Source organism: Nocardia sp. NPDC050793 (assembly GCF_040654065.1).
Taxonomy (GTDB): Bacteria; Actinomycetota; Actinomycetes; order Mycobacteriales; family Mycobacteriaceae; genus Nocardia.
In genome coordinates, this window is record NZ_JBFAHG010000011.1 from 118,977 (window position 1) to 227,394 (window position 108,418).

Here is a 108,418-nt window from a genome sequence, read left to right on the forward strand (position 1 = left end):
GGCGTGCGGCTGACCGCGATGAATCCGTAGTCCTCCAACAGCGAGCCGTTCTCGTCCGCGGTCACGTCGTAACTGATCGAACCGTAGGACGCCACGTGCTCGGGATATCTGATCTGGAACTTCGGAAAGCACCGCTTGAGCAGGTTCCCGGTCAACCTGTTGACGCTCGGGCCGCCGATGAGAATCGTCAGACCGTGGGTGTCCTGGTAGGCGTCCTGGGTGCTGATGCTGATCCGATTCCGTTTCCCCAGTCCGCGCCAGGCCAGCACGGCCTCGGCGATGGCGCCGCCCTCCGCCATCGGCATCACCCGGACATTCGGCGGCATCTCCGCCTTCTGATCGGTGCCGTAGATCGACAGCCAGCCGGCGTGGAAATCGGGGATCACTATCTGAATGTCCTGCCCCTCGGCCAGCACATTCAAGTGACCGAATTTACGCCGGACGCGCGTCGCGTCGTAGAACCGCGTCACCCCGAATGTGGTGGTCGCGACGATCAGTCCCGACACGATACTGAGTAGCCAGGTAACCATCGAGCGTCGAATCCTGTCTCCGAGAGATAGTCCAAGGCCGTCCGATCACTCTGCGAGCGGTACTCGTCACGGGCTCGGCAGCGAAGAGGGCCGCCATTCGGATAGTGCCAGTTCCGGCTTGCGGTGTCCCCGAATTCGCGGACTCGCGCCGAAGTCGTCCGCGCCGCAAACGAATCCACTATGGTGCGGCGGGCTCCGCCGGACCGCCTTGCGCGCCCCCGTCGCGCGGCCGCGACGGCAACTCGGTCAGCCACGCCTCGAGGAAGCACAGCGCCCACAGGATTCCGCTCTTGTCATCGAGCCCGCGTTCGTGCGAGTCGATCAGCGCCCGAACGTGTTTCGCCCCCAACAGGTCGGCGGCGACCGTGCCGTGCGATAGCGAGTCGTGCAGGTGGGCGCGCAGCGGACCGCGGAACCACTCGGCGAACGGGATCCAGAACTTGTGCTTCGGCCGCTTCAGAATGCGATCGGGCAGGTGCGCCGCGATACCCGCCCGCAGCATGGCCTTGCCGTCGAGGGCCCGATAGCGCTGGTCGGCGGGCATTCCCGCGACGAACGCCAGCACGCGCGGATCCGCGAACGGCAACACACTGGTCATCCCGGCTCCGCCGAACGTGTGATGATCTTTGCGATACACGCCCTCGGTCAACCAGGTCTTCCACTGGCCGAACAGCAACCGGTCCAGCGCGGTGTGCGCTCGATGCTCCTCGTACAGGTCGGCCAGGATGCCGACCGCGAGGTCTTCGCCGACGCCGAGCGCGTCGTACATCAGCGCGCGGTCGTCCGCGCTGCCCAGCCCGATCCGCCCCAGGTAGTACCGCGCCAAGTCCGCCGATGCCGCGGGGAGGTCGACGAGGTGGATGTCGTCGTTCGGCGACATCGGGAACCCCATCACTTCGTCGCCGCCTTCACCGGTGACGATGTGCGAGCACCCCAGCCGCGCGGCGCGCTCGGCGATCGCTTGCGTGGCGACGATCGCCTGGTCGGCGTTCGGACTGTCGAAGGCACGCACCATGTCCGGCAGACTCTCGACGATCTCGGGCCCGACCGGCACGACGACGTGGTCGAAACCGAACCGGTCCGCGACGAGCGCGGCGTATTCGGTCTCGTCGTATCCGGCCTCGCGGAACGACGCGGTGAAAGCCGCCGGTCCGCGGCCCAATCGGATGGCGAGGACGGTGGCGTTGGTGCTGGTGTCGATACCGCCGCTCAGCATCATGCCCACGCGCTCGGCGGGCGCGATGCGGCGGGCGAGCGCATCGGTGAGCAGGTCGAGCACCTCGGCCGCCAGTTCCTCGGGTGCGACCGCGTCACCCGCCGACGGGTCCACCGGTCGCGGGTACGAGGCGTGACGACGCACGTGGCAGCCGCTGCCCCGCCGCGTCACCACGGCCCCCGGGAGCAGTCGCCGCACCCCCTCGAAGATCGAATACGGCGCGGGGACATATTGATACGTCAGATACAGGGCGAGGCCCTCCCGCGACACCGCGCCCGTGCCGACGTCGTAGGGCCGAGACCCGAACGCGAACGACGAGCCGGAGTCGCGATAGCACGCGTGCCCGAATCCGCCGGGATCGCTGACCAGATGCGTCTGCCCGCGCGAACGATCGTGCACGACAGCGACGTAATGCCCTTCCTGCGCGGCTACGGCGGACATTCCCCGCTCGCGATAGAGCGCGAGCAGCTCCGCCGCACCGGCGCCGGAGCAGAGCCAACCGTCGAGAACGCATACCGCGTCGTCGGCCTCCTCGATGGTGTACTGCCCGCCGTCGGCCGAGAGCACGATGTCGTCCACCGCGCGTCGCCAGCCGCCGTAACCGCCGCCCTCGGCGCGCGGCCGGACCAGAATCCCCATGGCGACATCCCTTCTACTTCGTGTCGACGTCCTGTTCCGCCGCGCCCGCATTGCGGGCGCCGGCCGCCCGGCCAACCCCTCGGTAGCGCAGCCCCGCCGCCTCGACGTCGGACCGTGCGAGGGCGTTCTTGGCGTCCACGACAAGGCAATCCGGCCGCGCCAATTGCGCCAGTGCGATCCAGTCGAGGGTGAGAACCTCAGGGAATTCGGTCAGCACGAGGACGACGGAGGCGTCGAGCACGGCCTCCTTGAGGCCCGCCGTGCGCCGGACGCCGGGGAACAGGTCGGCGAAAACCTCCTGGCTCAGTACCGGATCCCAGACCCGGACGTCGGCGGCGAACGCCACGAGACCGGGCACCACCGTCCTGCTCGGCGCCGCCCGCATGTCGTCACTGCCCGGTTCGTAGAGCAAGCCGAGGACGGCGACCTCCGGCGGTGGCGCGCCCGCCGCCGTTTCGCGCGCGACGATCTCGATCGGGAATCGCAGCTGGCGGTCGTTCACCTCGGCCACCGATTCGAGCATCGTCATCGGCCGTCCGCGACGACGGGCGAACCGGGTCAACGCGGTGACGTCCTTGCCGAGACAAGAGTCGCCGTAGCCGATGCCGGGACGCCAGAATCCTTGCCCCATACGGGGATCCAGTGCCACACCGCCGAGCACGGCGTCCACGTCGATGCCGTGCTCGCCACAGAAGTTCGCGATCTCGTTCGCGAAGCTGATCTTGGTGGCCAGAAAAGCATTGCTGGCGTACTTCACCGCCTCGGCCTCGGTTGGGCCGACCACCAGCCGCGGCGCGGTCTTGTCGTGGTACAGCGCGCCGAGCAACGGCAGTAGCTCGTGGTTCCACAGCCCGAGCACGATGCGGTCCGGAGACTGCCAATCGGCGAGGGCGCGGCCCTGATTCAGGAATTCCGGATTGTGCGCGTAGACGGGCCGGAGCGCGGGGAACCGCGTCACCCATTGCTCGCTGGTCCCCGGCGGGATCGTGCTTTTCACCAGGACGAGATCCGGAAGCGATCCGGCCGACAGCAGCTCCGCGAGCACGGATTGCACATTGGCGAGGTCGACGACGCCGGTCGCGTCCAGCGGCGCGGATACCGCGATGATCACCGCGTCGACCGGAACGTCGAGCGTCCGCCGGAACGTCACCGTGGTGGTGAGCAACGCCTCCGCGACGTCCGGTTCGTGGAACGGGCAGCTCCGCTCGCGCAGCAGGGCGACGCGGCGCTCGTCGTGATCGATGCCGAGGACGTCGTGTCCCGACGCCGCTAGTCCGAGCGCCGCCGTCAGCCCGACGTACCCCATGCCGATCACTGCCACCTGCATCGATCATCTCCTCGCACGAGCGACGTTGTGCCGACACCACATTTCGAGCATCAGGGCTTTGAACGAGAAGGGCGAGCCTGCCCCGTCCGGGAAGTCGGCGACCGAAAGCCGCCGGGCGGCGAATTCGGTGAGAATGCCGCGGCGCACCAGCTCACCGCCGGGCAGCAGATCGCCGTAGGTCCGCAAGAAGGAGGCGTGCCACGCGCGCAGCGGCGGCGAGAAGCTCTGCTTGGGCCGGTCGGCGATCGGCGCGGGAAGCAACGCGTAGGCCGCCTCCCTGAGTCGCTGTTTCGGCGGGTCACGATGATCCGGCCGAACCTTGCGCGTACCGACGACTGCCTCGACCAGCCGGTGGTCGACGAACGGCGCACGCAATTCGACGGAGTTGGCCATGGCAAGCCGATCGCACTGGGCGATGCCGTTCTCGCGCAGATAGGTTCCGGTGATCAACCCGGTCAGATCGATATCCGGGCGAACGCCGAATGGCTCGAACCCGGTCCGCGCCGCGTCGCGCATCGCCTCGCCGAAGTAGTCCGGCCCGACCCGCTCGGCCTCACGAAAGTCCGGATCCAGCTTGTAGAACACCAGCTTCCCGCGCGCTTCGCTGAGCGCGACGGCCTGCCGCACCCACGGGTAGCCCCAGAAGAGCTCGTCGGCGCCCTGGCCTTGCAGCATCACCCGTACCCCCGCCTCGGCCGCCGCGCGCATGACCGCGTGATAGCAGACGCCGGCGAAGTCGGCGACCGGATCGTCCTGCGCCGCGACGACGGCGGGCAGATCCGCGGTGGCGCGCGCGGTATCGATCTCGATCTCGTGGAACGGCATGCCGAGCGAGGTCGCCAGCTGCCGCGCGTGGTGCCGTTCGTCGTTGGCGGGCCTGCCCGCGTAGCCCACCGAGAAGGCACGCACCGGTGCGGCGCAGAATTTGGCCGCGAGCGCGGCCACCACGCTCGAATCGAGGCCGCCGCTGAGCGAAATACCCAGCGGCTGATCGGTTCTGGTGACCAGCGGACCGAGTCCGGTGAGTATCTCGCCGACGAACTCGGCGCACGAACCGTCGATCGGCTCCGCGTCCACGAGGCGCCAGTAGGGTCGTGACCGTACCCGCCACGGCTGCACGTCCACGGTCACGACATGTCCGGCCGGCACTTTCCGCACGTCGCGCAGGATGCTGCGCGGCTCGGGCACGTATTCGAGGTGGAAGAAGTCGGCCACGCCGTCCGGATCGAGTTCGACGGGCACCCCGGCGGCCGTCAGCGCCTTCGCTTCGGAGGCGAACAGCAGCCCGTCCGGTCGTTCCGTGTAGTAGAGCGGTTTCTCGCCCATCCGGTCGCGCGCCAGCGTCAGCCGGCCCCCGCGCCGGTCCCACAGGGCGAACGCGAACATGCCGCGCAGGTGATCGACGGCGCGTTCGCCGTGTTCCTCGTACAGGTGCAGGATCACTTCGCAATCGCCGTCGGTGGCGAAGACGTGGCCGCGCCGCCGCAACCCCGCACGCAGTTCGGCGAAGTTGTAGATCTCGGCGTTCGCGATCAGGACCAGCTCGCCGTCGGCGCTGCGCAGCGGCTGCGCCGAGCCGGAGACGTCGATGATGGCCAACCGGGTGCACCCGAGGGCGAGCGCCGGATCCGCGAACACCGCCGCGGCGTCGGGCCCGCGATGGCGCAACGCTCCGGTCATCTGCTCAACGAGATCGACGCGCGGCGGAAAGCCCGATCTGGCGACGTGGCCACTGATTCCGCACACGGCCCGCTCCGTTCTTCCCACCCGCGGGTCTGTCGAATACTACCTGGCGGCAGGACACGGAACGGCCGGATCGCAAGGGCGAGTTCGGCTGTGAGACTGGGATTTTCGGCGCGAATTTCGGTAGCGGAACGGCTGCCGGATCAGCCGAGGACCACCAGGTAGCACAGGGCGAGGATGCCGAGGGAGACCAGGGCGGCCGACAGGGCCAGGATCTTGACGAGTCTGGCGTGCTGCATCTCGACGCGCAGCAGCAGCGCGTGCTGGAGGTAGCGGATGCGATCGTGTTCGGCGTCCGCGCGCCCGCGGAGGTCGGCGATGTCGGCGAGCAGGTCGCCGATCGCGCTGTCCAGATCCGCGGTGCGCCCGCCGTGCTCGGCCCGCAGGCGGCGTCCGGCGCGGACCAGGTCGCGCTGGGTGTCGCGCACCCGGGTGACGGCTTCCTCCACGGCGTCCATCCTGACCAGGGCGGCGCGCAGGTCGGCGAGCTCGCGTGTCCGGTCGCCCCGGTCGACGGTGTCCATGTCGCGAGCCAGCGCGTCCGATTCCTCCCGCGCGTGCCCGAGCACCGCCTCGGCGGCCTCGTTCAGCGAACGCAAGAGGGCGTAGAGCACACCGTGCGGCGAACCGGCGAGCGCGGGCCTTCGCCCCATCTCCGCGACGGCGCGATCGAACGGCGCGAACGGTTCCGCGGAGTACGCGGTGACCACGAAATCGCCGCCGAGGGCGAACACGGCCGTCTCGCGCCGCACGGCGTCGCCGCGCAGATAGGTCGCCGTGACCGGGAGGTAGACGAAATCGCCTGTCTCCCAGACGCTGTCGTGAGTGCGGGAGAAATCGATGCCGAGGCGTTCGCGCAACACCGCCGCGGTGTCTTCGTCGGACGCGGTCAACGGAATCCAATGCAGGCCGAGCACCTCGGTGTCGAAGCGGTCGGTGGGCGTGCTGAGCGCGCTGGTCATCTCGGACTCCGAATCGGCGTTCCGATGGTCGTATCCGGCATCCGCCGTTCACCCCGCTTCGCTCGTCAGGCTGTTGTGTGGCGCGATACGCGCCACCGTCCATTAGTAACCGGCGTCTCGGGCCGCGTCAATCGAGGAGAATGTGCGGTTCCCCACGCAGGTGTTCGCGTATTCGCCCGGGCCTCAGCGAGTTCCGCGCCGCCGTATCCTCGACACTATGGAATCCGAGACGCTCGACGCGGTCGACCTCGGGCTGCTGCACGCCCTGCAGGTCGACGGGCGAGCGCCATTCAGCAGGATCGCGCGGGTGCTGTCGGTCTCCGACCGCACCGTGGCGCGGCGGTTCGCGCGGCTGGCCGCGACGGGAGCGGTGCGGATCACCGGCGTGACCGACAGCGGACGCACCGGCGGCGCGGAATGGGTGGTGCGCCTCCGCATCCGGCCGCACCGGGCGGACGATCTGGCGCTGGCGCTGGCCGCCCGGCCGGACACCGCGTGGGTGACGGTGCTGTCCAGCGGGGCCGAGATCGTCTGCGTCTTCCGCACCGCGGCCGCCGAATCGGCGCCGCTGGCCGCGCTGGCCAGGCATTCCGACATCCTCGGCGTCGACGCGCAGCGACTGGTCCGCCATCTCACGCGCGGGCGGTGGCGGGGCCGCACCTCCGCGCTCGACGCCGACCAGGTGGCCGCGCTGCGGCCCGCGCAGCCGGTCCCGAGCGGTCCGGTCGTCCTCGGCGATCTGGATCGGCGCATGCTGCCCCGGTTGGCCGCCGACGGGCGCGTCGCCTATCCGAACCTGGCCGGTGCGCTCGGCTGGTCGGAGTCCGCGGTGCGCCGCAGGCTGGACGAGCTGCGACGGGCGCGCGTGCTCGGCTTCGACGTCGAGGTGGACGCCGCGCTGCTCGGTTACTCCTTCCAGTGCGTGCTGTGGCTGACGGTGGCGCCGCGGCATCTCGCCGCCGCCGGCGCGGCGCTGATCGAGGATCCCGAGATCGCGTTCGCCGGCGCGATCACCGGTCCGCACAACATCATCGCCGTTGCGGTCTGCCGCGACGCCGACGCGGTGTTCGACTACGTCGTGGACCGGGTGGGCGCGCTGCCCGGTGTGACGCGTCTCGACACGGCGGCGGTCACCAGGTACGCCAAACGCGCGGCGCCCGCGCTCACCCCGCGGTGAAGAACAGACCCGCTCCGTAGGCGTCGCGGCCGGAGACGAAGAATCCGCCCGGCGCGTCACGCGTGGGGATGCCACCGCGCTCGACCACCCCGCGCGCCTCGGCGACGTCGGCCACGCGGATCGTCATGGCGGCGAGATACGAAGGGGCCGGGGCGGGTTCACCGGGCAGCACCGCGGCGACATCGGCGGTGCGCAGCAGTTCCAGGCGCACGTCCTCGTGTTCGAGAACGGACAGCGGTCCGTCGGCCGCCCATTCGGCCCCGAGCAGCTCGGCGTATCGCCGCGCGATCTCGTCGTATTCGTCGTCGGCGGCCACGATCAGCACCGCGGCGATGCCGCGCGCACCGTTCGGATGGGCGAGATAGCGCGGCTGGTGCACGTATTCGCGCGTGAGGTGTTGCGCGAGACCGACGTAGCCCTCCGGCGTGGTGCGCGGATCCAGGTGCACGGCGCGCGCCCGGACCGTGCGCGGGCCGTCGGCGGTGTCGACATCGCGCTCGAGGTCGAGCATGCCGGAGGTCCGCATGCCCAGGGCCGCGAGCCGGTCGTGCGTGGCCGCCGCGTCGTCGGTGTCGAGGTTGAGAATGCGGAATCCCTCGTACCGATCGGCCATCGCCTTGGTGTGCCACGGGTCCGGTGCGGACTCGTCGACGATGCCGAGCAGTTCGATGTAGGACCCGCCGAAGAGGGCGCACAGATTCGCGGTGCAGCCCGGCTGCGGCGCCTCGCCCGGCAGCGCGCTCAGCAGGTGCCGCGAGCGCGGGCTCAGGGTGAAACCCATCGCGCGGTAGACGTTTTCGAGCCCGTCGAGATCGCGGGTGAGGATGCCGGTGTGGTGTACGGCGGTGATGTGGTTGGTCATGGCTTCAGCCTCCGGGTCGCTTCCGCCGAGCACCCGTCGGCGGCCGCCGCACGCCGGATTCCGGCACGGGCACGGCGGAGCCGGACGGATTCCGACGGGCCGGGATCGTCGGCGGGAGTCAGCGATCCGGATCGAGCGCCGCGCGCAGTTCCTCGGTGCGCGCGGCAGCGCCGTCCAGCAACTCCGCCTCGGTGATCTCCAGCCTGCCGGTGACCAGATCCAGCGCGAGGCGCAGCACCTCGCGCTCGGTCGGCGCGACCACCTGCGACTGCTCGAGCCGCGTCCCGCGTTCCACCCGGACCCGGCATCGCCAGCCCGCGCGGCCGGGGAACGGCGCGGGGCGGCCGATGAACACCGAGACACGGACGCCGTCCCGGTCGAATTCCTTCGTCACGAGTTCGTCCTCGCGCAACTCTCTCGCCCAATGCCCACTCGAGCCATCACAAGCAGGCAATGACTCAGCTACATGCCGGTTCTGCATTCCAACTCCTGGTAAAAGCTCATATCTCTGCAAGGATTCGCGCGAAAGACCGACTGAACATAACCGGCCGAATGGCCTACTGCAACTTTTTAGCAAACTTCATGAGGTGGCAGGTCGGGCGACCCGAGCACGACACCGGCCTAGGGTGGCCGAATGGACATCCCCGCGGATGCCGACTCCGTGTCCCTGCGCCTGGCCCGAACCTTTCTGAACCGACGCGTCGCACTGCGTTTCGATCGCCCGCTGGGCAGCAGGCATCCCCGATGCGGGTTCGTCTACGAGGTGAACTACGGCTACGTCCCCGGCACGCTCGCCCCGGACGGGGCGGAACTCGACGCCTACTACCTCGGCGCCGACGAACCGCTGGAGCACGCCGAGGGCCGCTGCGTCGCCATCGTCCACCGATTCGATGACGACGATGACAAACTCGTGGTCCTCGCCGACGGCGCCACACCGCCCGACGACGCCGCCATCCTCGCGGCGGTCGCCTTCCAGGAGACACCGGGCGCGCACACGATCATCCGCTCCTGAGCACTGGAAATCCCGACCCCGTCGAGCATTTCGGGTCGCTTGGGTGATGGCTGGGCCGACGGCCCGCGCGACGCGTCAGACGGCTCGTGACCGACGAACGCGGAGTTGCCGAGTACTGCGTCACCCGCTCGCAACGCTCTCGTGCAGCGGCAACGGCCACCGATCGATGTCGGAGCGCGGTGTGATCCCGTGCAGCGTGATCGCCTCAGCCCGATAATGATTCGCCGTCAGCGCGGCGGGAAACAGCGCCTGGGCCTCGGCCAGCCAGCCGGTCGCCTCCTCGACCGCGAGAGCGGGTGGGCGCGCCGGATCCGGCCCGAGCACCTCTTCGGCGCACGGTGGGTCGGCGATCACCGCCGCGGCGAGATGCTGAAGGCAACGGGCGATGCCGTGATCGTCGCGCAGCGCCCGGTAAGCGGTCAGCGACAGCCGCCAGCAGCGCAGCGCGCGGGTGCCCTCGCCGCGGGCCCACCAGACATGGCCGAGGATCTCGTGCATGTGGGCACGACCGTCCGGATCGCGTCCCTGCCTGGTCAGCGCCTCGGCCAATTCCAGTCGATCCTGTGCGTCGTCGAGCAGACCCTGACGCAACAGCACCACACCCAGGTTGACCAGGGCGCAGACCTCACCCGGGATGTCCTCGCGCGGCAGCGACCACCAGACCCGATCCAGCCGCCCGCGCGCCTGCTCCAGCTCGGCCGCGGTGCTCGCCGACGGGTCGGCCCCCAGCGTTTCGAGCGCCTTCGCGTGCTCGTGTCGCGCGGTCAGGTCGGCGTAGCGACCGCCGTCGCCGCCGCGGCGCGGCGGTTCGGCGTCCGGATCCGCGCGCAGCCGTACCTGCGCGGCATGCGCGCCGAGCGCGTCCAGCTCGGGCAGCAGGCACAGTTTTCGAGCCAGTTCGGCGTCGTGTCCGCCGGTGCGCGCGTGCCAGACATCCAAGGCGTCGGCTATCCGGATCAGGCCGGGTATCGCGGTCCTCGGCAGCTCGGCCCTCGAGGACGCGCACTCGATCACCAGTCGCCGCAGGAACGGTTCCTCGGCCTCGAACCAACCGCGCCCGGCAGCGGCGAAACGCGGAGTGCCGAGGCCGATCGCCCACCGTTCGGCACGGTCGGCGTGATGCCCTGCGAGCGTGGTGATCGCGGCGCTCCATCGCAGTCCGGCCCTGGCGTCGGCCGGGCTGGGCGTACCGGGCACCGCGACCACCCAGTACTGCTGCACTCCAGCCACCTGCACGAAGCTCTGCGATTCCAGCTCGGCGAGCAGCAGCGGCGCGGTCGTCCGCGGTGGCGAGCCGTCGGACGGGTCGCGCGCAGGCGCGTCCAGGATCGCCGTGAGCACCGCGAGCAACGCGGCCGCGCTGTATTCGCGCACCGGCAACTCACCGAGCACCGCCGCCTCCTCGTGGGTGGCGCCGAACAACGTCGTCAGCGGCGGCGCCGGTGCGCTCGGGTTGGCGCCGATCGGCGTCTGCGCGTCGTCGAAATCGCTGAGCAACTCCAGTTCCCGTGCGGTGTGCGGGCTTTCGCGAAGCCTGCGGCGTTCGGCGTGCTGCCAGCGGCCGACCAGGAAGACCACGGCGAGCAGCGCGACCACCAGCAGTCCCACCGACAGCGCCACGCCGACGCCGCGTTCGAGGAAGAGGCTGGACACGATATTGATGACCAGCCCGAGGAGCACGGCGCCCGCCAACGCGCCGCCGCCGAACCGAACACGCAGCAGCGCCGGTGGGGGCGCGGCGACCCCGGGCGACGGCGGCGGCGCGCGGTATTGGCCGCTCATGCCTTCGCCTCGCTGACGCTCGGCTCCGGCATGCGCGAAGCACGCTGGCACACGAATCGCTCACTGCGTTCGCTCATCGCAGCGCTCCCCCGGTCAGTCCCGGCACGAGGAACCGACGCCAGGTCGCCAGCAACAACAGGACGGGCACGATCGCGAAGACCAGTGATCCGGCGGCCAGCTGCGGCAGATTCTCCTCGTACTGGCGAGCCTCGCCCCACAGCAGCAGCGACCACGGGCTGACCCCGGCGCCGCTGATCATCAGGCTGACGAAGAAGTCGTTCCACACCAGGATGAACTCCAGCACTGCCGCCGTGACCACGGCGCGACCGGCGCCGTCCCACAGCCGTCGCGCCACCGCGCCGGGTCTGGCCAGCCCATGCAGCGCGGCCGAACTCGGATTCTCCTCGGCCGCCCGCATCGCGCCGCGCAGGATCAGCACGCTGACCGGCAGTCCCGCGGCTCCGTGCACCAGCATCAGCGGGTACTGGGTGCCGGACAGCCCGAAGGACTCGCTCACCGCGTCGATCGGGCCGAGATACATCTGGGCGGGCAGCACGGCGAGCACGACCAGGGCGGTGACGACGAGACGAACAGGCCACGTGTCCGACGGCGTCGCGGACAGCCACCGCGCGACCGGCAGCGCGGCCGACACCGCGAGCACGGTCGCGACCGTCGCCACCAGCGCGGTCAGCCCCAGCGTCGAGGGCAGCCCGGCCTGCCAGACGCGGCCGATCGCGGGCGGGCCCAGACCATCCGGCCGCCGCATCGAGACCCACGCCAGCATCAGTAGCGGCGCGACGGAGACGACGGCCATCAGCACCGCGAATCCGGTGGCGAGCCGCCCGGCCCGCCGCGCACCGTACGCTTCGTACGCGCTCGGGTGCGGCGGCAATCGCAGCTCGCGCGCGCCACCCGCCTGCCACAGCGCGTACGCGCAGACACCGACCAGGACGGCCAACGGCACCGAGTAGGTCCCCACTCTTTCGGGGCCCTCCGTGGTGAGCAACCGCCACCAGCGCACGGTCGCGCTGTCACTGTCGTACTGGTAGGCCGAAGGGATGCCGATGAGGATGACGTCGAACACCCTGGCCGCCGCGACCACCGCGGCGATACCGGCGATCAACACCACCGGCTGCACCAGTTGCCTTGTGCGCCAAGCCATGACCGCGAAGCGGAAGCGGCCGGTCGGCGTGTCGAGGTATCCCCAGCGCACCGGGTCCGTCTCGATCGCCCGCAGACCCGCCGAGAACATCCCGGTGAGGAACCCGAACCAGGTCCAGCAGTACGCGAGCACCGGCATCCACCGGTAACCGGACTGGAACGTCGCGACATCGCCCTCGGGCACCGCCGCCTCGAACATCACCCGGAACGCGAGGCCCGAGACGAAGGCGGCGACACCGAACGGCACGACCAGCGGCAGCCACAACCACCGCACGTCGCGACTCCACCACGCGGTGCACAGCGCCGCCGTCATGACCCCGAGGCCGGCCAGCACGAAGAGCAGCGTCCGGCGGTAGACGCCCAGCGTGTCCGCGTCCGCGTTCACGACGAACAACAGCGGCCCCGCCAGCAAGAGGCCGACGGCGGCTACTTCCGCGACGACCCGCGCCTTACCGTGCGCGAACACTCGCGCCGCGATCATCGTCGCTACACCGCCGACGAAGAGCAGCAACGGAAACCACACTGCCGTTCCCGCACTGAGCACCGTCCAACCCGAGGCGAGCAGCAAGAGCGCCGCGAGCGACCACGCGGGCGCCGCGCGGGCCCACTCCCATCCGCGCCACGGATGGCGACCACCGATCAGCGCACCGCGCATGCGCCGGGTGGCGAGCTCGAGATGCAAACCGTTGCTGGAGAATCCGGGCGGCGTCGTCATCGTCGCGCCCGCTGCCGCTCGAGGGCGTTGACGGCGTCGCCGACCGCGGCACCGACGCGGGAGGGATCGCCGTCGACGGCGATCAGGAACTCGGTGAGTATCCGCCACAACCCGTTTCGGCCGCCGAGCGGTCCGATCCGATCGGACAGATCGAACACCGTCTCGTGGTGCTGATCAAATGCCGCCGACTCGCGCAACCGCTGGGCCGACGGACGCAGGAACGGCGAATAGGCGGCGTCGGTGTGCGTGTTCGGCGCGAGGAAGCCGTGAAACCGATTGATCCACGGCAGCGGCGCCGAGGGAGCGGCGAGCGCGGCGAGCACTCGTCCCGCGCGGTCGTCCGCCGACCGGGTGAGCACGAGGACGTCGCCGCCGACGATGCGCGGGCGCGGCCTGCCTGGCCCGACACCGGGGAAGGTCGTCACGCCGACCACCTCGGCGGGATTTCGGCCGGACTCCGCGACAGCCTTGCGCACGACCGGTTCGGCGAAATCGGGCGCGACCACCATCACCGCCCGTTTCCGCTCGAAAACCTCCCGGACGGCGTCGGAGAACTGCAGGGTCAGCGAAGTGCCGACCCCGCCCGCGAACGCCTCGCTGTTCGCCGCCCACGATCCGAGCAGCACGAGGGCGGCACGCACCGCGTCCTTCTCCCACGTCACCGCCTCGCCGCGCTGGGCAAGCGCCGCATAGGTGTCCGGGTTCTGCGCGTAGAGCAGGTTCTCGAACAGATCGGTCAGCACCCACCCGTCCGCCGCGGCGAGCGCGAGCAATCGCTGATCCTTGCCCGCGAGGAACTCGATACGGTCGAGCCAGTGGTCCAGTGTCCACAGCGCCGGGGTGCCGACCTCGGATTCGGCCGCCGACTGACGGTCGAACCAGACCATCGACTTGTCGGACGCTTTGAACGGCACGCCGTACGGGCGTCCGTCGTAGTACAGCAGGTCCGCCCACACGTCCGAATAGCTGGGCGCCTCCGCCTCGTCGAGCCACAGCGACTCCGGGACGTCGCGTAGCACACCGACCTCGGCCAGGTCGCGAACCCAGCCCGCCTGCGGCAACATGACCAATTCCGGCGCCGACCGGCCGCCCGTCAACGCCGTCTCGATCTCGTCGCCGAGCGGGATCACGTCCACCGACTGCGACAACCGCAACGCGTCCAGCACCGTGCGGAACGCGACCAGCTCGGAACCGCTCCACGACACCGCAATTCGCACCGTGCCCGGGGTCCCGAGCACACCCGCACCGCAGCCCGCCAGCGGCGCGACCAACGCCATCTGCACCAGCGCCCTACGGGTCAGCATGTTCCCCCGGATGTCGGTTTGCACGCGAGCACTGCCGATTATCCGCCGGGCCGAGCGATTTCGGCCGAACACGGCGAAACACGCTGTGCCCCCGATTACTTGGGCATCTCGCGAGTCACGACACGCTACTAAAACCGCCCCGCCGCTCGGTGCTCGAGCGGCGGGGCGATGCGAAAGGCCTACTGCCGGTAGGTCTCCGGCGGCTGCCACGGACGACCGTGCGGGTCGTCCTGACGGTAGGCCGGAGCCTGCTCGGGAGCGGGGGCCGACTCGCTCGGCGGCATCACCTGCTGGTGCGGTGAGGGCTCGACAGAACGCTGTGGCGGGGTGGGCGTCAGGCCCTCGACGGGCTGACGTGCGGTGGCTTCCGCGGCCCGCACGGCGCGTTCGATGGTGGGATCCGACGCGGTGTCGAACCAGTCGGCGACGTCGGAATCGTCCTCCACCTTGACCTGTGCGGCGTCCTCGGCCGGTGGCTCGTAACGGAACACACCGTCTTCGCCCTGGGTACCGAAGCTCTTGGCGAAGCCCTCCAGCGCCTTGCCGAAATCGCTCGGCACCAGCCACACCTTGTTCGCGTCGCCGCGGGCGACCATCGGCAGCGTCTGCATGTACTGGTAGGCAAGCAGTTCCGGCGTCGGCTTGCCGGATTTGATTGCGGCGAAGACCTTTTCGATGGCCTTCGCCTGGCCCTGAGCTTGCAGGTAGGCGGCGGCGCGCTCACCCTGGGCGCGCAGGATGCGGCTCTGCCGTTCGCCTTCGGCGCTGAGGATGGCGGACTGTTTGGCGCCCTCGGCGGAGAGGATCTGCGCCTGCTTGGCGCCCTCGGCCGTCTTGATCTGCGACTCCCGGGTGCCTTCCGCGGTGAGGATCATGGCGCGCTTCTCGCGGTCGGCCTTCATCTGCTTTTCCATCGACTCCTGGATCGACGGCGGCGGATCGATGGCCTTGAGCTCCACCCGCGCCACGCGCAGGCCCCAACGGCCGGTCGCCTCGTCGAGCACACCGCGCAGCTGGTTGTTGATCTGGTCGCGGGAGGTCAGCGTCTCCTCCAGCGTCATGCCGCCGACCACGTTGCGCAGCGTGGTGACGGTGAGCTGCTCGACCGCGGCGATGTAGTTGCTGATCTCGTAGACCGCAGACTGCGGGCTGGTGACCTGGAAATACACCACCGAATCGATCTGCAACGTCAGGTTGTCCTGGGTGATGACCGGCTGCGGCGGGAAGGACACCACCCGCTCGCGCAGATCCACCTTGGCGCGGATCCGGTCGGCGAACGGCACCAGGAAGGTCAGCTGACCGGACACCGTCCGCGAGTACCGGCCGAGCCGTTCGATGACCGCCGCCTCGGCCTGCGGCACCAGGGCGATGGATTTGAACACCACCACCACGACCAGCAGGACGAGCACGGCGGCGACGATCAATACAGCCATTACGGCCCCTTCCAGACGACGGCCGTCGCGCCGTCGATCTTCATGACGTACACGGTCACGCCCGGTTCGTACACCTCGTCCGGGTCCATCGGCCGCGCGGTCCACACTTCGCCGCCCAGTTTCACCCGGCCCGAATGGGCGGCCACTTCCTCCAACACCAGGGCCGATTTCCCCGGCAGCGCATCGACATTCGTGGGAATCGGCGGCGGCGTGCCGAACCGGCGGCGCAGCACCGGCCGCACCCCGAGCAGCAGCACCGCGGTGATCACCGCGAAGACCACCGCATCGACCACCAGCGTGGTGTCCGCCGCGGCGCTCACCCCGGCCGTGCCCAGGGCCGCGACACCGATCATCAGCAGCGTGAGGTCCCCGGTGAGCATCTCTGCCGCCGCGAGCAGAATGCCCGCGACCAGCCAAGCTATTGCGGCCACGCACCCACTCTAACGGCGCTCTCGGCGGATGTCCGTCGAAAAACCCAGCCCAGCGCGGCGCGCGGCCCATACCGCGGCCCGCCGCCGACGGAACACACGGCGTCGCGCCCGCGAAATCCGCGCGCCACCGGGTAGTTTCGGGCGGGTGGGTACGCGCGACAGGTACGGCGACATCTTCGCCGGACACGAAAGGTCCAAGAAAAAGCCGACGCCGCGGGTGACCGCGGAACGCGACCTGGTGGTGGAGGACGCGGCCAGCGGATTCTGCGGCGCCGTGGTCGGATTCGACCGCAGCTACGACGGCGAGTTCGTGAAACTGGAGGACGCGCGCGGTGCGGTGCGGCTGTTCGCGATGCGGGAAGCCGCGTTCTTGATCGACGGACGACCGGTCACCCTGGTGCGCCCCACGGCGGCCGCGCCGAAGCAGCCGACCAGGTCAGCGTCCGGTTCCACCCGCGTCGACGGCCTGCGCGCCCGGGTCGCCAAGGCGAGCAGGATCTGGGTGGAGGGCGTGCACGACGCCGCGCTGGTCGAGCGGGTGTGGGGCCACGACCTGCGGGTCGAGGGCGTGGTGGTGGAGCACCTGGAGGGTCTGGACAATCTGGCCGAACGGCTGACCGAGTTCGAGCCAGGGCCCGGCCGCCGGGTCGGCGTGCTGGTCGACCACCTGGTCACCGGCTCCAAGGAAACCCACCTCACCACCGGCCTCGGCCCGCACGTGCTGGTGACCGGGCATCCTTATATCGATGTCTGGCAGGCCGTCCGGCCCGCCGCGCTGCGCATCGAGGCGTGGCCGCAGGTGCCGCGCGGCGAGGATTGGAAGACGGGCGTGTGCCGTCGCCTCGGCTGGGGGACCCCGCAGGACGGGTGGCGCCGGGTCTACGACGCCGTCGAATCCTTCCGCGATCTGGAGGCCCCGCTGATCGGCGCGGTCGAACGCCTGATCGACTTCGTCACCGAATCGGGGTAGCCGGGAGACGCGGCGGGCGCAGGGCGGACTCGACGCCGCCGCGGGCCGCCGGATTCGGGAGTGCGTGCAGCTCACGAGGGTTGGTACACCGATGCCCGCCGGTAGCCCGAAGCGTTTATGCTCGAAGATTATGTGCTCTCCTAGTGCCACGCTGACGGTCTGGGCCGGTTCCTGGCTGGCCGGATGCAGCGCGCCCGACGATGTCTTGGAGGCGCTGCACGCGTGGGCACCGCGGCACACCATCGCCGCGGGTGACCCGATGACCGGCGGCCGCACCGACCTGCCCTGGTCCTCTCGCAGCGCGCTGCCTGGGTCCGGTCTCATGGCGCTGCTCAAGGTGATTCGCGAGGCCATGGCCCAGCCGGGCGCGCAGCTGCGCCTGGTGCTTCCCGTCCCCGGCGACGTGCGCGGACTGCCGCCGGGCACGGTGTTCACCGCCGACGCGATGGAGGCCGAGGAGGGCCTGCTGGCCGGCGTGCCCGGCGCCGAGGGCACCGGGCTGATCCCGCAGTGGACAGACGACACCACCCTCCAGTGGACGCTCTACAGCACTCCCATCCCGCCCGCGCAAGGCCCCGACATGTCGCTCGGCGAGGCCGAATACGCCATGCGGGAAGCCGTCCGCGATGCCGCCGACGCACTGATGCAACTGCACACCACCGCGGTCGGTTCCGCCGAATCCGATCCGCGCGAACTCATCGAGGCCGAGCTAGCCGACTACGCAAGGCACGACTATCCGGACTCGATTCCGCTGCGCGCCAAGCGCATCCTCGACACCGCCGATCACGTCGCCGCGATTCTCACGGTGGCACAACGCGAACCGGCCTCCGCCCCCACCTCCGCCAGCGCCATCGGCGCGCAGGAGACGCTGCTGCGTCCGCTGTGGGACGCGATCCGCGCGGCCAGGCTCGTCGCGGTGCACGCCGCGGCGCGCGGCGCGCGCTAGACGGCCGCCGCGCGAATCAGTCACCCCGACAGCCACTTTCGGCGCCTGCGCGCCGCGCGAACAGGCGTTTCGGCGATCCCCGTGCCGACCGTCGAAAGTTTGTTAACGTATCGAAAGAAAGCTGCTCGCGTTACTGCTAACGTGGGCGAGTTGTCGAGTTCTGGACGCTTGGGTCGGGATGTGCTCGGATCGACGGCGATCGCAGGCCCGGATCGCCTGTCCGGCAAGGACTGTGCGGTGTACCTGGCGAACTACGGTGCAGCCCACCAGAGTTCCGGTCCTCGGCGCGGAGCTCATGTCCCTCGTCTGGAGTACCGTCTTTTGACCTCGTCACAGCCCGCGGTCACCGCGCCGCACCTCACCGCACCCGGAGTCTGCCCCGTCCAGCACGGATCCCCGATCGGCCCCGACGGCCCCAGAATTCCGCTGCACGGACCGGAGTTCGCCGCCGACCCGCACGGCGCCTATGACGACATGCGTCGCCAATACGGTTCGGTGATCCCCACCGAGCTGGCGCCGGGCGTGCCCGCGACGCTGATCGTCGGCTACAACACGGCGCTGCGCATCCTCAACGACCCCGACCACTTCCCCGCGGACCCGCGGAGCTGGCAGAAGGACATCCCGGCCGACTGCCCCGTCAAACCGATGATGGAGTGGTACCCGAACGCGCTGCGCAACGCCGGGGCGGTGCACGCGCGCTACCGGCAGGCCTACGTCGCCAGTATCGACGGAATCGACCTGCACGCGCTGCACGCGACCGTCGAGAAGATCGCCATCCCGCTGATCAACTCCTTCTGCGAGGCAGGCTCGGCCGATCTGGTCACCCAGTACGCCTTCCCGCTCGTCTTCGAGGTCCTCAACCAGATGGTCGGCTGCTCGGCCGAGCTCGGCCAGCGCGTAGCGACCGGCATGGCGATGCTCTTCGACACCGTCGAGGCCGCCCGCGGCATGGAGATGCTCAGCGCGGCGCTGCTGGAACTGATCGCGCTGCGGCGCGCCGAGCCGGGCGACGACGTCACCTCGCGGCTGGCGCACCACCCGGCGAAGCTGGACGACGAGGAAATGCTCTGCCAGCTGATCAGCTTCTACGGCGCGGGGATCGAACCGCAGCAGAACCTGATCACCAACACCCTGCTGCTGATGCTCACCGACGACCGGTTCGGCGGGCACGTCCTCGGCGGCAGCCTCTCGACCCGCGACGCGCTCGACGAGGTGCTGTTCAACGACCCGCCGATGGCGAACTTCTCCATCACCTACCCGCGCCAGCCGATCCTGATCGACAACACCTGGCTGCCCGCGCACCAGCCGGTCCTCATCAGCCTGGCCGCGTGCAACAACGACCCGGCCGTCCGCGGTGGCGACCGCACCGGCAACCGCTCGCATCTGGCGTGGGGCGCGGGCCCGCACGCCTGCCCGGCCCGCTCGGTCGCGTACCTGGTGGTGCAGGACGCGATCGATCAGCTGCTCGACGCACTGCCCGAGCTGGAGCTGGCGGTGCCCGCCGCCGAATTGTCCTGGCGGCCAGGGCCGTTCCACCGCGCCATGGCGGCGCTTCCGGTTGTCTTTCCCCCGTCCCCTCCGTTGCATCTCGGGTAAAGGAGCCCACCGATGGAGTATGAACCGATAGTCCTCGACCTGACCGGCGCCGACATCCAAGGCGAGTCCGCGCGGATTCGCGAGCGCGGACCCGCCGCGCTCGTGGAACTGCCGGGCGGCGTGCCCGCGTGGTCGGTGACCGACGCCGCCGTACTCAAGAGCCTGCTTGCCGATCCCCGGGTGTCCAAGGACGCGCGACAGCACTGGTCGGCGTTCATCAACGGTGAGATCACCGAGGCGTGGCCGCTGCACCCCTGGGTCGCCGTGGACAACATGTTCACCGCCTACGGCGCCGACCACCGCCGCCTGCGCAAGCTCGTCGCCCCCGCGTTCACCCATCGGCGCAGCGCGGCGCTGCGGCCCCGCATCGAGGAGATCACCACGCGGCTGCTCGACGCCCTCGCCGCCACGCCGCCGGGCGAAACCGCCGATCTGCGTGAGGGTTTCGCCTATCCGGTGCCGATCCAGGTCATCACCGAGCTACTGGGGGTGCCCGAGTTCCTCGGCCCAGGGCTGCGCAAGTGCGTGGACGGGTTCTTCGACACCTCGCTCGGCCCCGACGAAGGTGTGGCCAACTACCTGGAGATGTACGGCCTCGTCAGCCAGCTCGTCGCCCACCGCAGGGACAATCCCGGCGACGACGTCACCAGCGTACTGATCGCCACCCGCGACGAGGACGGCTCGCAGCTGAGCGAGAAGGAGCTCGTCGACACCCTGATGCTGGTGATCAACGCCGGGCACGAGACCACCGTCAACCTGCTCGACCAGGCCATCTTCGCGCTGCTCACGCACCCGGGCCAGCGCGCGGACGTGGTCGAGGGCCGGGTGCCGTGGTCGGACGTGGTCGAGGAGTCGCTGCGCCACGAGTCGCCCGTCGCGCACCTGCCGCTGCGCTACGCGGTGGAGGATCTCGAGATCGGCGACATCCGCATTCCGAAGGGCGAGGCGATCCTGGCGTCCTACGCCGCGGCGAGCCGCGACCCGAAGGTGCACGGGGAGACCACGAACGAGTTCGACGTGCTCCGCACCAACAAGGAGCACGTCGCCTTCGGCCACGGCGCCCACCACTGCCTCGGCGCTCCGCTCGCCCGGCTGGAAGCCGAGATCGCCCTGCCCGCGATCTTCCAGCGGTTCCCGGACATGCGGCTGGCCGTCGACCCGTCGGAGCTGCTGCCGGTGGGCAGTTTCGTCTCCAACGGGCATCGCACGCTGCCGGTGTATCTGGAAGCGGCGCAGTAGGTTTCGATCGCGCTCGGGTGGGCTTACGCCCCCCGAGCGCGGACTGGTGCACAATCGGAACCCGCGACCCGCGAATTCTATTGCCGGGCGGTCACATCGGACACCGCTCATCGCGGCGCCACCGCCAGGCGCTGACGCAGTTGCGCAGAGCCCGTGTCAGTAGCGCGGCTGGTACTGCGGCGGATACGGCTGCTGCTGGTACTGCGGCGGATAGGGCTGCTGCGGATACGGCGGCGGATATTGCGGCTGCTGCGGGTACGGCGCTTGCTGATACTGCTGCGCGTAGGGGGCGTGCCCGTAGGGCTGCTGGTGCCCGTAAGGCTGCTGCGGGTACTGCGGCAGCTGTTGTGGTGGCGGCGGGGTTTCGGAGCTCTTCTTGCTGAAGTAGCGGATCACCAGAACCAGCGCGATGATCACCACGATCGCGAGGACGATCCACATGACGTATTCGGAGACTTCGACATCGACGTCGCCGCTACTGCCTCCGCCCCCGCCGCGACGGGCCTCGAGGGAATCCGCCGCCGACATCCACACGGCGTGGTCCGCCATGAGATCGGCATTGGCGAGCAGATCGAGATACATCGAGTGGGCCTCCCCGGCTACGAGATACGGTCGACCCTCCTCCCGAAGGTCGGCCCCGATGCTACATCAGGGGCTGGGCCGCGCCGAAACCGGCGTAGCCCGAATCAGTTCCGCGCCGGCCGCCCGCCGCGAGCCGGTGCGCAGCACCCGACGGCGCACGGCTCCCCGTTGCGGGTGCAGCCGTAACCCGGCACCGTGCCGAGGCGCCGCGGTTCGACACCGCCGATGTGCTCGCCGATCAGTTCCACCACCAGTCGCGCGAATCGCGGATCGGTGCCGGGCGTGGCGGCACGGGCGAAGGCCATCCCGAGTTCGGCGGCCTTGTCCTTGGCTTCGTTGTCCAGATCCCAGATGACCTCGAGGTGGTCCGACACGAAACCGACGGGACAGACCACCACGGCGGGTACGCCCTTACTGGACAGATCCTCCAGGTGATCCACGATGTCGGGCTCCAGCCACGGTACCTGCGGCGGACCAGAGCGCGACTGCCAGACCAGGTCGTAGTCGCCGAATCCGGTTGCGGCCGCACACAACCGGGCCACCTCCGCGACCTGGCGACTGTAGAGCCCGCCGCCCTCGGCGGGCGGTCCCGCGGTGGCGTCGGCGGACACCGGGATGGAGTGGGCGGTGAACACCAGGCGGATCTCGTCGCGGCGCTCGGCCGGGATTTCGGCCACCGCGGCGCAAATCGAGTCGGTGAACGACTCGATCAGCAGCGGGTGGTCGAAGTACTGGCGCAGCTTCACCAGTTCCGGTGCGCCGTCGCCGAAAGCCGTTCGCGCCCTGACGATGTCCTCGTGGTATTGCAGGCAGCCGGAGTAGCCGCCCCACGCCGAGGTGGGAAACACCAGGGCGGTGCGGACACCGTCGGCAGCCATCCGCGCGACGGTGTCTTCCACCATGGGATGCCAGTTGCGGTTGCCGAAATACACCGGCAGTTCCATACCTGCGGCGGCGAATTCGCGCTCCACCGCCGCGATGATGTCGCGGTTGAGCGCGTTGATCGGGGATACCCCGCCGAAGTGCAGGTAGTGCTGCGCGACCTCTTCGAGGCGTTCGCGCGGCACCCCACGGCCCCGGGTGACGTTCTCCAGGAACGGCATCACGTCCTCGGGGCGCTCCGGGCCGCCGAAGGACAGCAGCAGCAGTGCGTCGACGGCCGGTGCCACGGCATCTCCTCCGTTACGAACTCAGTTGGCCGACCAGTTCTCCGGGAACCAGGTGTTGTGACTGGCCCCGCCGTCGACGTAGATGATCGAGCCCGTGGTGCCGGGCAGCCAATCCGAGAGCAGCGCGACGATCGACTTGGCGACCACGGTCGGGTCGTCGACGTCCCAGCCGATCGGCGAGGCGCCGTCCCAGTAGGTGTTGAGCTGGTTCAGCTTCGCGGCGTCGTCGGTGGCGGTGCCCGCGATGGCCTTGGCGGCCAGCGTCTTGATCGGGCCCGCGGCGATCAGGTTGGAACGGATCCGCTTGGCGACGCCGACCTCGCGGGCGACGTAGCGGTTGACCGACTCGAGCGCCGCCTTGGCCACGCCCATCCAGTTGTAGTACGGCATCGCGGTGCGCGGGTCGAAGTCCATGCCGACGATGGATCCGCCCTCGTTCATCACGGGCAGCACCGCGCGGGCCAGCGACGCGTAGCTCCACGCCGAGATCTCGAACGCCTTGGCGGCGTCGGGGCCGGGACCGTCCAGGAACGGGCGGGCCTCCGGGCCCATCAGCGTGCGCGGCGCGAAGGCGATCGAGTGCAGCACGCCGTCGACGCCCTCCGGCGCCAGCTCGCGCACCTTGTCGGCCAGCGCGGCCAGATCCTCTTCGTTGGTGACATCGAGCCCGATGGCGGGCGGGATCTCCTGGGGCAGCCGCTTGGCGATCCGGTCGATCAGCCGCAGCCGCTCCGGAATGCCGGTGATGACGACCTTCGCACCCTGCTCCTGCGCGACCGCGGCCGCGTGGAACGCGATCGACGCGTCGGTGATGATGCCGGTGACCAGGATGGTCTTGCCTTCGAGCAGTCCGCCCATGAGTTCTCGGTTCTCCTGAAGTTGAAAGTCGAGTTGTCGCCCGTCGCGCGCGGGACATCGTCCCGCCGCGCGACGCCGCGGTGTTCGGGGCAGCGTGCCCGGAACGAAAGTACTAGTGGCCCATGCCCATGCCGCCGTCGACGGGGATGACCGCGCCGTTGATGTAGGAGGCGTCGTCGGAAGCGAGGAAGCTGATCGCCGCCGCGACCTCTTCCGGCTGGCCCGCGCGCTGGGCCGGAACGCCGTACTTCAGGACGAGGTCGCGCATCTCCTCGCTGACTTCCTCACGGGTCATGTCGGTCTCGATGAAGCCGGGAGCGACGACATTCGCGGTGATGTTCCGCGAGCCGATCTCCATGGTGATCGACCGCGCCATGCCGACTAGGCCCGCCTTGGAGGCCGCGTAGTTGACCTGGCCCGGACCGCCCTTGAGGCCGACCACCGAGCCGAGGAAGATGATCCGGCCGAACTTGGCCCGCAGCATGGCGCGGTTGGCGCGCTTGGCGCAGCGCCACGCGCCGGTCAGGTTGGCGTCGATGACGCGGGTGAACTGGTCTTCGCTCATCCGCATCAGCAGGGTGTTGTCGACGATGCCCGCGTTGGCCACGAGCACCTCGACGGCACCCTGGTGGGCCTCCACCTCGGCGAACGCCGCGTCCACCGACTCGGCGTCGGTCACATCGCACTTCACGCCGAACAGTCCGTCCGGCGCCCCCGACCCGCGATGAGTGACCGCCACCTTGTGGCCGTCGGCTGCCAGACGCTGCGCGACCGCGAGTCCGATGCCGCGGTTACCACCGGTCACCAAGACCGACCGGGATGTGATGTTCGACATAAGCATCAACCTATCTGTTCGAGTTCGTGCGCCGAGCCCCGGGCACCGCACCCTGTGCGATGCCACAGCGAGCGCGGCGTTACGGCAGGCGTTGACGATAGAGCAAGCCGGTCACGATGCCCGCGGCGACGACCAGCATGCCGAGCAGCAGCCACGGCCTGCTCGCGTCGCCCCGCGTCGTCTCGTAACCGATCTGCTCTTCGAGCGTGTCGTAGACGGCGGTGAGTTCCTCCAGGCTGGAGGCGGTGTAGAACTCGCCGCCGGACAGCTGGGCGATCTCGCGCAACGAGTCGTTGTCGACGGGCACCTTGACCCGCTGCGCGCCCTGCCCGTCCTGATCCGGGATCTCCACCGAACCCCATTCGGTGCCGAAGGAGATCGTCGACACCGGAATGCCCTTGCTCTTGGCCAGGCGGGCGGCGGTGAAAGCGTGCCTCGGGTTGTCGACGTCCTTGTCGTCGGGCACGGTCTGCTTGCCGTCGGACATCAGCACGACGCGCGCGGGCGGCGGGGTCTCCGCTCCGCCGAGCACGGTGGCCAGGGTGTCGATGGACTGGAGCGCGGTCAGAATGCCTTCGCCGGTCGCGGTGCGCTCGGCGAGCTTGATGTTGTCGATGGCGGCCTTGACCGACTCCCGGTTCGTCGTCGGCGACACCATGACCGAGGCGGTGCCCGCGAAGGTGACGAAACCGAGGTTGATGCCCTGGGTCAGGCCGTCGACGAACGCCTTGCCCGCCTCCTGGGCGACCTGGAGCCTGGTCGGCGGCACGTCGGTGGCTTCCATGGACAGCGAAACGTCCATCACCAGAACGACTGTCGCGCGGTTGCGCGGCACCTTCTTGACCGCCGTCGGACCGGCGGCGGCGACGGTCAGGAACATCAGGCCGACCAGCATCAGCGCGATCGGCACGTGCCGCATCGGACTCGGCCGCGCGGGCGCGACCTTCTCCAGCAGCTCCATATTGGTGAAGCGCAGCATCTGGCGGTGCCTGCTGCGCTGCACCAGCACGTAGCCGAGCGCGATCAACACGACGATCGCCAGGAAGCCGAGCCAGATCAGTGCGGTGAAATGCGAAATACTCACTGGCGCGGCACCCGCCCGGTCGGGGCGCCGAAGCTGTGACGCCGGGTGGACACGAACCGGACCACGTCGGCGATCCAGTCCCGATCGGTTCGCAGGGTCAGCACGGGCGCGCCGCAGCTGCGCAGCGCCTGCTCGACCTGCTCGCGGTGCCGCTGGGCGGCGGCCGCGAAATCGTCACGGAGCGTGGGGGTCACGCTGAACTCGCGGGTGCGGCCGGTCTCCGGGTCGTGCAGCACGACATCGCCCACATCGGGCAGTTCCAGATCCCGGGGGTCGAGCACCTCGACCGCGAGCAGATCGTGACGCGCGGAGATGGCGCGCAGCGAACGCTGCCAATCGATCTCGCCGAGGAAGTCGCTGATGATCACCGCGAGACCGCGTTTGCGTTGCGGGCGGCGCAGCGACTCGATGGCGCCGCGCAGGTCGCCGCGCACGCCGTCGCGGGCGTGCGGGGTGGTGGCCACCCCGCGCAGCAGCGACTGGGCGTGAATTCGCCCGCTGCGCGCGGGAATTCGCGCCAGTTGCTCGCCGGTGGCGACCACCGCGCCGATCCGGTTGCCGCCGCCGCTGGTGAGGTGGGTGATCGCCGCGGCGGCCGCGATGGCCAGATCACGTTTCTGGCAGGCCGCCGTGCCGAAGTCGAGGCTGGCCGAGAGGTCGACGACCATCCAGGTCTCCAGCTCGCGATCGGCGATCATCTGCCGCACGTGCGGATGCGTGGTGCGTGCGGTGACCGACCAATCCATCTGGCGCACATCGTCACCCGGCTGATACATCCGGGATTCGCCGGGTTCGGAGCCGGGGCCGGGGATGAGGCCGAGGTGGTCGCCGTGCAGCACGCCGTCCAGGCGCCTGCGCACGGTGAGTTCCAGGGTTCTCAGCGCCGCCGAGAGCCGCGGGTCGGTCAGCTCTCCGGCCCGGAACGACGGCGGTGCGTGCGATGGCGTGGTCACTCGGGAACCCTCGGGCGCGGCCGACGCGGCCGTCACTTGGTCTGGTGGTTGCCGGCGGCCGGAGCCATCTGCGGCTGGCTCTGCTGCGGCGGCTGCGGGATCTGCTGCTGGTGCGGCGGCTGGGACGCACCCGGCGCGGGCGCGGCCTGGCCGCCGGAGTGCACCGCTTGCGGCGCGACCTGCGGCAGGCCGACGGTCTGCAGCACCCGCTTGATCACGTCCTCCGGGCTGATCTCGTCGGCCAGCGCGTCGTAGGACAGCACGAGGCGGTGGCGCAGCACGTCCGGGATCACCTCGACAACGTCCTGCGGCACCACGTAGTCGCGACCGCGGATCAGCGCGACGGCGCGGGCGGCGGCGATGATGCCGAGGCTGGCGCGCGGCGAGGCGCCGTAGGCGATCCAGTTCGCCACGTCGGCCATGCCGAAGTCGAGCGGCTTGCGGGTCGCCGCGATCACCCGGACCACGTAATCGACCAGCGCGTGGTGCACGAACGTGTTGGCCGCGACCTTCTGCAGCCGGATCAGGTCTTCCGGGCCGAGGATCTGCTTGGCCTCCGGCGGGGTGACGCCCATCCGGTAGATGATCTCGCGCTCCTCCTCCACCGAGGGATAGTCGACGACAACCTTGAAAAGGAAGCGGTCGCGCTGCGCCTCGGGCAGCGGGTAGACGCCCTCGCTCTCGATCGGGTTCTGGGTCGCCATGACGAGGAACGGATCCGGCATCGGGTAGGTCTTGCCGCCGATCGACACATGCCGCTCGGCCATCACCTCGAGCAGTGCGGACTGCACCTTGGCGGGCGCGCGGTTGATCTCGTCGGCGAGTACGAAATTGGCGACGACTGGGCCGAGTTCGGTGTCGAATTGCTCACGGCCCTGGCGGTAGATGCGGGTACCGATCAGGTCGGTCGGCACCAGGTCGGGGGTGAACTGGACGCGGGAGAACGAACCGCCGACCACCCTGGCGAAGGTCTCCACCGCGAGGGTCTTCGCGATACCCGGCACGCCCTCGAGCAGCACGTGGCCGCGCGCGAGGACACCGACGAGCAAGCGTTCGACGAGCCGATCCTGACCCACGATGACCCGCTTGACCTCGTAGATCGCCTTCTCCAAGATCTGGACGTCACGCTCCAGGGTGCCCGACGCGGGCTCCGGCGCCTCTTTCGCCAGATCTACCCCGCTCACACTGTCCGTCGAAGTCACCAACATCCCCGCTTTCGCCTTGGTCTTAGTGCGTGCTCGCCCCAACTATTCCAGGTATTCGCGCAGCATGCCGCAACCGGCTCCGGTATCAGGGGAATTCGTGCCGTATCGATAACGGTTTCTCAGGTCACGATGCGGACGGCGTAGGGCATGATGCCGCTCTCACGGACCGGGGACACCTTCACCACGTCGCCGGATTCCGGCGCCTCCACCATCTTTCCGTCGCCCAGGTACAGCGCCACGTGCTGGCTGCCGTTCTGGCCCCAGAACAGCATGTCGCCGCGGGCGCGCTCGTCCACAGGAACGCGGGTGCCCGCGTTGTACTGATAGCCGCTGTAGTGCGGCAGCGAGACGCCGATACCGGCGAAGGCGTAGATCATCAGGCCCGAGCAGTCGAAGCCGACCTTGTTGTAATCGCCGTGGCTGTCGGCGACGCCGCCGTCGCGAATGCCGAGCGTCGGGCCGTACTCGTCGCCGCCGCCCCAGGCGTACTGCACGCCGAGCTGCGAAAGCGCCCGGTCCACCACGATTTCCACCGCCTGCGAGCCGTGTACGGACGGTCCGCTCGGCCGTGGCGTGCTCTGCCGCGGGCCGGGCGTGTTCTCGAGCTGGGTGTGCGGGCGCCTGCCGTTGCCCGCCTGGGCGGCGCGGTCACGCGCGGCCTGGTCGGCGGCGGCGCGGGCGGCCGCGGCCGCCGCTGCGGCGCGGATCGCGGCCTCCTCGGCTCGGCGCCGTTCGTCCCAGGCCAGGAAGGCTTCGCGCTGGCTCTGCAGCCCGGCGACGTTGACGCGGGCGATGTCGAGCCTGCCCTGCGCGGCGTCGCGCTCGCGCAGCAGATCGTCGCGCCGCACGGTCTGCTGATCGAGTTCGGCCTTGGCCGCGGCGACCGCGTGCTCGGCGTCGATCTTTTTCTGCTCGGCCAGCGCGGCGGCCGCGTCGGCCTCCGATTTGGCTTGGCGCGCACTGGAGTTCCTGTTGCCCTCGTCGATCTGGGCGCGGCGCAATCCGTCCAGCACCTGCTGCTGGTTCTTCGTCACCAGGCCGAGCAGCTGCGACCGGTCGATCGCGCCGCCGGGGCTCGAAGCCGACAGATAGGTGACCATCGAGCCGCCCGCGGGCCTGGTGTAGGCCTGGGTGGCGAACTCGTCGAAATTCTGCCGCGCCCGCGCGACCTTGGTCCCGGCCTCGGAGAGGTCGGTCTGGGTCTGCACGACGACGGCCGCGGCCGCGTCGGCGGCATCGCGCGCGTTCTGCAGGTCGACCAGCGCCTTGTTGACTTCCTCGCGCTTGCGCGCGACCGCGTCGTCGAGTTCCTGCAGTTGCTGGTTCACCGTGCCGACCTGGTTGATCAGCGTGCCGACCTCGGTGACGCCCGTGTCGACGCGAGCGCCCGCGGCGGCGATCTCCCCGTCGCTCGGATTGGGCGGGGCGGGTGGCACGGCGGCGGTCGGCCCCGCGGTCATTGCCACGACGACGGCGACCAGCAACCCGAGAGCGACCGATAGTCGGCGACACCGACCGGTCGGACCTTTTTTGTGCATCGCACCTCCCAAGGACTCGAACGCGGCTTCGCCTCACGAGCCCCGACCGCACCATCCAGCTCAATGGTCGGCGGGCATCCCTCGACTACACAATTTTCCCATCAGTAACCACTTGAACCGTACGACACTTCTTTCACAAAAAGAACTCCAGCAACACCATCACACGCACGAAATTTGCGCATTGCGCGGAATTAGCCGAAGCGTCGATCGGAGCTTCGGAGGGAAACAGACCGGCCGTCAGGAAAAGTGGCGGAAGGGAAACCGTTTATCGAATGGGAGCGCCGAGCTCATCGCGCTCGGCGACCGGCACGGCCGCGGATTCGCTCGTCGCGCGCCGCGATTTCACCCAATAGAGTCCGGCGACGACGATCGCGGTGCCCGCCAGCAACACGCTGGTGATCGCGGTCCATGAGATGGCCTCAGGCTCCTCGAGGCGGCCGACGAAGACCCGCGCGGCCTCGACCGAGTTGCCCTGCTTGCCCTTGGCCGCGTCCTCGGCCCACTCCAGCTGCACGCGGCTGATGGAATCGCTGTAGGTGCCGACCCAGTCGTCGCTGAGCACCACAACGGTGCCATGCTGGACCTTGCCGATCTCGGTGGCCAGGTCCCGCAGATTGGAGTCGTGGCCTGGATTCCCGGGGATGACCACGATACTGAGCGGGATCCCATGCGATTGCGCCTCCACCACGATCACCTCGAGCCCCGCCTGATCCTTTCCCTTCGGCGTCGCCACGTGATTGTCGGCGACGTCGGCCTTGATGGTCCGCAACGCGCTGTCGTTGATGGTGGGCGGCAGTTCCGCGGCCATGGGGGAGAACACCGAGGTGTACGAGGGGGCCATCTTCCATCCGGTCTGTCGATCCGCGCCAGCGGGGGCTGCGACGGGCATCCAACACTGCAGGGTGAGCTACTACTACCCCGACTAGCTCGGAAGCACAGTACGCGACAAGATGTTCGGCCGCTGCCACCCGGCACACCGAACGGCCCCCGCGCATTTCACAGGACAAGCGTACTGTTAGAGTCGTGGCGCGAGGAACCGGCGCTACCCCAGGCGCAGGAGCCCCTCCAAAGACTCGAGTCGCCGGCACAGCCCCGCTGGCGGCCAACCCTCACAGACGAGTGGAGCTGACGTGACGACAAGTATCGATACTTTCGGCGCCAAGGGCACCCTCGAGGTCGGAAGCAACTCCTACGAGATCTTCCGTCTCTCGGCCGTGCCCGGCACCGAGAAACTCCCTTACGCACTGAAGGTCCTCGCGGAGAACCTCCTCCGCACCGAGGACGGCGCCAACATCACCGCCGACCACATTCGCGCGATCGCGAACTGGGATCCCTCGGCCCAGCCGAGCATCGAGATCCAGTTCACCCCGGCCCGCGTGATCATGCAGGACTTCACCGGCGTGCCCTGCGTCGTCGACCTCGCCACCATGCGTGAAGCGGTCGCCACCCTCGGCGGCGACCCGAACAAGGTCAACCCGCTCTCCCCCGCCGACATGGTCATCGACCACTCGGTCATCCTGGACGTCTTCGGCCGCGCCGACGCGCTGGAGCGCAACGTCGAGCTCGAGTACGAGCGCAACGGCGAGCGCTACCAGTTCCTGCGCTGGGGCCAGGGCGCGTTCGACGACTTCAAGGTCGTCCCCCCTGGTATGGGCATCGTGCACCAGGTCAACATCGAGTACCTGGCGCCCACCGTCATGGTCCGCAACGGCCAGGCCTACCCCGACACCTGTGTCGGCACCGACTCGCACACCACCATGGTCAACGGCCTCGGCGTGCTGGGCTGGGGCGTCGGCGGCATCGAGGCCGAGGCGGCCATGCTCGGCCAGCCGGTCTCCATGCTCATCCCGCGCGTCGTCGGCTTCAAGCTGACCGGTGAGATCCAGCCCGGCGTGACCGCCACCGACGTGGTGCTCACCGTCACCGACATGCTGCGCAAGCACGGCGTGGTCGGCAAGTTCGTCGAGTTCTACGGCGCCGGTGTCGCCGAGGTGCCGCTGGCCAACCGCGCCACCCTCGGCAACATGAGCCCCGAGTTCGGCTCGACCGCCGCGATCTTCCCGATCGACGCCGAGACCGTCAACTACCTGCGCCTGACCGGCCGCACCGACGAGCAGCTCGCGCTCGTCGAGGCGTACGCCAAGGAGCAGGGCATGTGGCACGACGCGGAGCGCGAGCCCGCCTACTCCGAGTACCTCGAGCTGGACCTGAGCACCGTGGTGCCGTCCATCGCGGGCCCGAAGCGCCCGCAGGACCGCATCCTGCTCAGCGAGTCGAAGATCGCCTTCCGCAAGGACATTCACAACTACGTCGAGGAGCAGCTGCCGGTCGCGCACACCAAGCTCGACGAGGCCGTCGAGGAGTCCTTCCCCGCCTCCGACGCCGCGGTGCTGTCCTTCGCCGACGACGGCGCGGTCAACGTGGAGTCCGCGGCCAACGGCGCCGAGGGCCGCCCGACCAAGCCGGTCCGCGTGGTGTCCGAGGAGCGTGGCGAGTTCGTCCTCGACCACGGCGCGGTCGTGGTCGCGGGCATCACCTCCTGCACCAACACCTCCAACCCGTCGGTCATGCTCGGCGCGGCGCTGCTGGCTCGCAACGCGGTCAACAAGGGCCTGTCCAGCAAGCCGTGGGTGAAGACCAATATGGCGCCGGGTTCGCAGGTCGTCTCCGACTACTACGAGAAGGCCGGCCTGTGGCCGTACCTGGAGAAGCTCGGCTTCTACCTGGGTGGCTTCGGCTGCACCACCTGCATCGGTAACACCGGTCCGCTGCCGGAGGAGATCTCCAAGGCGGTCAACGACAACGACCTGTCGGTCACCGCGGTGCTGTCCGGCAACCGCAACTTCGAGGGCCGTATCTCCCCCGACGTGAAGATGAACTACCTGGCCTCGCCGCCGCTGGTCATCGCCTACGCGCTCGCGGGCACCATGGACTTCGACTTCGAGACCGACTCGCTCGGCACCGACACCGAGGGCAACGAGGTCTACCTGCGCGACATCTGGCCCTCGCCGCAGGAGATCGACGACACCATCAAGTCGGCGATCAGCCAGGACATGTTCCGCAAGTCCTACGCCGACGTCTTCAAGGGCGACGAGCGCTGGCAGAACCTCTCCACCCCGGAGGGCGACACCTTCGCGTGGGACGAGAACTCGACCTACGTCCGCAAGGCGCCGTACTTCGACGGCATGGAGATGGAGCCGGCGCCGGTCGGCGACATCACGGGCGCCCGCGTCCTCGCGCTGCTCGGCGACTCGGTCACCACCGACCACATCAGCCCGGCCGGTCCGATCAAGCCCGGCACCCCGGCCGCGCAGTACCTGGACTCGCACGGCGTGGAGCGCAAGGACTACAACTCGCTCGGCTCGCGTCGCGGTAACCACGAGGTGATGATCCGCGGCACCTTCGCCAACATCCGGCTGCGCAACCAGCTCCTCGACGACGTCTCGGGCGGTTACACCCGCGACTTCACCCAGGAGGGCGGCCCGCAGGCCTTCATCTACGACGCCTCGCAGAACTACCAGGCCGCGGGCATTCCGCTGGTCGTGCTCGGCGGCAAGGAGTACGGCTCGGGTTCCTCGCGCGACTGGGCGGCCAAGGGCACCCGTCTGCTCGGCGTGAAGGCGGTCATCACCGAGTCGTTCGAGCGCATCCACCGCTCGAACCTGATCGGTATGGGCGTCATCCCGCTGCAGTTCCCGGCCGGTGAGAGCGCCAAGTCGCTGGGCCTGGACGGCACCGAGGTCTTCGACATCGAGGGCATCACCAAGCTGAACGAGGGTGTGACTCCGAAGACCTTGAAGGTGACCGCCACCAAGGAGAGCGGTGAGAAGATCACCTTCGACGCGGTGGTCCGGATCGACACCCCCGGTGAGGCCGACTACTACCGCAACGGCGGCATCCTGCAGTACGTGCTGCGGAACATGATCCGGGGCTGAGCCCGGTGCATGCGGGGACGATCCCATGATTCGCGGCTGAAACCGCGGGTTCCCCGCGCACACCGGCACGGTCTCCGTGCTTCATGTGACGGTCCGACCGTCGCCCTTGCGGAAGGTCCGCGCATCGCCACGGCGGTGCGCGGACCTCTCCGCATCCCGCAGCGCCCACCCTTCCGGAGGAGCCACGCACATGCCCAAGGTCAGCGATGACCACCTCGCCGCCCGGCGTAGCCAGATCCTCGACGGGGCGCGGCGCTGCTTTGCCGAATACGGTTACGACGGCGCCACCGTGCGCCGCCTCGAAGAGGCCATCGGGCTGTCCCGCGGCGCCATCTTCCACCACTTCCGCGACAAGGACGCGCTGTTCCTCGCGCTGGCGCAGGAGGACGCCGAGCGGATGGCCGACGTCGCGGCCAACCAGGGCATCGTGCAGGTGATGCGCGATATGCTCGCCCACCCCGAGCAATTCAATTGGCTCGGCACCCGTTTGGAGATCGCGCGGCGGCTGCGCACCGATCCGGAATTCCGCGCGGGCTGGACCCAGCGCTCGGCCGAACTGACCGCCGCCACCCTGGCGCGCTTGGAGCGCCGCAAGGCCGCGGGCGCGCTGCGCGACGACGTCCCCACCGACGTCCTGCTCGGCTATCTGGACTTGGTCCTGGACGGCCTCATCGCCCGGATCGCCTCCGGCCACACCAACGAGAACCTCTCCGCCGTCCTCGATCTCGTCGAAGCCTCGGTCCGCCGCAAGGACTGAGCGGTCAGCCGCAGCACGGCCCGAGCGAACCACCGGGAGCGAACGGCGGCGACGGCTCCTGCGCGGCCGTCTCGACCTCGCGCAGTATCCGCTCCCGGTCCGCGCCGGATAGGTAGCGCCCTCGGCTCACGACCGCGTGGATGCGGCGGGTGTTGCCGATGCCCGCGAGCGGATCGGCGTCCAGCACAACGAGATCGGCGAATTTCCCCGGTGCGACGGTACCGGACAGGTGTTCCAGTCCGGCGCAGCGGGCCGCGTCGCGGGTGGCGGCTTGCAGCGCCCGCATCGGCGTGAGGCCCGCGCGCACCAGCAGTTCCAGCTCCTCGTGCAGCGAATATCCGGGGAAGGCGTAAGGGTTCCCGGCGTCCGTGCCCGCGACGATGCCGGCACCCGCCGCCGCCATCGCGCCGAGCAACTCCAGCCGGACGCGAAAAGCGAACTCCCGCTCCGCGATCTGCTCCGGCGTGGACGGCCCCGTGCGGTAGCTCCACCAGAACTGCCGGATGCTCTCGGGCAGGTAGCGCCGCAGCATGTCCTCGGCGTCCGGATCCTCCGGCGGCGGATATCCCATACCGGTCACCACCCTGCGTTGCACGACGAGGGTCGGCGACTGCCAGCATCCGCGCCCGATCATCAGGTCGGACAGCGACGCGGCGCGCGCCGGGTCGTAGGTCTCGGCCGCCTCGCGCTCCAGCCGGGCGCGCTGCGCGACCCAGCCGTCGGGATGCCCCGGCTCCGCAGGCATGGCCTCGATTTCGGCTTGCAGCTCCACCGCCCTGGCGGACGCGGCCGTCAGCATGCCATACATGTGCTCGAGGGTGTACTGCCCCGCCTCGATCGCCTCGTGGACCGGAATGCGATAGGGCACGTGACCCGCGAACCGCAGGCCGACCCGGCGCGACTCGTCGGCGATGGCCGCGAATGTCTCCCGGCTCAGCTGGGAGTACACCTTGACGAAGTCCGCGCCGGAGCCGTGCGCCCTGCGGACCGCGGCGCGCGCCTCCGCATCGGTCGCGACGCCTTCCGAACCGGGCCAGAGGACGGGCGGGCCATCGATGATGCTGCTGGCCACCACCATCCGCGGCCCGATCAGCTCACCGCCCTCGATGCGCCGCCGCAGCGAGTGGGTCTCCGGGAAGCCCCACATCTCGCGAATGCCGGTGACGCCGTACGCGAGATACATCGGCGGAAAGGTGCGCTCCGCGGTGGCGACGTGGGTGTGTATGTCCCACAGACCTGGGATGACGAACTTGCCGTGCAGATCGACGGTCCGGGCGACCGGCATCGGCAAGTCGGGAAAACGCCCGACCGCGACGATCCGATCACCGGCCAGCACCACGGTGGTGTCCGGATGCGGCGGCCCGCCCGTCCCGTCGATCACCGTGGCGCGCGCCAGCACTGTCACCGGCGCATTCGGCTCGGCGCCCGCCATCGCAGCCGCGAGGGCGCCGCCGGTCATCGCGCCCACGGCGCTGCCTGCCAGCCAGGTCAGGAACTGCCCGCGGTTCATCTCGCTCACGTTCGCCTCCCGCTGGTGCGGTGCTCGGCACCGTCGAGCCCGATGTCCTTGTGCGGCAATGCCTTTTCGGGCTCACACCGATCCTGTCAGCGAGAGACTGTACGCCGCATGCGGCCATGGGACACGCCGGGCCGGGCGGCCACCGGTGTCAGTGGGTAGCGTTGAGGTAGTCGGCGGCGTGCGTGGTCCAGAGGACATTCGCGCCGGGCATGTTGTGGCCCGAGTAGAGGACGTGCTGACCGTCCGGCCACGGCGTGAGGTAGCCGATGACGCCGTGCATCGCCCTGGTGTAGCGGTCCAGGTTGGCCAGCGGGTTCTGCAACAGGAAGCGCAGCAGTTCGTCGAAGATCAGTGGGGCCACGTTCCCGAAGCGAGCGCCCTCGACGAACGAGAACGGGGAGATGCCCGCGTCGATCACCCGCAGCGGGGAGTCCGCGGGCGAGGACGTGATGATGTCACCGGGGTTGGCGTATTCCTTGACGTCGAGGCTGGGCCACGCGCCGCGCTGACCGTGCAGCCCGTAGGTGGACGGCGGGCACAGGTTGCCCACGGACTGACCCGCTTTGCGCAGCGGGTTGGCGATGTTGACCACGAACGCGATCTCCAGCGGCGAGCCGTCGAAGTTCTTGTACTTGCCCGACCGCACACCCTCCAGGATGCGGCTCGCGCAGATCCCGCCGAGCGAATAGCTCAGCAGCCCGCAGACATTCGGCGAATCCTGAATGGCCCGCACCCCGGCGGCGATCCCGAGCCGGACCGAGGTCTCCAGCGAGGGGCCCCACACCTCCGGCGCAGGCCCGACCGAGGCTGGCCAGTTCGGCTCGAACGCGGTGAATTTCTCCGGGTCGAGCAGTTTGGTGACGTCGCGCAGCATGCCCGCGGGCGCGCCGTCCGGGTTACGGGGCTCGCCGACGCCCCGGAGCGTGATGATGTCGATCATTGAAACTCCTTGCCCGCCTGGAATTCTGGAGCCAATGCCACACGGTAGCTGCACGTGACTCCTGGCACACGAGTAGCGAACTACTCGATTTCGCGTGACGCTTCCCACGACGCGCCCGGCCGAACGTCAGTCCGCGCCTTCGAGACTGGTGAGCAGACGCCGCGCGATGCGGTCCAGGTCCTTTCGCTCCTGCGCGGAAAGCGCCGAGAGGATGCGGGTCTCGTTGCGGGTGTGCGAGGTCACCGCGGTGTCGACCAGTTCCCTGCCCTCGTCGGTGAGCGCCACCCGAACGGCGCGCCGATCGGCCGCGTCGGCGATGCGGCGCACCAGGCCCGCCGATTCCAGCCGGTCCAGGCGGCCGGTCATGCCCGCGCGGGAGAGCATCAGCGTGTCGGCGAGCACCGACGGGTTCAGCTGGCACGGTTCGCCCGAACGGCGCAGGGCGGCAAGCACGTCGAACTCGCCGCGCTGCAGTCCGTGTGCGGTGAAGACCGCTTCGATCGCCTGCTGCGCCACGATCATGAGCCGCCCGAGCCGCCCCATGATCGCCATCGCCTCCAGGTCGAGATCGGGCCGCTCGCGCCGCCACTGCTCGGCGATGGCGTCCACCGCATCCGGTTTCACTTCGGTCATGGACAGGATTCTATTCGCCGGTATATAGTTCGGTAGCGAATTATCAACCACCGAATTACAGGAGTCGTCATGACCGCCGCCCTTCCCCACCGCGACGTCGCCGTCCGTCAGCCGCAGGATGCGGAGACCTTGCTGACCGACACCGTCCGGGTTCGCCTGCTGATCGACGCGAACGAGACCGGCGGGTCGGTCAGCAGCCTGGAGGTCACCCTGACCGAGGGCGCCGACGGGGCCGCACCGCACTACCACACCAGGTCCGACGAGCTGTTCTACGTGGCCGAAGGCGAACTCCAGGTGCTGGCGGGCGACAAGATCGTCACCGTCGGCGCGGGCGGCGCGCTCGTGGTTCCCAAGCTCATGCCGCACGCGTTCGGCGCGTCGCCGGACAGCTCCGCCCGGCTGCTGATCGCGCTCATGCCCGGCGTCGAACGTTTCGAGTACTTCCGCCTGCTCGACCGCCTCGGCAAGGGCGAGGCGACGCTCGCCGAGCTGGCCGCCGCGCAGGAGGAGTTCGACAACCACTTCGTGGACGCACCGCAGTGGTGGACCGAGCGGACCGCCAACCGGCGGTAATACGTTGGCGCACAGGACTGTGACGCAAACTTCGGCGCGACGGGAACATCCGCGCGCGGCGACGGGTTCGACCGGTTATGACCTTTTCCGTCCCCGTCGTCGTCCGCGGATACGAGCTCGATACCCAGGGCCACCTGAATCAGGCGGTATACCTGCAGTACGCCGAGCACGCCCGTTGGGAGCTGCTGCGCGCCGCCGGGGTCGCTCAGGAAAAGCTCATCGCCGCAGGCATCGGCCCGGTGGTTCTGGAGACCACCATCAAGTACTTCCGCGAACTGCGCGGCGGTGACGAGGTGACGATCAGCTGCGAATTCGAGTGGGCGGCGGGCAAGATCTTCCGCATACGCCAGCAGATCCGCAAGCTCGACGGCACCGTCTCGGCCGAATTCGCGGTGACCGGCGGTCTGCTCGACCTGTCCGAGCGCAAGCTGGTCGCCGAGCCGGGCGAGCGTTTCCGAGCTCTCGCCGAGCGACCGGATCTGCTCGGCCTGTAGCGCCGCGGCGCGGGCGGCATGGCCGCCAATCTTGGGCAATACTCGTCCGCTACCCCCGGATGAAATTAGCTGAAATGTTGCGGTGGGCCTATTTCGGGTCTGCCGAAAATCTTTCGGCGCTAGCGCCTTCCGTGTCCGGATCCGGTTTGCCAACGGCCGTGAAATCTTTCGATCCGGGCCGGGGCAGCCCCCTCCCGCGTTATGATTCGGTTCACGCTCGGGGGTCCTGGCAAATCGCGAGCAGATCGGAGAGCAGACCATGGCCGACGCAATCCACCGACCCGGTGCCACGTCGACGGAAGACCGCGTACCCGCGCTGCAGGGCCTTCTGGTGGCCGAGTCGGAACGCGAGATCACCGTCCGTGTCGCCGAGGGCACGTGGACCTTCCGCCGTGACGATGTGCTCCGCATGCTCGACAACGCCGCCGACGATCACGCGGGCGACGGCAGGCCGGTCCTGGTGGACATCCGCCCCGGCGCCACCGCCGACTTCACCCGCAGGCTGCGCATCGATCTCGTGGACCGGCCGATGACCATCGCCGCCCCGCCCTCGGAAGCGCTGGGCGACGAACTGCTGCAACAACTCACGGCCACCTGGGCCGATCGGTTGCGGCTGGTGGACTATCCCGCGGGCAGCGGTGCGACCTATACGTACTGCCAGACGAAATCGTTCGCGACGAGTGACGACGGCATCAACTGCGACAGTCTCGACTGAGCGGACCTGCCCATGGTGAGCCGTCTCCCAGGCTCGGTCCTGATCGTGTCCGAATCCGATGATCTGCACGCCACCGCGATGGCGGCGACATTGCGAGAACACCACGGGCTCAGTCCGATACACCTCGACCTGCGCGACTTCCCGCGCGAGTCAGGCAGTTTCCGGCTGGACCGGCTCGGCACCACCCGCTCGCTCTCGCACGTGATCGGGCTCGACACCGTCCGTTCGGTGTGGTGGCGGCGACCGCACCCGTGCCGGGTCCCCGGCGGCGTCCGCGCCTCCGACGACGCCTACCGCCAGGCCGAGTGCGACGGCTTCATCCAGGGCCTGCTGTGGTCGATCCCGGCGTTCTGGATCAACGATCCCGGCGCCGACCGCACCGCGGCCCGCAAGATCGTCCAGCTCGAGACGGCGCAGCGCGCCGGATTCGCGATACCGGAGACGCTGATCACCAACGATCCGGACGAGGCCCGCAGCTTCGCCGAATCACGGCCCGGCCCAGTGGTTTACAAGCGCACCGGCACGGGGCGCGCGGAATTCGCCGAGACCAGGATCATCACCGCGGCCGACTTCGGCAAGCTGGCAGGCATCCGGTCGGCGCCGACGACCTTCCAGGACTACATCCAGGCCGAGTGCGACCTGCGAGTGGTGTGGGTCGACGGCATCGCGTGGACGGTGCGCATCGATTCCCAGGCAGGCGTCGGCCGGGTCGATTCGCGGCTGGACACCTCCGTCGACTTCGCCCGCGGCCAGCTGCCCGCGTCGGTCAGCAAATCCCTGGCCACGCTCATGGGCGCGCTCGGCCTGAGCTTCGGCGTACTCGACCTGCGCCTCGGGCTGGACGGCGAGTACTACTTCCTCGAGGTCAACCCGCAGGGCCAGTTCGCCTACCTGGAGATCAAGACCGGCCTGCCGATCTTCCGCAGCCTGTCCAACCTGCTCGTGCACAGCGACGGCATGGTCCCCGGGTACTGAACGAGGCTGGTCGGCGGCGCAGGCTCACTCGCCGGAGCGGGTACGTCTCGCCGCGCACCGTCTCGGCATTCCGAACGGTGCGGGCATCACGAATCCCTCGCGGTGGCTGCGAAAGATGCTGCGCAGCCACCGATTTCGGACCGGCGCGGACGCTACTTGCCGACGCCCTTACGGCGATTCGCTCCACCGCGGCTGCGGAGCTGCACGTGCGACTCCACCAGCACGTTGTGGATGAAGCCGTAGGAGCGCCCTGTCGACCGCGCCAGCGAGCGGATGCTGGCACCCGCCTCGTATTGCTTCTTCAGCTGCGATTGCAGACGGTCACGCGATTTCCCCGTGACGCGTGTGCCCTTACCCAATACGGCCTTGCTTTGTGTGGCCCTGTCGCTCATGGCTTCCTCCGAGTCGCCGAGCAGCGCGTCTTTCCAGGCTAAGCACTGAGCAGTCCGTGATCAACGGGTTCGTGTGATGAAACTCACGCAAGCTGAATAAGTTCCAAATATTCCGCGGACCAGTGGTCTTCGGTGCCGTCGGGGAGGAGAATGACCCGCTCCGGGGACAGTGCCTCCGCCGCGCCCGGATCGTGGGTGACCAGCACGACGGCCCCGGCGTAGGTGCGCAGGGCATCGAGCACCTGCTCGCGAGACACCGGGTCCAGGTTGTTGGTCGGTTCGTCCAGCAGCAGCACATTGGCCGCCGAGGACACCAGCCCGGCCAGCGCCAGACGGGTTTTCTCACCACCGGACAGGGTGCCCGCGGGCTGGTCGAGCTGCGGACCGGTGAACATGAACGCGCCGAGCAGGCCGCGCAGGTCCTGCTCCCCCGCGTCCGGCGCCGCGTGCCGGATGTTCTCCCAGACCGTGGCGTCGTCGTCGAGGGTGTCGTGCTCCTGGGCGAAGTAGCCGATCTTCAGACCGTGCCCCGGCACCAGGCCGCCGGCGGTCGGCTGTTCCGCCCCGGCCAGCAGGCGCAGCAGCGTGGTCTTGCCCGCGCCGTTGAGGCCGAGCACCACGACCCGGCTGCCGCGGTCGATCGCCAGGTCGACACCGGTGAAGATCTCCAGCGAGCCGTACATCTTGGTCAGGTTCTCGGCCATCAGCGGCGTCTTGCCGCAGGCGGCGGGCTCGGGGAACTTGATCCTGGCCACCTTGTCGGCGACCCGCACGTCGTCCAGTTCGTTGAGCAGCCGCTCGGCGCGCTTGACCATGTTCTGCGCCGCAACGGCTTTCGTCGCCTTGGCGCCGAGCTTGGCGGCCTGCGCCTTGAGCGCGGAAGCCTTCTTCTCGGCGTTGGCGCGCTCGCGGCGGCGGCGCTGCTCGTCGGTGGCGCGGGCGTCGAGGTACTTCTTCCAGCCCATGTTGTAGACGTCGGCCTCGCCGCGCACGGCGTCGAGGAACCACACCTTGTTGACCACCGCGTCGAGCAGCTCGACGTCGTGGCTGATCACGATCAGGCCGCCGTCGTGGTTCTGCAGGAACCCGCGCAGCCAGGTGATCGAGTCGGCGTCGAGGTGGTTGGTCGGCTCGTCGAGCAGCAGGATGCGGTCCGAGCGCCCGCCGCTGCCGTCGGAGGCGGAGAACAGGATGCGCGCCAGCTCGATTCGGCGGCGCTGACCGCCGGAGAGGGTGCGCAGCGGCTGGCCGAGCACCCGGTCGGGCAGGCCGAGGCTGTGGCAGATGCGGGCGGCCTCGCTCTCGGCGACGTAGCCGCCCAGCGCCGAGAACTGCTCCTCGAGCCTGCCGTACTTGCGGACCGCCTTCTCGCGCTCCTTCTCGTCGGCCACCTCGGCCATCAGCGCCTGCTGCTTCTCCATGTCCCGGATCAGCGTGTCCAGACCGCGGGCCGAGAGCACCCGGTCGCGCGCGAGCACGTCCAGGTTGCCTTCCTTCGGATCCTGCGGCAGATAGCCGATCTCGCTGGAGCGCAGGATCTTCCCGGCGTACGGCTCGCCCTCGCCCGCCAGAATGCGCAGCGTGGTGGTCTTGCCCGCGCCGTTGCGCCCGACCAGTCCGATGCGGTCACCGGCCTGTACCCGCAGCGCGGGACCGGGCGCCGACAGCAGGGTGCGGACTCCGGCCCGGACCTCGAGGTCGGTCGCGGTGATCACAGATGGGCTCCTCACGGATGGCGGTGGGTGTGTCCTGGCGGGCCGAGCAGCCGCTGCTCGATTGTGCGCCCCCTCGAGGCACAAGAACCACCGATTTTACCTGTGCCCGCGCCGCGCCCCGCATCCGAGGAAGCCGGTGTGACCGCGATAACTGCCGTACGCCCGGCTTCGGTAGCGTGCGGTGCCATGAGTACCGATCTGTTGGGTAAGAGCGCGCTGGTCAGCGGGGCCAGCCGGGGCATCGGCAAGGCGGTGGCGGCCGAACTGCTCCGCCGCGGCGCGAACGTGGTGATCACCGCGCGGAAACCCGAACCGCTCGAGGAGGCCGCCGCCGAGCTGCGTGCGCTCGGCCACCAGGGCGAGGTCGTCGCGCTGGCGGGCAACTCCGGCGACGCGGACAGCCGCGCGGCCGCGGTCGAGCGCGCGGTCTCGGAGTTCGGTTCGCTCGACATCCTGGTCAACAACACCGGCATCAACCCGATCTACGGCGCGCTGATGGACGCCGACCTGGACGCTGTGCGCAAGATCTTCGACGTGAACGTGGTCGCCGCGCTCGGGTACATCCAGGAGGCGTACAAGGCGTGGATGGGCGAGCACGGCGGCGCGATCGTGAACGTCGCGAGCGTCGCGGGCATCCGGTCCAGCGGCGTGATCGCCGCCTACGGCGCCTCCAAGGCCGCCCTCATCCACCTCACCCACGAGCTGGCCTGGCAGCTGGGCCCGAAGATCCGAGTGAACGCGGTGGCCCCCGGCGTGGTCAAGACCAAGTTCGCCGACGCGCTCTATTCCGCCGACGAGGAGCGGGCGGCGGCGGTGTACCCGATGAAGCGGCTCGGTGTGCCCGAGGACGTCGCGCGGCTGATCGCGTTCCTGGTGTCGGACGAGGCCGCGTGGATCACCGGCGAGACCGTGCGGGTCGACGGCGGACTGCTCTCCACCGGCGGCATCTGATCGACGCTGGACCATCGCCGACCGCCACCGCGCGACGGCAGCCGACTGCCACCGAGCCACGCCAGCCGATCGGCACCAGGCCAGGGCACCCGACCGGCATCGTGCGACGGCGACGAGCCGGCACCGAGCGACAGGGACCGATCAGCACGGAGCGACAGGGACCGATGGATATCCGGCGACAGCGACCGACGGGCACCGAGCAACGGCGAGCGTCGTGACCGACATCGTCGTCTGCGGACTCGGACCGGCCGGACGCGCGCTCGCCCACCGCGCGCTGGCCCACGGCATGGCGGTGACCGCCGTCGATCCCGCGCCCTCGCGGCCGTGGACCGCGACCTACGCCGCCTGGGCCGATGAGCTGCCCGAGTGGCTCGATCCCGATGTCGTGGCCGCCAGGGTGTCGCGTCCGGTCGCGTGGGGCGCCCGGCGCCACGAACTCGACCGCGGCTACGTCGTGCTCGGCACCACCCGGTTGCGGAACGCGCTGGACCTGACGGGCGCGGACGTCGTCGCCGATCGCGCAGTGCGGCTCGAACGGCACGCCGTGACGCTGGCCTCGGGCCGGGTGCTGACCGCCGATCGGGTGATCGACGCGCGCGGGATCGCCCGCTCCCCCACCCGCGCCGAGCAGACCGCCTACGGCGTGATCGTCGACGCGAGCGCGGCCGCGGGGATCGAACCGCTGTTCATGGATTGGCGCGCCGACAACGGCGCGCACCCGGCCGCACCGCGCTCTTTCCTGTACGCGGTGCCGCTGGGCGGCGGCGCGATGCTGCTCGAGGAAACCTGCCTGGCCGGGCGGCCCGCGCTGGACACCGGCGAGCTACGCGCCAGGCTGCTGCACCGGTTGCGAGAGCGCGGTATCGCACTCGACGGCGACGAGCCCGTCGAGCGGGTGCGCTTCCCGGTGCAGGGCGGCCGACCGGGCCCGCGCTCGTTCGGCGCGGCGGGCGGATTCACTCATCCCGCAACGGGTTACAGCGTGGCGGCGGCGCTCGACGTGGCCGACACGGTCGCCGCGGGTCACAATGCGTGGCCGCCGTCGGCCCGCGTCGTGCGCGCCCTGCGCGCGGCCGGGCTGCGCGCACTGCTCGCGCTACCGCCCGCCGAGGTTCCCGGGTTCTTCGACGCCTTCTTCGCCCTGCCCGCGCCCCTGCAACGCGCCTATCTCTCGGGCCGCACCGACCTCGGCGGGACCGTCGCCGCCATGCGCGCGCTGTTCGCTGCGCTTCCGGCCCGATCACGAGTGCGAATCGCCGCCGCGACCTCGGGGATCCCGGTTCGCTCGCGCGGGCAGGGTGGTTCGGCCATCATGGAGTGATGGCACGAGCTATCTGGAAGGGCTCGATTGCATTCGGGCTGGTAAACGTCCCGGTCAAGGTGTACACCGCCACCGAGGACCACGACATCAAATTCCACCAGGTGCACGCCAAGGACGGCGGCCGGATCAAATACCAGCGCGTCTGCACCGTCGACGGCAAGCCGGTGGACTACGTCGACATCGCCAAGGCGTACGAGTCCCCGGACGGGGACACGGTGATCCTCTCCGACGAGGACTTCGCCCGCCTGCCCGCCGCCGAGAAGCACGAGATTCCGGTGTTGCAGTTCGTGCCGTCCGAGCAGATCGACCCGATCCTGTTCGACAAGAGCTACTACCTCGAGCCGGACTCCAATACGCCGAAGGCCTACGTGCTGCTGGCGACCACGCTGGAGCGCATCGACCGGACCGCGCTGGTCCACTTCACGCTGCGCCAGAAGACTCGCCTCGCCGCGCTGCGGGTGCGCGAGGGCATGCTGGTGCTCCAGACGCTGCTGTGGCCCGACGAGGTGCGCGCCGTCGAGTTCGAATCGCTGGAGGACGCGTCCGAACCGCGGCCGCAGGAGATCAAGATGGCCGAGACGCTCGTCGAGTCCATGTCCGACGATTTCGATCCGAGCCAGTTCACCGACGAGTACCAGGCCGAACTGCAGAAGATGCTCGACGAGGCGATCGCCAGCGGCAGCGAACGGGTGACCGCAAAACCCGAGCCGGTGCCCGCCGAGATGGACGCCGAGGTGGTCGATCTGGTCGCCGCGCTGCAGCGCAGCCTGGAGGCCAGCGGCAGGCGCGCGGCGGGTTCCGGCGGCGCGGCGAAGAAGACCGCGGAGAAGGCCACGCCCGCGAAGAAGACCGCGAAGGCGACCAAGACGACCAAGGCCACCACGAAGACCGCCGAGAAGCCTGCCAAGAAGGCCGCGAAGAAGACTCCGGCGCGCAAAGGCGCTTAGCGCGATGCGGATTCGCGGACTGGACGCCGACCGCGGCGTCGGTGATACAGTGCCCGTCGAGTTTCGACGGAGGGGACTCGACGTATCACCCACCGGGCCCGGCCCGGCGCTCGACGGGGGGAAGCATGAACCACCTCGGCAGAACGGTCATCGGTTTCGTCGCGGTGGCCGCGCTGCTGCTCTCCGTCGCCGGCTGCGGCGACGACGTCGAGAGCGCGCGCGATTTCATCGCCGCCAAGTATTCCCGGGCCACGTCGCTCGACCAGGTGAACGACGGTCGTGCCTACACCACCACATCGGCGCCCGCCGCGGTCGGCGGCGCCATCGTCGCCGCCGCGCAGCCGCTGGACAACCGCCGTGTCGGCGACCGCACGTATCTGCAGTACCGCAACGACATCATCACCGTCGCCCCGCACGGACCTGGCTCGATGATCCTCGTCGACCAGTACGCCAACGGGTACCGGCGCCATCACTCGACGGTGTCGAGTTTCGGCTGGCAGAGCCAGCCCCCGGGCAGCGAATACCGCGGCCAGAGCGGCAAATAGTGCGCGCGGGTACCGAAACCGCGCCGCTATCGCCGCTGCGGCGCCGCCCGGCCCGCATCGCGCTGCTCGTCACCGCGTTCGTGTGCGCGGCCTGCGGCCTGGTCTACGAACTGTCGCTGGTGACGCTGGGCAGCTACCTGCTCGGCGACACCGCGGCGCAGGCGTCGATCACGTTGAGCGTCATGGTCTTCGCCATGGGCTTGGGCGCGCTCGCCGCGAAGCCGCTGCGCGGGCACGCGGCGGCGGCGTTCGTGGCGGTGGAGCTGCTCCTCGCGCTGCTCGGCGGGCTGTCGGTACTGATGCTCTACGCGGCCTACGCCTGGCTGAACATCTACACCACGGCGCTCATCGCCATCGCGAGCATCCTCGGCGTCCTCGTCGGCGCCGAAATCCCGTTGCTGATGGAGCTTTTGCAGCGGATACGCAAGCAGGAGCCGGGCAGCGCGGTGGCCGACCTCTTCGCCGCGGACTACGTCGGCGCGCTGCTCGGCGGGCTGGCCTTCCCGTTCCTGCTGCTTCCGGTGTTCGGCCAGATCCGCGGCAGCCTGATCGTCGGCGTCGTGAACGCGGGGGCGGGACTGGCGTTGGTGTTTCTGTTGTTCCGCACCGAACTCCGGCCGCGGGCGCGCTGGGTGTTCGGGGCGCTGACCGCGTTCGTCGCGGCGACATTGCTCGGCAGCTATCTGTACGCCGACCGGTTCGAAGCGACCGCGCAGCAGGCGCTGTTCGCCCACCCGATCGTGCTGCACGAGCGGACGAAATACCAGAACATCGTGCTCACCGAATCGATCTCGCCGTTCGGCACGCCGGACACCCGGCTCTACCTCAACGGTGATCTGCAGTTCTCCTCGGTGGACGAATACCGGTATCACGAGGCGCTGGTGCATCCCGCACTCGCCGGTCCGCGCCGCACCGTGCTGGTGCTCGGCGGCGGCGACGGCCTCGCGCTGCGCGAGATCCTGCGCTACCCCGACGTGGAGACGATCACCCTGGTGGAGCTGGACCCGGAGGTGATCCGGCTGGCCCGCACGGACGATCGGCTGACCGCGTTGAACCACAACGCCTTCGACGATCCTCGGGTACACGTGGTGAACGAGGACGCCTTCTCCTGGCTGCGCGACGCCCCCGGCGCGTTCGACGCGGTGCTGATCGATCTTCCCGATCCCGACCAGACCTCGATCGCCAAGCTGTACTCGAAAGAGTTCTACGCGATGGCCGCCCACGTGCTCGCGCCCGGCGGCACACTGGCGGTACAGTCCGGTTCCCCGTTCTTCGCGCCGCGCTCGTATTGGTGCATCGCGAACACCGTCCGCGCCGCGGGCCTGCGGACGCTGCCCTACCACGTGGACGTACCCAGCTTCGGCGACTGGGGTTTCGTGCTGGCGAGCGGGGAAGCCGAACCGCGCCTGCGCCTCGACCCGCCCGCGCCGCTGCGCTCACTCGACGAGGCGTCGCTGGCTGCCGCCGCGGTGTTCGCACCCGACCGCCGTGACACCGGCGCCCCCGTCTCGACGCTCATGCATCCGGTCATCGTCGACCTGGAACTGCGGGAGTGGCGACGCTGAGACATCAGCGCCGGCCGCGGACATCAGCGCCAGGCGCGCTCGCGTCCTCGGCGGTACACCGGCGGGCCCCTGGCAAACTAACCGCCATGGACACCGCCACCGTGATCGTCCCGATGGGCCTCGGCCATCTGCGCCAGGTGCTCGATCTCGGGCACCAGGTCTTCGACACCAGCACCAAGCCCTACACCTCCTGGTCGCTGACCAGCGTGGCCGAGCACCTGGACAGTCCCGACAACGCGTGCTGGGTGGCGCTGGATTCCGATCGAGTGGTGGGATTCGTGCTCGGCTCCATGGAATTCGAGCTGCGTGACGACTGGGGTTACCTGGAATGGATCGCCGTCGCGCCCGACATGCAAGGGTGCGGCATCGCGCGCAGGCTGGTCGACGCGTGCTCGACGGCGCTGTTCGCGCGCGGGGCGCTGCGCATCGTCGCCGACGTGGAGAACAACAACACCGCCTCGGCGACACTGATGACCCGCAGCGGCTTCCGTCCCGCCGCGACCGTCACACTGTTCGTGCGCCCCAATCCCGAAGAGCCGCAGGCGGATACCGGCGCGGCGCTGCCGCCCATCACACCGGGCACCAAGCGCGATCTCATCCGCCGCGGCCGGTTGGCGGGCGACGGACGCGGCGGCCGCTGACCGTCCTGGTTCCCTCGACGAATCCCGCCGAGCGCCCCTATTTTTTGTGGCTTGACCTTTAATTCCGGCACGCACTTCTCACAATCACGTTTCCAATCCTTGCGGTAAGTGTTAACGGATCGGGAACACTTGAAGCCGAATTGTGCGCTGCGGAACACTCGGGTTGTGGAGACAACCGTTTACGGATAGGGTCACTTCCTATAACCGGTCGCAGGTTCCAAATGCCAAGTGTCGGTGGTCGTTTCGATGCCGATCCGGGGCGGGGCCGGTTCTCTGGTTCATCGGTGAACAGAAATCCAGCGGGTTGATGCCGTGTGCTGTCGTGGCATCGGCCGACGGGTCGGAAACGCACGGGAGTGTCATGACGACGCTTGCCGTGCCCGACTCATGCAACCCCGAGGTGGATGGTGAAAATGAGTGGAACCGCCCGAGCAAAACGCCCGGCAAACATCGAAAATGCGGCGCCGGATGCCGTTTCGGAATGTTCCGCTCCACGTCTCGTTTCGGTGATTCCGACAAACGGTCTGCCGCAACGGGCCGTCCACATTCAGATTGTGACGGACAACTTTCTCACCCGCGAGATGTTGTGCGGTTTCCTGAATTCCGAAGAAGATTTCGCGGTGGTCGGCGACGTGTCATGGAGTGAGGCCGGATATCTCGCCGCTGCCGTAAATCCGGACGTGATCGTGCTCGACAACGACGAAATCGGCAGCGCCACCGTGCAGATGGTGCGCGCGCTGACCCGCGCCTGCCCGGCCGCGGCGGTCGTCGTGCTCAGCTCGACAGGCACCGAGACCCTGCTCTACGACATGCTCGACGCGGGCGTGCGGGGCTTCCTGCACAAGAAGATCTCGCGCAGCGAGCTGGTCAGCGCGATCCGCGGGGTCGCCGCGGTCGAGGACCAGATCACCGTCAGCGTGCCGCGCGACTTCCTCACCGGCTCGGCGGCGAATCGGGGCAGGCTCTCGGCGCGCGAGGAGCAGGTGGTGCGCCTGGTGGCCGAGGCGATGACGAATCGTCAGATCGCCAACGCCCTGTCGATCACCGAGGGCACCGTGAAGCGGCACCTGCGGAGTATTTTCGACAAGCTGGGCGCCGTCTCCCGAATAGACGCGGTGAATCGGTACCGGGCCCACACGGGACAACAGGATTCCGCCTGAGGGCGCTGCCGGACGCGGTTCGGTCGAAGCCTGCGCGCGGCCGTCGCGTGAGCGAAGATTTATCCTGACCCCACCGGGCATTCGAACAGCAACCGGGACTGGCCGCTATCCGTCTACCCGTACACTGGGTCGACCAGAAGTAGCCGCGGACGGGAGGCGGATATGCGTATCGCCGAGTTGAGCAAGGTCTCGGGCGTGCCTGCACCCACCATCAAGTACTACATGCGCGAGGGGCTGCTCTTCCCGGGCGAACGTACCAGCCCGAACCAGATGCAATACGACGATTCGCACGTGCGGCGGCTCAAGCTGGTCCGGGCGTTGATCGAGGTCGGCGGCTTGTCGGTGGCGGCGACCAGGGAAGTGCTCGACAAGATGCGGACGCCGGGGATGACGGTGCTGGAGTCCGCGGGCAAGGCGCAGTTCGCGATGTCGCGGCCGCCTGCGGCCGAGCCGGACGAGACGCAGCTGGCCGCGGCCGAGCAGGTCCGCGACCTCATCGCGAGGCGCGGTTGGCAGGTCCGCGAGACGAACCCGGCGCGCGGCACGCTCGCCGCGGTGCTCGCCACCCTCGGCAGGCTGGGGCAGGAGCACTGGGACCTGCTCGACGACTACGCCGAACTGGCCGAACGGATCGCGGCCAAGGAAATCGACACGCTGTTGCGCCAGCCGAACGCGGAGAGCATGGCCGAGGCGCTGGTCGTCTGGACCGCGCTCGGCGATGCGATGTTCAGCGCTCTGCGCCGGCTGGCGCACGAGGACGCGGCCTCGGCCTATATCGCGACGCCCGCGCCGACGAGCTGACGCAGCTCGGCGTCCACCTCGGCGATCGCGGTCGCGGCGTCTCGGAACTGCACGGCGCGCCAGCCCGCCGCCCGCGCACCCGCACAGTTCTGCGGCAGGTCGTCGACCAGGACACATCGCTCGGGCTCGATGCCCGCGCGGGCGGCCGCCAGCTCGAAGATCTCGGGATCGGGCTTGCGGCAGCCGACCTGCGCCGAGTTCACGATCTCCTCGAACAGCTCCTCCGCCACGACCATCCGCCGCCAGTGCGGCTCCCACGCCGGCGGCATGTTGGACAGCATGCCGACGAACAAGCCCGCGTCGCGGTAGCGCCGCAGCGCGTTCTCCCACTGCGCGTTGGCCTTCCGTCCGTCGAACCAGGTCTCGGCGAGGCTGGGCACCGCGGTGTGCACGCCCTGCTTGCGCAACGCGGCGCGCACCAGATCCAGCCACTCGTCCTCGCCGATCAGCGGCGTGTCCAGCGGCAGCATCATGTCCTCGGTACCGAACGACGCGGTGACCTCCGCGATCGCGCGGCGCAGCGGATCCGGCGCCAATCCCGTTTTCGCGCAGAATGCCGCGAATGTTTCGGCTACCGGTGGCGTGAGCACTCCCCCGAAATCCGACCAAATGGCGATGCGCTCCCGCGCTGTGTTGCTCGTCACAGTTCTTCTCCGCTCTGTGTTCGGCAATTCTTCGGTGCAGCGGGACCGTATCCGGCACACTGCATCGATCGCCATTACACAAAGGTGACAGTTCCTCCGGACTATTCCTTTCGAAAGTTTTCCGTCCGAAAGTGATATGTCTTCCGATCCTGCATGTTTCACCCTTCGGACCCCGTTTTAAGCCTGTCCACTTCGTCGCCTGCGCCCGTAATGTCCCTGTTCTGTCGGCACCGTCGTGAGGAGCTGCCGGCTGATCGAGGAGGGATTGCGATGGAAACCACACTCCGGGCCCGAACGCTCGCCGAGGCAATTTCGCAGCGCGCCGCCGACGCTGCCGACAGAATTGCGTACACATTTTTGCCGGACGGCGAAAACGAATCGCATTCCTGGACCTTCGGAGAACTCGAGCAACTGACCCGCGCACTGGCCGCTCGCATTTCGCGTGAGGTCGCGCCCGGCGACCGGGCGCTCATCGTCGCGCCGGATTCCGCGGATTTCGTGCTCTCGTTCCTGGCCTGCCAGTTCGCCGGCGTGGTCGCGGTGCCGGTGTACCCGCCGTTCCCGGTCACCTCGGCGCGGCGGGTGCAGACCCTGCGCACCATCGCCGAGGACTGCGGCGCCGCCGCGGTGTTGTGCGCCGCGCCAGAGCAGACCCGCGCGCTGCTGGCCGAGGCGGCCCCCGAACTGGATCGCCTGCGCTGGATCGGCATCACGGCCGACCCGCGGGGCGCACAGGACTTCGAGCCGGTGCCGGTGACCGGCGCCGACGTCTCGTTCCTGCAGTACACCTCGGGGTCGACCTCCGCGCCGAAGGGCGTGGTCGTCACCCACGACGCGCTCATGCACAACCAGGAATTGCTCTGCCACACCATGGGTTACCGCGCGGAATCGCGCATCGTCGGCTGGCTGCCGCTGTTCCACGACATGGGCCTGATGGGCATCGTGGTCCCCGCGGTCTACGCGGGCAGCCGCACGGTGCTGCTGCCGCCGCTGACCTTCGTGCAGCGCCCGATCCGCTGGCTGCGCGCCGTCACCCGCTACCGGGCCACCATCACCGGCGGCCCGAATTTCGCCTACGAACTGTGCTGCCGCCGCATCCCCGCCGCCGATCGGGAGGGCATCGACCTCAGCTCGCTCGAGGTGTCGTTCAACGGCGCCGAGCCCATCCGCGCGGAGACGCTCGCCAAGTTCGCCGCCGAATTCGCCGGGAACGGCTTCGATGCGAACACTTTCTACCCCTGCTACGGGCTGGCCGAGTCCACGCTCATGACCACCGGTTCGCGCCTCGGCGCGGGCGCGGTCACGCTGACGGTGAGCCGTGACGAGCTGGCCCAGGGCCGCGTCACGCCGGGCGCCGATCAGACGCTGGTCGGTTCGGGACGCGTGACGCTGCACCGTGAGCTGCTGATCGTCGACCCGGACACCAAGGTCCCGGCGCCCGACGGACAGGTCGGCGAGATCTGGATCGGCGGACCGGACGCGGCGCTGGCCTACTGGGGCAACGACGCGGCCACCGAGGACACCTTCCGCGCCGAAACCGTTGCGCCGCAGTCGGGTCCGTATCTGCGCAGCGGCGACCTCGGCGCGCTGGTCGACGGCGAGCTCTACGTGGTCGGCAGGCGCAAGGATCTCGTCATCATCGGCGGGCGCAACTACTACCCCCAGGACATCGAGCACACCGTCGAGAACGCCGACCCGCGCATCCGGCGCGGCTGCACCGCCGCGTTCGCGGTCGACCGGGACGGCGGTGAGGAGCTGATCGTGGTGGCCGAGGTGAAGGCGGAGGCCGAGCCCGACGTCGCCGCGCTGACCGCGGCGCTGCGCGCCGCCGTCACCGTCGATCACTCGATCACCCCGGGGAAGGTGGTGCTGGTGCGGGCGGGCACGGTGCCAAAAACCTCCAGCGGCAAGCTGCAACGGCGCGCGACCCGCGCGGCGTTCGAGGACGGCGCCCTCGACGAGATCACCTCGCCCGCCTCGACCCAGGCGGTGCGGTGATGAGGTCCGCATCCGAGATCGAAGCCTGGCTGGTCGCGCGGATCGCCGAGCTACTCGGCGCCGATCCGGCGGGCCTGCCGGTCGATGTGCCGTTCGCCGCGCTCGGCCTCTCCTCGATGCAGGCGGTGGAACTGTCCGACGACCTGCAGCGCTGGGCCGGGATCAGCCTGTCACCCACCTTCGCCTACGACCACCCCAGCGTCGCCGCCGCGGCCGCCGCACTGGCCGCCGCCTTCGCGGGCCCGACCGAGACCACCGAGCAGAAGGGATTCGCCGCCGACCCGGCCGATGGCATCGCCATCGTCGGGATCGGCTGCCGATTTCCCGGCGCCGACGGGCCGAAGGAGTTCTGGGACCTGCTCCGCGCGGGCGTGGACGCCATCACGGAGGTCCCCGCGGATCGCTGGGACGGGGCGGCGCTGTACGACCCCGACCCTGACGCGCCGGGCCGAATGACCACCAAGTGGGGCGGATTCCTCGACGACGTCGAACATTTCGACGCGGAGTTCTTCGGCATCGCGGCCAAGGAGGCCACCAGGATGGACCCGCAGCAGCGCCTGCTGCTCGAGGTCGCCTGGCACGCCATCGAGGACGCGGGCATCGGCCCGAGCAGGCTGGCAGGCACGCCGACCGGCGTCTTCCTCGGCGCGGCGTCGTACGACCACGGCGTCGCAGTGCTGGCGCCGGGCACCGAGGTGTCGGCGCAGGACGGCACCGGCTCCGCGCTCAGCATCGTCGCCAACCGGCTGTCCTATTGCCTGAACCTGGCGGGCGCGAGCATGGTGGTGGACACCGCCTGCTCGTCCTCGCTGGTCGCGGTGCACCTGGCCTGCCAGTCGCTGCGCGCGGGCGAGTCCGAGGTGGCGCTGGCGGGCGGGGTGAACGTCATCGCGGCGCCCCGGGTGGCGCTGAGCTTCAGCAAGGGGCGGCTGATGGCCCCGGACGGGCGCTGCAAGCCGTTCGACGAGCGCGCCAACGGCTACGTCCGCAGTGAGGGGGCGGGCGTGGTGGTGCTCAAGACGCTCGACCGCGCTCGCCGCGACGGCGACCGCGTGTACGCCGTGATCCGCGGCGGGGCGGTGAACCAGGACGGCAGGACGAACGGGCTCATCGCCCCGAGCCGTCCCGCGCAGGAGCGGGTGCTGCGCGCGGCCTACCGCGCCGCGGGCGTCGACCCGAGCCGGGTCGCCTTCGTGGAGGCGCACGGGACAGGAACCGCGGTCGGCGACCCCATCGAGGTCGGTGCCCTCGCGGCAGTGCTCGGCCAAGACCGCGACCCGAAGAGTCCGCTGCGGGTGGGCTCGGCGAAATCGAACCTCGGCCACTTGGAGGCCGCGGCGGGCGTCGCCGGGATGATCAAAACCGCGCTCTCCCTGCATCATCGGGAGCTGCCGCCGACCGTCCACTACCGGCGGCCCAACCCGCTGCTCGAGCTGGACCGGGTACCCGTCGTGGTGCAGTCGCAGGTCGAGGCGCTGCCGGTCGACGCGGAGGGCGCCGCGATCGCCGGGACGAGCTCGTTCGGATTCGGCGGGACGAACGCGCACGTCGTGTTGTCCACCGCGCCCGCCACCGAAGCCGAAGAACCGGTCGGCACAACCGATTTCGTGCTCTTCCCGGTGACCGCCAGGTCCGAGGACGGGTTGCGGCGGCGGGCGCGCGGCTGGGCGCGCGCCGCCGAACGCCATCGCGAGGATCCGCGCTGGCTCGCCAGGGCCGCCGCCACCGCGGCGCTGCGCGGCGACCACGACGGGCACCGCGCCGCGGTGGTGGCCCGCGACATCGACGAGCTGATCGACGGCATGTACGCGCTGGCGGACGGCGAACGGGTGCGCGGAGTCTGCGAACCGCAGGCGCCCGGCCGTCGCGCCCTGCGCACCGCGCTGGTCTTCCCTGGGCAGGGCTCGCAGTGGGACGGCATGGGCCGCGCGCTCGCCGCCGCGCTGCCCGCGTTCGAGGACGCGATGCGCCGCTGCGCCGCCGAGCTGGAGCTGCTGCTCGGGGTGCGGCTGTGGTCGGCCGAGCACGGCATCGTCGCGAAGGGCACCGCCCACGTGCCGCCCGCGCTGTTCGCCATGCAGGTCGCCCTGGCCGAGACCTGGCGGGCCTTCGGCATCGAACCCGCGGCGGTCTGCGGGCACAGCATGGGCGAGATCGCGGCGGCGCACGTCAGCGGCGCGCTGTCGCTGGCCGACGCCGCGCGCATCGTGTGCGTGCGCAGCGCGCTGCTCACCGAGATCTCCGGCCGCGGCGGCCTTGCGCTGCTCGAACTCGATGCGGCGCAGGTGGATTCGGCGCTCACCGAGTACCGCGACCGAGTGTCGGTTGCGGCGGTCAACGGGCCGCGCGCGACCGTCATCTCCGGCGAACCGGGCGCGCTGGACGAGATCGTTGCGCGGCTGGAGGCCGACGGGGTGTTCGCGCGGCGCATCGCCGTGGACTTCGCGGCGCACAGCCCCGCCGTCGAACCGCTGCGGCCCCGGCTGCGGGAGGCCGTGCGCGACATCGCGGTACGGCAGCCCACCGTGCCGCTGTACTCGACGGTCACCGGCGGCCCGCTCACCGAGACGCTCGTCGATCCCGACTACTGGGCGCGCAACCTGCGCGAAACGGTGCTGTTCGACACCGCGATCACCGCGCTGCTCGACGCGGGCCACGACACTTTCGTCGAGATCGCCCCGCACCCGGTGCTCGCCCGCTCGCTCACCGAGATCGCGGACGCGGCCGCTCCCGGCGCGGAGGTGGTCACCGTGTCCTCGGCCCGGCGCGACGAGGACGAGGTCTTCGCCTTCCTGCACTCGCTCGGCCTGCTCTACACCCGGGGCGCCGACCTGGACTGGACCCGCCTCTACCGGCCGGCCAGTCCGGTGCCGATCCCCTCGCAGGGCTGGAATGCCCAGCGATTCCCGCTGATTCGCGCCGGTGGCGCGGCCGCCGCCGTTCCGCAGGCCGGGGGCTGGCTCGGTCCTCGCGTGCGGATCGCCACGCATCCCGAGCTCGGCGTGTGGCCGCTGCAGGCCGACGCCGCGCCGGAACTCGCCGATCACGTGGTGGACGAGGTGCCGGTCGTCCCCGGTGCGTACTGGCTCGGCGCGGCCGCGCAGGCCGCCCGCGATCTCGCCGGCGGCGAGACGCCGACCGTGGTGCTGACCAACGTCACGTTCGAGGCGCCGCACGTGCTGCTGCCGGGGACTTCGTCGCCGCTCCAGCTGGTGGTCGAATCAGCGGGCGGGCGTTCGGAATTCGCGATCGTCTCCGATCCGCAGGGCGCTACCGTCACGCACGCGCGCGGCTGGCTGGACCAGGCGCCAGCGCCGCTCACCGATCGGCCCGCCCCGGAGATCGCGGAACTGCTGAAGCGGTGTGCCGAGCCGGTGCCGCTCGACGAGTTCTACGCGCGGTTGGCCGGGAACGGCCTGCACTACGGCCCGGCGTTCCGCGGACTGACTCAGCTTTCGCGCGGCGGCGACGAAGCCGTCGGAAAGCTCACGCTGCCCACGTCGCTCACGGCGGGAACGGGTCTGCACCCGGCGTTGCTGGACGCCTGCCTGCACGCCATCGCCGCCGCGGCCGGACCGCGGCTGACCGACGCGCTCGCCCTGCCCGCAGGCGCCACCCGCGTGCAGTTCGCCACGCCCGCCGCGCCCGTCACCGAGATCTGGTGCCACGCGCGGATCGTGGAGTACGGCGAGCGCGATCTGATCGCGGACCTGGTCGTGCTGACCGAGGACGGGCGAGTCCTGTGCTCGGCCATGGACTTCCGGGTCACCACCGCCGAAGCGTCCGCCGCCGAGCACGGCAGGCTGTACCGGCTCGCCTGGCAGCCGCTGGAATCCACCGGCGGGCGCGCCCAGCGCGGCAGCTGGCTCGTCCTCGGCGGAGAGCATCCCGCCCTGACGGCGCTGGCCGAACGCCTCACCGCCCGCGGCGACCGCGTCGTGCGCGCCGACGCGCACGAGTACGAGGCGGCCATCGACGAATCCGGCGAAGGGTTGCGCGGCATCATCGACGCGCGGGCCTACGCGAGCGCCGCCGAGGACCCGGCCGTCGCGGCGAGCCACACGGCGGATGCGGTGGAGCTGGCCAGGTTCGTGATCGGGCGCACCTGGCGGGAGGCGCCGCGGCTGTGGCTGCTCACCCCGGACACCCAGCGTTCGGCGCGGCAGGCGCGATTGTCGGCGGCGAGCCTGTGGGGCGCGAGCCGCGTGATCGCGACCGAGCATCCCGAATCGTCCTGCGGCGTCATCGATCTGCCAGCGGCGCCGAGCGGCGCCGATGTGGACCGCTTGGTCGCCGTCCTGCGGGATCCGCAGTCGCCGCAACAGGTTTCGGTCGACGGGGAGGTGCTCGCGCCCCGCTTGGTTCCGGTGCCGCGCACCCGTAGTTCGGTGGCCATCGATGCGGAGCTGTGCCAGGTCGTTACCGGCGGTCTCGGCGCGCTCGGGTTGCGCGTCGCCGACTGGCTCAGCGCGCACGGCGCGCGAAAACTGCTGCTGCTCGGCCGTTCCGCACCGGATGCCGACGCCGAAGAGGTGATCGACGAGCTGCGGTCGCGTGGCGCCGAGGTCACCGTGGCTGCCGTCGACGTGGCCGACGCCGCGGCGCTCGGCGCGGTACTGGCCGCCGCCGGACCCATCGGCGGCGTCTTCCACCTCGCCGGCGTGCTGGAGGACGCGGTCGTCGCGGATCTCGACGAGTCACGGCTGGTCAGGGCGCTGGCGGGCAAGGCGCGCGGCGCCTGGCACCTGCACCAGGCCACCCTCGATCAGCCGCTCACCCATTTCGTGCTGTTCTCCTCGCTCGCCGGGCTTTTCGGCTCGCCGGGCCAGGGCGCCTACGCGGCGGCCAACACCTACCTGGACGCGCTCGCCACGGCGCGCGCCGCACAGGGACGGCCCGCGCACAGCATCGCCTGGGGTCCGTGGGCCGCGATCGGCCTGGCCGCCCAGGTGGGCAGCGAACGCCGCCTGGCCGCCATGGGCGTGCCCGCACTGGAGACCGAGGCCGCGATGGACCTGCTGGAGGCGGCGCTGGCCGACCCGGGCCCGGTCCTCGCGGCGGCAGCCTTCGACCTGCCCACGCTGGCCGGCCCCGGCACGCCGCCAGCGGCGCGCGAGCTGCTGGCGAACCTGCTGCCCAGCGGCGAAAGCGCCGGCGGCCCTGCCGTACCGGCACTGTCGCTGCACGAGATCGACGATCCCGCCGAAAGGCTCGAGCAGGTGCGCGGCTTCGTGCTCGCCCAGGTCGCGTCCATCGTCGGGACCACGCGGCCGGTCGACCCCACCGCGCCCTTCCGCGACCTCGGGTTCGACTCGCTGATGGCGGTCGATCTGCGCAACCGCCTGGAAACCGGCTTGGGCCACCGGATTCCGGCCAGCCTGATCTTCGCCCACCCCACCGTAGACCAGCTCGTCGAGGAGCTGGCACAGCGGATGTTCCCGGCGTCGGAGCCCGTGCCCGACGCGCAGGCGCCGCAGCACGCCCGGCCCGAGATCGATGCGGACCTGGACCAGGCCACCGATGAGGAACTCGCCGATCTCCTGTCGGCGGAGCTCGATCTGTCCACCGAAGGGGATGCCCGATGACGACCGAACCGAACGACGATCGGCGCGCGCTACTACGCCAGGCGCTGCGCGAAATCCGAACCCTGCGAGCCGAAGTCGACGCGCACACCGAACCGGCGGCGATCCTGGGAGCCGCGGTGCGTATGCCGTCGGGCATCGACGATCTCGGCGCCTACTGGTCCGCGCTGCGCGACGGCCACGACGCCATCACGCCGCTGTTCGACAGCGAGGACGGCCGCCGCAGCCTGCGCACCGCGCACAGCAGCCGCTTCGCCGGGCTGCTCGCCGAAGTCGACGGCTTCGACGCGGAGTTCTTCGGCATCTCGGCCGCCGAAGCCGAGCGGATGGACCCGCAGCAGCGGCTGGTACTCGAGGTGGCGTGGGAGGCGATGGAGGACGCCGGGCTGACGCCCGCCGAGCTGCGCACCGCGACGACCGGCGTCTTCCTCGGCGTCTACGGCAGCGACTACCTGATGATGCAGTTCGCCGACCCGGCGGGCATCAACGCCTACACAGCACCGGGCGGCGCGCACAGCATCGTCGCCAATCGGCTGTCGTACCTGCTCGACCTGTCCGGCCCGAGCATGGCGGTGGACACGGCGTGCTCGTCCTCGCTGATGGCGGTGCACTTGGCGGTGCGGGCGCTGCGCAACCGGGACTGCGACATCGCCCTGGTCGGCGGCGTCAACACCATCTTGTCGCCGCTGTCCACCACCGTCACCGAGAAGGTGCTTCCGCTCGCGCCGGGCGGTCGTTGCCGCACCTTCGACGCGGGAGCGGAAGGCATCGTGCGCGCCGAGGGCTGCGGCATGGTGGTGCTCACCAGGGAGTCGCTGGCCAAGGCCGAGGGCCGATCGGTGCGCGCACTCATCCGCGGCACCGCGGCCAACCACGACGGACGCACCAACGGTCTGACCGCGCCGAGCCCACGCGCCCAGACCGACCTGCTGCGGCGCGCGCTGCGCGATGCCGCGGCCGAGCCCGCCGACGTGGTCTACATCGAGGCGCACGGCACCGGAACGCCGCTGGGCGACCCGATCGAGTTCGACGCGCTGCGCGCGGTGTACGGCGCGGGCGACGAGCCGTGCCCGGTCGGCGCGGTCAAGACGAACTTCGGACACCAGGAAGCCGCCGCGGGCATCGCGGGCCTGATCAAGGCGATGCTGGTGCTCGAACACGACGAGGTGCCGCCCAACCTGCATCTGGAGCGGCCCAACCCGGAGCTCGATCTCACCGGAACCCGGCTGCGGCTACCGACGCAGCGCACCCCGCTCGGCGGCGGGACCGGGCCGAAGCTGGCCGCGATCAGCTCGTTCGGCTTCGGCGGCGCGAACGTGCACGCCGTATTGGCCGCCGCGCCGCGCGAGGAGGTCGATCCGCACGCGGAAGGCGCCCTGGTGCTTCCCATTTCGGCGCGCAGCGCGGCGTCGGCCCGTGCGCTGGCCGGGCGCTACGCCGATCTGCTCGCCGTCGCCGACCACGCGACCGCGGCCGAGATCTGCGCGGCCGCGGCCACCCGGCGCGCGCACCTGCCGGTGCGGCTGTGCCTCACCGGCGACACGGTCGACGCGCTGGTCGACCGTGCCCGAACCGCGAAGGCGGCCAGGCACATCGGCAACGCGCCGCGGCACCGGACGCTGTTCGTGTTCAGCGGGCAGGGTTCGCAGTGGCCGGAGATGGGCAGGTTGCTCGCCGACGAGCCCGTCGCGCGGGCCGAGATCGACGCCTGCGACGTGCTCGTGCGCAAGCTGGCCGGCTGGTCGCTGTGGGAGGAATTGCTGGCGGCCGAATCCGACAGCAGGTTGCACCGCACCGATGTCGCGCAGGTGTGCATCGCCGCGGTGGAGCTGGCGCTGGCCGCGCTGTGGCAGTCGTGGGGCGTGCGGCCCGCCGCCGTCGTCGGCCACAGCATGGGCGAGATCGTCGCCGCGACCGTCGCCGGAATGCTCACCAGGGAGCAGGCTTTCGAGATCCTGGTGCGGCGGGCGGCGCTGACCGAGCGGCACGCTCGCGGCGGCGCGATGTGCAGCATCGGCCTGCCCGCCGCGGCGGTGACCGAGCTGCTGGCCGGACAGTCCGAGGTCACGATCGGCGCTGTGAACGGCCCACGCTCGACCGTGATCACCGGCCCTGCGCCCGAGGTGCGCCGGATCGCGGCGGAGGCGAGCGCCCGCGGCGCGTCGACCAAGGATCTGCCGGTGGAATACGCCTTCCACAGCACGCTGCTCGCCGCGTGCGCACCGGAATTCGCGGCGCACGCCGACACGGTGGGCGCCGCAATCGGGACCATCCCGATGTACTCGACCGTCACCGGCAAGCGCGTCACCGGCGACCACCTCACCGGGGCGCACTGGGCGGCCAATCTCGTCGACGCCGTGCTCTTCGCGCCCGCGATCCAGGCGGCGCTGGCCGACGACGCCGCGCTGACCACCGTGCTGGAAGTGGGCCCGCATCCGGTGCTTATCCGCGATATCGCCTCGGCCGCAGGCGAACTCGACCGCTCGGTCATCCTGGCGGCGAGCCTGCGTCGCGGCCAGTCCAGGTCCGCGTCGCTGGATCACAGCGTCGCCGAGCTCTACCTCGGCGGCCACGACCTGAACTGGTCGGCCCTGCTCGCAGCGCCGAGCGGCCGGGTGCCGCTGCCGCACTACCCCTGGAACCGCAGCAGGCACTGGCTGCCCGAACGGCGCGTCGCCGAGGAGCAGCACGTGCACGCCACCGTCCGTCCCGCGACGGCCAAGCGCAGGCCGTCCGGTCCCGTGGCGCTGGCGCGCGCCCACCACGTCGACCGGCCGACCCGGCTCGACGCGCTCACCGGATTCGTGCGGGAACGGATCGCGCGTGCGCTGCGCAAGCCCATCACCGAGATCGACGAGGCGACCCCGATCCGCGACTACGGACTGGAATCGCTCGTGGTGGTCGAGATGAAAAACGAGATCGAGGCCGAGTCGGGCACCGTGGTGCCGCTCGCCCAGCTGCTCGAGGTGCTCGAACAGGGCAGCGCGCGCGACCTGGCCAAGGTGATCGTCGAGGCCGAGTCCGCCGCCGTGGTGACCGGCGACGAAGTCGGAAGCGGGCAGCTGTGAGTGAGCGTCAGCGAGGCGGAGTCGTGAGCACCTCGGCTGCCGCGCCGCTGCCCACCGGGCATCGCGGCGTGCTGACCTGCCCACGCCCGCAGATGAATCCGGCGATCCGGTTGCTGTGCTTCGCCCACTCGGGCGGCAATCCGCGGATGTATCAGCGCTGGATCGACCAGCTCGCCCCGGCCATCGAGCTGTGGTGGGTCACTCTGCCGGGACGCGGGCCGCGGTGGCGCGAGCCACACGCCAGGCAGTGGGAACCGCTGGTCGCCGACATCACCGAGGCGGTCGTGGCGCATGTGCCGCGGCCGGTCGCGCTGTTCGGCCACAGCCTCGGCGCGCTGCTCGCCTTCGATGTGGCGCTGCGGCTCACCGAGGCCGATCTGCCGCCCGAGCACCTGTTCGTCTCCGCCCGCGCGCACCCGCGGCGGCAGTTCGCCCTCGAGCTGCCCGACGACGACACCGACCTGCTGCGGCTGGTCGACCGGGTGTACCGCGGCGTGCCAGAGGCGATCCTGAATACCCCTGAACTGGCCGAGCATTTCGCGCCGACGCTGCGCGCCGACCTGATGCTCGGCGCCGACTACCGCTATCGCGGGTCGCGCACTTTGTCGGTCCCCATCACCGCCCTCGGCGGCGTGGACGACCCGATGACCCCGACCGAAGAGCTGGCCGCCTGGCAGGACTGCACCACCGCGACGGCGCGGTGGCGCCAGTTCGCCGGGGGCCACTTCTACCTCGACGAGTCCGAAGCCGGCGTGCTCCGGACGATCCGCCGCGGTCTCGCCGCACCGATGGGCAAGGAGTGAAACGATGACCGAAACCGAAATCCGGTTCCCCGCACCGCCTTCCGAGCTGACCTTCGATCGCACCGTGGCGCGGTCGCACGCGCACCGCCGCGCACTCGGCGAGGTGTTCGTCGCCGACTCGGTCGCCGACGGCGATTCCGTCTTCTACACCGCGTTGCAGATCCCGCGGGCGCACAGCCTCTGGTACGACCGGACCACGGTCTACCACGATCCGTTCGCGATGGCCGAGGCCGCGCGGCAGGGCTCGTTCGTGATCCTGCACGAGCACGTCGGCGTGCCGGTGGGGCTGCCGTTCAGCATGCAGCGCTACGAGTTCGACGTCACCGATCGGGAGGCCTTCCGCGACGACGAAAAGGCCCCGCTGCAAGGCGTTCTCCGCTACGAGATCGTCTCGCGCGTCGACCGCAGCGCCGATTTCAGCGACCTGACGCTGGCAGGCGAGCTCACCGTCGACGGCCGCGTCGCCATGGAATTGAGCGCGGACGTGGTGTTCTTGGCCCGCGCCGACTACGAGGCGCTGCGCGCCTATCAGCTCGGGCGGGTCGCCGCGGGCGGCCCCGACTACACGGCCGCGCCGTTGCCCGCCGCGGCCGTCGGGCGCCGGGATTCGCGCAACGTGGTGATCGGCGCGCCGGTCGCGGTCGGCTCGGACTGGGACTACCCGCTGCTGCCCGATCGTCGTCATCCCGCGCTGTTCGATCACGACTACGACCACGTGCCAGGCCCGTTCATCATCGAGGCGTTCCGGCAGGCGGCGCTCGACACCGCGGTCAGGGAGGGCATGCTCGGCACGCCGGACGCGATGGTCGTGTCCTGCTCGTCGCGTTTCGCGCAGTTCGCCGAGTTCGGCGCACCCATCGAATGCCGCACCACGCCACTGGATCCGACGCGGCCCGGCACGGCCCGCGTCGAGCTGGAACTGCGCCAGTTCGACAAGGTCCTCACCGTCGGCGCGCTGGAGCTGGCGGAACTGACCGGTCACGAAGACCCCTTCCTGAACCGAACGGAGCACCAGGCATGAACGACACACTGCACGTTCTCGTGGTCGGCGCGGGGCCGACCGGTCTTGCGCTGGCCACCGAACTGCGCAGGCACGGGCTGACCTGCCGGATCATCGATCGCGCCGTCGACAGGCCCGCCAATCAGGCGCGCGCGCTGACGATGTGGGACGGCGCCCTCGACGTGCTCGACCGTCACGGCACCGGCGACGCGGTGCGCGCCCGGGGCCTTCCGATGACCGCCGCCCGCTACTTCTCCGGCGGACGTCCCGTCGCGCAAGTGCGTTTCGGGCCTGCGACCGGCAACGACGCCGAGCCGCTGATCATCACCCAGCCGTCGGTGGAATCCGTGCTCGTCGAGAACCTCTTGGCGCTCGGGGTCCCGGTGGAGTGGCGCACCGAGCTGCTGGAGCTGACCGATCGGGGCGAGCACGTCGAGGTGCTGCTGCGCCACGGCGACGACGTCGAACGACTCACCGCACAGTGGGTGGTGGGCTGCGACGGTGCGCACAGCGCGGTGCGCACCCTCAGCGGAATCACCTTCGAGGGCAGCACCTATCCGCAGTCCTACACGCTCGGCGACGGCGTCATCACGGCGCCGGTGCCGCCGGGCGAGGCGCATTACCACCTGCATCCCGACGGCGTGCTCGTGGTGGTGCCGCTGCCGGACGGTCAGGTGCGGGTCTTCGCCGACGCCAGCGGCATCGGCGGCGATCCGGACGCCGCGCCCACCGTGGACGACCTGCAACAGCTGGTCGACAAGCGCGCGCCCTACCCCATCCGCATCCACGAACTCCAATGGGCCACCCGGTTTCTGGTGCACATGCGGCACTCGGCCGCCTTCCGGTCGGGCCGCTGCGTGCTGGCGGGCGACGCCGCGCACGTGCACAGCCCGGCGGGCGGCCAAGGCCTCAACACCGGCATCCAGGACGCGGCCAACCTCGGCGGGAAACTGGCTGCGATCATCAGCGGCGGCGCGGACGCCGAGGTGCTGCTGGCCGGTTATGAGTCGGAGCGTATGCCGATCGCGCGCGAGGTGATCCAGGCCGCCGACCGCCAGACCAAGCTGTGGACGGTGCGTTCCCGCCCGGGACGCGCGGTGCGCGATCTGGTGCTCGGCACCCTGAGCCGCAGCGGGCTGCTGGAGAAGCGGCTGGTGCCCTCGCTGGCCCAGTACGAGCTCGACTACCGGCACAGCCCCGCCGTCGGCAAGCGCGGCGGCCGCCGGGCGCTCGGCCGCGCGATTCCGGAGGTGGCGCTCGTCGGCCCGGACGGCGCGACGACCGGGCTGCGCCAGCTGCTCTCCGCGCCGGGTGACGTGCTGCTCGCGGTGCTCGACGCGACGCCGTCGGCGGGCGACGCCGGGCGGGTGTCGATGCTGCGGGCCCGAATCAAGGAGTCGGGCTTGCCTTTCCGGCTGCACGTGATCGTGCCGGGCGATCCGTCGGCGACGACCGCGCCGGATCTCGGCGAGGTGTTCTCGGCCCCGCCCGGCTTCGCGCCGAAGCAGGAGCTCGCGGGCTGCAAGCTGATCGCAATCCGGCCGGACGGCTATGTCGCCGACGCCTCCGCCACGCTCGACCTCGACGAACTGCTCGGCAAGCTGCCCGGCTTCCGCGCGCCGCACGGTGTTGTGCCCACCCCGCTCGGACGGAAGGTCTCCTGACATGTGCTCCCCGCAGATCCTCGCCGCCGCCCTGGCCGAGGCGCCGCCGCACGACGACCTGTGCGGCGGGCACGGGCACAGCGCAGGCGCGCATCACGAGCACGGCGCCGACGCCCACGGACACGCCGGTGTCACCGACGGGCACAGCGCAACAGCGCACGACCGGCACAGCGTGGCAGCGCACCACGAACACAGCGTGGCAGCGCACCACGAACACAGCGCGGCAGCGCATCATCGACACAGCGCCGCCGCGCACCACGAACACAGCGGGGCTGCACACCGTGGTCGCGGCGCGCGGGTGCCGCACGAGCACAGCGCTTCGGCGACACACGAGCCGGGCCGCGGCGCGGTAGCCGCCGAGGGCATCGGCCGCCGCCGCGCGCTGCGCACCGCGTTGGGCGCCGCGCTCGGCATCGCGGGCGCGTCGGCCGCCGCCGGGGCGATCGGCGCGCCGCGCGCCGAGGCACAGCCGCTGAACCTGAGCGGTTTCAGCGTGCGCGACCTGACCCACGCGGTGGGACCGGATTTCCCGGTGTTCAACCTGTACGTGCGCCAGCCGGTGCAACGCCAGGTGATGTTCGAGGAGATCATCGGCTTCAACACCGCCGAGTGGACCATGAACGAACACACCGGAACTCATATCGACGTGCCCGCGCACTCGCAGCGGGGTCTCGCGCGCGCCGACGCGATCCCGGTGGAGAACCTGGTCGCCCCGCTGTGCGTCGTCCGCATCGCCGAGCGGGCCGCCCAGGACAACACCACCGAGCTGCATGTGGAGGACCTGCTCGACTGGGAGCGCCGCAATGGCCGCATCCCCGACGGCGCGTTCGTCGCGATGGACACCGGCTGGTACCACCGGGTCCACGATCCCGCGGCCTATCTGCCCTTCGACCCGCTGCGGCTGGCCCTGCTGATTCCCGGCATCGGCCCCGACGCCGCCGAATTCCTGCTCACCGAACGCTCCATCGTCGGCTTCGGCACCGACAGCAGCAGCCTGGACGTCGGCACCCGGTTCGAGCCGATGGTGCACCGGATGCTGCTGCGCTCCGGACGGTACGGCATCGAGAACCTGGCCGCGCTGGACACCGTGCCGGAACGCGGCGCGACGCTCGTGGTCGGGGCCGCGAAATTGCGCGGCGGCTTCGGCGCGCCGGTGCGGGCGCTGGCCTTCGTCTGATTGCTGTTGCCGCTCTTGCCAACCCGCCGTAGCATTCCAGATAGATAGCAGCACTATCCGTAGTGGATAGTTCGACTCTATATAGGTGGAGGAATCGTGTTCGAAAAACTCGGGAGGTGGTCCGCCGCGCATCGCCGATGGGTGGTGGTAGGCACCGTTCTGTTCATCCTGCTCGGCGGCCTGTGGGGCTCGGGCGCGGGCAATCTTCTCGGCGGCGGCGCCGGACTCGACGATCCGACCAGCGAGTCGTCGCACGCGGACGAGATCCTGGAGACCACCCTCGGCAGGCACGTCGCCGACGTGGTGGTCATGTACGAGAGCGCGGACATGACCGTCGACGATCCGCGCTACCGCGAGCGGGTCGAGAACGCGGTCGCCAAGGTGCCGCGCGACTCTTACACCTGGCTGGAGACGTTCTGGAGCACGAACTCCCCCGACTTCGTCTCGGCCGACCGGCACAAGACCTACATCTCCATGCAGCTGCCCGGCCAGATCGAGGAAGACCGGGTCATAGTGTGGCGCGAGATCGAGCACCTGTTCGAGCAGCCCGGCCTCGAGGTCCGTTTCGGCGGCCTGGTCGCGGTGAACGACCAGTTCAACGAAATCACCGAGGAAGACCTCGCCCGCGCCGAGCTGATCTCCTTCCCGCTGCTGCTGATCCTGCTGATCATCATCTTCCGCAGCGCCATCGCCGCGGCGCTGCCGCTCGCGGTCGGCATCGTCGTCTCGGTCGGATCGCTCGCGGTGCTGCGAGTGGTCGGCAACTTCACCGACCTTTCCACCTTCTCGATCAACCTGGTCGTCCTGCTCGGCCTCGGCCTTGCCATCGACTACGCGCTGCTCATAGTCAACCGGTTCCGTGACGAGCTGGCCGTCGGCCGCTCGGTCGACGACGCCATCGGCGTCACCATGGCCACCGCGGGTCGCACCGTCGCCGTCTCCGGCATCACCGTCGCGGTCACCCTCGGCGGCCTGGTGATCTTCCCGTCGCGGTTCCTGACCTCGCTCGGCTACTCGGGCGTCAGCGTGGTGCTGTTCGCGGTGCTCGGCGCGCTCATCGTGATGCCTGCCCTGCTGCGTTTCGCCGGGACGCGCATCAATTCGCTGCGCATCCCGCTGCCGTCGTTCGGCAAGGGCGGCGAGCCGGGCTCGCGCTGGTACAAGGTCGCGCACGCGGTGATGCGCCGCCCCGTGCTCGCCGCGTCGAGCATCGGTCTCGTGCTGGTGCTGCTCGGTCTGCCGCTGCTCGGCGCGAGCTGGTCGCGGCCCGCCGACTGGGCGCTGCCCGCTGGCACCGACAGCCGGGTCGTCTCGGCGGAGCTCGATCGGGACTTCCCGCTCGACCCGACCAAGGTGATCACCGCGGTGGTCGACATGCCCGGTGACGCCGCGAGTCCGCAAGCCCAGCAAGCGCTTTCGGCCTACCTCGACCGCCTGCGCGCGGTGCAGGGCGTGGACAGCGCCGCCGTCACCGGAACCGCGGGCGACCTGGCCCGCGTGACGCTCGGCTACTCGCTGGACTCGATGGACGAGCCGATTCGCGACGTGGTGCGCGAGCTGCGCGCCGTCGAACCGCCCGCCGACGCCACCGCGTCGTTCACCAACCGCCCCGCCGCGGTGGCCGACCTGCTGGACATGCTCACCGAGCGGCTGCCGTGGATGCTGCTGATCGTGACGGTGGTGTCGTTCGCGGTGCTGTTCCTCGCCTTCGGCTCGGTGCTGCTCCCGCTGAAGTCGGTGCTGATGAACCTGCTGTCGCTGTTCGCCACCTTCGGCATCGTTGCGCTCATCTTCCAGTACGGTTTCCTCTCCGGCCCACTGAATTTCGTGCCCGCCGGCTTCATGGACGCGAATATGCCGATGATGATCATGGCGATCGCCTTCGGCCTGGCCATGGACTACGAGGTGTTCCTGCTGGCGCGCATCCGCGAGCATTATCTGCGCAGCGGCGATCCGGTGGAGTCGGTGGCCTTCGGCGTCCGCCACACCGCGCGGCTGATCACCAGCGCCGCGCTGTTGCTCGCGGTCGTGCTCGGCGCCTTCGTGTTCTCCGGCATCACGATCGTCAAGATGATCGGCGTCGGCCTCGTGCTGGCCATCTTCCTGGACGCCACCATCGTGCGCGGTCTGCTGGTGCCCGCCACGATGCGGTTGCTCGGCAACAAGGCGTGGTGGGCTCCCGCGCCGCTGGCGAGGTGGTGGGACAAGTACGGAATTCCCGAGCCTGGAGCCGACGCGGCTCCGGAGACCGGCGGTGCAGGCCGGCCGAGCGACGAACCGGCAAACGCGCTCGGCACTAAGGCGGCGACCTCGACAGCGCTGTTGCGGTGATCGTCGGTATCGCGGCGGGCCCGGCATCCTCCTCTTGCCGGGCCCGCCGTACCGGAAGGACATAGAGCATGGCAGCGCAGTACCACGCCGGTCCGGTCCGCAAGACCCTCAACCGCGCCGTGATGGCATTGGCGGCGCGCGGCGCGGGCCCGGACGGCATGTACGTCCTGGAGACCACCGGGCGGCGCAGCGGTCTGACGCGGCGAAACCCGGTGCGCATCATCGAATTCGACGGAGAGCGGTGGCTCGTCTCCCCTTACGGGAAGGTGGGCTGGGTGCACAACGTGCGCGCCAGCGATCTCGTCCGCCTGCGCCGCGGCCGCGACGAACAGCGGGTGCGGGCGGAGGCGGTACACGGCGATCGCGCGGGCGCCGTGCTGCACCAGTACGTCAGGAAGGCACCGGTGACCATCCCCTACTTCGACGCCTCGCCGCGCTCGGCGCCGAGCGCCTTCGCCGCCGAGGCGCACAAACATCCCGTCTTCGTATTGCACGGCTGGAGCAACACCGCATGACCACGACACGTCCCGCGACAGCGCCGAATCCTACGGCGCACCAACCGGTCACGGATCCGAGCCGGTGGTGGGTGCTCGCCACGGTGTGCGTGTCCACCTTCATGCTCACCCTCGACATCACGGTGGTGAACGTCTCGCTGCCCGCCATCCAGACCGACCTGTCGGCGAGCTTCGGCGCGCTGCAATGGGTGGTGGACGCCTACGCGCTCGGCATGGCCGCGTTCCTGCTCACCAGCGGCTCGCTGGCGGACCGGATGGGCAGGCGCAGCCTGTTCGCGGGCGGGCTGGTGGTGTTCACCGCGGCGTCGGTGGCCTGCGGTGTCGCAAGTAGTCCGTTGGCGCTGAACATCTCTCGCGGCGTGCAAGGTGTCGGCGCGGCCATCCTCTACGCCGTCGGCCCCGCCATGCTGGCGGCGGTCTTCCACGGCAAGGAGCGCGGCACCGCGTTCGGCCTGTTCGGGATGACGACCGGAATCTCGGTCGCCGCGGGTCCGCTCGTCGGCGGCGCGCTCACCGAAATCGATTGGCGCTGGGTGTTCTACCTGAACGTGCCGACCGGCTTGCTTGCGCTGCTCGTGGTGCTGGCGAAGGTTCCGGAAAGCGCCCGGCGCAGCGGGCGGCCGGTGGACAGGGCCGGGCTCGTGCTGTTCTCGTCGGCGCTCTTCCTGTTGGTGTACGGGATCATTCGCGGCCCGGTGGCCGGCTGGACGGCGGGCTCCACCATCCTGTGCTTCACCGGATGTGTCGTGCTCGTCGCGGCGTTCGTGCTGGTGCAGCACCGGGGCAGGCATCCCATGCTGGATCTGGGACTGTTCGCCAACCGAACCTTCGACGCGCTCTCTGCCGCGACCTTCGTGCTGAATTTCGCGGTCATCCCGGTCATCCTGTTCGGGGTGCTGTGGATGCAGGGCGTGCTCGGCCACTCCGCGATCGAGACCGGGCTGCGCTTCCTGCCGCTCACCGGCATGCTGCTGGTGGCGGGCGTGCTCGGCGGCATACTGAGCGTGCGGGTCGCGACCAACCGGCTGATCGGCGCGGCGCTGATCCTCACGGGCTTCGGCTTCCTGCTGCTGAACACCATCGGCCCGGAGGACGACTGGACCGCGGCTCTGCTGCCGTTCCTCGTCGCGGGCGTCGGCATGGGGCTGTTCAATCCGCCGCGCGCCAACGCCTCGGTCGCCATCGTCGCGCCGGAGGACTCCGGCATGGGCTCCGGCGTGAACGAGACCTTCCAGCAGGTGGGTTCGGCGCTCGGTGTCGCGGTGCTCGGCGCGGTCGCGCACGCCAGGATCGCCGACAGCCTCTCCGGGCAGCCGGTGCCCGCCGCGGCCGTGGACGCGATCGCCGCGGGATCGGTCGATCGGCTCACGGCCGAGACCTCACCCGCGCACGCCGCCGAACTGACCACCGCGGCGCACGCGGCGTTCGTATCCGGCCTGCACGCCGTGGCGACCATCGGCGGCCTGGCCAGCGTGATCGTCGGCGCGGCGGCGCTCGTGCTGATCCGCCGCCAGGATTTCGTCCAGGATCCGGCCGCACCCGAACACGACGACGTACCCGCCCAGGCCTGACCGGCCGGCGACTTTCCAAGGGGAGACATGAACTGTCACAAGAACATCGGAAGGGCCGTCACGGTCGCGGCGACCGGCGTTGCCGCGCTCGCGTGCGGCACCGCGGGCGCCGACGTGGTGGTACCACTACCCGGCGCCGAGCAGGTGCAGACGCTGATGGACGGCACGGTGGTCACCGTCCGGCTCACCGGCGAATCGGTGACCATCAACCCCTCGCTCGGCGGTACTCCGCTGCATCGCAACGCCTGGGTGTCGGGCAGCGCGCGGGTCGAGGTGGCCGGCGCGGGCGACCGGCCGGGCGGCAAGCTCATCCCCGGCTACACCGTCGGCTGTCAGGTGGACATCTCCGGCGGCGGCGTGGAGGGCGGGGTGGAAGGCACCCTCAACTGGAGCGACGGGCAGACCGTCCGGCCTGGCGCCGGCGCGGAGACCGGCGGCGCGCTCTCGCTCGGCCCCGGCCAGACCCGGTCCTTCTATCTCCTTGACGTCGAGGTCCCCGACGACTTCGGCGACGAAGATCACAAGCCCGTCAACCGTTTTCGCGGCAACACCGCGTCGGTGACCTGGGCCGACTCCACCATCGCGCTGTCCGGCTGCGCGGGCTACGCGCAGGCGCGGGCCTTCATCCGCGTCGAAATCGAGACCGAGTCTGTGGCCTCCCACCTCACCGTGTGGGGCGCGCCGTTCAGCCTGGGCTGAAGCCTCCGCAGAGATCAGAACATTCCGTGCGGGATCTGCGCGTCGTCGGGCACTGGCTGCACCACATCCCAGTGCTCGACGATCTTCCCGTCCTCGAGCCGCCAGATGTCGACCACCGCGCTGCCGCGCTCCGCGCCCGGCTCGATCATGTGGTAGTGCACCACCGCGTAGTCGTCGTCGGTGACGACCCGCTTGATGTCGAGCCGGGCGCCGGTCACCGGCGCCGTGGCGAGGAACTCGAGGAAGGCGTCGCGGCCCGACGGGTTGCCCGGACTGTGTTCCAGGAAGTCCTCGTGCAGCAGGTCGCGCAGCACTTCGACGTTGCCGCCGGTGAATTCGGCGAGGCCGTGCAGCACGAGGTCTTTGTTCCTGGCGGCGAGATTCTTGTTCGTCATGGGACAACCATGGCGGTACGCGGGCGGCGCCGTCGATTACCAGGCATGTCATGGCGTCGCGGCGGGAACGCCGTCGATACTGGCCTCATGGATCACGATCGTCCGGTCGGCGCGTTGCTGCGCGAGTGGCGGGTGCGCCGAGGGCTGAGCCAGCTTGCGCTGTCGGTGCAATCGGGGATCTCCACCCGGCACATCAGTTTCGTGGAGACAGGGCGGACGCTGCCCAGCCCGGACATGCTCGATCGGTTCGCGGGACACCTGGACATCCCTCTGCGAGAACGGAATCGGCTGCTGGTCGCTGCCGGTCACGCGCCCCGCTACCGGCAGCGACCGATCGACGACCCCGAGCTGGCCGAGGCGATGAACGCGGTGCGGCGGGTGCTCACCGCACACGAGCCGTATCCCGCGCTGGCGGTGGACCGCCGCTGGAATCTGTTGTACGGCAACGCCGCCGCACGGATCTTCCTCGACGGTGTCGCGCCCGAGCTGCTCGCCCCGCCGATCAACATGATGCGACTCGGGCTGCATCCGCGCGGATTCGCGCCCCGGGTGCGCAATCTGGCCCAGGTGCGCGGTTTTCTGCTCCCCCGGCTGGCCCGGCAGGCTTTCCACACCGGCGACCCGGAACTCGCCGCGCTGCACGAGGAATTGTCCGGCTACGCCGCCGAAGAGCCACCGGACGCAGTCGATCCGGCCGCCGTCGCGCTGCCCATCCACCTGGTCCACGACGGTGTGCGACTGTGCCTGTACAGCACGATCATGACCTTCGGCGCGGCCTTCGACATCACCCTGGACGAGATCGCGATCGAGACGTATCTCCCGGCCGACGCAGCCACCGCGCAGCACCTGCGCATCCTCGCCGAACAGCGCGCGCCGACCCTGTCACGTCCGCCCGTTGATCAGGCTCTCGACCAGGTGCGGCACTAGTCGCCTGCCGCCGCGCGGTCCCTCCCTTCCTCGAAGAACGCCAGCAATCGAGCGACGGTGGACACTTGCTCGCTCGGGCGCAGCGCGCCGAACGGCGCGTTCCAGAACCCGCCGCTGCGCGGGACCCACGGGCCGACATACGCGTACGGGCCCGGATGCGCCGAATCACCCGGGGACACACCGAAGTTGACCTCGTCGAGCGTGCAGGCCAGGTCGAAGTGTTCCGGCCACAGCACCGGCGCGATGTCGGGCGCGAGGAGGCGCAGCGCGGCATCTCCCAGGGCGAACCAGTCGGCGATCACCGCCGCGGCCTGCGCGTCGAGGCGCACCTCGTCATCGAGATCGCATCCGCTCGTCTCTGCGTACACGCCTTCGGGTGCGCCCGGCTCGACACCCACCGCGTCGGCCAGCTGCCGGTAGCTGCCGGACAGCGGCACCCGGCCGGACAACCCGACCAAGTCGGCGCCGACCACCGACACCGGAAACCGTGCCCCACCGAACCCGCCGGGCACCACCCGCAGCCGAATCGTGCCGTCGCGCCGGTACTGCGGCCCGGCGATCAGCAGCTCCGCCGCCCCGTGCAGGGCGTTCCTCGTCTCCCGATACGTTGCCTCATCCACCTGTCGCATCATTCCCGCCCGTGCATCGGTGCACAACAGCGGTTTCGGGCGTTCGTCTGTCCGGAGCTACACGACGGGAATCACGGCGCTCGCCGATGCGCCGGCTGAAATCGCCGAGCTGACCGGCTCAGCCTGCGAGATCGCACATGACCGTGTCGAGCATGTCCTGAATGCCCCCACGCGGGGCGAGAGAGGCGGCGAGGGTGGGCAGCTGATTCATGGCGATGGTGACCGCGAAGCGGTCGGTGGCCGCGCCGACCACGTTGGTGCCGGTGATCGAGCCGCCGTGACCCCAGGTCTCCATGCCGCATCTGTTCACTCTCCGGAACAGACCGAGACCGATCTCCTTGTCGAACAACGGCACGCCGCTCGGAATCGTGGTGCGCATCTGCTCGAACTGCGCGGGCGGGACCACCCGGCCCGAGACCAACGCCATGAAGTAGCGATTCAAGTCCTGTCCGGTGGCGACCATCGCACCGTCGGCGAGCCCCCAGTTCGGATCGATGTCGGTGACGTCGACGCGTTCGGTGCCGTTGACGAGATAGTTACGGGGATGCGGGCCGCGCACCACCTGCTCGAGCGGATACAGCGGCCAGTAGGTGTCCTGGAGTCCGAGCGGCAGGATGATCCGCCGCGTGACCTCCACACCCACCGGGAGACCCGTCACCCGCTCGATCATCGAGCCGACGATCAGGTAGTTGGTATTGGAGTAGCCCCAGTGCGCCCCGGGCGGGAACTCGGCGGGCCGGTCGAGCGCGGCACGGATCAGCTCGGATGCCGGGCGGTAGCTCTGCATGCCCGCGACGCTGTCGAGATCCACTTGATTCAGGTAATCGGGGATACCGCTGGTGTGCTGCAGCAGATTGCGGACCGTGATCAGCCGCCCGTCGCCACCCGGACCGGTGACGACGCCGGGCAGGTAGCGATCGATCGGCGAGTCCAGGTCGACACGCTGCTCGGCGACCAATTGCAGGGCGACCGCGGCCACGAACGCCTTGGTGTTGCTCGCTATCCGCACCTGCGCGTCGTCGGGGAAGGGGGTCCCGGTGCCGAGATCACCCAGCCCGCTGTTGAGCTGGATCTCGCCGAAATCGCCGCTGACCACCAGCTGAGCGCCCGGCACCCCCGACACGACCACGACGCGGTCGAGACCGGGTTGCCAGTGCGGCCGCGCGACGTCCTGGTCCGCGACCACCGAACCCGACACCGGACACAGCATGGCCGCGACCAGCATCGCCGCCACCGTGAACCAGCGCATGTTCACCCCTCTCACCGAACCCACCGCGGCCCGCCGACGAGCGGACCACAGGGTCGGGCACAGAGCGAATGGCCCTCCAACATGTGTAGACACATCTGATTCGAACAACCGTTCGGCACGGTTCCCGGCTCCCGAGCGACTCCGATCGGTATGCCGTACCCATACCCAGCCTTCCCCATGTCACGCCTGGGAGGTAGACCCCCGCCGCACGCGATCCAGCGGACGCTACGAGGCACTCGCCGGACTCGATTGCCCGATGTCATCCGAATTCGATGGACGACGCCATCGTCCGCCACGTTCAGGTCCGCGAGTCGCGACAACTGGTCGGCGGGCGACTGCCCGGTCGAAGTCAGCGCCGAATCGATCAGGCGAAAGCTGTCATGATCGTGTCGACGATCGCCTCGATTCCGCTCCAGTCTTGGTTCGCCATGCGACTCGGATCGGCCAGCGCCTGCTTGACCTTTGCTCGGAAATCGTCCTGAATCCGCTTCTTGTCTCGTGCGGCGATCGCGCCCTGGTACGCGCGCTGTCCTTCGACATATCCGGTCCACTGCACGGGAATCAGGCGGCCGTCCACGGTGAGCAGCTCCTTGCCCAGATACATCTCCAGGGATCCTGCGCTTCCGTTGACATCCATCAGCACCGGCGCTGGGAGCTGCGGGCCCAGGGTGGGGTACGACGCAAGGAGCGGAATCGGTGGGTAGTGCCTGAGCCGATAGTTGTCTGGCACGCCTTCTTTCGTGAGTTTTGCCAGCGCATCCCGCCCTGCGGTGTCGTTGTCGGCCAAAGCCAGCACCCGATTGGCGACACCGGCGCCGATGAACGAGCGCACCAGCTTCGCGAGGTTGTCGGCACTTCCGGCCGCGCCGCTGCTGAAGTCCATGAACCGAAGGAACTGTGCCAGATGCGGATGGGTGACTTCGATCGCCGCCGAGAGCAATTGGGAGTCGGTGGAACCTTCGGTCAGGATGACCAGCGGCGCATCGGTTGCGATCGAGCGCCGCCTCGCTTCCCTGGCTTCATCCGCGACCGGTGTCCCTCGTTGCAGCAGACGCCATCTCGGCAGGTCATCGAGATGATAGTGGACCGAAGTTGTCGGGTCGTCGACGAGGTCGACCACCAATCGGAGTAGCGTTCGGCTGGGCAACCGGTGTACCAGCTCCGGTGGGTCGTACTCGCAGGGCACGTCCTCGACGCCAGGTCTGTCGTCGGAATCCGGAGCGCTGTCGCGCCAGTTCAGATAGTTGCGCAGGCGGGCGAGAATCTCGCCGGCGTCGTAGGCAGGTTCGCCGAACATCGTTGGGCCGACGGCGAGATTCTCCTCATCGACAGCCTGCCGGAGATCACTCGACACGCCTTCAGAAGTGAACCCATGGAGTTGCAGCCGGTCCCGCAGGGCCCGAACAGTGGTCACATAGCGAAACCTGTCCTGATCACACTGCTGCTCGTCTTCTCTGAACAACGCCGCGATGTCCGAGAGGAAGCCTTCTCGACACGTGAGGCCCGGGATCGGACAATACCGCCAGCGGCGGGATGCACGCTCGATCACCAGGTAGCTATGGGCAGACATTCGTTCATGCTCTCCATTCCGGAGACACCGGCACCACTGTGCGGACAGAGCTCTCGCCTTCACCAACGGAACCACGCAGGAGCTCAGTGGATTTCGCGTCACCGCTGCACTTTCGTGTGCTGCACCATCGGCCATTTCGAACAGCTCTTGTCGGCTGGTCGTGAACTAGCCTCGCCCGATGACGACGGCCAACAGTGAATGGCGCATCGGTGACAGAGCAGGCGGCCGATCGCAAAGGCGGAGCCACACCCGGGTGAAGCTCCACCGGTTTGCGGATCGGATCATCATGCTCGTCCCCTCCGCGCGCCGATGCTCTACCGGTCGAATCGTGTTCGGCCCCAGGCGCGTTACCGACCGTCGTCGGCCGAACCTGCGCTGAACCGCCGACCGACTCCACCGGCACCGGCACTCGAGTGCACACCTACCCGCGGCGCCGGGAACCGAACATACCGCTGGCCCCGCACCGTCACTCCGAACGCAATGGAGGGCTGGATGCTTTACGCGGAATAGGTTGTGTCAGTATAGATCTCGACTGGACAGAGTATCCGAGAGACAGCACGATCACCGGTGCACGACGTCGAAGAGGAATCCCTCGATCGTGACTCCTGGCGCGAAGGAGAACGCGACGCCCGTCGAGACCGGTTTGCCCGCCTGTGCCTGACAAGCGATCCGTTCGAGCACGAAGATCAGTGAGACGCTCGACATGTTCCCGTATTCACCGAGAACCTGCCAGCTCGTCGAGGCGGCTTCCGGCGGAAGGCCGAGCGAGCGCGCGGATTCGAGCAAGATCTTCGGCCCGCCCGGGTGGATTGCCCACACATCGATGTCCGACTGGCGCAATTCATTGCGGCGCAGCACATCTCCGACGACGGGAGCGACGCCGCGGTAGATGTACTTCGGTACGTTCTCGGACAGCTCGCAGGTGATGCCGTCGTGGTTGACGCCGACCGCGATGCCGTCTTCGGTGGCCTCGAACAGGTGTGTGAATTTGTCCCGGATGATGATCGTCCCGGCTTCGGCCTGTTCCACCCCTCGGTGGGCCCCGATGACGACCGCGCCGCAGCCGTCTCCGAACAGGCTGTGTGTCACCGCGTCGTTGACGTCTTCGACGGGGGCGGCATGCACTGAGTTGAGCTCGATGCACACGACCATCGCCTTCTTGTCCGGGTTGGCCCGGACGAAGTCCGAGGCGGTGCGAATTCCGTTCATCGCCGCCGCACAGCCCATGAAGTTGACGACCAAGCGAGCGACCGACCGGGGCAGTCCGAGAGCTTCGACGACCGCGACATCGACGCCGGGCGCGATGACGCCGGTGCTCGTGGCGAATACAAGAAGCCCGAGGTCGGCGGGGTCGACACCGGCGAGCGCGCGCCGCGCCACATCGACCGCCAGCGGAACGGCGTGGCGGTAGAACAGGCGCATGCGATCCTGGATCGTCGCTGGCCTGTCGCTGGGCGCGTGCAGTCGAGGATCGAGCGGGTCGACCGCGAAGCGCCGGGTGTTGATCATGGTCTTGCGGAAGATGCGTCTGATCCGGGTTTGCTGCTCCGGATCGGTGAATTGATCAGCCATCCAGTCCGCTGCCACGGATTGGTCGAGGACCAGGCTGGGCGCACCGGTCGCCACTGCTTCGATGACGGGTACGGTCGTCGGCGGCGCCGACGGAGTTGTGTGCTCGCGTGCTTGCGCAGGCGCGCGAGTGAGCAGTGCCTGGTCGAGAACGATTGACATAGATCCCGTTCTTCCTCGCTCGAGCGGTTGGGGAGTGCGTACCCCAATCGTCGAAGAGCAAATGCCTGGCAAATAGACACCCAAGGGGTGTGGATCCCCACCCCCGGCGTCAGCGGCCAGGGTTGCCCAGGCCGGATTCGGCCGCACATCGCCACCAGTACGCGGGCTCACGGACTTTCCGGCTGGACAAGACCACGCGGCGTGCGCCGCACTCAGCGCTGCCGTACCGGGCGGACGACGATCTCGTTGACGTCCACGTCCGGGGCTTGCCCCACCGCGTAGGCGACGGCGTCGGCGATCGATTCGGGCGCGATCGCGTTCCGCCGGTACTCGGCCATCACGGCCCTGGCGTGCGGGTCGCTGATGGTCTCGGCCAGTTCGCTGTGCACCACGCCCGGTGAGATCGTGGTGACCCGGATGCCAGGCGGCGACTCCAGTCGCAGACCTTCGGTGATCGCCCACGCCGCGTACTTGGTTCCGCAGTACACGGCCGCCGTCGGGCTGACGGCGTGTGCACCGATCGACGCGATCGTCACGAAGTGGCCACTGCCTCTCGCATGGAAATGCGGGAGCGCCGCCGCGATGCCGTGCAGCAAGCCGCGGATGTTGACGTCGATCATCCGGTCCCATTCGTCGACCAGCCCGGCGTCCAGCCGCGACAGCGGCATCACCCCCGCGTTGGCGACCAGAACATCGAGCCTGCCGTGCCGTGTGACGAGGTCGTCGACGGCGCAGCCGACGGCATCCCGATCGGTGACGTCGAGGGCATACGGTTCGATCGCTCCCCCGCTCTCCTCGGCGAGCTCGTGCAGCCGATCGATGCGCCGCGCGGCCGCGACGACCCGGATACCGTCGGCGGCGAGGCGGCGTGCGATGGCACGGCCGATGCCGCTGCTCGCTCCGGTGACGAGGGCGACGGAGCCTGTCATGTTCTCTCCCTTGGGTATTCGGCAAGATGCCGCGTCGGCCGATCGGCCAACGTGGTGTCCACTGTCGAATCCACTGACCGCCAGCGGGAGACCGAAGTGCTCCTGGGAGCAGCGCACCCAGGTTCTCGACGGGTCGTCACCCTACGATGGCGACCATGGCCGATACCGAGCTCGGCGCGTTCCCTGCGCGCCCGCCGCGAACAGGTCGCGCCGTCCCGGATCCACCTGCGATGGCATGCCAAGCAAGAACCCCCGGTGTCCGAGGAGCTGATGGACCAACACCTGGGACCTGCCGTTCCGCGTTCGCGGCGAGGGGTGCGTCTGCGGAAAAATCTCTTCAGGTTGTGATCAATGGGCCGCGGCCATGACCAGATCGCGATAGGGCAGGCCGACGACCGGGTAGTCAGCTATGCCGAGTTCGGTTTCGACCTCTCCGAGGTGGATGGTTGCGGCGTCCGTGTCTGCGGCGGTGACCTCCGTTTCTACGAAAGTTCCTGCGTGGGTGACGGTATCGATGCTGACGATGATGTCGTGGCGTTCGGGGTGCTCGTAGATGGTGCGAGCCTTCTCGACGCGGACGAGTGAGACCATGCCGATCGCAGCGAGCAACTGGTTGGCGGCGGCTGCTTGGTCGGGACCGCTGAGAGTCACGTTGGTTTCGCGTTTGGCGATAACGTCGGCGGCGCTGTGGGTGGTTGCATTGGACGGGGGCTTGTAGGTGATCTCAGCAAACTCACCTCGGTGCCGAATGCGAAGGCATTCAACGGTTTTCATATAGTCGACATCGGGGCGGCTGTAGTAGGTGTCGACCTCGGTGAGGTGACCGGCTTCGCGATAGCCGAGTTCGGTGAGCCGCTGGCGGAGGGGCCTGGGGTTGGGGAGTTCGCGTTTACGCTCGACCTCGATCAAGTGCATGGGTTGGATCATCCTCTCGTGTGGATCGCGGTGTGGACGCGGGCGAGGCTGGGTTTGGAGCAATGTTGGCGGATTGTTCCGAGCGCCTGCTGTAGTACCTCGGAGTCGGCGACATCCGCGCAGGCAACCGGACAACCTCATGGAGCCACTACGTTCCGCACGGACATTAGGCTTGATGCCGCTTTTCGACTACGGGGCAGGTGATCGGTGTTAGTCGGATAGTCAGCGGTGGGCTGGGTCGGTGGTGGGCTGTGTGGTGGTTTGGAGTCCCTGGTCCCCTGTGGTTCTGCGCCCGGGTGCCCGCCCGCAGCGCGGCGAGGACGGAGCACCTGGGCGGCGCGGCTTTGCCGCGCCCATGACTCTGTAGAGAGAAATTCGGCAAGTTCTGATCTGTTGGGTTACCGGTTATCTCTTCCTTCTTTTTCTACTGATTCCCGGGGGTTCCCAACTTCTCTCACTCTCTCCCAACAGAGCCTTCAAGCCTGCGGCACAGGACATTTCGCGAATCAGACCATTGATTGCCTTGCTTCACGCGACGCGACGGAACGGCCCAACCCTGGGAACCGGGAACCAGTGAGGCGGTGGCCGAATCCGGCACGACCAGCCTCCGCGCAGTCACTCGGCCTTCTAACGGTCAGGTGGTGCCGGGGTTGCGGCCGTGTATTCGTTCTTGGCGTGCGCGTTCGTCGCGTTCGCGGGCTTCGCGTGCGCTGCGTTCGCGGCGTGCGAGGTCGGCGGGTGTGACGGTGGTGCGATCGGGGTCCGGGATCGGCTGGGGGCCGCTGAGGTTGAGGACGTGGGTGACTTCTGGTGTCAGTCCGAGGGCGTGGTTTCGTTCGCGGGTCTGTTCGCGGTTGGCGGCTTCTTTGGCGCGTTGCTCGGCGACGCGTTCGGCCTCGCGGGCGGTGGCTCCGATGGTTTCGATACCCCGCACGGTGTCGGCGCGTGTCGCTTCGCGATTCGCGCGCAAGATCGGATCCATCTGTTGTATCTGGTCGCGGGTCAAGCCCGCGGATTCCAGCGCTTGGCGGGCTTGCGCGTTCTCCGTCTCGCGAATGATGTGCAGCTGCTGGAACAGGTCGTTGTGGGTCTTGCGTAGATCCTTGGCCGGTATCGGATTGCCGCACTCCTGGGCTTCGGCCAAGCGTCGTGTCTGCTCGGCTACCTCCTTGGCAAGAGCTTGCTTCTTGTCGGCGAGCACCTGCTGTGGGGTGCGAGTGGGTGGCTGCGTGTCGCGGGCGTGCACCTGTTTGGCGGGGCCGCGTGACTCGCGCTCTTTGGCTTGGGCATTCTGCCTCGCTCGCTGCTCTCGGGCCTTCTCGCCGACACCGGGCAACTCGAGCTGCTGACCGCGTTCCCGTTGCAGCCCCAGCGCCCAAATCCTCTGGGCATCACTTCGCGAGATGACCTGATGCGTGAACCGATCCGAGAAGTCGCGCTTCAGCCCGTCGATGAGCTTTTGCACGTCTTTCGCTATGAATTCGCCTTCGACGGAGCGAAGTGTGTGGTGTTCGATTTCCTCCCTGGCGAGAAGGTCTCGTACGACCTCCAGTTGCTTCCTGTCTTTGCGTCCTTCCATCCGGCCAGATTTTTCTTCGATGGTAGAAGTGCGCTCTCGTTCGCCTTTTTCTTTATCGAACGCAATTTTTTGGCCGCCGGACTCGTACCCGCGCGATTGCTTGACATAACCATTCTCGCGGTCACGGAAGAACCGATCACACCCGTTCTCGAAAACCCGCCCACGTATGTTGTTTTCGACCCTTTCGCGGTCTCTGTCGTAGCCATCTGGCATGGCTTCGCCCACCCCCCAAAGCGTGGAACGGTGTGATTATGTGCGAGAGGCGTACCAGCTACGCGCCGGGTGCAGCTTCCTCGCGACGCTTCTCTTCGTGATATTCGGTGTATTCACGCAACGTCGCAGCCATGCAGGAGAACATGCCGTCATAGACTTCGGGGTGATAGTTGATCATGTCTTTGATCAGTGCCCACGCGGTATCCTCGTCTTCGTCCAAGGTGTCGTATCTCAACGCTGGATTCACGTGGTCATAGAAAGTGTGTTCGCGACCGAGCCATGTGAATTCGATCCACTCCGCGCCCGCGAACTTGATGAACAACTCGCCGACGAAGCAAATGAAGGCGTCGACTATGTCCGCGTTCTCGGGAGCCATCGCCGTCTCCATGTCCGGGAACAGCTCCGCAACGATCGGGTCGAGCCGCTTCACCTCCGGCGAGCCTTCTGGCCACGGCTCGGACGGAATCTGTCGTATTCCTGCGTAGTCCATGAACTTCCGCGCTTGGGCCTTCCGCCGGTCGGGTTCGACCCACTTCCCCCAGGCGGTCTGCTCGACTTCGAACCCGAGGTCCAACTGATCCTCGCCCATGCCGTTCCTCCTTCGCTGTGTATTCGGTTGCCGCTCATGCCAGTGCCGCCAAACACCAGGCTCCTCGAAGCGCCGTATAGAGGGTAGGGGCGGCAGCGCTGCGGCGGCGCGCAACACAAGCCCCCATCCTTCTGGGCGAGTTTCATGGTGTGTGGGCTTCCAACGGGGGAATGGTGCGCGCGGGTGTCACCAGGGCACAGGCCAAGGCGACCGCGTTTTGGATGCTGGTGCTGGGGAAGTGCTCCACGCTTGGGGCGACGACGACGGTTGCGGTGTGCCGGTGTGCGGTCCACATGATCAACGTGGTTGGCATGTAGGTGTCGGCGTCGATGGTCACCGTGTGCGCCAGCCGGTACCCACGCGCGTGGCTCAGGTCGATGATCACTCGCTCGTCTCGTAACCAGGGGTCGCTGACACTGCGGTTGAGCAGGGCGATTGCATTGATGGGCAAGCGCTGTCACTTCCTCGGTTCGGGGCCTTGCAGCGGCCAGGATGCGGGTGTGTGGGTGGTGAGGCGCTCGTGGGCAGCGTGGCCCTCCTCGGTCAGCTCATAGACCGGCTCCGCACGTCCGGCGCCTGTTGGTCGGCGGACCTCGGTGCGGACGTGCCCCTTGGTGACCAGCCATTGCAGAGTCAGGGTGATCGGGCCGATATGGTGCCCGCCCGCCAGCTCACGCGCCGAACACGCCCGACCTGCTAGGGCCAGCGCAGCCAGTGCAGCGGCTTGAGCGCGGCTGAAGTCGTCGCGACTCCATCGCAAAGAGGTTGTGCCACTGTGCATTTCGCGTTCGTTGTGGGTCTGTTGGCTGGCGCGGTCGGTCACAGGTGCTACCTCTCGAGGTACAGGCGCTCGTTGGGGAGGCGCGGGAACGCGCGCTTGTCCAGGTCGACGGTCACCGCGTCGACGTAGTGGCGGGCCTGGTGCTCCTGAACGAAGATCAACGCGGCGGTCAGGCACGCAACGAAATCCATCCGCTGCCCGTGCAGGAACACACTCAGGTGTACATCGGGTTCGGTGGGCAATGGCGACCCGTCCGGGGTCGGCGCGGTGGCGCTCATAGCGCGGGCTGTCGGGTCGGGGCCAGGCAGGCGTGCACCGCATACAGCACTGCACGCCCAGAGGGCCGAAACACCGAGTGCGCGGCGGTGATCCACACCCGATGCTCCGAACCCTGATCGGCCGGGGACGGCAGCGCCACGTGATCGCCGTTGCCCAAGACGGTGATTCGGCGAGCACGGAACGACGCCGCTTCGGCGGCGATCATCGTGGCCGGAATATCCGAGCGAACCAAGAGCGTCCACGTGTGCGAGCGCGGATGGGTCACGATCGGCCCACCACCCTGTTTGTTGCGCTCGAGGTGGACCTTCACCATCTGCCCCAACTCCGAAGGCATCGCGACTGCCCACACCATGCCCGCGGTGAAACCGATACGGCCCGTGTGAGGGTCAACCACCGCAGGCAGATTGCACACCCGCCGGTAGTAGGTACAGCGGGACGCTGGCGTGTCCCCGAAACCAACTTCATCCATCCCTAGTCCCCTGCTCGCATCAGAGTGGCTTGGATGCGCCCGGCCCCCTGGACGTATCCGCAAGACCAGGGATGGGAGCCGATGAGGGATTGGGCGAAGCCCCCCAGCCGGACGCATATTCAGCACACACCCCGAAACCCCTGGGAGTAAGGTCGTTGCGGGTGTTGAAAGGTGGTGGATCGACCACTGCCGGTGACCAAATGGCGGGTGTGATGAACAGTCCGAACATGCACCTTTCCGAGTGGCTGACCCGTTCAGGGTGGAGCCGTGGCGAACTGGCACGCCGCGTGCGCTCCCTCGCGACCGAATGGGGGGAACCTCATATCAGACCGGATGCATCGAGTGTCCGGCGTTGGGTCGATGAGGGAGAACGTCCCCGGCATCCAGTCCCAGCGATACTGGCCGATCTGTTTTCCGCCCAGTTCGGACGGCGCGTGACAACCTATGACCTCGGTTTAGGCGATGCGCCGATGCTGGACCGCTCTCTCAGCTACAGCGCTTCGTGGCCTGAGACAATCGAAGCAGTTGCCGACCTTGGAAGGGCAGACGTGGATCGTAGGAAGTTCCTGACCACCGCGTCGTTCGCTGCCGTCGCGGCCATCGGGCCATCACGGGATTGGTTGCTCAATACCCTCGACCAATTGCCCGAAGATGGGCAGCGGGTCCGGCTCGAAGATGTGACCGCCGTGAAGAACATGTTCACCACGTTCCAGGAGGTGGATATCTTCCAAGGCGGCGGATCGGGCCGCCTGGTGCTGGCGGCGTACATGAACGAGCATGTGTATCCGCTGCTACGGCGGTCCCACGCCGAAGACGTTCGTCTGGCACTGTGCGGCGCTGCCGCCGAGCAGACGTATCTTCTCGGTTGGATGGCATTCGACAACGGCGAGCACGGGACAGCTCAGCGCTACCTGATTCAGGCGCTTCGTTTGGCCGAGGAGTCGAGAGATCCGGCGCTGGGCGCTCACGTGCTCGCTGGAATGGCCGACCAGGCAACCCTTCTCGGACATCCCGACGAGGGTCGACGTCTTGCACAAGCAGGCCGACAAGGTCTTTCGAAAGTGAATGCACCCGCCTGCCTGGCTGACCTGTGGACCCTTGAAGCGCGTTCGCTGGCGGCTGTCGGCGACAAGGCGGGCACCGCTCATGCGGTCAATGCTGCTGAGCTCGCCTTTGCCCGCATCGAGCCTGACCGTGAACCGGAATGGGCACGGTTCATCGATGAGGCGTACATCTGCGGCGAATGGGCCAACGCATTCCGCGACCTCGGACAGCCAGCAGACACCGAACCGCACGCACGTCGTTCCATCGCGTACGCCCGTCGTCAGAACCGGGCTCGGCGAGGCGCGCTATCCCACGCTGCACTCGCGGTTACTCACCTCCAAAACCGCGATCTGGAATCCGCCCACGCCGCTGCGGTGCGGACGCTGGACCTGTCCCGCAAGGTCAAGTCATCGCGCTCCGTTGAAGCGGTCCGCGATGTACAGCGACAGATGATGAGATTCGGTTCGCATCCACTCGTCGACGACTTCAGCGAGCGAGCACGGGCACTGCTCGCCGCCTGACTCGCGCAAGCCGCCGCGTCGGCGGGAACACCGGCGCCGCCGATCGGTCGACGCGGGGTTCCACTCTCGAAGCAGGCGGCCGCCCTCTGGAGACCGAAACGTTCCTGGGAGCAACGCACCCCGGAACTCGGCGGGGTCGCGCCCTACGATGCGGATATGACCGGTACCGATCTCGGCGCGTATCTGCGAGCCCGCCGCGAACAGATCGCGCCGTCCCGAACCGGCCTGCCGACAGCGGGCGGATACCGACGCGTGCCGGGCCTGCGCCGCGAGGAGGTGGCGCTGCTCGCCGGGGTGACATGTCGGTTACACACTCCTTAAATGTTCCTGACCGGTGGGCGGTGGCAGGTGGGCGTGAGCGGGAAGCCTACGCAGGTGGCGTGGTCGCGGCGCGCCGCATCCGCCGGACATGTCGGTGGACGACATCGCTGGCCGCGTCCACGCGTCCCCGCCACCGCGCCCTGGTAGCTGTTCGTGGTTCATGGGGCTCCCCGGCTCGCGAGGGCGGCCCAGCAGCATCGTTCGCTCGCCTCGCCCACGCCGGGGATGACAGACCGACACCTAGTCCTTCTGCCGAGCAGCCAGGACAGCGCCGATCGCAGTTGGAGTTGCCTCGGCAACCGAGCTGGCAGTGATCGGTCCACCACCGCGCGCATGGTGTGCCAGGCGTGCCGCGCGTCCGTGAATGAACGCGGCCATCTCGCCCGCGTCGAACGCATCTATCCCGCCCGACATCAGCGCGCCCGCTATTCCGGCCAGCACGTCACCAGCCCCTGCAGTCGCCAGCCATGATGGGGCCTCGGCTTGGCTTGCGATCAGACCATCGGGTCGAACGACAATCGTCGTCGCGCCTTTCACTAGGACCGTCGCATCGACAGCGCGTGCGACCATCAACCCGAAATGTGCTGGACGAGCTTCGACTTCCGCCCGCGAAACATCGTGGCCAAGCCAGCCGAGTATGCGCGCCATCTCCCCAGCGTGCGGTGTGAGCAGGACGCGGTCAGCGCCCGACGCGTGTTCGCTGGCGTCGTGGTGTCGTACGAACGTTTCCAGGGCACCAGCATCGACCACGCACGGCAGGCCGCTGGTCAGCGCGACACCGATAGCGTGGTCTTGCTCTGCGTCGTCCTCGACACCGGACCCGAGCAACCATGCCTGTACCTGGCCGACACCGGGCACAGCTTCCGGTACTTCGGTGAGCACGTGGCCGGTGACGCGGTCCGGGCCGACGTAGCGGACGATGCCCGCCCCAGCCTGCTTCGCGCCCATCACGGCCAGGACGGCGGCACCAGGATAGATATCGCTGCCCGCAACCACGCCCAGGACACCGCGCAGGTACTTGTGGGAGGTCGTGGCCGGAATCGGCCAGCGATTGGCCACGCCGCGATCGGTGAGACGACGCACGATCGGCTCCGTTGAGATTGGCGGCAGGCCAACGTCGACGAATCGCAGTTCGCCGCACGCATTGCTAGCGGGCGGCAGGAACGTGCACGCCTTCCACGCCGCGAAGGTGACCGTGATGTCCGCGCGGACATGAGTTCCGTGGATTTCGCCGCTGTCAGGTTCCACACCGCTGGGCAGGTCGACCGCGACCACCTGTGCCCTGGATGGGATGGCCGCGACCAGCTTCGCGGCGTAGCCGGTCAGCCCGCCGGTGCCGCTCTCGCCGATGATGCCGTCCACAATCAAATCCGCGGCCTCAAGAGCGCCGATCGCGGTGTCGGTCTCCGACGCGGCGATCACTCGGCCTCCAGCGGCGCTGAGCTGACGAAGGCCCGGTTCATAGGCGTGGTCCCCGATTAGTAGGGCGTCGACTCGTACGCCGCGACGCCGCAGGCGAGCTCCGGCGAGCAGGGCATCTGCACCGTTGTGGCCGGTGCCGACCAACAGAGCCATCCGGCGGCCGTAGACGGTGCCGCATCGGGCGCGTAGCTGCTCGGCGCAGATCACCGCGAGCCCCTCGGCGGCCTTGCGCAACAACCGATCCGGTGGGCCTTGCTCGAGCTCTTTGGCAACAGCTGACAGCACATCTGCGGCGCGGAAGGCGGACCGTGTCGTCACATCGTTCACGGGACTGATTCCACCAGGCACCGGGCGCATCAGCCAGCGATCAGGCCAGACCGTTGCGCGAGTCCGCGGACGTGTGCACGGGCCCGCGCGTGATCGCGGTGCAGCAGTTCGCGCAGCAACTCGCGGACCAATGTCGAGTCGTGGACTTCGTCGCTGCTGATCTTCTCGGCGTCGAGCAAGGTCAACGCGGCGGCCTCGTCGTTCTTGCGCTGCACGTGCCCGCGCGCGGTGTCGATCAGAACGCGGGCGCGACGCTCGACACTAGGCACGTTGTCGATATCCAGCCGTGCTGCGTAGTCGACCACGGCATCGGGCCTGCCCAGCTCAGCCGAGATCGCCAGGCCGTGGATGTCCACGTTGCCTTTGCCGAACATCGTCCACGGGTCGTATCGTGCGCCTAGTGATCGGGCGGCTTCGTCAGCGATCCGATGAAGCGCCCAGGCACGACCTTCCTCGTTGGATTGGGCTGAGCTGATCGAGGCGGCCAAGTGCAGCATGCCGTAGTCGGCGATCAGGTTCGCGTCACCAGGGTTCGCGTCGAGGCGCTTCTTGAGTTCGTCGGCCGCCGACAGACACAGCCGTGTCGCCTCCTGTTGTTGGCCTGCTCGGCGGTAGCTGGCCGAAAGAGCCCACGCGCCAAGGGCAATCAGGTGCGGGTCATCGGCTTCTCGCGCGGTGTGCATTGCACGCTCGGCGGCGACCCACGCCAAATCGCCCTCGGGGAGATGGTGCAGCCATTGCCTGGTGATCTGATTGGTGCCTGACACGATGCGCGCCGCTCGGCGGCGGTCCTCAGCTCCATGGTAGGCGGTGTTCGCATCGGTGAGCAGGTCCGGCAAGATCCGGCCCAGTGCACTGTGCGCGGTCGGGGAGGTGTGCCAGGTCGTCCACGCCTGTGCGACACGGTTGCCGATCTCATCCAGTGTCGCTGGAGGTTTCGGCGACGAGGCGGGCGTCGGGACGGCGGCGCGCATCATGACCTCGCGGACAGCGTCGACGGCTTCGCTGCGGGGGTTGGTTCCTGGGACCAGCGAATCGATCGGGCGGCCGAGCAAGTCCTCGACCCTGCATTGGAGAACGGTCGCAATGTTGATGAGGTCGGTCAGACGCTCAGCATGAAGGCGACCGCGTTCTACGCCACTCACCCAGTCGACCGACTTCCCGATCAGCGAGGCGAGTCCAACCTGAGTGATACCGGACGCACGCCGGAACGTCGCGACGTTGTTCCCGATGCCCTGCATCAGCGTTTCCGTGCTCATTACACCAGCGTACCGGCCCAGGCTCGTAAAAAAATACGAGTTTCGCGCCCTATCAGGCCATACCGTGATTTTCAGCCCCGCCGTCGGGTTGATGCGGTGCCCCTCATCGTTCCCCGGCGGCGGGCGCTTCCCACGTGTTGGCCTAGCAGGGAGGGGGTTCACCGATGAGTTTGGCGGATGAGATGGGTTCGGGTGACCCGAAGACTGCGCAGCGGTCATCGAATACTGCTGCGGTGGCAGACAACCCGCGTTCGCGGGTGGATTACTACCGCAGCGTGTGTCATCTGCCCGCCGTCCTGCAACCGGACACTGGCCGGATCGGTTTTGTCGCGGGCATGGTGTGGGCGGTGGCGATGCCTGCGGAGTTGGGGCAGGTGGTGAAGGTTCACCTCGAGCGCCACAAACAAGGTGGTGGGCCGATCGTGACCCATCCGCGCTCGCACACGTGGACGTTCTTGGTTCGCTCGGATATTCCGGCCACGATGATCGCCGCCGAAGCGGCGTTGTTCCGTGCTCGCCGAATCACCGTCTTGGGCAACGGGGATCACGTGGCGCTGCCGTCCCCGGCCGATCAGGGTTCGGAGCATCGGGTGTGGATCACCGCCGCGCATTCGGTGTTTCGGCCCTCTGGGCGTGCGGTGCTGTATGCCGTGCACGCCTGCCTGGCCCCGACCCGACAGCCCGCGTTATGAGCACCGCCGCGCCGACCCCGGACGGGTCGCCGTCGCCCACCGAACCCGATGTACACCTGAGTGTGTTCCTGCACGGGCAGCGGATGGATTTCGTTGCGTGCCTGACCGCCGCGTTGATCTTCGTTCAGGAGCACCAGGCCCGCCACTACGTCGACGCGGTGACCGTCGACCTGGACAAGCGCGCGTTCCCGCGCCTCCCCAACGAGCGCCTGTACCTCGAGAGGTAGCACCTGTGATCAACCGCACCAGCCAACAGAATCGCCCCGAGCGCGAAATGCGCAGTGACACAGTACATCTGCAATGGAGTCGGGACGACTTCAGCCGCGCCCAAGCCACCGCGTTGACCGCACTGGCCCAAGCGGGGCGGGCGTGTTCGGCGCGGGAGCTGGCGGGCGGGCATCACATCGGCCCGATCACCCTGACTCTGCAATGGCTGGTCACCAAGGGCCACGTCCGCACCGAGATCCGTCGACCAACAGGTGCCGGACACGCGGAGCCGGTCTATGAGCTGACCGACGAGGGCCGCTCCACCCATCAGCGCCTCAAAACCCATCCGTAAGACTTCCCGCGCGTCGAAGGTAGGCGCACCACTTGGCGGGCGCGCGGGAGATGGGAGAGGAGTCCGGCTGCTGCAACCCATGTCCCTGGGGGCCGGACTCCTCTTTCCAAGCAACTGGGCTGTCGTTGCCCCGTTGACCCATCCACGCCCGAAGACCGGCGAATGGGACAACACACGGCGTCGAAATATGTTGTGCAACAACAGATTTCGTGTTGACGCGATCGGCGGACCGGCTGACAATCGAACACAGAGTGATACGAATCACGAAAGGGGAACGGGATGGAAAATCAACCGATTAACGGGGTGGAATGGACTGCGGGACATCACTTCCAGCTCACTGGAGGGCAAACCGCCGAGCAGGTCGCTGAGCAGATCACCGCGCCACTGTCGACCATTCTCCAGGTCACCAAGCGTTGCGACTTCGACTGCAACTTCTGTTCGGAGATCCTGCAACTGCCCGACCCCACGCTGGAACAGCTCGAGACGATGCGCGACAACCTCGCCGGAGTCGGCCGGGTGTTCCTCTCCGGTGGTGAACCGCTCATGCGCCGCGACTTCGGCGACATCGTCGACATGTACTCCGAAGCCGGGTTCGTGCTCGGTATCCCCACTAACGCGACCCGCGCGTTCCAGCACGCGGAGCGGATGGTCGGCAAGATCGGATACGTCAACGTCGGATTGGAAGGGCCACGGGCGATTACGCGCCGCGTGCGCGGCGACTACGACAAGGTGATGGCAGGCATCCAGGTCTTCCGCGAACACGGGTTGCCGTTGTCGCTGTCGTGTGTGGTGCTGCGCAGCGACCTTCACGGACTGCCGTTCCTGTGCCAGATCGCCGACGTGGTCGAAGCGGGCAAGGTCAAACTGATCATGCCGTTGCGCAAAGGGAACGCGCTCGACTTGGATGAGCACGAGTTCATCACCAATGACGAGGCGACCGCGAAGTTCAACGAACTCAACAGTCTGGCAGCGACTTTCGGGTGGCGGCCCGCGCTGCGCCTGACGACGTGGCGGCCCGAGACCGAGGGCCACATGATCTGCATCGAGCCCAACGGCAACGCGAACGCCTGGCCGGTCTACGACGCGAAAGACCTGTTCGAACCGCTCGGCAACGTCCTGGACGAACCCGTCACCGAAATATGGAAGCGGTACCGGTTCAAGGCCAACCACGTCGCAAAGTACCTCGGCACCTCCATCCTGGCCGCACCACGCCACACCGACGCACCACCGGCCACCCAAGCCGCAACCGAACTCGGAATGCCCGCCGTCGCCTCGGTGACATCATGAGACAGACCACCAACCTGGCCTGGCCGAAAACCCCGTTCGGTGCCTCTCAACGCCCCTTCGGGAAGCCGCGCCCGATGCTGGCGGCCCTCACGCTGACGAAGACTGGAGACGGCCGACTGCTCCGCGCCGGGCTGGCCTATCTGGCATGCGACAGCACCCGCACGTTGGCCCTCAACGGCACTCACGGTCAGGTGCTCAGGTTCGGGTACGAGGTGATGACCCTCGATCTCGACGAACCACCCGAAATCCTCGCCCGCGAAGTCGACGCGCGCTTGGTGGCCTGCCGACGAGAAGCCAAATACCTCGGAGGGCACGACCTCGCCGGCGACCTCGAAGGACTCGCCAAGCACGCCGAGGGCGGGCGACACGTCCCCGGAATCGACAGCGTCGGGGAACTGTGGGCCGATCGCACCCGCAAAGGCCGGGCGGTAGCCAAAATGGTCGACACCGCCCACGACCCTGACCCGTCCGCACTCGACCTCGATGAAGCCTGCATGGTCGCCAAACTGCACAGCCACCACATCGGGGAACCCTCCACCAGATCCACCATTACCGAGTCGCTGTGTGTGGCGCTGATCGCCGCACGCCACACCCGCCGCTACAACTGGGACAAAATGCTGGACCTGGACGAGATCGTGACCGAAGCGGCATGGGACCAGCTCACCAAGGAGGAATAGCGCGTTGATCGTCACCAGCACCATTTCCGGCCCGGCCGGATCTGCCCCGACGCGGCCAGCCGGAACGGAGCTGTGGGCATCGATCGACGTGGAGTGGACCAAGAACTACCGAGTGCGCAACGGCAACCGCCCGTTCTGCTACTCCGTGGTCTACCTCGCGGTCCCCACCAACCACGACGGCCCGGTCGAACTGGCCGGGCTGCCGTGGACCTACACCAGTGTCTACATAGAAGACCCCACCGAAATGCCAGCCCTGCTGAACGCGGCCAACGCCGCCGTCAAGACCGCGTTCACCGCCGCCGACCGCGTGACCGGGCACCAATTCACCTCAGACCTCGCAGTCCTCGCGCGAGCATCCGACACCGACCTCCCCGCGGTGTCCAACGCTCGCGGCGCCTGGCTGGCTCGCCGCGAAGAAGCCATCACCGAACGACAGATCATCGACACCCGATACGACACCGATCACGTACTCGAAGGCCACTCTCGGCGACTGGTCGACGTAGCCACCGAAGTCGGACTAGACGTCACACAGCCCGAGCTGCGCGGCACATCCATGACCGCGATTCACCGCCAGTGGATCGAGAACCAATCGACCGAAGCGCGGGAGCGCGTGAGCGTTCTCAACCTGCGCCACAGCCTCTCCACCGCTCTCGTCGCACAACTGGCGACCGGAGTCGGCCGCTGGTCCGCACCGCTGAACGTGAACCGCATGCTCGCCGCCGGACTCGAAGACGCGTTCGCCTGGCTCGCGCACCCGACCTTCGCCGCACTGCTGAAAGACACCGAATGATCCGCGACTGCACCGTAATCGCCATCGACGGCACCCACGCTTCCGGGAAATCCACACTCGTGCACGCCCTCACCGCGCACTACCGCCGCGCAGGCATCAACGCCGTAGCGATGCCCGAACCCGCTCGGTCCAGCCCGTACATGGAGGACGTCGTCCTACGCGGACACGGCGAGTTCGACCTACCCGCCGAAATCGACGTATTCGCCGCCCAACTCCGCGCACAAGTCAGGCTCGCGCGAAACCATCGGCTACTCATCGCGGACAAGACCATCATCAACGTGCTCGCCTACGCGCGGATGCTGCTCGACGACACCGACCCCCACACCGCCGACGTTCTCGACGCGATGGAGACGTTTTGCCGCGCATGGGCGCACACCTACGACATGGTGCTATTCACCCACGACCGCTACGACCAACCCAGCGACGCGTTCCGTAGCAAGGTCCACGGAATGCAGGACACGGCCGCGACGACACTGCACGAGCTGTACCGAGCGCTGGACGTACCCCTTCATGACATCCCTCTGAACCTCGAGACCGCGGCACGGGTCGAATGGATCGCCGGGCGAGTTGCCGAGACGTATCCCGTCGATGCTGGGTAGCCTGCTGCCCGTGCCGTATACGACTGTCGTTGATGTACTGCTGCTGCTCTCGCGCGACGAACGAGTCCTACTCGCTCAACGCCACAACACCGGCTACGCAGACGGCCAGTGGAACCTACCGAGCGGCAAACTCGAAGACGGAGAAGACGTCGTGGACGCGATCATCCGCGAAACCCACGAAGAGATCGGGCTACAACTCGACCGCGACGAGGTACGCCTTATCTCCTCGATCCACTACAAGGCACCCGAAGGACACAGCCGCATCGGATTCGTCTTCACCGCTGACCGATGGGACGGCGAACCCGAAAACCGCGAGCCCGACAAGTGCTCAGCCCTGGAATGGTTCCCCCTCGACCAGCTGCCCACCGACACCGTCCCCTACACCGCCGCGAGCGTGGAATTGTTCCAACGCGGCGAGCACTTCGGGCTACCTGGGTGGGAGACCACGACCCGATCACTCGAGTTGCTCTGAACGCGCCCAGAATCCGCGCGCCACACTGTGGAAGCACGGTGTCCGACACCAGTTCATAAACCACCGCGCGGAGGCTGTTGCGCGGTGAGACCGTTGGGATGCGTAACCCACAGGTCTGACTGTGGCTGTCTGCCTCAGCAGGCGATGGCGAGTGTGTCGTAGGTGCCGTTGGCGATGAGAACGTCTGGGTCGTATTCGCTGATTTCGAGGCTCAGTGAGAGGGGCTGGTTGGTGCAGGGTGCCCGTAGGTTGATCGGGGCGGGGCGGTGGCAGCCGTAGGCGACTTGCATGGGGGTGGAGTTCCAGAACCGGGGGAATTCGGGTGTGGCTCGCAGCTTTCGGAACAGTGATCGCGCTCGGGGGAGGTCGCGGTATCGTCCGAAGGTTCCGCGCGCGATGGTGACGGCGTGGCGGATCTCGGTTTCCCAATCATCGATGTTGTCGCGGGCGACACGGGAGAACATCCACAGTAGGTAGTTGTTGTCGGCCTCGGCGAGACCGGGCACGCTTTTGTGGAATATTCGGTTGCCGTGCAGCACGGTTCGGAGGGGGTCTAGGTAGACCGCGAGAACATGGCGGCTGTCGAGGTCGTCGAGGTGAGCTTGGACGCTCGGGTCGGTCAGCCGCTGGCATAGCTCGGCGGCGGACGGTAGGTCACGCGCGGGCAGCCATAGTTCGTGCAGGTGTTGGCGCTGGGCGGGGTCGAGGTCGAAAGCGTGTGCCAGTTTGGTGAAGGTCTCGCTGCCGGGGGTGGTTCGATTGTTGATGAACTTGTCCAAGTGCGAGGCGCTGATGTCGGCGCTTGCGGCGAGGGCCGCGCGGGAGAGGCGTTGGTGTAGGCGCAGGAATTCGATGGTGTCGTGAAAGTCGGGCATCCCGTCGAGTGTGGGGGTTTCGCGCATTTCATCTTTCCAGTCTTTGGGGTGGTAGCGCGTGCGCGATGCGCTGGGCGTGTGACCGGTGAGGTACTGGTGTGATGTCGCGGTGGCTGGCGCGGGTGGGGAGATTGGTTGTCATCGGGCTCCTGTTCGGTGAGATGCGGATTCGGGACGAACCGGTCAGGTGGGTGGCGTCGCGGGTGGTTAGGGCAGTGGTGGTCCGCTGTAGGGGTTGCGGTAACACAGGCAGAATCGGACGTCGGGCGAGCCGGGGGCGTCGCCGAGTTGGATGCGTGCGGAGTACAGCTCGCCGGTGGTGGGGTCGCGCAGGTGCACGGGGTCATCGAGGCGGCGACCGTAGGCGACCGTGACGCTGGTGTCCCACTGTTCACAGAACAGCGCAGCACCGCGTAATTCCCGGAAGTGGGCGCGGGCGTGCGGGGTGTCGCGGTGGCGTCCGAGCGCACCGCGCAGGGTCGCGACCAGGTATGCGGCGGTGCGGCGGTGTTCGATGATGAGGTGTTCGGCGGTGAGTGTGCTCGACCCGGGGTGGAAGAACCACAAGCAGATGTTGTCGCTGAATTGCTCGGTGCCGGGCAGGGTCGCGCGGAAGTGGCTGTTGGCGAGGACGAGGTTCCACAGCGGGTCGATATAGGCGGCGGCGACCTCGCGGTCGTCCAGGCGGGCCAGCTTCGCCCGGTGTTCTGCGGTCATGGTGCGGTGGCGTAGGTCTTCGAGCGGTAGCAGCGGTACTGGGGGCCTGGCGAGGTCGCGGGTGAAGCGTTCCTGCACTCGATCGAGGTCGTAGGCGACGACGAGATCGTTCAGGACCGTCGGCGAGCATCGGGCGTCGCTGCTCTCGATCTTCTTGAGCAGGTCCTTGCTGATGTGGAGGTCGCGGGCGGCGTGTTCGCGCGGGAGCTTGCGGCGCTCGCGGATCTGCCGTACCCAGCAGCCGAGTTCGGGCATCTCCGAACGGCATGAAAGGGCGCGGCCCTGGCGGCGGCGTCGTGGCCTGCGGGCGGGGTTCGTCGCACGAATCATGTAAGCCCTCCTACTACGGTCTTCCGTATCGCCTTCCACGTGAGGTACGTTGAAAGGTTCGCTCCCCCGGCTTGATTCGTTCCTACCAGAGAGAGATCACTTGCGGCAAATACCATTTCCTGTGAGCTATCCGACAGATAGCCACAGGTATCCGCGTGGCAGGCGCGGAGTATTCGCTGTGCTCGCTCGCCGAGGGGGACACGCGCCCATCAACTTTCTCTTTCAGCACTTTCTTTACCCCTTTCGCACATAGCCGCAGGCCACCGCACCGATGCGGAGGGGTAACGGCAGTGCTAGCACTTTTCTTATCTCTCGAAGGGGTAGCGCGGCAGTGGTTTTCGGAGCTGTGATGGTGGAGCAATCACACCTGCTCCGAAAGGCAAACCCGTGGATATCTACAACATCCTGTTCCTACTCGATGCCGGGGCCTCGCTGGTCTCGAACGTGCTGACGATCGTCTCGCAGGGACTGGGCCTGGTCTTGCCCTTCCTCTGACCGGTCACGCCATTCCTCTCCATATGAGGAATACGTTCACGGGGTCCCCGGACTGAGGTTGGGCAGCCGGGGACCCCGAGCATTTCTCGCGCATATTTCCGCGCATTTCTCGACTCTTTCTCTCCGCCCTTTCTCCTTCGATCGAAGGGTTATTCGTCATGCCCGAAAACGCGAAACCACCCCGGACCGCCCCACTTTCGGGACGAGGTTGCGGCCCAGACACTCGCCACCCCCGCCAGGTGTGCGGCGGGAGGCTGCTGTGGAGTGGCCGCGTGTTGGCTACCGGTGTCGTGCCGGTGGTGATGATGATCACCACGCCCGAATCCGGTGCGGTGACGCTGAATCCGATAGCCGACCAGCCTGGGGTCACCGCCCCGGTCCAGCCCGGAACCACCGCTCCTGCCCCGCCTCCGCCACCCGAGCTACCGCCGCCGCCTGCTGTGTATGCGGTGCAGCCGCCCGAGGTCCGCAATGGCCCGGCTCCGCGCCCGGCCCCCGAGCCGGGTCCCGCCCCCTCGATACAGGTGATCGAGTTGCATTCACCGGAGCCCGTGCCGCCGGTTGCGCCGATCGAGCCGCCGCCGGACACGATCCGGATCGGTCAATGGCAGGCACCCTCGCCGGACTGGGTGCCGCCGGAGGTCCGCGACACCATCAACGACGTCGCCGCCGACGTCGAGGCTCAGGCGGCGACGTTCCTGGACTCGGTCGGGATCCCGGCGGGGCGTTCGGACCGGGTTGCCGGTGCTACGATCGCCGGGGCCGGTGCCGGTGGTGCGATCGGCGGCGCGCTGGCGGGTGCCCCGGCAGCGGCAGCCGGTGCCGTGGTGGGCGGGCTGGCCGGTGGCACGATCGGCGGTATCGCGGGTGCCGCGATCGGCACGGTGGTAGCGGTGCCGGTCATCGGCACGATCACCTCCGGTGTCGCCGGAACCGCGCTCGGTGCGGCGGCCGGTGCCGTCGCGGGCGCGCTGGTCGCCGGTGTCCCGGCCGCCGTGGTCGGCGCGCTCGCCGGTGGCACCGTGGGCGCTGGATTCGGGGCCGGGGTGGGGGTGGGTCAGCCGTGACCGGAATCCGCATCCACGTCTTGACCGCCGCTGTCCTGACCGCCTGCACGAGCGCGCTCTGCGCGCCCTGCACGGGGTCGGCGCAACCACCCGCGACCGGGCCGGGCTGCCCGGTGTTGTGGGTCCTCGGGGTGCAGGGCACCGGCGAGTCCTCCCCGGCCGCGTCGGAGACCGCCGACACCGGGATGCTGGGCGCGATACTCGGCCCGGTGGTCGCGGCGGTGCCGAATCTGGTGCAGCGCACCTACATTCCGTATCCCGCCGGGTTCGGGGGCGCGATAGGCACCGGCGGTAACACCACCCCGTACGCGGCCTCGGTCGGCGAGGGCCTGGCCGCGCTGACCGCGACCGCGGAGACGGTCGCTTCCGACTGCCCAGCAACCGCGCTCGCGGTGGTCGGGTTCTCCCAAGGCGCGCAGGTGGTCTCGGAATTCGCCCGCGCGGTCGGCTCGGGCGAGGGACCCGTCCCGCCCGAGCGGGTGGTCGGTGTCGCTCTCTACTCCGATCCCGATCGCGCCCAGGGTTCACAGGTGATCCCCGGCCGCCCCGGCCAACTCACCCCCGACCCGGCCCCGGGCACGTCCGGGGCGGCGGTGTCGGGGGTGGCGATCACCACCGCCCCGGCAGCTGGTGGCGGGATCGCCACCAGTTCGGGTGTCGACTACGGGGCGTTGACCGGCCGGGTGGCCGATGTCTGCGTCGAAGGCGACCTCAGCTGCGCGGCACCCGAACGCGCCGCCCTGCTGCGGATGGCTGCCCAGCTCGCGGCCCAGGCCGATCTGCGTGATCCGCTGGCCGCGCTCGGTTCGATCCAGGCCCTGTTGTCGGGAGCGCTCGGGGACGCGTGGACGACCGTGGTGAACAACGACTTCCGGATCGGGCCCGGGACAGTCGATTATGCGCCCGCGGCGAGTCTGGCCGAGCGCCTCACCGATGCCTCCGACCCCCGCACCCCGCCACCTGGCCCCGACGAGACCGCTGCCGCGTCGGCGCGGTGGGGGCAGATCACCGCGATCGTGGCCGCCGACCCGGTCGGGCAGTTGCCGAAACTGGCCGGGCAACTCTCGGGTGCGTGGGGGCAGCTGGTGGCCGACAACGCCGATCTGACGAATCCGGGTGTGTGGCTTCGCTACGCCGACATCAACGGTCGCCACACCGGATACGCCGCCACCGGTCAACTCGCCAGCGGCATCGCGTGGCTGACCGCCCTGGCCCACGACCTCGCAGGGAGCAACCGATGACCATCAGCGACTTCTACCAGACACCCATCCTGGGCGAAGGCGCGCGAGCCGGAGACATCGTGCGCACACGCCCGGTGTTCGCGCCGCAGCTGGCCGGAGCGGCAGGGGCGTGGCAGATCGTCTACGTCTCCACCGATTCCCGTTCCCAGCCGATCGCGGCCTCGGCGATCGTGCTCATCCCCGAAGTGGTCGCCGAACCCGGGACGACCGCGATCCTGCTCTACTGCCCACCCTTTCGCGGCCTGGGCGGCGTCTGCGCGCCCTCGCAACTGCTGGCCACCGGGACCGAGTACCACGTGGCCGGCATCGACGCCGCGCTCGCGCGAGGCTGGGTGGTCGCCGTCCCCGACGGGCAAGGACTCGGTGCGGGCACCGGCCCGCATACCTTCCTGGCCGCTCGCGCGGCCGGTGCCAAGGTGGTGCTCGACCTGGCTCGCGCGATCTACCGAGCCTCCGACCTCGACCTGCCGATCGCGCCGGTCGTGGCCTGGGGCTACGCCGACGGCGGGCGGGTCGTCGCGGCGGCTGGGGAACTGCAGCCGTGGTATGCGCCGGAGGTGGATCTGCGCGGTGTGGCCGCCGGGGCAGTGGTGTCCGACCTCGCGGCCATGGCACCGGTGATCAGCGGGGGCACCGGCGCGGGCCTGGGCTCGGGTCTGGCGGGCCTGGGTCTGGCAGGTCTGGGTTTGGCGGGGCTGATCGGCCTGTCCCGCGCCTACGACCAGCTCCCGTTGCGTCACGTGTTGAACGAGGACGGCCTCGTCGCTGCCGCCGAGGCCCGTCACCTCACCGGTATCGAACTGCTGCAACGCTTCCCGCAGCCGCTGGCGCACTGGTGCCGTCAGCCGGATCCGTGGAACGACCACTGGTGGCGGCGGGTACTGGCGTTGGAAACCCTCGGCCACGTCAAATCCGAAGTGCCGCTGCATCTCTACCACGGCGAACTCGACCTCGTTGTCCCCGTGCGCGCCGGTCAGCGCGCCCTGATCGCCTACCGGCAGCGTGGCACGCAGGTCGACTGGCGCGAGTACGAGGCCGATCACCGCAGCACCGCGCACCTGGCGATCTCCGATGTCCTGGCCCGGCTCACCGTGGACATCACCAATCGGCCCTCACGCCAGCCCACCACAACACCAGCAGCACCGGCGGAGGCTGAGCGCACGAGCCGCCCCTGACCCCTCCGGGGGAACCTGCCCGTACCCCGCAACCCCTCCCGGGGTGCGGGCAGGCCCCGGAGACACCCCGATCCGAGGCGAGGCGAGATGAATGGCGAGGTACCCGCGTAACCCACCTGAAGACGACGACGCCGAAGCCTGGGTCGACCTGCCCCAGACTCCTCCGGAGCTGGGGCTGGTAGCCGACACCGGCTCCGGCCATGACTTCGACGAGCCCGTCCTGCCGGAGGAGTTCTGGTTCAACCGGATACGCAAGCCTCCCAGCGCGGCCGACGCCGCCCGGGTTCCCCGATGGGGGGCCGTGTTGGCGGACCGGCTGCCGCGCGGTGCCTGGGCCGCGCTGGCGGCCACTGTCGCCGTCCTGGCCGGGGTCCTGCTGGTATCGCCCGAAAAGACCGGCGACACCGGCAAGCAGGTACCGGCCACGGCCGCCCCGCCCTCCTCGACCACTCCCGCGCAGGGCCCGTGCACCGGGCTCACTGGCGAGGTGGTCACCGATAGTGCCGGTGACCCCGCCACCCTGGCCGGGGTCATCGCCTCGTTCGAGGCCGCCTACTACATCCACCGCGACGCGGCGCGCGCGATGCCGTTGCTCGCGCCCGAGAGCGGGATCACCTTCGAGGGCCTCGCCGCGGGCATCGCCTCCGTCCCGCCCGGCACCCGCCACTGCGTCGCGATCACCCCGATCACCCCGACCACCGCCAACGTCCACATCGCCGAGATCCGTCCGGACCGCACACGGACCGACTACCTCCAGCTGATCAACACCCGCCCCGCCGACACCGGTGGCGCGTTGCTGATCTCCAACGTCCAGAAACAGGGATAGGAAACCATTGATGAGGCCGCAGGCGCCGTACCTGATCGCCGTCGCCGGACTGAGCTCGCGCGCGGGGACGACAACGACCACCGTCGCGCTCGCCCACACCTGGCCCGGCCCCGAAACCGCGCTCATCGTGGAAGCCGACCCCGCAGGCGGCCAACTCGCCGAAATGGTCGGCGCGGACCCGCATCTCGGCCTGGCAAGCCTGGCCCGCCGAAGCGCCCTCGGCCTGCCCGTCACCCCGGAGCTGCTGGCCCAGCACGTGCAGTATCTGCCCGGCGGGCAGGCGTTGTTGGCCGCGCCGCCCGGACTCGACCCCGACGATCCGGTCCCCGCCGCCGCGCTGCTCACCGATCCGGACCGGGGCTGGCGCGGGTTCGGCGCGACGGTGTTCGCCGATTGCGGTGTCCCCGAGCCGGGCTCGCCCGCGCATCCGGTCATCGCCGCCGCCGACGCCGCCCTGTTCGTGGTCCGCGCCGAGCACATCGATCCCGAGACCGCCGCGCAGCGGGTCCTCGATCTCACCCGCCGTCGACGCCCCCGGGGCATCGTGGTCATCGGCGGCAGCCGCGCCTACATCGACGCGATCGGGTTTCCCGTCGTGGGCGAGCTGCCCGCCTCCCGCGCCGGAGCCCGTGCCCTGCTGACCGGCCGCCGATCACGCCAGCACCTGATACCGCCCGCTCGCGGCACCATCATCGACGTAGAGATCCAGCTGCGCCGCTACGGACACTCCGGCCAGTTCGACCCACCCCGCATTGGGCAGCCTGCCCGCCAAGACCACCCAGTCCGGCGCAGACGCCGCGACGAGGACGGGCCCAGGATCTACAGCATCGCCCCTGCCACCGTGCCGACACCTGTTGCGCGACCCATCCCGCCGGAGCCGGTCCCGGTGGACGCCGCAGAACGCACACCATCCCCTGTCCGCGAGTCTGCGCTCGTCGACACCGGCGAGGCCGCCGGCCACTCGCGCGAGACCGACCTCTCCGCGGCGCCCGAGCCCGTCCTCGACACCCACACCGCGCCAGCCGACTCCGCGCCGAAGCCAGCACCGGAGATGGTGCCAGCACCGGCGGAGGTTCCGGCGTTGCGGTTGCGGGTGTTCGGGCCGACCCGGGTCTTCTGGCGCGTGCCCGATTCCGGTGAGAGCGTGGAGATCACAGGCCAGCTGCAACCCCGTCTGCGCGAGCTGCTGGCCGTGCTGGCCCTGCATCCGGGCGGGTTGTCGCGAGGTCAGCTGACCGAGCTGTTGTGGGGAGAACGCCCAGCCGATCGCGCCTCAGGCGTGCTCACCAACACCCTGAGCCGACTACGCAGCGCCCTCGGTGCCGCGACGAGCGGGCGGTTCCATGAGCCCTTGACCGACGACCGGGTGCACTACCGGCTTTCCGGAACCGCGGTGAGTGTCGACTGGTGGGACTTCACCGCCGCAGTCACCGCACGCCGCCGCGCCAGCAACGACACCGACCGGACCGCCGCGTGCCGGGCTATCACCGCCATCGCCACCGAAGAACTCGCCCCCGACCTCACCGACTCCTGGACCGAACCGATCCGCGAATCCGCGCGCCGCGACACCCACAACGCCCTGGGCTGGCTTGCCTCCCACGACGCCGACCACGACCCCCGCGCCACCCTCGAACTCCTCGAGACCACCGCCCAAACCGACCCCTACAACGAAGCGCTCTGGCGCGACATCCTGCGCCAGCACGCACGCCTGGGCGAATACCCGGCCCTCGACCGCGCCTACGCACTCCTGACCCGCAAACTCGCCGAGATCGGCGAAACCCCGAGCAGAGAAACCCTCCAACTCCTCGAACACCTCCGCCAGGGCGAAGACCACAATCCAGGCACGCCCAGCCGCTGACGAAAATCGGCGCAGCTCTGTGAATAGAAACCGCTGGTTGAATAGAATTCGACACGTATTGTACTGTCGTATTGAAACTGATCTACTTAGCGATTTCTGCGCGGCGATGCGGGGGTTCTCGCTGCGATTGAGTAATCCTCTCCGCCATTCGTTAATTCGTTGAAGAGTGTAAGATTTCCCGCTCGATCGGCCGTCAAATGGCGTGCGAGTTCAACGCTGGCAATCTGTGGGGAAGTGTGCGGGGAAACGTGGGGGGTTGCGTGGGGGGCCTTCAAAAGGCCCCGGCGCTACCTCCAATACACCCAGGTAGATGGCCACATCCGTCGGCGAGTGTCATCCAGGATTGTCTATACACAAAGCTGTATAGACATGCGGCAGCGTCGGTCATGGCCGCGTCCCGTGCTGACCTGACTCGCTGGTTCGCCTCACATTTAATGTATTTCCGTTCCCTTCTTTTTCTCTCTGTTCTTATTCTTTGAATCATTTTCTTTTGGCTGGCGGGCGGTGGGCTCGGTCAAATTTTCGCGGCGTGGTGCGCATTTCATGTGCGGCTTGCTTTGTCCGCGAGGCTGGTCTCGCGGAAAATTCGGAGAATTTCCTACGAATTGGGGTTGTGAGGCTGTTCGAGGTCGAGCTAGCGTCGACCCCGTTCCCGGAATTCGCCGGGAAATTCACCGAAAATCCGAATGGCGGCCACGCCGCACGTATGCCGAAAACGGCGCACGAATTCGGAACGGAATTGCAGGAGTCGCAATGCCCACCACACCCGCCCCCGCCGCTACCGCCGCACCGGCCGCCGGTCGCCTGCCCAACGGGGAGTTGCGCCGCATGGTGGCCGCCGCGCTGGCCGCCGACCCCGCCCGCGAACAGTCGCCCCGGGAAATCGCCAACGGCCTCGGCCGGTCCTCCGGCGCGGTCGGCAACGCCCTCGAGGCGTTGACCGCCGCCGGTCACGCCGAACGCACCTCGGCGGCCCCCCGCCGCTACCGCGCCACCGCCACCACAGCCACCGCTGCCGCCCCGGCCGCCACCGCCCCGGCCGCGCCTGCCACCCCGGCGGCCCCGGCTGCCGGTAAGGCGGCGGCCAAACCGGCCCGCCGCCGGGCCAAGAAAACCACCCCCACCCCGGCCCCGGCCGCGCCCGCCACCCCGGCGGCCCTGGCACGCACGGGGAACACCGTGGCCCGGCCGAACGGGCAGGACTACCACATGCGCAAGCTCGCCGGGCGCGCCGATGTGGATGTGTTGCGGACCATGCGCGCGGCCGAGGTGCCGGTGCTGCTGTACGGGCCGCCCGGCACCGGCAAGACCTCGCTCATCGAGGCCGCCTACGGCGACCTGTTGACGGTGCAGGGCGACGGGGACACCACGGTCGCCGATTTCGTGGGCGAGTACACCCAAACCCCGGACGGCCGTTTCGTTTTCATGGACGGCCCGCTGGTGCGGGCGATGAAAGAGGGCCGGGTGCTGTTCATCGACGACGCGACCCTCATCTCCCCGACCGTGCTGGCGGCGGTGTATCCCGCGATGGACGGGCGAAAAGAGCTGGTGGTCAAAGCCACCGGCGAGGTGGTCAAAGCCGAGCCCGGGTTCTTCGTGGTGGCAGGCCACAACCCCGGCGTGCACGGGGCCATCCTGTCGGATGCGCTGAGTTCGCGGTTCGCGTTCCAGGTGCGTGTGGTCAGCGACCTCGACCTGGCCACCCAGCTCGGGGTGGAACGGCGCGCGGTGAAAGTGGCGCGCGAGCTGGCCGCGCGGCAGGCCAAGGGCGAGGTCGGGTGGGCCCCGCAGCTGCGTGAGTTGCTGGCGTTCCGCAAGATCGCCGCCGCTACCGACTCTGAGACCGCTATGGCCAACCTCCTCGGGGCCGCCCCGGAGGAGGACCGCGAGGTGGTGGCCGCCGTGGTGAAAACGGTGTGCGGCACCACCCACACGCCCCTCGCCCTCGGCCCCCGCCTCTAACCCGCCGCCCCGCCCCCGAAAAGGAAAGGCGTTGCCTGCCATGACCGGCCACGTGATCACCGCCCCCGCCCCCGCCATCCCCGCCGCGCCCGCTGCCCCGGGCACCGGCACCGCTTCCGCCCCGGCCGCCGCCGGGGCCGGGGCGGCCCCCGCCCCGGCATCGGTGCCGGTGACCGGGGGGTGGGCCACCCTGTCCGCCGCCATGACCGCCGAAGTTCCGCCGATCGCCGACCGTGACGATCTGACGGTGAGCATCGCCCCCGGTGCCGCGTTCGGGCACCCGGCGGTGTTCGTGCCAGCGCTGGCGGCCATCGAACTCGACGGTTCCCGCCTCAAGATCGACCCGGCCGACGCGACACCGGCCCGCAACAGCGACCGCAACCAGTACCCGGCGGTGTGGGGTGCGTTGGTGCACGAGTGCGCGCACGCCAAACACTCGGTGTGGCAGCCGCCGTTGCTGGCACACCCCGAGGTGGTCACGGCCGCGAAGTTGCTCGAGGAGTCCCGCATCGAGGCCGCCCAGATTCGCCGCCGCCCCGATGACCGGCATTGGTTGCGCGCCAGCGCCACCGAGATCGTGATCGGTGACAACGGCGGCGAGAAGGCTGTCGCCCAGATCCCGGCCACCACCTACGCTGCCGCCCACAACGCCGCCCTCGTGCTGGGCCGGATCGACGCCGGGGTGCTGCAAGAGTCCGAATGCGCGGCGCTGGTGCTCGAGATCGAGTCCATCCTGGGCACCGACACCCTCGCCAAACTGCGTGCGATCTGGCGCGAGGCCCACACCGTAGCCGACGCCGACACCGCCGCGATGCTCGAGCTCGGGCAGCGCTGGCTCGACATCGTGGGCCCCGACCCCCACGCCGCACCGCTGCCGGGGTCGAGGTTGGGCGCGGCTATCCGTGCCACGGTGGCCGCGATCGCCCGGGAGGTCGCGTCGAACCCGGTGCCCGCCGATCCGGCTGAGTCCGCCGCCGCCGCGCGCCGGGCCGCCGCCGACACCGCCGAACGGGCACAGCGGTTGGCGGAGAACGTGTTCGGCAACGGCGACGGCGGGGGACCGGATATCTCGCGGATCGTGCGCCGCACCCGCACCCCGCTGGCGAAGGAACAGAGCGCCGCGCGGGTGCTGGCCCGCGCGCTCGACACCGCCGCCGCCCGCGAACGCGCTACGGTGAAAACAACCTCGGTGGTCCCGCCGGGACGGGTTCGGATGCGCGGTGTGCTGGCACGCCAAGCTCAGCTCGCCGCCGGGGCCATCCCCACTGCCGAACCGTTCACCCGCACCACCCGCAAGAACAGCCCGCACCCGCCGCTGCAGGTCGGCATCGCGTGCGACGTGTCCTCCTCGATGGGCAAGTTCGCTGCCCCGGTGTCCTCGGCCGCGTGGATCATCGCCCGCGCCGCCGAGCTGGCCGCCGTGCCCGCCACGACCGCGACCGTGACCTTCGGGGACACGGTCACCCCGATCACCTACCCCGGCACCGCCCCCGCTCAGGTGACTGAGTTCGGTTGCCCGGACGGCAATCACGCGATCGACTTCGCCATCGTGGCCCTCGAGGGTGCCCTCGGTCTGGCCCGCCCCGGCGCGGCCCGACTCCTGGTGATCATCTCCGACGGCATCTACACCGGCCCCCACCGTGACCGCGCCCAGAAGCGCCTCGACGCGTTGCGTGCGGCCGGGTGCGCGGTGCTGTGGCTGGCACCGGCACGCGGACGAGTCAACCCGCTGGCCAACTCGAACCCGCACCTGCTCACCGATCCCGCGACCACCGCCGCCGAGATCGCCCGCGCCGCCACCGCCGCCGTACGCGCCACCTAGACCCCGGGGCCCCGGGCGCAGCGCGCGCCCGGGGCACCCGGACCGGGCGCGCCGGTGCCACCGGCGCGGCCCAACCATCACCCCCCACCCGACCCCGCCCCGCACACCCGGGGCGGCAAACACAGGAGACACCGTGACCGATCCCGCGATTCCCACCACAGCGGCCCTCGACGCGATCTTTGTGATCGCCAACGCCGTCACTGGCGATCAGTTCGTCATCTACGGACTCGGCCCGCACGACGAGCGCGGCATGTACCACGTGGCGCACGTGAGCGGCGGCACCGGGGCTACGCCGCCCCGCGCATCCACCTCGTACACCCCGACGACATCGCCGCCTACGCCACCGGGGCCGCCGACAGGATGCGCCGGGGCGCGCACGGGCACGCCGCGACCGTGTGGCTCGACCGCACCACCGGCACCCTTCACGAGCGCCTGAGTCGATGAACCCGCCAGCAACCCAACCGAACCCGAACCCGAACCCCGAACAGGAGAACCGTACGCACCCCATGAAGGACACCCACACCCATGACGAGGACGGCGTGATCAAACCGGAAGCCAAACTCAGCGGCAACGACTACGTCGTGGTGAGGCTGCGCGACGGCGACGACCCGCCCGGCCGGATCCTGCTGGTACGCAACCCGCGCCGCTGCCACCACGGCTACACCCTCTGCATCGAGTGCGCCGACAGCTGGGAACTCGACCACCACGTGGACTACGAGCTGACCGGCGGCGGGCGGCGGCTGCGTGCGGCCCTCGACACCCAGCGCCCCGCCCCCGGCAGCGCGGAGTCCGCCGAGGCCGACTCCGGAGAGCCCGGCACCAATGCGGCCAACTCGTCACGGGCGCACCCGTGACCGGCTCGCGCGTCGAGTCCGCGGCTCGCCCACGACGGGTCCGCGGCGAGGCCGCCCCGGCGCGAGGCGCCCCGCATCCCGTGAGCCAATCGCCGCGAGTCGAATTCCGCTCGCGCCGAGGCTATTTCGGAACCGGACGAGAGGAATCCGGGTCCGGAACCAATTTCCACATTCCGCTTGACATCACACGCCCTATCGAGCGGTCATGGAAACCGGAACGGCACCGACCGCCCGGGGAAATTGCCCCGATCGGTGCGCATTCCGTCCCCACCGGGACATCACCGAATTCACCAAACCCATTGTTGGAAGGAACCCCCATGTCGAAAACCAAGAACGCCGCCGTGGCCACAACAACGGCCACACCCGCCCCGGAACGCGGCACACGGTCGGGTGTCGTGCCGGTGCTGCGCCGCGACAGCAACCGGGCGTTGTGGGCGGCGCTGCGGGCCCACCCCAACAGCACCACCGCCACGCTGGCCGACATCGCCGGGATCGGACTGTCCACCGCGCGGCGTCTGCTGGCCCAGTGGGAAACCGCCGGGTGCGCCCAATCGCACACCGACCCCGAATCGCCCCGGGCCGCCAAGACCTGGACCCAGGGCGCGGGCACGCCCGCCACCATCGAACCGGACCCGGCTCCCGCCGCACCCGTCGACCCGGGCTCGGCTGAGCCCACCGCGCCCGAACCGGTGGCGTCCAAGACGATCACCCCGGCCGACCCGGACCCCGACATCGCCGGGCCCGACTCGGAACCCGCCACCGCGACGGCTGTGGAAGTGCCCGCGCTGAACAGCGCTGAGGCACGGGCGCTGTGGGAGGCGCTGGAAACCCACCCCGCCAGCACCACCGCCGAGCTGGCGGAGATGGCAGCCATCGGAACCATCCCGGCGCGGCATCTGCTGACGGAATGGGAACTCGCCGGGGCCGTGTGGGCGGTCACCGATCCGGGCAAGCCCCGGGCCGGGAAAAACTGGACCGCCGGAGCGAAACCCGAACAGACCCCGGCCGCGCCCGCGCCCGCCGAACCGGCGGCCACCGCACCAGCCGAGCCCGAACCCGAGCCCGAAACCGAGCCCGCACCAGCCGAACCGGCGAACCCGGACCCCATCGCGGCCGAACCCACCACGACCGAACAGGTCGACCCCGCCCCCGACACCACCCCAGAGACGGCGGTAGTTGTCCCCACAGGCGACAATCCCGCCGCCGGGGCCCCGGTACCCCCGGCGGCAGCCGACGACGGCGCTGCGGCCGACGCGGAGTCGACGGCGGAACGTCTGCCCGCCGGTGCGTTGCGGGGACAGGTCGAGGACTTTCTGCGCGAAAACCCCGGAAAGGAGTTCACCCCACACCAGATCGGCAAAGCCCTGGCCCGGTCCAGCGGCGCGGTCCACAACGCCCTGGTCAAGTTGGCCGATGGCGGAACCGTGTGCCAGACCAGCACGGCCCCAAAGCGATTCACCCTCGCGTCCTGAAACTGGGCGATGCCGGAATCCCCGGAGAGCCTAGCTCCGGGGAGTCCGACACCGCCCTCTCAATCTAATCCCTGAGAAAGGTGTTCGACTATGTACTCCACCCCAACCCCTAAGGTCCTCGCCTCGGCCCTGTACCGCGTGTACGCCGACTCCAGCCACGCCCCCGACAGTCTCGAGCTGTGGATCGCCATCGCCGACACGGCCGTGCGGGAGCTGCAAATGCCCGTGCTGGTGTCGCTGGTGCCGTGGGTGCCGATCGCGCTGCGCTACGAGAAGGTGACCACCGACGGCGAGTTCTTCCCGCACACCGGTTCGGTGCGGATCATGACCGGCCCGCTGACCGGCACCCTGTACCGCGACGCGGAGACCGCCGCCCGTGAGGTGGTCGTGGCCACCCTGAACGAGATGAACGACCACGCCACCACCAGCAACGACGACGGCGGCGGCAGTGGCGACGGTGAGCAGATCGACGCCGCGCCCGCGCCGTTGCCGTCGTGGCGGTTCCGTGACAAGGGGACCCCGCCCGCGTTCACCCCGCGTGCGGTGCCGCCGCTCATCTCCTGACCCGCCTACCCGCTGAAACGGCCCGTGGTGCCGAG

97 protein-coding genes (1 of these 97 running past the window's edge) are annotated in these 108,418 nt (G+C 69.1%); 53 read left to right on the top strand and 44 right to left on the bottom strand.

Annotation, left to right across the window (positions count from 1 at the left end):
* From AB0H50_RS30000 to AB0H50_RS30020, 5 genes are all read right to left on the bottom strand, one after another.
* On the bottom strand, positions 1–506 hold the 5' portion of the coding sequence (locus tag AB0H50_RS30000; protein WP_357459145.1) for a hypothetical protein. Its footprint begins 205 nt before the window's first position; only the first 506 of its 711 coding nucleotides appear in the window; its start codon is at positions 504–506; its stop codon lies beyond the left edge, outside the window.
* Between the two features lie 202 nt (positions 507–708).
* Positions 709–2,385 (bottom strand): asparagine synthase C-terminal domain-containing protein, encoded by a 1,677-nt coding sequence (locus AB0H50_RS30005; protein WP_357459148.1) that lies wholly within the window; start codon positions 2,383–2,385, stop codon positions 709–711.
* A 13-nt stretch (positions 2,386–2,398) separates the two neighbouring features.
* A complete protein-coding gene (locus tag AB0H50_RS30010) occupies positions 2,399–3,712 on the bottom strand; it encodes a nucleotide sugar dehydrogenase (protein WP_357459150.1) in 1,314 nt (437 codons plus the stop codon).
* Between the two features lie 3 nt (positions 3,713–3,715).
* Positions 3,716–5,458: an asparagine synthase (glutamine-hydrolyzing) gene (gene asnB, locus AB0H50_RS30015; protein WP_357459153.1), complete on the bottom strand. Its 1,743-nt coding sequence runs from the start codon at positions 5,456–5,458 to the stop codon at positions 3,716–3,718.
* 140 nt (positions 5,459–5,598) lie between these two features.
* Positions 5,599–6,417: a CorA family divalent cation transporter gene (locus tag AB0H50_RS30020; RefSeq protein ID WP_357459155.1), complete on the bottom strand. Its 819-nt coding sequence runs from the start codon at positions 6,415–6,417 to the stop codon at positions 5,599–5,601.
* A gap of 217 nt (positions 6,418–6,634) precedes the next feature.
* Here AB0H50_RS30020 and AB0H50_RS30025 point away from each other — a divergent pair, with 217 nt between their 5' ends.
* Positions 6,635–7,594: an AsnC family transcriptional regulator gene (locus AB0H50_RS30025; RefSeq protein WP_357459158.1), complete on the top strand. Its 960-nt coding sequence runs from the start codon at positions 6,635–6,637 to the stop codon at positions 7,592–7,594.
* Here the strand turns inward: AB0H50_RS30025 and AB0H50_RS30030 are convergent.
* A complete protein-coding gene (locus tag AB0H50_RS30030; protein WP_357459160.1) occupies positions 7,581–8,456 on the bottom strand; it encodes a VOC family protein in 876 nt (291 codons plus the stop codon). The genes AB0H50_RS30025 and AB0H50_RS30030 overlap by 14 nt on opposite strands.
* Before the next feature lie 118 nt (positions 8,457–8,574).
* Complete coding sequence (locus AB0H50_RS30035; protein ID WP_357459163.1) at positions 8,575–8,850, bottom strand: hypothetical protein; 276 nt, start codon at positions 8,848–8,850, stop codon at positions 8,575–8,577.
* Positions 8,851–9,090: 240 nt separating this feature from the next.
* Between AB0H50_RS30035 and AB0H50_RS30040 the strand changes: the two genes are divergently transcribed.
* Positions 9,091–9,468 carry an inorganic diphosphatase gene (locus AB0H50_RS30040; protein WP_357459164.1) on the top strand — a complete coding sequence of 126 codons (378 nt, stop codon included), beginning with the start codon at positions 9,091–9,093 and terminating at the stop codon, positions 9,466–9,468.
* Positions 9,469–9,588: 120 nt separating this feature from the next.
* On the opposite strand, the gene AB0H50_RS30045 is transcribed toward AB0H50_RS30040, so the two are convergent.
* The 5 genes from AB0H50_RS30045 to AB0H50_RS30065 all read right to left on the bottom strand — a co-directional run bounded on the left by AB0H50_RS30045 (position 9,589) and on the right by AB0H50_RS30065 (position 16,294).
* Complete coding sequence (locus tag AB0H50_RS30045; protein ID WP_357459166.1) at positions 9,589–11,250, bottom strand: hypothetical protein; 1,662 nt, start codon at positions 11,248–11,250, stop codon at positions 9,589–9,591.
* Between the two features lie 73 nt (positions 11,251–11,323).
* Positions 11,324–13,126 (bottom strand): hypothetical protein, encoded by a 1,803-nt coding sequence (locus AB0H50_RS30050; protein WP_357459169.1) that lies wholly within the window; start codon positions 13,124–13,126, stop codon positions 11,324–11,326.
* Positions 13,123–14,454 (bottom strand): extracellular solute-binding protein, encoded by a 1,332-nt coding sequence (locus tag AB0H50_RS30055; RefSeq protein WP_357459171.1) that lies wholly within the window; start codon positions 14,452–14,454, stop codon positions 13,123–13,125. The genes AB0H50_RS30050 and AB0H50_RS30055 overlap by 4 nt, the downstream gene beginning before the upstream one ends.
* 155 nt (positions 14,455–14,609) lie before the next feature.
* Entirely contained in the window at positions 14,610–15,863 is a 1,254-nt protein-coding gene (locus AB0H50_RS30060; protein WP_357459174.1) for an SPFH domain-containing protein, read from the bottom strand.
* A complete protein-coding gene (locus tag AB0H50_RS30065; protein WP_357459176.1) occupies positions 15,863–16,294 on the bottom strand; it encodes an NfeD family protein in 432 nt (143 codons plus the stop codon). The genes AB0H50_RS30060 and AB0H50_RS30065 overlap by 1 nt, the downstream gene beginning before the upstream one ends.
* Positions 16,295–16,439: 145 nt before the next feature.
* Between AB0H50_RS30065 and AB0H50_RS30070 the strand changes: the two genes are divergently transcribed.
* The 4 genes from AB0H50_RS30070 to AB0H50_RS30085 all read left to right on the top strand — a co-directional run bounded on the left by AB0H50_RS30070 (position 16,440) and on the right by AB0H50_RS30085 (position 21,045).
* Positions 16,440–17,264 (top strand): DUF3097 domain-containing protein, encoded by an 825-nt coding sequence (locus AB0H50_RS30070; RefSeq protein WP_357459178.1) that lies wholly within the window; start codon positions 16,440–16,442, stop codon positions 17,262–17,264.
* A 130-nt stretch (positions 17,265–17,394) separates the two neighbouring features.
* Positions 17,395–18,210 (top strand): hypothetical protein, encoded by an 816-nt coding sequence (locus AB0H50_RS30075; protein ID WP_357459180.1) that lies wholly within the window; start codon positions 17,395–17,397, stop codon positions 18,208–18,210.
* Positions 18,211–18,531: 321 nt separating this feature from the next.
* On the top strand, positions 18,532–19,806 hold the full coding sequence (locus AB0H50_RS30080) for a cytochrome P450 (protein WP_357459183.1): 1,275 nt from the start codon (positions 18,532–18,534) through the stop codon (positions 19,804–19,806).
* Positions 19,807–19,818: 12 nt separating this feature from the next.
* Positions 19,819–21,045 carry a cytochrome P450 gene (locus AB0H50_RS30085; protein ID WP_357459185.1) on the top strand — a complete coding sequence of 409 codons (1,227 nt, stop codon included), beginning with the start codon at positions 19,819–19,821 and terminating at the stop codon, positions 21,043–21,045.
* Between the two features lie 156 nt (positions 21,046–21,201).
* Here AB0H50_RS30085 and AB0H50_RS30090 read toward each other — a convergent pair whose 3' ends face one another.
* From AB0H50_RS30090 to AB0H50_RS30130, 9 genes are all read right to left on the bottom strand, one after another.
* Positions 21,202–21,627 (bottom strand): hypothetical protein, encoded by a 426-nt coding sequence (locus AB0H50_RS30090; protein ID WP_357459186.1) that lies wholly within the window; start codon positions 21,625–21,627, stop codon positions 21,202–21,204.
* 104 nt (positions 21,628–21,731) lie between these two features.
* Positions 21,732–22,796, bottom strand: a complete 1,065-nt coding sequence (locus tag AB0H50_RS30095; RefSeq protein ID WP_357459189.1) for a ferrochelatase — start codon at positions 22,794–22,796, stop codon at positions 21,732–21,734.
* A 21-nt stretch (positions 22,797–22,817) separates the two neighbouring features.
* A complete protein-coding gene (inhA, locus tag AB0H50_RS30100) occupies positions 22,818–23,654 on the bottom strand; it encodes an NADH-dependent enoyl-ACP reductase InhA (protein ID WP_357459192.1) in 837 nt (278 codons plus the stop codon).
* Between the two features lie 112 nt (positions 23,655–23,766).
* Positions 23,767–24,489 (bottom strand): 3-oxoacyl-ACP reductase FabG1, encoded by a 723-nt coding sequence (gene fabG1 / locus AB0H50_RS30105; RefSeq protein WP_357459194.1) that lies wholly within the window; start codon positions 24,487–24,489, stop codon positions 23,767–23,769.
* A gap of 79 nt (positions 24,490–24,568) precedes the next feature.
* Positions 24,569–25,573: a VWA domain-containing protein gene (locus AB0H50_RS30110; RefSeq protein WP_357459197.1), complete on the bottom strand. Its 1,005-nt coding sequence runs from the start codon at positions 25,571–25,573 to the stop codon at positions 24,569–24,571.
* A complete protein-coding gene (locus tag AB0H50_RS30115) occupies positions 25,570–26,526 on the bottom strand; it encodes a DUF58 domain-containing protein (RefSeq protein ID WP_357459200.1) in 957 nt (318 codons plus the stop codon). Before AB0H50_RS30115 ends, AB0H50_RS30110 begins: the two co-directional genes overlap by 4 nt.
* A 32-nt stretch (positions 26,527–26,558) precedes the next feature.
* Complete coding sequence (locus AB0H50_RS30120) at positions 26,559–27,734, bottom strand: MoxR family ATPase (protein WP_357459203.1); 1,176 nt, start codon at positions 27,732–27,734, stop codon at positions 26,559–26,561.
* A gap of 116 nt (positions 27,735–27,850) precedes the next feature.
* Positions 27,851–29,191: an NlpC/P60 family protein gene (locus AB0H50_RS30125; protein ID WP_357459206.1), complete on the bottom strand. Its 1,341-nt coding sequence runs from the start codon at positions 29,189–29,191 to the stop codon at positions 27,851–27,853.
* 343 nt (positions 29,192–29,534) lie between these two features.
* Positions 29,535–30,110 (bottom strand): DUF6676 family protein, encoded by a 576-nt coding sequence (locus AB0H50_RS30130; RefSeq protein WP_357459207.1) that lies wholly within the window; start codon positions 30,108–30,110, stop codon positions 29,535–29,537.
* Positions 30,111–30,399: 289 nt separating this feature from the next.
* On the opposite strand from AB0H50_RS30130, the gene acnA reads away from it, so the two are divergent.
* Both acnA and AB0H50_RS30140 read left to right on the top strand, forming a co-directional pair.
* The gene (gene acnA, locus AB0H50_RS30135) at positions 30,400–33,204 is read left to right on the top strand and encodes an aconitate hydratase AcnA (protein WP_357459209.1); all 2,805 of its coding nucleotides are present in this window, start codon (positions 30,400–30,402) and stop codon (positions 33,202–33,204) included.
* A 190-nt stretch (positions 33,205–33,394) separates the two neighbouring features.
* Positions 33,395–33,961 (top strand): TetR/AcrR family transcriptional regulator, encoded by a 567-nt coding sequence (locus AB0H50_RS30140; protein ID WP_011210017.1) that lies wholly within the window; start codon positions 33,395–33,397, stop codon positions 33,959–33,961.
* A 4-nt stretch (positions 33,962–33,965) separates the two neighbouring features.
* Here AB0H50_RS30140 and AB0H50_RS30145 read toward each other — a convergent pair whose 3' ends face one another.
* The 3 genes from AB0H50_RS30145 to AB0H50_RS30155 form a co-directional block, all read right to left on the bottom strand.
* Entirely contained in the window at positions 33,966–35,471 is a 1,506-nt protein-coding gene (locus AB0H50_RS30145) for an amidohydrolase family protein (protein ID WP_357459380.1), read from the bottom strand.
* A 157-nt stretch (positions 35,472–35,628) separates the two neighbouring features.
* Entirely contained in the window at positions 35,629–36,420 is a 792-nt protein-coding gene (locus AB0H50_RS30150; RefSeq protein ID WP_357459211.1) for a hypothetical protein, read from the bottom strand.
* Between the two features lie 126 nt (positions 36,421–36,546).
* Entirely contained in the window at positions 36,547–37,053 is a 507-nt protein-coding gene (locus AB0H50_RS30155) for a MarR family transcriptional regulator (protein WP_357459212.1), read from the bottom strand.
* 69 nt (positions 37,054–37,122) lie between these two features.
* Between AB0H50_RS30155 and AB0H50_RS30160 the strand changes: the two genes are divergently transcribed.
* From AB0H50_RS30160 to AB0H50_RS30175, 4 genes are all read left to right on the top strand, one after another.
* Positions 37,123–37,626 (top strand): cupin domain-containing protein, encoded by a 504-nt coding sequence (locus AB0H50_RS30160; RefSeq protein ID WP_357459214.1) that lies wholly within the window; start codon positions 37,123–37,125, stop codon positions 37,624–37,626.
* 77 nt (positions 37,627–37,703) lie between these two features.
* Complete coding sequence (locus AB0H50_RS30165) at positions 37,704–38,120, top strand: thioesterase family protein (protein ID WP_357459217.1); 417 nt, start codon at positions 37,704–37,706, stop codon at positions 38,118–38,120.
* Positions 38,121–38,379: 259 nt separating this feature from the next.
* On the top strand, positions 38,380–38,835 hold the full coding sequence (locus AB0H50_RS30170; RefSeq protein WP_357459219.1) for a hypothetical protein: 456 nt from the start codon (positions 38,380–38,382) through the stop codon (positions 38,833–38,835).
* A 12-nt stretch (positions 38,836–38,847) separates the two neighbouring features.
* Entirely contained in the window at positions 38,848–39,810 is a 963-nt protein-coding gene (locus tag AB0H50_RS30175) for a hypothetical protein (RefSeq protein ID WP_357459222.1), read from the top strand.
* Positions 39,811–39,962: 152 nt separating this feature from the next.
* Here the strand turns inward: AB0H50_RS30175 and AB0H50_RS30180 are convergent, their stop codons facing one another.
* Together AB0H50_RS30180 and AB0H50_RS30185 are read right to left on the bottom strand one after the other, a co-directional pair.
* Positions 39,963–40,202: a helix-turn-helix domain-containing protein gene (locus AB0H50_RS30180; RefSeq protein WP_357459224.1), complete on the bottom strand. Its 240-nt coding sequence runs from the start codon at positions 40,200–40,202 to the stop codon at positions 39,963–39,965.
* Positions 40,203–40,285: 83 nt separating this feature from the next.
* Positions 40,286–41,917: an ABC-F family ATP-binding cassette domain-containing protein gene (locus AB0H50_RS30185; protein WP_357459226.1), complete on the bottom strand. Its 1,632-nt coding sequence runs from the start codon at positions 41,915–41,917 to the stop codon at positions 40,286–40,288.
* A gap of 186 nt (positions 41,918–42,103) precedes the next feature.
* Here AB0H50_RS30185 and AB0H50_RS30190 point away from each other — a divergent pair, with 186 nt between their 5' ends.
* The 8 genes from AB0H50_RS30190 to AB0H50_RS30225 all read left to right on the top strand — a co-directional run bounded on the left by AB0H50_RS30190 (position 42,104) and on the right by AB0H50_RS30225 (position 49,848).
* A complete protein-coding gene (locus tag AB0H50_RS30190) occupies positions 42,104–42,868 on the top strand; it encodes an SDR family oxidoreductase (RefSeq protein ID WP_357459229.1) in 765 nt (254 codons plus the stop codon).
* A 223-nt stretch (positions 42,869–43,091) separates the two neighbouring features.
* Positions 43,092–44,189 (top strand): lycopene cyclase family protein, encoded by a 1,098-nt coding sequence (locus AB0H50_RS30195; protein WP_357459382.1) that lies wholly within the window; start codon positions 43,092–43,094, stop codon positions 44,187–44,189.
* Complete coding sequence (locus AB0H50_RS30200) at positions 44,189–45,136, top strand: Ku protein (RefSeq protein ID WP_357459231.1); 948 nt, start codon at positions 44,189–44,191, stop codon at positions 45,134–45,136. Before AB0H50_RS30195 ends, AB0H50_RS30200 begins: the two co-directional genes overlap by 1 nt.
* Before the next feature lie 164 nt (positions 45,137–45,300).
* Positions 45,301–45,681, top strand: a complete 381-nt coding sequence (locus AB0H50_RS30205; protein WP_357459234.1) for a DUF4247 domain-containing protein — start codon at positions 45,301–45,303, stop codon at positions 45,679–45,681.
* Positions 45,681–47,246 carry a polyamine aminopropyltransferase gene (locus tag AB0H50_RS30210; RefSeq protein WP_357459237.1) on the top strand — a complete coding sequence of 522 codons (1,566 nt, stop codon included), beginning with the start codon at positions 45,681–45,683 and terminating at the stop codon, positions 47,244–47,246. Before AB0H50_RS30205 ends, AB0H50_RS30210 begins: the two co-directional genes overlap by 1 nt.
* A gap of 86 nt (positions 47,247–47,332) precedes the next feature.
* A complete protein-coding gene (locus AB0H50_RS30215) occupies positions 47,333–47,887 on the top strand; it encodes a GNAT family N-acetyltransferase (protein ID WP_357459240.1) in 555 nt (184 codons plus the stop codon).
* A gap of 554 nt (positions 47,888–48,441) precedes the next feature.
* Positions 48,442–49,047 (top strand): response regulator transcription factor, encoded by a 606-nt coding sequence (locus AB0H50_RS30220; protein WP_357459242.1) that lies wholly within the window; start codon positions 48,442–48,444, stop codon positions 49,045–49,047.
* Positions 49,048–49,209: 162 nt separating this feature from the next.
* Positions 49,210–49,848 carry a MerR family transcriptional regulator gene (locus AB0H50_RS30225; protein ID WP_357459245.1) on the top strand — a complete coding sequence of 213 codons (639 nt, stop codon included), beginning with the start codon at positions 49,210–49,212 and terminating at the stop codon, positions 49,846–49,848.
* Here AB0H50_RS30225 and AB0H50_RS30230 read toward each other — a convergent pair.
* Positions 49,818–50,492, bottom strand: a complete 675-nt coding sequence (locus AB0H50_RS30230; RefSeq protein ID WP_357459247.1) for an HAD-IA family hydrolase — start codon at positions 50,490–50,492, stop codon at positions 49,818–49,820. The genes AB0H50_RS30225 and AB0H50_RS30230 overlap by 31 nt on opposite strands.
* A 270-nt stretch (positions 50,493–50,762) precedes the next feature.
* Between AB0H50_RS30230 and AB0H50_RS30235 the strand changes: the two genes are divergently transcribed.
* The 11 genes from AB0H50_RS30235 (at position 50,763) to AB0H50_RS30285 (ending at position 70,900) form a co-directional block, all read left to right on the top strand.
* Complete coding sequence (locus AB0H50_RS30235; protein ID WP_357459249.1) at positions 50,763–52,490, top strand: fatty acyl-AMP ligase; 1,728 nt, start codon at positions 50,763–50,765, stop codon at positions 52,488–52,490.
* Positions 52,490–58,075 carry an SDR family NAD(P)-dependent oxidoreductase gene (locus AB0H50_RS30240; RefSeq protein ID WP_357459251.1) on the top strand — a complete coding sequence of 1,862 codons (5,586 nt, stop codon included), beginning with the start codon at positions 52,490–52,492 and terminating at the stop codon, positions 58,073–58,075. The genes AB0H50_RS30235 and AB0H50_RS30240 overlap by 1 nt, the downstream gene beginning before the upstream one ends.
* Positions 58,072–61,140 carry a beta-ketoacyl synthase N-terminal-like domain-containing protein gene (locus AB0H50_RS30245; RefSeq protein WP_357459253.1) on the top strand — a complete coding sequence of 1,023 codons (3,069 nt, stop codon included), beginning with the start codon at positions 58,072–58,074 and terminating at the stop codon, positions 61,138–61,140. Before AB0H50_RS30240 ends, AB0H50_RS30245 begins: the two co-directional genes overlap by 4 nt.
* A 23-nt stretch (positions 61,141–61,163) precedes the next feature.
* Positions 61,164–61,943, top strand: a complete 780-nt coding sequence (locus AB0H50_RS30250; protein WP_357459256.1) for an alpha/beta fold hydrolase — start codon at positions 61,164–61,166, stop codon at positions 61,941–61,943.
* Between the two features lie 4 nt (positions 61,944–61,947).
* Positions 61,948–62,964: an AfsA-related hotdog domain-containing protein gene (locus tag AB0H50_RS30255; RefSeq protein ID WP_357459259.1), complete on the top strand. Its 1,017-nt coding sequence runs from the start codon at positions 61,948–61,950 to the stop codon at positions 62,962–62,964.
* On the top strand, positions 62,961–64,607 hold the full coding sequence (locus AB0H50_RS30260) for an FAD-dependent monooxygenase (protein ID WP_357459260.1): 1,647 nt from the start codon (positions 62,961–62,963) through the stop codon (positions 64,605–64,607). The genes AB0H50_RS30255 and AB0H50_RS30260 overlap by 4 nt, the downstream gene beginning before the upstream one ends.
* 1 nt (position 64,608) lies before the next feature.
* On the top strand, positions 64,609–65,784 hold the full coding sequence (locus tag AB0H50_RS30265) for a cyclase family protein (protein WP_357459262.1): 1,176 nt from the start codon (positions 64,609–64,611) through the stop codon (positions 65,782–65,784).
* Between the two features lie 96 nt (positions 65,785–65,880).
* Positions 65,881–68,115 carry an MMPL family transporter gene (locus tag AB0H50_RS30270; protein ID WP_357459265.1) on the top strand — a complete coding sequence of 745 codons (2,235 nt, stop codon included), beginning with the start codon at positions 65,881–65,883 and terminating at the stop codon, positions 68,113–68,115.
* 68 nt (positions 68,116–68,183) lie between these two features.
* Positions 68,184–68,630, top strand: a complete 447-nt coding sequence (locus AB0H50_RS30275) for a nitroreductase family deazaflavin-dependent oxidoreductase (protein ID WP_357459267.1) — start codon at positions 68,184–68,186, stop codon at positions 68,628–68,630.
* Positions 68,627–70,201 (top strand): MFS transporter, encoded by a 1,575-nt coding sequence (locus AB0H50_RS30280; protein ID WP_357459270.1) that lies wholly within the window; start codon positions 68,627–68,629, stop codon positions 70,199–70,201. The genes AB0H50_RS30275 and AB0H50_RS30280 overlap by 4 nt, the downstream gene beginning before the upstream one ends.
* 27 nt (positions 70,202–70,228) lie before the next feature.
* Positions 70,229–70,900: an MspA family porin gene (locus AB0H50_RS30285; RefSeq protein ID WP_357459273.1), complete on the top strand. Its 672-nt coding sequence runs from the start codon at positions 70,229–70,231 to the stop codon at positions 70,898–70,900.
* Positions 70,901–70,914: 14 nt separating this feature from the next.
* On the opposite strand, the gene AB0H50_RS30290 is transcribed toward AB0H50_RS30285, so the two are convergent.
* Positions 70,915–71,295 (bottom strand): nuclear transport factor 2 family protein, encoded by a 381-nt coding sequence (locus tag AB0H50_RS30290; protein WP_357459276.1) that lies wholly within the window; start codon positions 71,293–71,295, stop codon positions 70,915–70,917.
* Positions 71,296–71,382: 87 nt separating this feature from the next.
* On the opposite strand from AB0H50_RS30290, the gene AB0H50_RS30295 reads away from it, so the two are divergent.
* Positions 71,383–72,222, top strand: coding sequence for a helix-turn-helix transcriptional regulator (locus AB0H50_RS30295; RefSeq protein ID WP_357459279.1), 840 nt, complete (start codon positions 71,383–71,385; stop codon positions 72,220–72,222).
* On the opposite strand, the gene AB0H50_RS30300 is transcribed toward AB0H50_RS30295, so the two are convergent.
* The 12 genes from AB0H50_RS30300 to AB0H50_RS30355 all read right to left on the bottom strand — a co-directional run bounded on the left by AB0H50_RS30300 (position 72,219) and on the right by AB0H50_RS30355 (position 83,080).
* Positions 72,219–72,842, bottom strand: a complete 624-nt coding sequence (locus tag AB0H50_RS30300; protein WP_357459281.1) for a hypothetical protein — start codon at positions 72,840–72,842, stop codon at positions 72,219–72,221. The genes AB0H50_RS30295 and AB0H50_RS30300 overlap by 4 nt on opposite strands.
* Before the next feature lie 127 nt (positions 72,843–72,969).
* Positions 72,970–74,115 (bottom strand): serine hydrolase domain-containing protein, encoded by a 1,146-nt coding sequence (locus tag AB0H50_RS30305; RefSeq protein ID WP_357459283.1) that lies wholly within the window; start codon positions 74,113–74,115, stop codon positions 72,970–72,972.
* 349 nt (positions 74,116–74,464) lie between these two features.
* Complete coding sequence (locus tag AB0H50_RS30310; RefSeq protein WP_357459286.1) at positions 74,465–75,670, bottom strand: hypothetical protein; 1,206 nt, start codon at positions 75,668–75,670, stop codon at positions 74,465–74,467.
* Positions 75,671–76,231: 561 nt separating this feature from the next.
* The gene (locus AB0H50_RS30315) at positions 76,232–77,401 is read right to left on the bottom strand and encodes a 3-oxoacyl-[acyl-carrier-protein] synthase III C-terminal domain-containing protein (protein WP_357459289.1); all 1,170 of its coding nucleotides are present in this window, start codon (positions 77,399–77,401) and stop codon (positions 76,232–76,234) included.
* A gap of 212 nt (positions 77,402–77,613) precedes the next feature.
* The gene (locus tag AB0H50_RS30320) at positions 77,614–78,330 is read right to left on the bottom strand and encodes an SDR family oxidoreductase (protein WP_357459291.1); all 717 of its coding nucleotides are present in this window, start codon (positions 78,328–78,330) and stop codon (positions 77,614–77,616) included.
* A gap of 348 nt (positions 78,331–78,678) precedes the next feature.
* Positions 78,679–79,245, bottom strand: a complete 567-nt coding sequence (cyaB, locus tag AB0H50_RS30325; RefSeq protein WP_357459294.1) for a class IV adenylate cyclase — start codon at positions 79,243–79,245, stop codon at positions 78,679–78,681.
* Positions 79,246–79,879: 634 nt separating this feature from the next.
* The gene (locus AB0H50_RS30330) at positions 79,880–81,049 is read right to left on the bottom strand and encodes a hypothetical protein (RefSeq protein WP_357459296.1); all 1,170 of its coding nucleotides are present in this window, start codon (positions 81,047–81,049) and stop codon (positions 79,880–79,882) included.
* A 46-nt stretch (positions 81,050–81,095) separates the two neighbouring features.
* On the bottom strand, positions 81,096–81,626 hold the full coding sequence (locus AB0H50_RS30335; protein WP_357459299.1) for a hypothetical protein: 531 nt from the start codon (positions 81,624–81,626) through the stop codon (positions 81,096–81,098).
* Positions 81,627–81,768: 142 nt separating this feature from the next.
* Positions 81,769–82,077, bottom strand: a complete 309-nt coding sequence (locus AB0H50_RS30340) for a hypothetical protein (protein WP_357459302.1) — start codon at positions 82,075–82,077, stop codon at positions 81,769–81,771.
* Between the two features lie 6 nt (positions 82,078–82,083).
* A complete protein-coding gene (locus tag AB0H50_RS30345) occupies positions 82,084–82,449 on the bottom strand; it encodes a hypothetical protein (protein ID WP_357459304.1) in 366 nt (121 codons plus the stop codon).
* 5 nt (positions 82,450–82,454) lie between these two features.
* Positions 82,455–82,685, bottom strand: a complete 231-nt coding sequence (locus AB0H50_RS30350; RefSeq protein ID WP_357459306.1) for a hypothetical protein — start codon at positions 82,683–82,685, stop codon at positions 82,455–82,457.
* A complete protein-coding gene (locus tag AB0H50_RS30355) occupies positions 82,682–83,080 on the bottom strand; it encodes a DNA-directed RNA polymerase subunit beta (RefSeq protein WP_357459309.1) in 399 nt (132 codons plus the stop codon). The genes AB0H50_RS30350 and AB0H50_RS30355 overlap by 4 nt, the downstream gene beginning before the upstream one ends.
* Positions 83,081–83,589: 509 nt before the next feature.
* On the opposite strand from AB0H50_RS30355, the gene AB0H50_RS30360 reads away from it, so the two are divergent.
* Positions 83,590–84,720 carry a hypothetical protein gene (locus AB0H50_RS30360; RefSeq protein ID WP_357459311.1) on the top strand — a complete coding sequence of 377 codons (1,131 nt, stop codon included), beginning with the start codon at positions 83,590–83,592 and terminating at the stop codon, positions 84,718–84,720.
* Between the two features lie 156 nt (positions 84,721–84,876).
* The gene (locus tag AB0H50_RS30365; RefSeq protein ID WP_357459314.1) at positions 84,877–85,041 is read left to right on the top strand and encodes a hypothetical protein; all 165 of its coding nucleotides are present in this window, start codon (positions 84,877–84,879) and stop codon (positions 85,039–85,041) included.
* Between the two features lie 240 nt (positions 85,042–85,281).
* On the opposite strand, the gene AB0H50_RS30370 is transcribed toward AB0H50_RS30365, so the two are convergent.
* Both AB0H50_RS30370 and AB0H50_RS30375 read right to left on the bottom strand, forming a co-directional pair.
* Entirely contained in the window at positions 85,282–86,790 is a 1,509-nt protein-coding gene (locus AB0H50_RS30370; RefSeq protein ID WP_357459315.1) for an NAD(P)H-hydrate epimerase, read from the bottom strand.
* A gap of 29 nt (positions 86,791–86,819) precedes the next feature.
* Positions 86,820–88,268, bottom strand: coding sequence for a helix-turn-helix transcriptional regulator (locus tag AB0H50_RS30375; protein ID WP_357459317.1), 1,449 nt, complete (start codon positions 88,266–88,268; stop codon positions 86,820–86,822).
* A 14-nt stretch (positions 88,269–88,282) separates the two neighbouring features.
* Between AB0H50_RS30375 and AB0H50_RS30380 the strand changes: the two genes are divergently transcribed.
* The 8 genes from AB0H50_RS30380 to AB0H50_RS30415 all read left to right on the top strand — a co-directional run bounded on the left by AB0H50_RS30380 (position 88,283) and on the right by AB0H50_RS30415 (position 93,125).
* Positions 88,283–88,741, top strand: coding sequence for a DNA-directed RNA polymerase subunit beta (locus tag AB0H50_RS30380; RefSeq protein ID WP_357459320.1), 459 nt, complete (start codon positions 88,283–88,285; stop codon positions 88,739–88,741).
* The gene (locus AB0H50_RS30385) at positions 88,738–88,968 is read left to right on the top strand and encodes a hypothetical protein (RefSeq protein ID WP_357459321.1); all 231 of its coding nucleotides are present in this window, start codon (positions 88,738–88,740) and stop codon (positions 88,966–88,968) included. The genes AB0H50_RS30380 and AB0H50_RS30385 overlap by 4 nt, the downstream gene beginning before the upstream one ends.
* 5 nt (positions 88,969–88,973) lie before the next feature.
* Positions 88,974–89,300, top strand: coding sequence for a hypothetical protein (locus AB0H50_RS30390; protein WP_357459323.1), 327 nt, complete (start codon positions 88,974–88,976; stop codon positions 89,298–89,300).
* 279 nt (positions 89,301–89,579) lie between these two features.
* The gene (locus tag AB0H50_RS30395) at positions 89,580–90,587 is read left to right on the top strand and encodes a radical SAM protein (RefSeq protein WP_357459326.1); all 1,008 of its coding nucleotides are present in this window, start codon (positions 89,580–89,582) and stop codon (positions 90,585–90,587) included.
* On the top strand, positions 90,584–91,264 hold the full coding sequence (locus AB0H50_RS30400) for a hypothetical protein (protein ID WP_357459328.1): 681 nt from the start codon (positions 90,584–90,586) through the stop codon (positions 91,262–91,264). The genes AB0H50_RS30395 and AB0H50_RS30400 overlap by 4 nt, the downstream gene beginning before the upstream one ends.
* Before the next feature lie 4 nt (positions 91,265–91,268).
* Positions 91,269–92,054, top strand: coding sequence for a hypothetical protein (locus AB0H50_RS30405; RefSeq protein WP_357459331.1), 786 nt, complete (start codon positions 91,269–91,271; stop codon positions 92,052–92,054).
* The gene (locus AB0H50_RS30410; protein WP_357459332.1) at positions 92,051–92,653 is read left to right on the top strand and encodes an AAA family ATPase; all 603 of its coding nucleotides are present in this window, start codon (positions 92,051–92,053) and stop codon (positions 92,651–92,653) included. The genes AB0H50_RS30405 and AB0H50_RS30410 overlap by 4 nt, the downstream gene beginning before the upstream one ends.
* Positions 92,654–92,663: 10 nt before the next feature.
* Complete coding sequence (locus tag AB0H50_RS30415) at positions 92,664–93,125, top strand: NUDIX domain-containing protein (protein WP_357459334.1); 462 nt, start codon at positions 92,664–92,666, stop codon at positions 93,123–93,125.
* Positions 93,126–93,259: 134 nt separating this feature from the next.
* On the opposite strand, the gene AB0H50_RS30420 is transcribed toward AB0H50_RS30415, so the two are convergent.
* The gene (locus tag AB0H50_RS30420; protein WP_357459337.1) at positions 93,260–94,000 is read right to left on the bottom strand and encodes a helix-turn-helix domain-containing protein; all 741 of its coding nucleotides are present in this window, start codon (positions 93,998–94,000) and stop codon (positions 93,260–93,262) included.
* A 207-nt stretch (positions 94,001–94,207) separates the two neighbouring features.
* Complete coding sequence (locus AB0H50_RS30425) at positions 94,208–94,972, bottom strand: helix-turn-helix domain-containing protein (RefSeq protein ID WP_357459339.1); 765 nt, start codon at positions 94,970–94,972, stop codon at positions 94,208–94,210.
* 842 nt (positions 94,973–95,814) lie between these two features.
* Between AB0H50_RS30425 and AB0H50_RS30430 the strand changes: the two genes are divergently transcribed.
* The 11 genes from AB0H50_RS30430 (at position 95,815) to AB0H50_RS30480 (ending at position 108,383) form a co-directional block, all read left to right on the top strand.
* Entirely contained in the window at positions 95,815–96,609 is a 795-nt protein-coding gene (locus AB0H50_RS30430; protein ID WP_357459341.1) for a hypothetical protein, read from the top strand.
* Complete coding sequence (locus tag AB0H50_RS30435; protein WP_357459344.1) at positions 96,606–97,850, top strand: cutinase family protein; 1,245 nt, start codon at positions 96,606–96,608, stop codon at positions 97,848–97,850. The genes AB0H50_RS30430 and AB0H50_RS30435 overlap by 4 nt, the downstream gene beginning before the upstream one ends.
* Positions 97,847–99,025, top strand: a complete 1,179-nt coding sequence (locus tag AB0H50_RS30440; protein ID WP_357459346.1) for a lipase family protein — start codon at positions 97,847–97,849, stop codon at positions 99,023–99,025. Before AB0H50_RS30435 ends, AB0H50_RS30440 begins: the two co-directional genes overlap by 4 nt.
* Positions 99,026–99,116: 91 nt before the next feature.
* Positions 99,117–99,851: a hypothetical protein gene (locus tag AB0H50_RS30445; protein WP_357459348.1), complete on the top strand. Its 735-nt coding sequence runs from the start codon at positions 99,117–99,119 to the stop codon at positions 99,849–99,851.
* Between the two features lie 10 nt (positions 99,852–99,861).
* Complete coding sequence (locus AB0H50_RS30450; protein WP_357459350.1) at positions 99,862–101,709, top strand: hypothetical protein; 1,848 nt, start codon at positions 99,862–99,864, stop codon at positions 101,707–101,709.
* 753 nt (positions 101,710–102,462) lie between these two features.
* Positions 102,463–103,671 (top strand): AAA family ATPase, encoded by a 1,209-nt coding sequence (locus AB0H50_RS30455; protein ID WP_357459353.1) that lies wholly within the window; start codon positions 102,463–102,465, stop codon positions 103,669–103,671.
* Between the two features lie 40 nt (positions 103,672–103,711).
* Positions 103,712–105,493 carry a vWA domain-containing protein gene (locus AB0H50_RS30460; RefSeq protein ID WP_357459384.1) on the top strand — a complete coding sequence of 594 codons (1,782 nt, stop codon included), beginning with the start codon at positions 103,712–103,714 and terminating at the stop codon, positions 105,491–105,493.
* A 133-nt stretch (positions 105,494–105,626) separates the two neighbouring features.
* Positions 105,627–105,929, top strand: a complete 303-nt coding sequence (locus AB0H50_RS30465; protein ID WP_357459355.1) for a hypothetical protein — start codon at positions 105,627–105,629, stop codon at positions 105,927–105,929.
* 70 nt (positions 105,930–105,999) lie between these two features.
* Positions 106,000–106,347 (top strand): hypothetical protein, encoded by a 348-nt coding sequence (locus AB0H50_RS30470; protein ID WP_357459357.1) that lies wholly within the window; start codon positions 106,000–106,002, stop codon positions 106,345–106,347.
* A gap of 317 nt (positions 106,348–106,664) precedes the next feature.
* A complete protein-coding gene (locus tag AB0H50_RS30475; RefSeq protein ID WP_357459358.1) occupies positions 106,665–107,819 on the top strand; it encodes a hypothetical protein in 1,155 nt (384 codons plus the stop codon).
* Between the two features lie 90 nt (positions 107,820–107,909).
* Positions 107,910–108,383, top strand: a complete 474-nt coding sequence (locus tag AB0H50_RS30480; RefSeq protein WP_357459361.1) for a hypothetical protein — start codon at positions 107,910–107,912, stop codon at positions 108,381–108,383.
* Positions 108,384–108,418 lie beyond the last annotated feature (35 nt).

Bases quoted from the DNA above. Each gene is read 5' to 3' on its own strand.
- AB0H50_RS30040 (WP_357459164.1), top strand. From the start codon at position 9,091: ATGGACATCCCCGCGGATGCCGACTCCGTGTCCCTGCGCCTGGCCCGA.
- AB0H50_RS30295 (WP_357459279.1), top strand. From the start codon at position 71,383: ATGGATCACGATCGTCCGGTCGGCGCGTTGCTGCGCGAGTGGCGGGTG.
- inhA (WP_357459192.1), bottom strand. From the start codon at position 23,654: ATGGGCGGACTGCTCGAAGGCAAGACCATCCTGGTCACCGGCATCATC.
- AB0H50_RS30150 (WP_357459211.1), bottom strand. From the start codon at position 36,420: ATGATCGACATCATCACGCTCCGGGGCGTCGGCGAGCCCCGTAACCCG.
- AB0H50_RS30190 (WP_357459229.1), top strand. From the start codon at position 42,104: ATGAGTACCGATCTGTTGGGTAAGAGCGCGCTGGTCAGCGGGGCCAGC.
- AB0H50_RS30165 (WP_357459217.1), top strand. From the start codon at position 37,704: ATGACCTTTTCCGTCCCCGTCGTCGTCCGCGGATACGAGCTCGATACC.
- AB0H50_RS30090 (WP_357459186.1), bottom strand. From the start codon at position 21,627: ATGTATCTCGATCTGCTCGCCAATGCCGATCTCATGGCGGACCACGCC.
- AB0H50_RS30375 (WP_357459317.1), bottom strand. From the start codon at position 88,268: ATGACCGCTGCGCAGTCTTCGGGTCACCCGAACCCATCTCATCCGCCA.
- AB0H50_RS30140 (WP_011210017.1), top strand. From the start codon at position 33,395: ATGCCCAAGGTCAGCGATGACCACCTCGCCGCCCGGCGTAGCCAGATC.
- AB0H50_RS30365 (WP_357459314.1), top strand. From the start codon at position 84,877: ATGACCGGTACCGATCTCGGCGCGTATCTGCGAGCCCGCCGCGAACAG.
- AB0H50_RS30260 (WP_357459260.1), top strand. From the start codon at position 62,961: ATGAACGACACACTGCACGTTCTCGTGGTCGGCGCGGGGCCGACCGGT.
- AB0H50_RS30120 (WP_357459203.1), bottom strand. From the start codon at position 27,734: ATGTTGGTGACTTCGACGGACAGTGTGAGCGGGGTAGATCTGGCGAAA.
- AB0H50_RS30280 (WP_357459270.1), top strand. From the start codon at position 68,627: ATGACCACGACACGTCCCGCGACAGCGCCGAATCCTACGGCGCACCAA.
- cyaB (WP_357459294.1), bottom strand. From the start codon at position 79,245: ATGCACTTGATCGAGGTCGAGCGTAAACGCGAACTCCCCAACCCCAGG.
- AB0H50_RS30310 (WP_357459286.1), bottom strand. From the start codon at position 75,670: ATGTCTGCCCATAGCTACCTGGTGATCGAGCGTGCATCCCGCCGCTGG.
- AB0H50_RS30425 (WP_357459339.1), bottom strand. From the start codon at position 94,972: ATGCCCGAACTCGGCTGCTGGGTACGGCAGATCCGCGAGCGCCGCAAG.
- AB0H50_RS30475 (WP_357459358.1), top strand. From the start codon at position 106,665: ATGTCGAAAACCAAGAACGCCGCCGTGGCCACAACAACGGCCACACCC.
- AB0H50_RS30010 (WP_357459150.1), bottom strand. From the start codon at position 3,712: ATGCAGGTGGCAGTGATCGGCATGGGGTACGTCGGGCTGACGGCGGCG.
- AB0H50_RS30030 (WP_357459160.1), bottom strand. From the start codon at position 8,456: ATGACCAACCACATCACCGCCGTACACCACACCGGCATCCTCACCCGC.
- AB0H50_RS30480 (WP_357459361.1), top strand. From the start codon at position 107,910: ATGTACTCCACCCCAACCCCTAAGGTCCTCGCCTCGGCCCTGTACCGC.
- AB0H50_RS30290 (WP_357459276.1), bottom strand. From the start codon at position 71,295: ATGACGAACAAGAATCTCGCCGCCAGGAACAAAGACCTCGTGCTGCAC.
- AB0H50_RS30240 (WP_357459251.1), top strand. From the start codon at position 52,490: ATGAGGTCCGCATCCGAGATCGAAGCCTGGCTGGTCGCGCGGATCGCC.
- AB0H50_RS30155 (WP_357459212.1), bottom strand. From the start codon at position 37,053: ATGACCGAAGTGAAACCGGATGCGGTGGACGCCATCGCCGAGCAGTGG.
- AB0H50_RS30175 (WP_357459222.1), top strand. From the start codon at position 38,848: ATGGTGAGCCGTCTCCCAGGCTCGGTCCTGATCGTGTCCGAATCCGAT.
- AB0H50_RS30180 (WP_357459224.1), bottom strand. From the start codon at position 40,202: ATGAGCGACAGGGCCACACAAAGCAAGGCCGTATTGGGTAAGGGCACA.
- AB0H50_RS30215 (WP_357459240.1), top strand. From the start codon at position 47,333: ATGGACACCGCCACCGTGATCGTCCCGATGGGCCTCGGCCATCTGCGC.
- AB0H50_RS30145 (WP_357459380.1), bottom strand. From the start codon at position 35,471: ATGAACCGCGGGCAGTTCCTGACCTGGCTGGCAGGCAGCGCCGTGGGC.
- AB0H50_RS30275 (WP_357459267.1), top strand. From the start codon at position 68,184: ATGGCAGCGCAGTACCACGCCGGTCCGGTCCGCAAGACCCTCAACCGC.
- AB0H50_RS30020 (WP_357459155.1), bottom strand. From the start codon at position 6,417: ATGACCAGCGCGCTCAGCACGCCCACCGACCGCTTCGACACCGAGGTG.
- AB0H50_RS30460 (WP_357459384.1), top strand. From the start codon at position 103,712: ATGACCGGCCACGTGATCACCGCCCCCGCCCCCGCCATCCCCGCCGCG.
- AB0H50_RS30160 (WP_357459214.1), top strand. From the start codon at position 37,123: ATGACCGCCGCCCTTCCCCACCGCGACGTCGCCGTCCGTCAGCCGCAG.
- AB0H50_RS30265 (WP_357459262.1), top strand. From the start codon at position 64,609: ATGTGCTCCCCGCAGATCCTCGCCGCCGCCCTGGCCGAGGCGCCGCCG.
- AB0H50_RS30045 (WP_357459166.1), bottom strand. From the start codon at position 11,250: ATGAGCGGCCAATACCGCGCGCCGCCGCCGTCGCCCGGGGTCGCCGCG.
- AB0H50_RS30060 (WP_357459174.1), bottom strand. From the start codon at position 15,863: ATGGCTGTATTGATCGTCGCCGCCGTGCTCGTCCTGCTGGTCGTGGTG.
- AB0H50_RS30470 (WP_357459357.1), top strand. From the start codon at position 106,000: ATGAAGGACACCCACACCCATGACGAGGACGGCGTGATCAAACCGGAA.
- AB0H50_RS30450 (WP_357459350.1), top strand. From the start codon at position 99,862: ATGAGGCCGCAGGCGCCGTACCTGATCGCCGTCGCCGGACTGAGCTCG.
- AB0H50_RS30130 (WP_357459207.1), bottom strand. From the start codon at position 30,110: ATGGCCCCCTCGTACACCTCGGTGTTCTCCCCCATGGCCGCGGAACTG.
- AB0H50_RS30025 (WP_357459158.1), top strand. From the start codon at position 6,635: ATGGAATCCGAGACGCTCGACGCGGTCGACCTCGGGCTGCTGCACGCC.
- AB0H50_RS30225 (WP_357459245.1), top strand. From the start codon at position 49,210: ATGCGTATCGCCGAGTTGAGCAAGGTCTCGGGCGTGCCTGCACCCACC.
- AB0H50_RS30320 (WP_357459291.1), bottom strand. From the start codon at position 78,330: ATGACAGGCTCCGTCGCCCTCGTCACCGGAGCGAGCAGCGGCATCGGC.
- AB0H50_RS30200 (WP_357459231.1), top strand. From the start codon at position 44,189: ATGGCACGAGCTATCTGGAAGGGCTCGATTGCATTCGGGCTGGTAAAC.
- AB0H50_RS30335 (WP_357459299.1), bottom strand. From the start codon at position 81,626: ATGGGCGAGGATCAGTTGGACCTCGGGTTCGAAGTCGAGCAGACCGCC.
- AB0H50_RS30395 (WP_357459326.1), top strand. From the start codon at position 89,580: ATGGAAAATCAACCGATTAACGGGGTGGAATGGACTGCGGGACATCAC.
- AB0H50_RS30050 (WP_357459169.1), bottom strand. From the start codon at position 13,126: ATGACGACGCCGCCCGGATTCTCCAGCAACGGTTTGCATCTCGAGCTC.
- AB0H50_RS30075 (WP_357459180.1), top strand. From the start codon at position 17,395: ATGTGCTCTCCTAGTGCCACGCTGACGGTCTGGGCCGGTTCCTGGCTG.
- AB0H50_RS30400 (WP_357459328.1), top strand. From the start codon at position 90,584: ATGAGACAGACCACCAACCTGGCCTGGCCGAAAACCCCGTTCGGTGCC.
- AB0H50_RS30255 (WP_357459259.1), top strand. From the start codon at position 61,948: ATGACCGAAACCGAAATCCGGTTCCCCGCACCGCCTTCCGAGCTGACC.
- AB0H50_RS30235 (WP_357459249.1), top strand. From the start codon at position 50,763: ATGGAAACCACACTCCGGGCCCGAACGCTCGCCGAGGCAATTTCGCAG.
- AB0H50_RS30410 (WP_357459332.1), top strand. From the start codon at position 92,051: ATGATCCGCGACTGCACCGTAATCGCCATCGACGGCACCCACGCTTCC.
- AB0H50_RS30440 (WP_357459346.1), top strand. From the start codon at position 97,847: ATGACCATCAGCGACTTCTACCAGACACCCATCCTGGGCGAAGGCGCG.
- AB0H50_RS30245 (WP_357459253.1), top strand. From the start codon at position 58,072: ATGACGACCGAACCGAACGACGATCGGCGCGCGCTACTACGCCAGGCG.
- AB0H50_RS30455 (WP_357459353.1), top strand. From the start codon at position 102,463: ATGCCCACCACACCCGCCCCCGCCGCTACCGCCGCACCGGCCGCCGGT.
- AB0H50_RS30005 (WP_357459148.1), bottom strand. From the start codon at position 2,385: ATGGGGATTCTGGTCCGGCCGCGCGCCGAGGGCGGCGGTTACGGCGGC.
- AB0H50_RS30170 (WP_357459219.1), top strand. From the start codon at position 38,380: ATGGCCGACGCAATCCACCGACCCGGTGCCACGTCGACGGAAGACCGC.
- AB0H50_RS30085 (WP_357459185.1), top strand. From the start codon at position 19,819: ATGGAGTATGAACCGATAGTCCTCGACCTGACCGGCGCCGACATCCAA.
- AB0H50_RS30420 (WP_357459337.1), bottom strand. From the start codon at position 94,000: ATGCCCGACTTTCACGACACCATCGAATTCCTGCGCCTACACCAACGC.
- AB0H50_RS30125 (WP_357459206.1), bottom strand. From the start codon at position 29,191: ATGACCGCGGGGCCGACCGCCGCCGTGCCACCCGCCCCGCCCAATCCG.
- fabG1 (WP_357459194.1), bottom strand. From the start codon at position 24,489: ATGTCGAACATCACATCCCGGTCGGTCTTGGTGACCGGTGGTAACCGC.
- AB0H50_RS30445 (WP_357459348.1), top strand. From the start codon at position 99,117: ATGGCGAGGTACCCGCGTAACCCACCTGAAGACGACGACGCCGAAGCC.
- AB0H50_RS30315 (WP_357459289.1), bottom strand. From the start codon at position 77,401: ATGTCAATCGTTCTCGACCAGGCACTGCTCACTCGCGCGCCTGCGCAA.
- AB0H50_RS30385 (WP_357459321.1), top strand. From the start codon at position 88,738: ATGAGCACCGCCGCGCCGACCCCGGACGGGTCGCCGTCGCCCACCGAA.
- AB0H50_RS30350 (WP_357459306.1), bottom strand. From the start codon at position 82,685: ATGAGCGCCACCGCGCCGACCCCGGACGGGTCGCCATTGCCCACCGAA.
- AB0H50_RS30285 (WP_357459273.1), top strand. From the start codon at position 70,229: ATGAACTGTCACAAGAACATCGGAAGGGCCGTCACGGTCGCGGCGACC.